Here is a 115,343-nt window from a genome sequence, read left to right on the forward strand (position 1 = left end):
CCAATAATCTTCAGGATTACCACCCAGTGCCGTAAACGGCACTGGTTCCCGACCCGCTAAACGAATCTTTTCTTCTAAGAAACGCTTTAAAATCCAGGGTTCTTCAATATAAGCTGGTTCCAGCGCCAAAACAGCTTGTAAGTGTTCCGGCGTTGTTTGCAATGCAGCCGCCACCCGGTCAACCGACCAATTCAGAATCGCAAAATTTTTCTGCAATTCTGCCCGTGTTGCGACTTGTTCAGCTACCGTTAATGACATCGAATCCCCTCCTGATTTTTTTAGTTTTCCTTTTTAGCAGGATCTTGCAACAAGAAGAAAGCCAAAACGCCACCAACAGCAGTAATCAAAAGTGAAGCCACCGTCACGCCACGCATGCCGGCAAAGAAGGCGTTGTCGGTTACAGTCTTCAATGTCGAATGGAATGGTAAGTGCGTCATCTTAGCACTGGTCACAAAAGCTTGGCTGGCAAATGGACCGGCATCGATTAAGGCGTGCTTAATGGCAGCGAGAACTTCTGTCGGAACACCCGTAAAGGTTATGTGGTTGTTCAAATAGTCGTCATACTGGTTCGTTTGTGACAAACCAAGGATGACGACACCAAAAGAAACACCCAATTGACGGAAGACGTTAATCAAACCAGACGTCATCCCGATTTCTTCTGGCTTTGCACCGGCCAAACCGGCAGTATTCAACAATGGGTTAATCAAAGCGTTTGAAATCCCCAACAAAGCCATTGGCGCAAGCAAATCAGTATAAGCTAACTTAGTCGTCATCGCGTTTAAGAAGACCAAGAAAGACAAGGCAGACAATAACAATGAACCAGAAATCAACATCCGCGTTGAAAACTTACTACTCAAGTAACCCGTCACTGGCCCAAGGAAGAGCGCCCACATTGTTAATGGAATTTGACGGACACCCGTACTAAAGGCTGAATAACCCATATAGTTTTGCATCAAAGACGTCAAGAAAACATTGTTTGAATAAATGGCGGAACCCAACGCAAAAGCAACAAAAACCGCTCCGACAAAGTTCTTATTCTTAAAGAGTGCCAGATTCATCATTGGCTTGTCAATCTTCAACTCAACAAAGATAAAGATCGCCAACAAGACGGCTGCAGCTAGCAACCACAGCGCAATTTTAGGACTTGTCCAAGCTAAATGTGGGTTATCTTCCTTTTGAATCAAACCAAAGACAGCTGAAAAGATGGCAACAGCTGAAAGAAGCATACCCACAAAGTCAATCTTTTGTCCCTGACCATAACTTGGTGTTTCGGCTACCGTCAGCCAAACTAAGATAGCTGCAAAAATACCAATTGGCACATTGACGTAGAAAACGGCTGGCCAACCAAAGGCCTCAGACAAAATACCACCAATCAAAGGACCGGAAACAGTTGAAAGCCCCATCACAGAACCCAAAATTCCCATGGCAAAGCCACGTTCCTTCCCTTCAAAAATGGAAGCAACCAAAGCCATTGAGATGGTCATCAATCCACCACCACCAAAGGCTTGCACGGCACGACCTATGTCCAAGACTAACAAGCTTGGTGCTAATCCGTTCACTCCGGAAGCAACCACGAAGATGATCATACATGTCAAAAACATCTTCTTGCGACCATACATATCGGCTAACTTTGACAAAACTAAAATCACGACAGCGTATGAAATGGTATAGGCACTAATCACCCACTGGACATTACTAAAAGTCGTATGAAAGCTCTTCACCATCGTTGGCAGGGCAACGTTGACGATATTCACGTCCAACAAGCCCATGAAGACACCCAAAGATAAGGCTAAGAGTGCCCACCAGCGCTTTGCTGAGCGCTCGTTTGTATTATTCATATTTCGTTCTCCTTTAATTCTTGCAGAGATTCATCAATCCAGGCCAGCTTAGCTAGCGCCAGGTTATCTTTTAAGGTGAGCGTTTTCAGCCCCCAGCGATAAAAATCAGCCCGCTCGGGGTGATCTTTCGTCTCCTCTCGATAGTGCGTGGACAATTCCTGGTAAACATTACGGTCCGTTAAAATGGCATTGCGATAATCGGTTAAAATTTCTATTTGCTTATCTCTTGCCAAGTACGAAAAGGACCGAAACTTAAAATGATAAGAATTATCGCGATTGGCATCCTGGGCAACCGGTTCGTTGATTAATTCAATTAGTCGCTCGTGGCCTAACCCAGTAATATGAAAAATTTTTGAATTTCGGACATTCCCGTCGACGCTTTGGATAAAGCCGGCTTTTTCCATCCGGTTTAAAACTGGGTATAAAACACCGTTTGATATCTTGCGTCTAGGTACCACTGTTGAGCCCAAAACCATGGCAAGCTTATAACCCGACATGTCTCGTGTACTTAGCAGTGACAGAATCAACAAATCGTACATCAACTACCTCCTCATGATGAATTTCCTTTGACAGGTCGAAATGACAGGTCGTTTCGACTTATCAACCAAAATCACTATACACCCATTTCAAAAAAAGACAAGCCTTTTCAGGCCAGCTTAGAAATATCGGTTTAAACAAGAAAAAATGACCATAAAAATAAAAAATAACAAAAAAGGATGGTTATCTCAGCGATAACCATCCTAATTTTTATGCCATAGATTTCTTGGCAGCTAATGTTTTTAACCTTGTTTTGTTCAATAGCAATGAACTTGTCACAACCGATAGTGAACTAAAGGCCATGGCGAGCCCGGCTAATTCCGGACTCAAAATAAAGCCGATGCCATAGAAGAGCCCCGCCGCAACGGGAATACCCAAGACGTTATAGATAAAGGCCCAGAATAAGTTCAGCTTAATCCGGTTAAAGATTTTGGCACTCAACTCAATGGCTGTCGCCACATCCTGCAAATCGTTCTTAACTAAGATAATGTCCCCAGATTCAATGACAACATCCGTTCCAGACCCCATTGCAATCCCGACGTTGGCAGTTGAAAGTGCTGGTGCATCATTAATCCCATCGCCAACAAAGGCAACAGCCCCCTCCTGCTGGAAGGCCTGAACGTGATCCGCCTTATCGTTTGGCATCACTTCCGTGATCACCTGGTCGATACCAACTTGGTCAGCAATTGCCTCTGCCACCAATTGGTTATCGCCAGTCAGCATAACGGTCTTCAATCCGCGTGCCTTCAAGTCAGCAATCGCCTTCTTTGAGCTGGCCTTTGGTGCATCTTGAATGGCAACCAAACCGATAACCTGATCCGCTTCACCAACCAAGACCACAGTTTTGGCTTCAGCCTGTAACTCTTGCATTTTCTTTTGCAAATCAGGATCAATTTGACGCTCGGCCAACAAACGGGTATTCCCAACAAAGGCCGTTTGACCGTTCAATTCACCCGTGACCCCCTGACCTTCAATTGCAGCAAAATTCTTCGCACTCTCTTGGTTATTCAAACCTAATTTTTCAGCATAATCCAAAACGGCGATTGCCAAAGGATGTTCTGAATTCTTTTCCAATTGCCCAGCCAAGGTCATAATCTTTTTTTCCGGACCGATGACATCAGTCACGACTGGTTGACCAACCGTAATCGTCCCGGTCTTATCAAGGATAACCATCTTCACCTGGTTAACAGCTTCCAGCACTTCACCGTTCTTAATTAAGATACCATGCTTCGCACTTAAGCCAGTACCAACCATCAGCGCGGTCGGTGTCGCAAGACCCAATGCACAAGGGCAAGCGATTACTAAAATTGAAATGGCGAAGACCAACACCGTTGACAATGCGGAGCCAAGGAAGACGTACCAAATCAAGAAGGTCGCAATTGCCAGAATCAAGACAATCGGTACAAAGATACCCGAAACCCGGTCCGTCAAATTCTGAATTGGCGCCCGACTAGTTTGAGCCTTCTTCACCATCTCGACGATTTGAGAAAGCATCGTTTCTTCACCAATCTTGCCGGCCTTAAAGACAAAGGAACCGTTGGTGTTGATGGTTGCGCCAATGACGGCATCGCCCGCCTTTTTCTCGACTGGCATACTTTCCCCAGTTACCATTGATTCATCGACCGTTGACTGACCATCAACAATGGTCCCATCCACGGCAATTTTTTGTCCAGGTAAGACTTTGATTAAGTCGCCAGTGACTACTTGGTCTAATGGAATTGTGACTTCTTGCCCATCACGGATGACGATAGCGTCCTTCGCCTGAAGGTCTAACAACTTTTCAACGGCACTAGAAGCATTTTTACGCATCCGTTCCTCAAAAACTTGTCCCAGCAGGATAAAGGTTACGACCAAGGCAGCTCCTTCGAAGAAGACTGGCTGCCCAACAATCATTGCATAAATACTATATAAGTAAGCCGTCATTGTCCCAATCGCAACAAGGGTATCCATGTTGGAGTGGTGCTTCTTAAAGGATGACCAGGATGACTTCAAAAATGGTGCGGCAGAAACCGCCATGACAATCGTCGTCAGCCCAAATTCTGTAATGACGCCACCCGGCAAGTGAAAACCAAAGGGCATCAAAACCATCTTAACGAGCATCGGCACTGAAAAAATCAAAGCAATGATAAAGCGCCGGCTGGTTGTCAATTTTTGCATGTGTTTTTATACCTCTTAACTCAATTGAATTGCCTTATTGCACAATAACCTTCCCCTTGACCATGTTCATGCCACAAGCAAATTCAAATTTGCCGGTTTGGTCAGTTGGAATGGTAAAACTGATTTCTTCGTTTAATGGCAACTTTGATTGGAAGCCAAAATCATGTGACTGAACAGTGTCTAAACAACCACTTTCGCTAACGCGCTTAAAAGTTAAGGTTGCTTGATCTCCTTTTTGGAAAGTTACCACGTTTGGTTGGTATTGTCCGTCAACTGTGACTGTTTGCTCTACTTTTTCTGCCATGATTATCTCCTTTTTTATACGTAAACTTATTAATTTTGTCTTAATATGAAAGTTTCTATTCAACAGTTACCTGGCCATGGAACATATCCATGCCACAAGCCCATTGGTATTGACCTGGTTGATCGGTATTGATTTTCAATGACACTTTTTGTCCCTGCGGCAACTCCTGATTAATGCCAAAATCAGCAAATACCACGTGATCCAAACATCCAGAAGGATCGGTGCGAGTGAAATTCAAGGTTGCTGGTACGCCCTGCTTCAAGACAATATGCTCAGGTGAATAGCCACCGTCGACTTGAATGTCAATCATTTGCTGGTTGTCATCAAGAGTCACTTCTGCACTCTCAACTTTATGTTGACCAAAGAACCACCAAATAATAAAGGCGATTGCCGCTAGGCCAGCCACCATAACCAAAATTTTGTCCATAAAATACTCCCAATTTTTGTTTTTGCGAACACCGCCTGTTAGTTCGTCAGTTTTTGTTTTAATGGTGTACCATTGCGCAAGAATCATCATCTTCATGAAGACAATGACAAGCGACCTGGTCTGGAGCACTCGCTTCACGTTCATCTAAAATCGCCCGGATATTTTGAATATCCGTTTTGCTCAATGGTTCTTCTTTGATGAGTGCCGTTAAGAGCGTCCCCTTATAGGCATCACAAACGGAATCGAAGAACCGGTTCGCGTTATAGTCGGTTGCCTCGTTTTCAGCCACAACTGGTACGTAGGTAAAGACCTTTTCTGATTGGTCGACTGCAATCATGTCTTTATCCGTCAAACGCCGAATTAACGTTTTAATGGTTGAAGCTGACCAGTCATGCGATAACTGGGCTTCCTCAACAATTTCACGACCCGTTGCCCGTTTCTTCGTCCAAATAATCCGCATAACCGCTTGTTCGGTATCAGTGATGTTAATGATAATCCTGTCCTCCGTTCATCAAAACAAATCGTGTTTACATTTGTAAACAACACAATTAGTATAACTTTCTGGTTTACATTTGTAAACAGGAAAATAAAAAAACATTCCCAAATTTGGAAATGTTTCTGATTAATCATTGGTTAATGGCTGATATAAGCCTTATTTTTCCTGCGTTAGGTTAATTAAAATCTTCGCCTGCGATTGGTCGGTTGTCAAAACATCAAAACCATCCGTGATAATATCGTCTAATTTAATCTCACTAGTAATAATCGGCGCCACATTGATTTGGGCACTTGTTACCAGGTCCACCGTCTGCTGAAAAGTTTGCCGTGAATAGGCAATCGTCGAAGTTAAATTGACCCCACTATTCGTTAACGCCATTGGATTAAATTGGATAGCATGAGCATAAATGGAAACCACGACCATATAACCACGCGCTTTTGTCATTTTGATGGCTTGATCAAAAGTTACTTGCACACCAGCAATTTCAAAACTAGTGTCTGCCCCCTCCGGTAGTATCTGACGGACCGCCGCCACGACATCGCTGACCTCACTTGGATTAATAATATCCGTAGCACCCATTTTAAGTGCTTTTTGCAACCGAATGGTCGATAAATCAACAACGACAATTTTGGTTGCACCGGCCGCTTTCGCAGCAGCTGTGACCATCGCGCCAATTGGACCAGCACCAAAAATCACAACGGTTTGTCCAAAGGTGAGATGGGCTTCCTTAATCGCTTGCACAGCAACCGCAGTTGGCTCAATGACCGCTGCTAATTTCAAGGAAAAATCATTCGGTAATGGATACAAGTTTTCAACCGGGACATTGACGTAACCAGCAAAACCACCATCCGTGCTCAGTCCGATAAAGCTATAACCATCGTAGACATCCACATTATCGGGTAGCACACCCTTGGTAATCGTTGGGTTAACGGACACATGGTCGCCAATTTGGAAATCATGGACGTTTGCACCAAGCTGATCGATTTGACCAGAAAACTCGTGCCCCATTGTGATAGGTGCCTGCCCTCCAGTTAAGGGGTCAGGAAACTCCGTCGGAATAAAAACCGGCCCCTCTAGATATTCATGCAGGTCGCTACCGCAAATACCAGCATAGGCCACCTTGACCCGGACTTCATTTTTTTTAGGCTCTGATAAATCAGTTTCCTCAACCCGTACATCCTTTTTACCGTGCCAAATAGCTGCTTTCATGACCAACCTCTTTCCACTAACTAACCAGTGTTAGTTGATTATTGTGAACTTTATATCATGATACAAGTACAGTATAACACTGTTTATCAGTAAAAATACTGTTTTTATGCTGATTTTGTTTTTTTATCGAACAAATAAATGTGAAAACGGTAACTAATATCTAAACATTCCCCCTCACCTTAGAACAAACAAAAAAACTTTCATCATTGAAAGCTTTTTCGCACGATTTATTTGCTTTTGGTTAAGTTCACCAAGATTTTTTCTTCAGATGGATTATCGATTAACGGTAATAACCCCTTCTTCAAAAAATCAGCTAAGCGAATCTCAGAAGTAATTAGCGGTTCCACCTTGAGTTGGCCATTGGTTACTAAATCAACCGTTTGTTGAAAAGTTTGGCGTGAATAAGCAATGGAAGTCGCAATCCGCACACCCGCATTCATGAGCTTACGGATATCTAAACGAATTGGCTGCGAAAAAATCGAAACCACCACAACAAAGCCACGCGGTTTCGTTACAGCAACTGCTTGGTCAAAGGTTTCCTGAACGCCCGCCACCTCAAAAGATGCATCCGCTCCGTCTGGCAAAATTTGAGCAATTTTTTGTTCAACATCCACAACTTGACTCGCATTGACCGTGTCAGTCGCCCCCATTTCAAGAGCCTTTTGCAGACGAACTTCTGCCAGGTCAACAACAACAATCCGTGAAGCACCTGCGGCACGAGCGACCTCTGCTAACAAAACACCAATTGGACCAGCACCAAAAATGACCACAGTCTGACCAAAAGCCAGGTCCGCTTCCTTGACTGCTTGAACGGCAACAGCTGCTGGTTCCATTACTGCGGCTGATTTTAACGAAAAGGTCTGTGGCAAATGATAAAGGTTTTGAACCGAAACGTTCGCATAGGGCGCTAGACCACCATCCTTACTCAATCCAATAAAGCTATAACCATCATAAACATCGACGTCGTCAGAGGATTCTCGCTTGGTAATGGCAGGATTGACCGCCACGTGATCGCCCACCTGAAAATCGTAAACATCGGGTCCAACAGCTTCAACCACTCCTGAAAATTCATGACCCAGAACAATCGGTGCCGCTTCATTTGTCAATGGATCAGGGAAAGTCGTTGGAATTAAGACTGGTCCTTCTTGGTATTCATGAAGATCACTGCCACAAATCCCAGCATAAGCCACCTTAATCGTTACTTCATCGCTGGCCAGTGGTTTAAGATCCACTTCTTCAATTCTGATATCTTTGGCTCCATGCCAAACAGCTGCCTTCATGTAAAACTCCTGTAAAAATCAACGAATTTACCGCAATATGATTGCAATAACATTCCAAAGTAATTACAGCATAACAGGAAATCGGATATTTGTCATCACTTTGACGCCGACTGTTTTCTAAATACCAATTTAGAATACTATTCATCAAAAAAACTAACAAACGATTGCAACTCCGACCATCACCCCACTGGCAGTGAAACCAGGGCATCATTCCCCATTTCATTTTTCTAGTATTGACCACCCATTTGAAAAAAATACGCCATTAATTTAGATTGAACATTTGACACCCCTCACTTCGACCACGCTTTTCTATTAATTCTCATCAAATCCTTACTTACGAGAAAAAATTTTATATGCTAAGTTGGAATTAATAAGAAAAGGAGCATTGATAAATGCCACGTAATTTTAAAGAAGAACTAATTTTCATGTTGATGATGGCCGGCCTGATGGTCTTGGGTATGTCCATTTACAATATTTACCTCGCTCAGGGACTAACGGATGGTTTCTGGCACGAAGTCATCGTCGGCTACCCTATCGCTTTAATCGTCGCCATGGTTTGCGACGGTTTCCTCGTCGGTCCCTTGGCTAAGATGCTAGCTTTCAAGCACATCGTCCCCCGCTTCAAAGCAACTGATGGCCTTCAAATTCCTCTGACCATTTCCACGCTGATGGTTTTGGGCATGGTTACTTGCATGTCCCTCTTCGGTGTTTTAATCAACGGTCACTCACTGTCCGCCTATCCAAAGGCTTGGCTTTTCAACCTGCTTTTGGCCTTACCAATGCAAATTTTAGTGGTTGGCCCAATCGCCCGCGCTGTTTTATCAAAGGTCCAAGGAGCTGTTGCACCAGCTAAAAACTAAGCCAGACAAATTTCAACCAACACAAAAAGTATCCGCCAGTACCTCACTGATTTAAAATCAGTCAGACAAACTGGCAGATACTTTTTCTTTACACTTCAATTGTTGTGAGCGCTTTAACCCTTTGGCTCAACTTGCTTTGGCAAAAAGATTGCTGGAATAAACATCACAACGGTAATGGCCATCGACCACCAAAAGGCGTGTTGATAAGCAACAATGTTAGCACCAAGGACCCGGTGTGTTGAAACATAGGCAGCAACGACAGTCGCTACCAATGCTGAACCGAAGGCGCCACCAACGTTTTGGAAAATCCGTGCGCCAATGTTAGCTTGCGGAATCAATTCCTTTTCCATACCCAAGAGAATCGTCGTCATCAGCGGCATAATCACGCCACCGACCCCAAGACCACGAACAAAAAGCACGGCACTAACAATCCCCATATTCGTGCTAGCGTTAATCCAGCCAAACGAAATTGTCCCAATTAGTGCCAATGAAAGCGCAAACCAAACTACATAACGGACAACAACGCGATCGAGTAATTTCAATAAAATTGGACGAATCAACAACATCCCAATCCCTTGGGGAAGCAGCCAAAGGCCCGTTTCCAAAACAGACATCGACTGCCCCTGCTGGAAGTACAGTGGCAAAATCAGCATCGGTCCATTGGTGACCATCCCAGCCAAGACCAAGTTAATCGTCGTCGCTGAATAAACCGGTGACTTAAACAAAGCAAGTGGTAAGACCGCCTGATCCTTTTTGTACCGGCCCCAAATCCAGTAGACAACAAAGGCCAACAAACCAGCAGTCACATAGAGACGGGTATCAGCATTGTTAAAGCTGGCTAAATCGCCTGCACGGGAAAGGCCATAAATAACGGCAGCCGAACCCAAGCCCAGCAAGGCAATACCGAAGGCATCGATGCGGGCTGATTTATTCAGATCCGGAATATCCGGCACCTTCCAAAAATTCAAACCGGCTACAATAATCATAATCGGCACATTAATCCAAAAAATCCATTGCCAATTACCATATTCAACAACAAGGCCCCCAATAATTGGACCGAAAATGGGACCAACCATAATGGGCAGCATGACCACCATCATCAGCTTTTGCAAATGTTCACGTGGCGCAATATTGACCAGCATCGTTGTGACCAACGGAATGATCAAGCCGGCCGCAAAACCTTGGACGACTCGGTACAGAATCAAAGCATTGATATCATGACTCAACGCCGCACCCACCGATGATAAACCAAAGAAAATCTGTGCTGCTAAAAAAACGTATTTTCCATTAAAGCGCTGCGTTAACCAGCCCAAAAACGGCACAGCAATACTCGTGGACAATACATAGGCCGTAATCATCCACTGCACGTTCGATAGCGTGGTATGCAAATCACGACCGATATCATTAATGGCGATATTGGTCATGGTCGTATCAAGCATGGGCGCCAAAAGGCCAAAAGCCAAAATTAGCGCAACATTGCGTATTTTTTTAATTTCCATTTTTCCATTTCCACTCTGTTTAGTTTATTTGAGGAAATAAGGAACAATTTGTTCTCTATTTCAATCCGCTGATTAATATACTCGGCTGCTAACTAAAAGTTAATAAGAAACATAATGTTCCTTATTTTTTTGTGTTAAACTATTTTTATGGAAAAAGAAACGCGAACAAGAAAACGTGGGTTAGCCCTCGAGCAGACAATTTACGCAGTGGCACTACGTCTCTTTGATCAAAAGGGCATTGATGCAGTCACTTTTAAAAATGTTGCGCATTACGCCAAAACATCCCGCAGTGTCTTGTATCGCCGTTGGGACTCACCATCTGCCCTCTTAGTGGATGCCGTCCACCATTGGGCACACGAAAATTCTGGATTTTCAGAGGATTTGGATACGCAATCCTTTCCCGATACTGGTAGCCTTCGTGGCGACCTGATTGAAAACGCCAGGCAAATCGAAGGCCTGCATGAACGAATCAACCAATATTTAATTAAATTTACACTTTACCAAGCCGTCAACGGTGAAACTATCAATGATGACCTTTTGAAAAAAGCGGAGGAAGGTGCCGTCGAACTCGGAACTTTGTTGGCTACTAGGGCCATCAATCGTGGTGAATTAAAGGTGATTCCCAGCAAAGAAGTCTTAATGCTCTTGGGTAATATTCGGCGCTACTACTCTTTTATCGCTACCCAGCAAGCGCCTGACCCCGAAGAATTAATTGACCAAATTGTCTTACCAGCTTGGTTAGCCAACCAGCAGTAAAATCAGCATTGGCCTGCGGGCCGTTATTCCACCATCAAACAAAAACCTTTCAGAAAAACATTTCTGAAAGGTTTTTGTTATTAAGAAAGGTTTGAGGCCGGCGTGCGTTCAACCGAAAGGGTATTTTGAACGATAACCGAACCAACATTAGCCCTCAGATTCAATCAACTGAGATCCTAATTCAAAATTGTGTGAATAATCAACTGGGACATCAACAACAACCGGTCCTTCTGTTGCAAAAGCTTCTGTCAAAACGGCATCAAGGTCAGCTGGCGTTTCAACCCGCAATCCCTTAGCGCCAAAGGCTTCGGCATACTTCACGATATCAATGTTACCAAAGTCAACACCGGCGGCTTGGCCATCATACTTCATTTCTTCTTGGAACTTCACCATGTCGTAATGAGCATTATCGTTCCAAACAATATGCACCGTGTTCAACTGCAAGCGGACAGCCGTCTCCAATTCCATTGCGGAGAAGAAGAAGCCACCATCGCCAGACACGGAAACTGATTTGGCATTCGGACGAACCATCGCAGCCGCCATTGCCCAAGGAAGGCCGACCCCAAGTGTCTGCATACCATTAGACGTCAAGAAGTGACGAGCGACGTATGACTTAAAGTGACGGGCCATCCAAATATAATGTGAGCCAATATCAGTCGAAACCGTCATGTCATCGGTCACGTGCTTTTGCAAAGCCTTGATGACATTCAGTGGATGGTTCAAGTTAGCTTGTGCCGGCGTGTATGATGGTTCATCTGACGCCTTCAAATCAGCCTTTAACTCTTGCAAAGTGCCCTGACTTTCAGCCGGCACCCGATAACCCGCCACCTTCTCCGTCAAGAGCGTCAATGATTGAGCCAAATTACCAACTAATTGGCGCGTTGGTACAAAGTTGTTGTCAATTTGAACTGGCGCAACATCCATTGCGACAATCTTCAAATCGTTTTCCTTGTTCCAATTGCGTGGTTCGTACTCGATGGCATCGTAGCCAACCGTCACAACCAGATCAGATTGCTTGAGCAACTTGTCCCCTGTCTGGTTACGGAAGAGACCAACCCGACCGAAGTATGATTGGGCCTCCAGTTCACGGGAAATCACACCAGCGCCCTGGAAGGTTTCAACGACAGGCAAAGGCGTTTGCTTCAATAATGTGTGCAAAGCCGCCACTGTATCGTCGTCTGAGCCACGGGCACCAACAAGCAAGACGGGCAACTTGGCCGCCTTAATTTGTTCAGCCAACCAGTCTAAATCAGTTAAGGCCGCTGCCCCCTGGCGTGGTTGGTTGACAACTGGCAATGCAGGTCTGGTCACTTCAACATCATCGACATCCTGTGGCAAAGAAACAAAGGCTGCTCCCCGGTTCGTTCCGTTGGCTGCCGCAAAGGCATTAGCGATAATCTCAGAAATATTGTTTGGATCTTGAATCTCAGAACTAAACCAGGTCACGCTTTGAAACAAAGCGGCCGAATTCGTCGATTGGTGCGTCAACCGATACAAGTCACGACGAGGAACCTGACCACCGATGGCCAAAACTGAATCACTTTCTGCATTAGCAGTCATCAAGCCCGTTACCAAGTTTCCAACTCCAGGACCAGAAGTGGCAATCACAACCCCAGTCTTACCGGTAATCCGCGAAAATGCCTGGGCCATAAAGGCAGCATTTTGTTCATGACGAGTCACGATCAACTTTGGTACCCGCTGTCCTGGTTGTGGGTGCTCCAGTGTCTCAAATAAACGGTCAATCTTCGCTCCTGGAATTCCAAAAACGAGATCAACTCCGTGATTCACCAGGGAATCTGTGACAATGTCAGCACCATGTTTTTTCATTTCAAATTTTCCTTCTTTTTTATTAATTTTACAATTTTCAGTCTATGCTTTGTAACTATAAAAGTCAATTTAGTTCAAAAATTATCAATTTTTTATTTAAATATTAAAAATAAACAGTTATTTGAACTTTTTTTTCGAATATCTTGATTATTTTTGCATCTTCATTCTAAAGAAAAAACATAATTTAGTATAAAAAGCCCCAACGCGGACTGCGCTGGGGCTGATTTTTAATTATTTTAGTGAAAGTAAAGCATTAAAAACGGCTTGTGGTAATTCAATATCGGACTGAGCCGCCTGACGCTTGTTCGCACTTTGACGACGAAGCAGCGCCTGCTTCTTCGAGATGCTCCGTGCCTGACCATTGACCGCAGCATTTTTACGCAGAGGTGGTACATCAACACGGGCAACCACCCGGCCCTCCACCAACGCCTGAACCGGCATCGGATAAAGGCACCTTGGAATCGTCATTTTCAATTCGTGGACCAATTGTTGCGTCTGCTCGGCCACCCGTGAGCGATGGGTCACAAAGGCTAGCGCATCGACCTGGGCATAGTTAACCTGCACGTCCACCTTGACCAAATCAGCTTCCTGATAGCCAATGGCTTCCGTACTAAACGAAGCATAACCATGTGACAACGATTTTAATTGGTTGAAGAAATCGTAGGCAATTTCGGACAAAGGCATTTGATAGACCAAGCGGACGTAATCGCCCTGGTTGCCCATATCCATAAACACACCCCGATAATCATCCGCTAATTTCATTAATTGGTTAACCGAATCGCTTGGCGTCATGATGGTTGCCTTGACCACCGGCTCCTCAACGGTTAAAATTTGGTCAAAATCAGGAAACTTGGTTGGATTGGTCACTGTCACCGTCTGAATGTCTTGGCCCTTTTGTGCCACTTGAACTCGGTAAGAAACGTTTGGGGCCGTGACGACAACCTCAATCCCAAACTCCGTTTCGAGGCGCTCTTTAATGATTTGTAGGTGAAAAATCCCTAAGAACCCAGCACGAAAGCCCGGGCCCATCGCTTCGGATTGCTCATCCCTTAATACAAGGGAGGTATCATTCAAAGCTAATTTTTGCAGCGCCTCCTGCAAGGCATTGTAGTCGTCAACTGGATAAATGCCGGCATAAACAACCGGCTGACTCTGCTGGTAACCAGGCAAGGCCGTTTTAGTTGGTTGGTTTTGGCTCGTCAACGTATCCCCAACAGTCACCTGCTTGGGATCTTTAATCCCGGTCACGACATAGCCGACCTCACCGGCGGTCAATTCGTCAACCGGCACCCGGCTTGGCCGATAAATACCAACTTCTTTGGCCAACAGCTTTTGACCATTGGCCATCAATTGAAGTGCGGCACCCTTTTTCAGGGTGCCATCGATTACTCGGACCTGGGCAATCACCCCTTGAAAGGCATCATATTCGGAATCAAAGACGAGGGCCTTGAGGGGACTGTTTTCATCACCGACCGGCGCCGGCAATTCATGAACAATCGCCTCCAAAAGGTCCGCTATTCCCAAGCCCGTCTTGGCTGAAATATGGTAAATCTTTCGCTCGGCCAAAGCTGGGTCCAACTGTCTGATTTGCTCTTCGCTTTCATCAATTTGAGCACTCGCAGCATCAATTTTATTTAAGACCGGTAAAATCGGCAGTCCCAATTCATGGGCTAACCGCCAGTTCGCAACCGTTTGTGCTTGCACGCCCTGGGTTGCATCAACCAAAAGGATGACACCATCGGTTGCTGATAGGCTTTTCGTGACTTCATAGTTAAAGTCAACGTGACCCGGTGTGTCAATCAGATTCAACTTGTAATCTTGACCATCCTTGGCCCGATAAGTATTTTGCACCGTCCGTGACTTGACCGTCACGCCGTGCGCTTGCTCCACCCCCATGCTGTCCAATAACTGGGGCGTCATTTCCCGGTCAGAAACCGTCTTGGTTTCCTCCATGAGTCGGTCCGATAGCGTTGACTTGCCATGATCAATGTGGGAAATAATTGCAAAATTACGAATTAATTTAAGGTTCATTGTTCAGTTTCTCCATTCGAATGCTGTGCACGTTGAATGGGGCTGAAAAGGCTTCAATCCCATTCTGTTATCAGAATGAGAAGCCAACAAGTTGAATTGTCATAGTGCTTTTCTCCTTTTACTTTGAATAATGGCTATTCATTAGCCAAACGGTAATAAACATTCATATCGTGATATGTGCCCGCCCGATATGAGTAATCCGGATGCGTTGTCAGGTAAGCAAAACCGGCAGAACGAATCACACCGTTTGATCCAGGATTCTCAACATCGGCCAAAACAATAATTTGGTGCAGGCCCACCACCTGAAATGCATAGTCGCAAAGCGCTTTGGCTGCCGCCGTCATAATTCCCTGCTTCGTATAAGCCTTGGTCAACCAATAGCCCAGCTCTGCTCGCCGGTCCACTGCTGAATAGTGATGCAACTCAATCATCCCAATGATTTGACCAGCTCTTTGAATAGTAAAAATCAGCTCCTTACCCGGTTCGCTGATTTTTAATTGTGACTCAAGATAGGTCAGCGTATCTTGGACAACCTCCGTTTGATCAACAAAAGGTAAAAACTGGCCAATATGCTCGCGGTCTTGATCCACAACCGTATAAATTTCTTCCGCCATCTCAACTCGAGCGGAAACCAATGTCACCACAGGGTGATTTTGCAACTGAATCTCTGTCATGGTGGCCACCCCTTTCAGTTAAAGTTCAGATAGAAGGCATTTTTCTTATTGGTATTTTAACACAGGTTATCACGCCTTTGTCGGGATTGACTGAAGGAAAATCGTTGAGAGAACGAACAAACCACCAAGAACTTGAATAGCCGTAAAGCTCGTCCCCAAGAAAGCAACTGCTAAGAATGTCGCCGTTAAGGGCTCAAAAGAACTTAACATCCCAGTTGTGGCTGGCTGAAGGTCCTGAAGGCTATTAATATAGAACAAATAAGCCAACATAGTTCCAAAAATAACGATAAAAGTAATCTGCCCACCACAGACTAGCGAAATCGACTTCAACGAATGGCTGAACAAAATTGGAAAAAACGGAATCGAACCGAGCGTCATCGCCCAGCCAACGACCAGGCGACCATCAAAGTTGGCCAAGAGTTCTTTTGGCAACAGCGTGTAGGATGCCTGACTCAACCCGGCTGCTAATCCCCAAAATAGGGCTAGCGGTGCCAGTGAGAGCTTCGTCAGGTTACCACTCGTTACTAGTAAGAAGGTTCCAACCAAGGCAACGATGACCGAAATCAAATCCAACCGTCGTGGCAAGGCATGGCTACGAACCGTGAGATACAAAATAATAAAAATTGGCCCCAAAAATTGTAAGACTGTCACCGTTGGTGCATTGCCATAATGAATGGCCATAAAATAGGACAACTGCGATGGCAACATTCCTAAGAAGGCAAAGAGTAAAAGAAAGGTAGCCGACCGCTCATTTTTCCAAATGGAAAACAAAGATTGCTTACTTGCCAAGCCATACCATGCTAGCAGTAAAAGGCCAGCCAACAACAAACGAACACCGACTAACCATAATGGCGAAATTTGACTGTTAGCAAAGAGGGCTTGTGCCACCGTGCCGGACGCTCCCCAGAAAACACTACCGGTCACCGCATACAAAATTCCCCGTCCCGTTTTCTTCTCCGCCATGGCAAAACCCTTCTCTTTCTAAATTATTAAAATTAGTTTGATTATACACGAAAAAAGGCAAATCAAACAGATTTGCCTTCTTTCTAGATTAATTAAGCGTTTTTGTTAAGTGCACTTATAAGTGAACATTATTTTTAAATAGCTTTTAAATAAGTTTTTATTCATCACCTCCTTTTATTTTTGCCATCATTAGCAATGGATGTGCACGGTACGCTTGCCCCAGTTAAATTGATGAAAATTTTGGTGCCAAGCATGGATTGTTTGCGAGAACAGATGCTTTTCCAGTTTTCCCAACCCCCATTTTGGTTAAAATTGCCCCAGCCCATCTTTGGTCCAAAGCTATCTCGACCATGGTGACTCATACCAGCAGCCGAAAAATAAGGTGAATGGTGACTCCGATAATGATTTCGTTGGTCTTGGGACCTGTGGCGGTTAGGTGTCGGCCACGAAACTTTATTAACAGACCTTAACGGTCGCGGACTGGTAACCACTGCTTGGTCCTTCTGAACTGGTGAAAACTCATTAACAACCACCGTCACCACCTGCGACTGATTCCCATACGCATCGACCGTTTTGAACTGAACCGTTTTATTTTCTCGAATTGACAAATCACCCTGATATTTTTTCCATTGCTGACCTTGATTCAAAGAATACATAACCGTCAATTCGTTATCGCTCGGGTTGTCCACCGGCAGATTCGCTTTTGCTGTTAGTAACAGTGGAAAGCGCTGAATAACGCCGCTACCATCTTTTGTAACGGTTGGTGCTGGCAAATTTGTTTGATAATAGCGGACATTTAATTTCTTTTTAGTCTGATTACCAACAGCATCACGAATAGCTAAATCGACCGATTATCGCCTTTAGTTAGGTGAAGAGGCACTGAAAACTTCGTCAACCCACCCGTAGTATTTTGGTTAATAATCAGACTAAACGGCTTAGTGGCAACCATATCGCCATTAATCGTTAGTTGATAACCATCATAGTTATCGCCTGCTTGCCCGCTAAGTTGGTAGGTCTCCTGATTGGTTTTAACCTGGTAAGTCCCATCATCTAGTCGCGCCAGCGTGCTTTCGTTAAAAAGATTTAACTCCGGTAAACTGGTATCAACGTAGAACTGCAAGCCACCATCAACTAAGGTCCGCCCACCAGCATTAATTTGAATTGGAACTGCCGTCTTCGCATTGGCTTTGGCTTCAACAACAGTTGAAAAAGCCAACGTCTTTGGATCGACCGCCACCGCTAGGCGATTTCCATGCTTTTCACCAATCAAAAGCTGGTCCACCGTTTTTCGCAAGTGCCCCCTAATCGTGAGCTTTTGTGTCTGCTGGTCATAATACCTTGTTTGCGCCGTCACCATATTGAACTCAAAATTCACGTCATGATCGAATGTGATGATTGGCTTCTTAACACCGTCCAGTAATCCCTCTGCGGCAGGTTCCTTCTTGCCCGTCCAAGTCAGTGCTTTACCAACTGGACTAGGACCAACCTCGCCCACTTCCGGCTGACCTGCCGTTGTTCCCTTTGCCAGAGAATTCGATTCCGACGAGGAGTTGTTTGCTGAAGCAGTAGTCCCCGAACCAGGCAGCGTAAAGGATTGACCCGTCAGGTTTCCGGCATTATCAAAAGCTAAAATTCGAACCTGGTTACTTTGGTCCGCATGGAACGACTGGATTTGGTCAGTGCTTAATGGCAGTGATAGGCGTTGATAAACTTGGTGATCCTCTTGCAATGGCTGGTCAACAATCGTCAAAATGCCATTAACGACGAATCCAACTCGGCCGAAAGCGTCAATACCGCTTAATTCATCCGTCAAATCAGCTGCCAAAATAATTCCTTTTTCCGCTTTGGCTGACTGATTTTTCATTTGAAACTGGGGATTAGCAATCTGCGGACCATGGCCATCGACTTTAATCGGCAAGATTAAGCGTTGGCGAACAGCTTGACCACCAATTCCATCATTCAATCGACCACTAGCCGCCTCTGCGGATAGCTGGTAATAATATCGACCATCAAAAGCCGACTCGTTGTGCCCTGCTTTGACATTCCAAATATCACCACGCCAGCCTTTACCACCAGCGTCATAGGACGTAAATTGGTCCTTGCCCCGTTGATAATAGGACTTCAATATGTCTTCATCAATGCTAACCGTTCGTAGTGGCTGTTGGTTGGCCCACCGAGAATCGGTCGGATCGTGCTGATAAATTTCACCGACAACGTGGTGGGCATTGCGCCAAAGATTAACCAATGGCTGCGCCTGCTTGTTAACAGCCCCCTGGTTCGGTGAAATCGCAATATTTTCTGGAATAATCGTCCCTGCTTTGTTCAGGCCCAACGGCACTTTGTTGGAGTCAACAAGGGTTGACTGGCCAAAGTAGGAAGCGGGATCCCAGGCTGGCCGGTCAAAAATTTGCTGATTTTGCCAATCACCATAGTAGCCAAGGTATGGCATGGATAGTTGCTGACCACCCTTTTTTAGCAGACGACCAGCAGAATCAACCGCCTTAAATTGCAGATAGCCTTCAACAAAGCCATTCTTAGCGCGCTCGGGCAAAGTCAAGCCAAAGTTCACCGCCACTCGTTGTTGGGCCGGTACCTTAATTACCGTCTTTTCACCGTTTGGCGCTTGATCGACTGTATCTGACCCTAATATTGACAAATCAGCACCCGAAATCCGCTTATCCGTCGCTGGCTTTCCCGGTACCGAACCATCTGTCCAAACACGATGATCAGCCTGATAACGGAAATTCTGCTCTTGATCAGTCTGATTTTCTAAGAAGACCTGCAAGGATTGTTTCGATTCGCCAAAGGCACCTAGCGACAAAGATGCAACGCCTCGAGAAGTCGTTAGAGACGTCCGGCTGTCAAGCGCATCTTCAACCTGTGCCAACCCCGCCCCCTGAACACGAGGTGAAACAATCGCTAATGTCTTTTCATCCACTAACGGCCGTGCGGTATTCATCAAAGCCGTCTTCATGTGCTGACTGATTTTTTCAGCCGGTACCCGACCACCCAATGACTGGGCAAACAGAGCAGCAGAAACGGCCATCACTGGCGTCGCCATCGAAGTGCCCGACTTATAGTCGTAACGGTTACCGTTCAAGCTTGATAATAATCGACCACCAGGCGCTGTGATATCAGGCTTTAGCTGTAAATCAGGTGTTGGACCATAGGACGAAAAGGACGACAGATGACTCAGTTTTACCGGACCATCGGCTGGGATATCATAGGCCAGGTTGTCTGATGAAGCGACGGTCAAAACAGAAGGCAACACACCTGGCGAGTCAATCGTTCCGGTATCGTTTGTTTTGCGTGTATTGACAACGTTGAGACCAGTATTGGAGGTAGACAGGCCGGAATTTCCTGCTGCAACAACCGGGATGGTCCCCTTTTGCGCCGCCAAATTCACGGCCCGCTGCTCCGGACTATCTGGGTCAACGTCCCCACTGGTAGAACCCAGAGAAAGGTTAATTACATCAGCCTTGAGTAAAACGGCATCCTCAACCGCTGCAATGACATCGTCGCTACTGGCGCCACCGCCGTTATTCGAGAAAACTTTCATATTTAACAGCTGCGCATTAGGCGCCGTTCCGATGGCATAAGCCTTTTGATTAAAGCCAGCAAAATTTGGCAAAGCCGAATAGCCAGCCGCTAACCCGGCAACGTGCATGCCATGCATCGAATTTTTATTTAAATCAAAAACCGTATTGGACGTCCCATCGGCATAATTATAAGAATATGGAATCTTAGCCGATGAGTAACAGCCATGACCAAGGTGGCTGATAGCTTCTTTTGCCTCTTTTTGGCTAATTTTCTTCTTGGCATTTTTGCCGAGCCGCATGATTTCATGATTAGTATCAATACCCGTATCAACAATCGCGATGACCGTTTGATCTCCCTTCAGACGGTGCTGATGCCATACGGTTGAAGCCTGCACAATTTGATCAGCAGCCAAATCTTGGGGTTGATAAATATTGGCGGCCGTCACGCGTTTCACGTCGGCAACGGCCTGAACAGCCTGCAAATCCTTGACCTTCGCCACAATCGACATCGTATTCGTTAAATAGCCAAATTCGTGTTGAGCCTTTTTCTTGGCAATTTTTTCAACCGCTTGCCGGGCAGGACGCTGTTCAGCCACTACCTGCCGACTTGCAGCCCGCACTTCCTCGACTTTTTTCTCTTCCGTTGCTCGTCGAGAGCGTGAGTGTTGGCTACCCGTCGAACTCGTGGCATTGGTGGCGGCTTGCTTAGCTGCGCCCTCCACCCTCAAGGCTGCTAGTGGTTGATCGAACTCAACCATCAAAGTTACCGGACTTTCGGCCAATGCTTTTTCTGATTTAGGCACTGGTAGACCCTTGGCTTTGAGCTGTTCCTTCACTCGCTTCTTAAAATTCTGATCAGCATGCTGGCGAATCCGCTCATGGTCCGCTTTCATTTGTTCTTCGGGACTATTGGATTCAGAAGTCCCCTTCACACCGACTGGATCTTTGTTTGCTTTTTTCGCGGCTTGCTTTGCAGGCTGATTTTCCCCTGCCAAGACGGGAAGACCACTGTCAAGCATAGCAGGTGCTAACAAGAGTGCTAGTAATGCCAACCCCAATCTTTTCTTCTGATGGTACATAGGACAACCTTCCTCTCTACCCACAATGGGGGTATTGATTTCACTTGTCTTTTTTCCTATTTCTGCCGTCATTATAAAAAGAATCATTTTTTGGCACAAATTTTTGAGTTAACGAGGACAAAATCAGACCGATTATGCCAAATCGCTATCTTGAGTATTCAAGAGGCTGTTCAATAGCCAAAAGAATCGCGACGACCCTTGCGAAAATCAAAAAGGGTAATGAACTACCCTCAATAGCCCGTTACTCTTAGGACAAAAAGCAATCAAAAACGGCCATCCCCGAATGCTCCGAGAATGGCCGTCTATATCAGCAATCACGATTGCACGTGACTACTGAACTAATGATGATTATCCGTTTTATTTTTACCTCCACTTACCTTTAGTTGACCTAATTTTAATCCAACACCAGTCAATCCAATCGAGAGACTGGACATCGTTACAGCCAAAAATGTTAGCGGCTGGTCGAAGTGTTCGACTTCCCAAGTATCGGGTAGAGCAATTTTTGCAGGGAACAAATTATCCATTAATGTTGCTGGGCTTGCAGAATTCTCAACAGGATTGCTCTGTGTCTCCCTTGGTTGAACGCTCTCTTGTTGGATTTGCTGACTAATTTGCTGAAGCGAATCCAAGAACTGCTGATAGGCGGTCTGAACATCCCCCACCGTCCGTGCTTGTTGCAAGTCAGTCATGAGCTGCCACTCGGCTGGTTGAATTTTGTTAATCAATTGAGGCTGTTCATCTGCTGGCAATTGCTTTTTTGCATCGTTGATTGCCTGATCTGCCTCTTTCTTAGCTTGCTGTTCGACCTGATCTTGGGCCTTTGCCCGTTGCTGAACATTTGTCAATTTCTTATTAAAATCAGTTACGGCAACATCAACGGCCTTTTGGTCATTCGCTTGTTCAACTTCATCCATTGCCTTTTGCTTGGCCGGGTCAATAGCTGACTCAAATTGTGGACCTTGACCAGTTCGCAGCGCCTGTTTGGCGGCATCGGCCGCTTGTTCACTTTGCGTTACCGCTTGGTTCTTAGCTGCTTCCTGTTCAGCTTTGGCTTTCGCAGCAGTCTGCTCAGCCTCGGCCTTATCCTTCGCCACAGCCTGTTTTTGCAAGTCGTCAACCGTCTGCTTGAACCTCGCTAAGACCCGCTGAATATCATCTGCATTCTGCGTTTGAGCAAGGTCCTTTTCGGCTGCTTGACGTGCAGCATCAACGACTGGATCAAAGGCGGCCTGCTGACCATTTGGTCATGCTTGCTTAGTGCTATCGGCATCATGTTCCACTTGCTTTACCGCTTGGCTCTTGGCTGCTGCCAGTTCAGCCTCGGCTTGAGCCTTCGCTTCTGCCTGTTCTTGTACACTATCAACCGTCTGCTTGAACTTTGTTAAGGTTTGCTGAATCTCATCTGCATTCTGCGCTTGAGCAAGGTCCTTCTCAGCCACTTGACGCGCTTCATCAATGTTCTGTGCAAACTGTGAGACTTGACCAGCTGGCAATGCCTTCTTAGCACTATCGGTATCATGTTCCACTTGCTTTGCCGCTTGGTCCTTAGCCGCCGCCAGTTCAGCCTCAGCTTGAGCCTTCGCTTCTGCCTGCTTTTGTAGACCATCAACCATCCGCTTAAACTTCGCTAAGGCTTGCTGAATCTCATCCGCATTCTGAGCCTGAGAAAGCTCCTTTTCAGCAGTTTGGCGTGCAGCATCAATAGCCGAATCAAAGGCAACTTGCTGACCTTCAGGCAACTTTTGCTTGGCAGTTGTCGCATCGTCATCCACTGTTTGCAGAGCCACTTGTTCTTGGTTTTTCAGTGCTTGACCCGGTTGGTGAACCTCGTCAATTCCTGGCAAACCATTCTGAAGCGCTTGATCAGCTGCTCTTGGATCAGCTGCTTTTTCAACAATCGCCTTCAAAGCGTCCGCCTTTTGATTGGCCGTAGCAATTTGCTGTTGCTTATCTTGGCTCGAAAGGGGTGGATCCTGATTGATTTCCTCAACAACCTGTTTTGTAGCAATATCAATTCGCTGGTTAAGCGCGGGCAGTTGTCCATTCAAATCAGGCTTTGCCTGATGGGCAGCCTGAATATTTGCCTGACCAGTTGCCAAAGCATCAGCCACTACTGCCTCACTCTGAGCCGCGGCAATCGCAGCCAGCGTTTGACTATAAACAGTCTGTGCAGCCTCTAACTGATTGTGCACATCCGAGTCCGACAAAGTTCGGTCAGACTGAATTGACGCCAGCGTTGCGTTCAAGAATTGCTGTAATTGCTGGCGAGCATCCGCTTGACTCGCTTGAAGAGCAATTGTTGGTAAGCTAGCCACAAACTGCTGCAAGCTAGTCACAACCTGATTTCCATCAACAGCCGAAGAAATATCGGCATTGGTCTGTTGTGTCAATTAAGTCAACTGCATCATCAAGCCTGCCTTTTCGTCATCAGTCAAATGCTGATAACCGTCAACGGTCTGAACAGTCGACTGCAAAGTTTGATATACCTTTTTGACCCAATCGGCCTTCATTTGTGCAATTAACGTCTGCTTGGCTGGACCGCTGCGGTCAACACTTGGTGCTGATCTTGTGTAATCAAACCACTTTGAAGCGCCTGATTGATTTGTTCTTGCATCTGCTGGCTAGCAGCTTGAATTTGTTTTTCAAACTTAGCTGCTTGACCATCTGGCCCCACAATTGCCTGGCCGGCCTGGTGAATCGTCGGCAACTTTGGTAGACCCTGTTCAAGGTCTTGGTAGGCTGCACGTGGGTCAACAGCATTTTTCAATTCATTCTTCAAGTCTGCCGCCTGTTGCTGAACGGCCTTAATCTGCTGTTGTTTCTCGTCAACTGATAATGTCGGATCTTGATTGATTGCTGATACAACCTGCTGAGCAACCTCATCAACTTGCTGGTTCAGCTTTGGTAACTGCTGAGCCAAATCGCCCTGCTCTTGGTGAGCGTTTTCAACAGCGGTGCGACCATCCGCCAAAGCCTGCGCCATTGCAGCGGAGTTCTGTGTCGCCTTAACCGCCTGGATGGCTTGGTCAAGAGCAGTATTGGCTGCTTGTTGCTGATTTTGTACTTGTTGATCTAACAATGTGCGGTCAGCGCTAATTGCTTGTTGAGTAGCCGTTCCCGTCTGTTCAAGTTGACGAACAGCATCCTGCTGGCTAGCCTTGAAGGTCAAGGTTGGCAAAGCATCCAAGAATTTTTGCAAGGCTGCAGTCACAACCGTGGCCGATGCGCCTTCTTGGAACTGGTTATTGGTTTCATCGGTCAGCTCACCCAACCGGTTCATCAAATCAGCCACATCATCGTCAGTCAAATTCTCATAACCATGAATGGTCTGGTCCGTCGCCTGCAATCCTTGGTACAACCGGGATACCCAGTCAGCCTTGGCCTCAGCAACTGGTGTCTGCGCTAGTTGACCCAAAGTCAAAGCCGTCACATCGCCTTGAACCATCGTTTCGGCCGCTACAACTGTTTGAGCAGACTTCAGTTCATTGACAAACCAGTCCTGCATGCCGGTGATTGCCCGGACAATAATCTGTTGACCAGCAACCGAAAGGTTTGGTTGCTGCTTTGTTTTAGCAGCCAAAGCCGTTGCAGCGGCAACAATCTGCTGGTTAAAGTCGGACAACCGGTCAGACACGGATTGACCACCATGATGAACGCCATTAATAATTTGCACAGCCGTTTCGCTAGTACCAGTCACCTAGGCAGCGTTTTGGCTGTCATTAATCGACTTGGTCCAGGTATCCACAACCTCTTGTAAGCTCGTTTGTTGGGCGGCCTTTTCTTGCTGATTCAAAGTGCCATCAGCAACAATAGCTGCATCCGCCTGAGACTGAGCAACTTTCAACTGGTGGAAGGCAATGTCCTTAGCCAAAGCTGTTTAATTTTGAACCAAGGCAGCTTGCCAAGCCGCACTTGCCGTCTGAATTTGATCGGCATTTTCAGCCTGGTTGGTTGCGGCCTGTGCCTGAGTTGTGGCCGCTTGAAGAGCAGCTGTCAAGACATCCCTTTGCTCGGTTGTGATAAAACCATTTGTCGCCGCCTGATTAATTTGATTTTGTTCTTGCTGACTGGCAGTCGAAACCTGATTTTTCAACTGAGCCGCTTGTCCTGTTGCACCACTAATGACCAAACCGGGTTGGTGGACCCCATTTAGGCTGACCAAACCTGGTTGCGGGTCTTCATCAGCCTCACGCAAATCAGCTGCATTGGCCATTGTCTTTTTCAGATCTGACGCCTTCTGGTTAAGCGTCTCAATCTGCTGTTGCTTTTCAGTGGCAGTCAACGTTTGATCTTGATTAATCGTAGTCGTTGCTGTCTTGACGGCATCATCGACCTGCTGGTTCAGCTTTGGTAATTGTTCACTCAAAGCAGCTTGATCTTGATGACTAGCTTCAACGGCCTCCTGGCCCGCCGTCAAGGCACTCGCTACTGCCTGCAAATCACCTGCTTGTTGCACTTGTGCACTTGCTTGGTCATAAGCGGTTTGAGCCGTCTGAATCTGATTTTGCACCTCTTGATGAGATAATGACCGGTCAGCCGTAATATCCGCCTTGGTGGTTTCGAAGACCGACTGCAACCGATTAGCAGCATCCGTTTTGCTTGCTTGCAAGTTCAACTTAGTCAAATTCAGCATCAATTCTTGCAACAATTGTACTGTTTGATCTAGCGTCTGGGCTTGGCTAATTTGACTGTTGGTCGTCGTCACCAGTGACTGCATCGTTTGCAGTAAGGCTGATTTTTCAACAACAGACAAAGCTAAATAGCCATTAATCGACTGGTCCGTTGTTTCCAACTCGTTATAAAAGCGAGCAAAACATTCGGCCGTACCCTGACCAAGTGGACTAGTTGCATTCTGGCCAAAGGCCATCGCATTCAAATCGTCTTGGACCATCGTTTCGGCCTCAACGACGCTTTTAGCAGCCTGCAATTCATGCAAGTACCAGTCCCGATTATTTTGAACCGCTTCCACAATCACTGCCTGACCGGTTGGAGAAAGACTTTTATCCTGGTTAATTTGGGCAACAACCTGTGCTGCTGCAGCTTGAATTTTAGCAGTGTAATTTGGTAGCCGTTCTTCAACCGAGTGACCACCATGGTGGACTTGGTTGATGGCCACGACGGTATCGCTGGCAACTTGGGCCACTTCGTCAACTACCTTCGTAGCCGCCAAGCTTTGCTGACCCATATTCCAACGAACATTGACAATTTCGGCCTGCTCGGCTTTTTCCTGGTTACTTAACGTTGGGTCGTCATTAATTGCTTGGTCAGCACCGTTATAAGCAACTAATAGTTGATAGTTAGCGATATTAATTGCCAAGTTATATTGGACACTGGCCAAATCAGTCGTCAACTGTTGATTAGCCGTCAAAATCTGATCGGCGGTCGTTGCCGCTGTTCCAGCCGCTTGAGCAGCACTCACAACCCGTTGTAACTGTTGTGTCAAACTGGTCTGTTGATCAGCTGTAATTTGACCCTTGGTAGTCGCAGCATTAATCGCCTGTTGCACGATTGCACTCTGGTCCGTCACTTGTCCCTTAAATCGGGCAGCTTGACCCCCATCACCCGTAATCGTTTGACCGGGAACATAAATTTTTTGATTAGTCGTTGTACCAGTATCGGCTACCTGCTTGGCATCGGTAGCATCACTGGCAACATTAATTTGGTCAATGGTTTGTGTTTCACCACGGTCAATGGCAGCCTTTTGTCGATCCTTTTCTGCCTGTGGCAAGGTTGGGTCAGCATCAATTTGGCTCTTAACCGCCTGATCCGCCTTCTGCACATTCGTAATCAATGCCTGCTTTTGATCAGCCAAGCTTTGACCAACCTGATGAGCCGCCTGAATGACTGCCACGCCATCGCTAGCGCTTTGCTGGGCACTAGCAACCGTTGTTGTGGCTGCTAAATCAGTAGTTGTCTTGCGCAATGCTACCAATCGATTAGCCTGCTGAGTTGTCTTAGCATCAGGCAACAAGGTTACATCCCCATCAATCGCCGCTTGAATCTGTTCATTAGCAGCTGCTAACTGGAATTGTCCCACTCGGTGAGCCAAGTCCAAGTCAATGGCCGCTAACTTTTGGTTCAAATCAGCCACTGCCTGTTTGATTTCATCCGCCGACTGCGCTGAATTAATCGCCGTCATTGCTGCATTCTTTGCAGCGGTTACCTGGTCTGTCAAAGCCGACTGGTCACTTGGCTGTAATTGACTGATATTCTGGTTAATCTTTTGCTGCTCGACATTGGTTGCATCCTGAATTGTCGTGTTAGCTGTTTCCTGTCGGTCTGCTACTGCCAGCCAGCAACGTGGAGAGCACTAAGTGCTGTTTGTCCATTTGAAACAGCCGTCTCACCGGATTGGACAATGGTCACGGCCTGCAAAGTTGCTAGCGTGTTCGCCAAAGTCTGTTGAACGCTTGCTACCTGACAACTACGGTCTGCACTTGTCAATGTTGGATCAGCATTAATCTCGTCTTTGACCTGATCAGCCGTTGCTGTTACAGCCTTCTGCCAGTCATCGGCATGACTTGAAACCGCTGGCCCTTGTTGGTGACTGTCTTGAATCTGCTGTGTTCCAGTTGCCAAAGCGCTTGCCAACTTGGTTTGTGCCTGATCATCATTCACCTCAACAGCCGAAATGGCAGCCGTTGCTTGGTTCAAATTGGTTTGTACAGCTGCTAGCTACTCTTGCTCGGAGCTAGCAGACAACGTCGGGTCATTTTCAATGGCTGTCATTGTATCTGTTGCGCTTTGTTGCAGCTGATGAACTAAGTTGTACTTCGTGTGCTGGTTACTAATTTTGATCAAATTAGTATGGAAATCAGCCAATGCTTGGTTCATTTCATCGGCTGACTGCGCAGCTTGGACAGCGGTCACGAAGTTCGCCTTGTACTGATCCATCAAACCATCGAGGTTACTGATTTCGCCCGTACTTAGCGTATCATCGCCACTAATCACACTATTAACCGTGTTTAAGTCATTAGCCGCCGTATTTCGGACAGCCACCTGCTGGGTCAATAGCGATGGGCCCGTCCGGTAGACAGCATCAATCTTTTGCAAAGCTTGATTTGTCTTGTCCACACCTTCCTGAACACTGACAGCCCCCCTGAATAGCGACTGTCCCATCAGCAAGCACCTGGTCAACCTGCGCTTTTTGCTGGTTCTTATCAGCCGTCGTCAGGGTGTTATCGGCATCAATGCGTCCCTGAATCTTATTTTTCTCAAACGTTAACCAGTCAATATAGCTTGCAGTCCGCTGTTGCACCGTTGCGCCATCTTGTGGGACTCCTGCAACCGCTTTTGTACCATTAGTAACGGCACTAGCTAAACTAGCCAGGTTTTGAGCTGCCAGTAAGGCTTGTTGGTACTGAGTGAAGAGCAGCATGACCTGAATATTTTGACTCGCCTTCTCAACGTCCGACAAGGTTTGATTATTGGCAATCACCTCGTTGGCAGCTAACTGAGCCTGATTCAAGGCATGCAAGTCGACGTCTTGTTGGGTCATAAACTTGACTTGATCAAGACCATCCTGAAGTACCTGTTGGCCCACCTGCAAATCATCAGCATTCAAAGACTCGTTAGCAGTCTGAACAGCTGCCTTTTGCAGGGCAGTCACTTGGTCCTTCAAACTTGTTGTTTCGCTGTCGGTCAAGGAATTCTCTTGGTCAATATTAGCTGTTGCCTGGTTGACTAGCTGTGTAATCGAGTCTAGGAAATCCTGACGTTGTTGACCTAGCGACTTTTCTGCTGGTTGGTGAATAGCTGCAATGGTTGCCACGCTTTGGTTTACACCGTTGACACCATCGGCTGCGGCTGTCGCCTTGGCTAATTGTGCTAAGGCTGCATCCTTAGCCTGGGCCAACTGGTTCAACTGGTTAGCTTTAGCGGCCGTCGTCAAGGAAACATCTGAACGGCTTGCAGATCGTCTGCATTAGCAGCCTGCTGGATTTGGCCTTGCAAACTGGCCTTTGTCTGGCGAATCGTTTCCTGCAATGTCGTTTCGTCAGCTGACGAAACGGCTTGTGCTGATAGTCGGTCCGTTAAGGCCTGAATTTGGTTATCCAACCAGGTTTCTTGACTTTGGCGCTGACTATCGACCGCAGTACCCACCACATGGGCTGCACTAAGCGCCTGGTTGATTGGTTCAATCTGCGCATTTAACTCGGTTGCCCGCACGCTTTGATTCAACTTATCGTCACCCTGTGCCTTGGCATGGTCCAAATCAGCCAGCTGCTGGTCCTTTTGGCTACTGGTTAAGGTGTTATCGGCGATAATGGCATCTTTAATTTGGCCATACAACTTGTCTAAGTTGGCCACCGCTGTACTCTTTTGGTCCGCCAGTGAAACTGAATTTGGCACGTGAATCTGGTTCAAATCGCTCAAAGCGTCTTGTAGGCGGTCGGCCAGTGCTTGCGCATTCGTTTTACCGCTCAAATCAGTCTGCGCCTGTTGCAGTACTTGCTGGTTAGTAGCCGTTTGCTGGTCAATCTGTGCCTGGCTCAATGAATCGTCTTGGTTAATTTCATTTTGAACGCCCTGTGACTTTTGGTTAACCAGTTGCAAAGCAGCTGTAATCTGTGTTGCCAATGGCTGATCAGCGCTGGCACCCTGACCGTCATCCGATTGACGGTCTTTTTGCAATTCTTGCTCGCCCGCCGTTAGCAAGTCTAAAATTGTTTGTCCGGTGGTTGTTGAATCCGCCAGAGCAACGTTCATTTTATCAGTATACTTAGATAACGATGATGATAAGAGCAACTTTCGAGCTGATTTACTACGATCAAGGAGGTTTGGATCGTTCGTCACTGCTGCCGTTAATGAATCCTGTAAATCAGTCAGGGTCTTTTCAGCATTTTGGACTTGGACGTCCAAAGACAAACCAGAAACATGACTAGCATCAATACCCTTGAGACCTTGTGTCTGGGCATCCAAGACATCTTGCGCATCAACAGTATTGGTTAACAAGTTGTTGGCAGCCGTCAAGGCTTGGTTGTAGAACGTGTTGATCTTGAATGACAACGGTCTGCTGGGCCTGAGCATCCAAGATGGACTGGGCATCAGACAAAGCATTAATGGTTGCCTGGGCGCTTGACAAAGCAGTCGTGACGGCCTGCTGCTGGCTCACCCGCTGGGCATTCGTCAAATTAGGATCGTTTGAGATAGCTTGAAGTACCTGATTGGCCGTAATCGCCAAGCTATTATTAGCCTTTTGTTGCTGAGTACTGATGGCTGCCCCTGCTTGATGAACGCCGTTGACCGCTGCAATGGTCTTATTCTTCAAGTCCAGGATAGCTTGGGCATTCGAAGCCTTGGCAAGGTCATCGTCAACACCCGTCAAAGTGGCATCAACTGCCTGGTCCTGCTTGGTTTTATCGGCTGTATTTAACATCTTGTCAGTATCAATCGCTGCCTTAGCGGCAACAACTGCATCCTGAATGGCTTCCTCGGCATCATTTACCTGACCTGAAAGCGCCTGACCCGGCTGGAATTGCTGACTGATACTTTGCAAACCAGCCGTTGTCACATCCAAAATAGCTTGTGCATCGGTTGCATTGGCCAACTTTGCTTGGGCATCGGCCAAGGCACTATCAGCCGCATTGCTTTGAGCTGTAATTTCGGCCGTAGTCAAGGTTGTTTCAGCAGCGATTTGACCATTAGTTTGAGCAAGCTGAACGGCCAACTGCTTGTTAGCAGTAACTCGCTGGTCAGCTAGTGCACTCATCACGACATGGGTGGCATCGAGGGCATTATGAGCTTTGGCAACCAAGTCAGCAAGTGACTGGGCATCCGGCGTCACAATGGCCTTGTCCTGATAGCTAGCCAAAGTTGTTGCTAAATCAGCCTTTTGATCGGCCTTTTGAGCATTCGTTAGGGTCTGATCACGGTCAATGGTGTTCCAACCTGATGATCTGCAGCGATCTGTGGATCATACTGGTTCTGCACGCTTTGAACACTATCGGCATCCTTGGCACCCTGCAAAGCCTTCGTTGCATCGGCCAGGCTCTGGTCAATTAAGACACGTTGGTGGGTTCGTTCTACTTCGATCAAAGTATTATCACTCGTGATGTCTCGTTTCGTATTCTTAGCCGTTTGAGTCAATTCATCGATGGCCCGATTTTGCTGTTTGGTCAAGTCAGTCCCACTGGTATGGGCTGCATCAACCGCCTTCAGACCAACATTTAGTCGATCTTGGACAGTTTGCGCATCCATTAAGAAGGATGACACAAAACTAGCCACTGCGCGGTCATGAGCATCCTGCACAGCTGATTTTTGGGCCGACTTTTGTGTGGCTAAGAGGGTCACATCCCCATCAATCACGCCATCAATTGCCTGCAACTCCTGGTCCAACTGCGCCTTCGCGTCAGTAATCCGGTCGGAAACAGATGTCGAACTAACATGAGTCACAGCCAAATTCTGGTTGGCCTGTGATAAGGCATCCGCAATGGACTGGGCATCTGGTGTATTTGGGGCAGACAAGGCTGTCTGCGCTGCTGTAACCGCCTGCGCTAAGTCCTGTGCCTGGCTTTGCTTATCGGCATTGGTCAACGTTGGGTCGATATTAATCAAGGCCTTAAAGCCTTGTGCTAAGTTTTGCAACTGGTTTAAGGCATTGGCCCGCTGGTTATCGACGGACGTTCCAACTACATAAGCCTGTTCCATTGCCAACTGGGCATTCGTGATGGCGTCCGCCACTTGCTGGGAATTCACAGCCTTTTTCACATTTGTCTGGGCATCTTGATAAGCAGTTGCCAAATTCTGATTTTGCTTCTGCTTCGTGGCATTGGTCAAAGTATTATCAGTATTAATCGAACTAGTCACCGCCGTATCCAATGCCTGTAATTGGCTCAGGGCATTTTGCACCTGGGTTGGCAAATCAGTCCCAACCACGTGACTATTATCAATAGCTGTTACACCATCGTTTTTGGCTGTATCGATTTGATCGGCCGTTTGCGTATCACTAACATTGATCTTGGCAATCGCAGCATCTCGAGCAGCCTGCAAGGCAGTAATTTGGTTGTTAATCGTTGCCGTATCCAAAGTTGGATCACTTTGGACAGCCGCTTGAACCTTCTGTGCCTCATCACGCAGGCTTTCAACAGCCGCCTGCTTCTGTAAGGCAATATCATCCCCTGTCTTGTAATCGGCATCAATACTGTTAATACCGTTCACTTGCGCCGTGTTGATGTCATCGGCTGTCTGAGCCTTATTGACGGCTGCTTCCGCTAAGTTGTAATCATCATCAACCGCTGCCTTTTGTGACGTCCGTTCCGCCTCAGGCAAAGTGCCATCATTCTCAATCAGACCCTTGACCTTCATCACTTCAGCCTGCAAAACAGTAATAACCGCTGCTTGTTGGTTACTGATTGCCTGACCACGCTGGTGAGCAGCATTGATGTCTTGAATAGCCTGGTTTTTATCAGCCTCGATCTGAGCTGCTTTGGTACCAGCGTTAATCTTACTGATAGCTGCCTGAATAATTTGAGCCACGGCAGCCTTCTGAGCCGCCTTTTCAGCCTTACTCAGCGTTGCATCGCCGTTAATGGCCTGGTTAGTACTATCACCGGCTCCGTTCACAGCGGTATTGGCTGCTTTTTGCTGGCTATTAACCGGCTGACCAGCGGTATGCAAGGCGGACAAAACATTTTGCACATTCGTAATCGTATTGGCAATCGTCTGCGCATCAGTTGCCGTTGTAATCTTTTTCAATAACACACTGGCCGCATCGGTCACGGCTTGACTCTGCGTTTCAACTGCTGAAACGGTCAGCGTCACGTCGTCACTGATTTCACTAATAACGGCTTCGGCAGCTTGATTAACAACGCCCGTTGCGGCCTTTTGCTGGTCTGCCAGTGATGTTCCCGGCATATAAGCCGCCTGGATGGCTGCCTTACCGGCAGCCACAGCATCTTGAATACTTTGCGCATCAGCTGTTTGGTTGACTGCCAAAGAAGCAACCGCCTGATCATAGGCATTGTTAACATTGGTCGTCTGAGTCTGATTATCAGCCGTCAATAACGTCTTATCGTTTGATAAGGCAGTCAGCGTAGCCGTGTACTGCGTCTTGATGGCCGTCTTAGCATCGACACGCTGGCTATCCAGATCCTTGCCGACAACGTGCGAGTTATTCAGCTTTTGTGACCACGAGAATTGCGTATCCGAAACCAATTGAGCAGAAGTGAAGTTGTTAATCGCCGTCTGACCCAAGCTGTAATTCGAATCTAAAGTTGTCAATTGGCTAGCCTTAACGGCGTTTGTCAATGTCACGTCGCTGTTAATGGCCTTTTGGGTTGCCTGATAAGTTGCCTGTAACTGTCCCAAAGCCGTCTTCTTTTGGTCCGGCAGTGGTTGGGCAGCCTGATGAGCATTCGCCACGTCGTTGTTGGCCTGTGCTAAGCGGTCGGCCAGTTGTTGAGCCGTTGTTTCGTTATTAAAATCAGCTTGCGCCTGAGCAACCAACTGTGTCACCGCATCTCGCTGCGCCTGGCGAGCGGATTCAGTCAACGTCACATCGTTGGTAATTGCTTGGTTGGTTGACTTTGCTACCCCAGTCAAAGTTTGACTGGCGTTGGCGATTTGTGTTGGTAAATCAAGACCCGGCTGGTGTAAGCGATCGAGGTTCTTTTCTGCCTGGGTTAAGGCATCTTGAAGGGCCTGAGCGGAAGTGGTTGCGTTGGCTAAATCCGTCTTCTTCTGTGCAAGAGCGGTGCTCACTGCGCCCGTCTGAGCTGTTTGCTCAGAGGTCAGTAGCGTTGGGTCACTGGTAATTTGTCCCTGCAGGCGGTTAGCATAGTCACTCAATGAATTCTGAGCTTGTAGCAACTGATCAGAGAGACTACTTGCGCTTTGATGGTCGGCATTTAGCCGCTCTTGGTACTGGTTTTGCAAATCAGCTACTGCCTGAGCTGTCTGTGCACCTTGCAGCTTTTTTTGCGCTTCTTGCAGGTCAGCATGCACCTGAGCACGCTGACTAGCCTCTTGACGATCTGTCAATGTCGCATCGAGACTAATAGCATTGGCAATTTGACTGGCCAACTTGGTCAGGGCGGCTATGGCAGCCTGGGCCTGTATCGAAACGGCCTCACCTACTTGGTGGTCCGCTTTAATGGCCGCTAAATCGGTAGCCTTTTGATCTGCCACGGCCTGAGCAGTTGTCGCCTGGCCAATCAGTGTGGCGTAGGTATCATTTGACTGGTCAACAGCCTGACCTTGAGCAATTTGAAGCGCCGTTGTTAAGGTTGCATCAGCGGCAATATCAGCCTTCGTTTGCTTGGACTGACTGGTCAAAGCGGCAACAGCATTGCTTTGTTGCTGGTCAAGGGCCACACCGGCCACATGGTCGGAATTTAATTGACCTTTCGCCTGGTTGAACTGGTCTAAAATCGTCTGAGCAGTCGTCAACTTGGCCAAAGAAGCCTGGGCCTTCTTGTAATCGCTTTGGGCCTGAGCCCACTGACTGGCTTTTTCAACATCCAACAACGTTACGTCGCCTTGAATATCATTTTCCAAACCGTCCTGAACGGCCTTCAAATTACTTTGTGCAGTGGCAATTTGATTAGCAATCGTGTCACCAGGCTGGTAGCTGGCTTGCAAATTAGTCGTTTGCTGGGCCAACTGGTCAGCAACCGCTTGTGCATTGGTTGCTTGGTGAAGCTGGTCTTGGGCGCTTGTATAGACAGTGGCCAAGGCTGATTTTTGCTGGGACGAAACCGTGTCCGTCAGCGTGACATCCCCCGTAATTGCCGCCAAAACTTGGTCATTGGTTGTTTCCAACTGGGCCAAAGCACTGGCTTGCTGCTGGTCAAGAGCTTGACCGGGCGTATGAATAGCGTTGATTTGGCTAGTAGCCGTCGCTTGATCGTTTTGAATGACCTGAGCGTTATCGTCGGCCTGAATGGTTGCCTCAGCATTTGCCAGAGCTTGGTTAACCTGGCTAACCTGGCTTTGCTGCTGACTGGTCAACAGGGTGATATCCGTATTAATTGCCGTCACTGCCTGCTTAGCAAGCCCTTGCAGAACACTAACAGCGGCCTGTTGTTGGTCGGCCACGGCCGTTCCAGCCTGATGAGTGGCTGCAATATTAGTCAGACCGGTCGCCAAATCGTCGGCTAATGTTTGGGCATCCGCATCAGCATTAACCGCACTCTGGGCAGTCTGAAAAGCGGTGTCAGCGTTGCCAACCTGCAGAGTCTGATCAGCCGTTGTTAAAGTCTTGTCGGCACGAATCGCCCGAATGATATAAGTATGCTTATCTTGTAAGCTTGAAATGGCCGCCTGTAATTGGCTAGAAAAATCAGTTCCCGGAACATGGCTGCCATCAATCTTCTCAATGGCCGCATTCCGTGCATCCAAAATACTTTGTGCGTCTGAGGCTTGATCAGCAGCCAGCGCAGCCTGGCCTGGTTCAGGCCGGCTTGTACCTGGAGATAGATAGCCTGCAACTGGGCCAATTCGGCTTGTTTTTCACTGTTGAGCAGGGTCTTATCATTGTTAATCAAGCCCTGGATCCGAGTATTTTCCAAATCAAGGGCGGACTGGGCTGTTTTTCTCTGCTGGTCAACACCAACACCAGCCGTGTGGGTACGATCAATGTTCGCTAACCCAGTCGGCTTCGCATCAAGGATTGCCTGGGCATCCTGGGCAGCAGACAGCGCTTGACTGGCTTGCTGATAAGCAGCTGCCAAGTTGTTAGCCTGTGCTGATTTGTCAGCCTGTGCTGATTTGTCAGCAGTAGTTAAAGTGCCATCCACATTAATCGCCCCGGCTACTTGGTTATTTTCGCCATCAAGCAAAGCCTGAACCGCCTGCCGTTGACTGGTCAAGCTTGAGCCACTAACGTGAGCACCAGCAATATTGCTATTGCCTGTGGCTGTTTGGTCAAGGATATCCTGGGCAGCTTTCGCAGCCGTCAAGGCAATCAATGCCTGGTTATAAGCGTCCTGGGCAGCCTTTTGTTGCTGTTGCTTAACAGCATTCGTCAAGGTCACATCCTGGCTAATGGCCGTATTCGTGTCAGATAAGTTTTGGTTCAAATCAGCTTTGGCCACATTTTGTCGGTCAGAAACGGCCATTCCAGTGTGGAAGACTGCCTGGAGGTTGCTAGACCCCGTTTGACCGGCAGCCGTGGCACTGGCTGCCGTCAATGCGCCTTGGATGGATTTTTGCGCACTCGAATAAGCCGTCGCCAAATCCCCTAATTTTTGGTCCTTTTCGGCCTGGGAAAGCGTTGGCTCTGTTTGAATTTTACTCGTTGTTTGCTGGTTAGCCTGGTCTAAGGCAGACAATGCGCTCTGTTGGGCAGCTTGAATATTGGCGCTTGGTTCATACTGGGACACAACATTCTGTTCGGCCTGAGCTTCCGCATCCCAAATCGTTTGGGCCGTTTGTTGTTGGGCAATCTTCGCCTGAGCTGCCGTCACAATTTGGTCAATCAAACCCTTTTGGTATGCTTGCTGTGCCTGAGTCAAGGCAGCATCCGTTTCAATCGTTGTCTTGGTACTTTCGGCTTTCTGAGTTAATTGGTTCAAAGCATTCCGCTGTTGAGTTGGTAGTGATAAACCTGGAGTATAGACCAAATCAATATTGCGAATTGCTTGAGCGACTGCCTGTTTCACCCCTTCGGCATTTGGCTGTTGACTAATACTAGTGATGACATTGGCCACGTATTGGGCAACGTTTTTCAACTGTTGAGTCCGTGAAGCCTCCAAAATGGTCACATCATTTTGAATCTGTCCAGATATCTTTTGTCCTTCGCTCTTAATTTGCTCTTGAGCAGATGCTATGCGGTCAGCAAGAGCTGTACCGGGTACATGCACCGCCTGGAACTTTCCCTGTTCTGTTGCCATCAAATCAAGCAAATGTTGAGCATCCACCTGGTTATCGATATCTTGGTTCATTTGCTTAGCCAAGGCATTGAGGCTACTGATTTGATTATCCTGATCATCTTGAATCAACGTCGCATCAGCATTAATCGTCGCAGTTACCTGGCCAACCCACTGGCTGATCTGCTTTTTAGCATTGTTCTTTTGGTCTGGTAAAGTAATCTTGGCCGGTTGATAGGCATTGGCAATCGCTGCTCGGTCGGTCTCATCATTTTTGGCTAAAATAATGGCATCGGCCGTCTGAGCCTTGGTAATATTACCCAGAATAATCCCGGCGCCGACATCCACATTCCGCTTCTCCTGAGCCTTCTCGGCATTGTTCAAGCTGGCGTCCTGATCAATCTTTTGCTTGACATCACTAGCCAAATTGCTAATTTCAATGTTGGCAGCACCTTGTCGGTCTGGGATGGATTTCCCCACCGTGTGCAAGGAATTCCAGGTGGTTGAAGCTTTTACCTGGGCCGCAATCAAATCAGCCGTTTGAAAGGTATTACCTGTTACTGCCGCAGTGACAGCATCTAACGCTGCTTGCTTGGCAGCATTCACCTGAGCAATTTGATTTTGTTTTTGTCCACTTTCAAGAGTGGGGTCTTGATTAATTTGGTCAATGGCTGTTTGGGCATTCGTGTTAATCTGACCAACTGCAGCTGTTTGTTGCTTGGGAATTGGATCACCAGGGGTCCAGCCCTTGACAATTTGTGATTCAATGCTTGGATCAACAGCTAATTTATTAATGCTATCAGCATCAGAAGCAGCGTCAATCTTGGCAAACAACGCATTCATCGCAGCCGAAACTGCCGCGGTTTCTTGGTACTTTTCACTTTGTAGTAAAGTCGGGTCAGTCCCAATCCCAATCTGATTAATAGTCACACTTGCCTTAGCCTGAATAACCCCCTTAGCAGCTTGACGTTGATCGGGCAAGCTCACGCCTGGTTGATAAAAGGCATTGATTGCCTTAATTCCAGCATCCCTCGCCTTGTTATAGTCTGCGGTCGATTGCGCAGTACTAATGTTTTGTTCAGCATTCGATACGGCCGAGGTTATCCGGGCTTGCTGCAGTGCTTTTTCGCCAATTGTTAAGGTTGGATCCTGATCAATCAGAGCATTAACCCGCTTTTGTTCAGCTGTAATAGGGCCAAAGCCGCCTAAGCTCGTGATGGCGTTCTTGATATCAGCAGCCCGTTGGTCATTAACCTGTTGTAATGTTCTCAAGACAAAAAAGTTATTAAAGGTATATTTGGGAAAATCTCTTCCAGAACTTGGCTCAAAAGCAACACTCAGTGAATTTTTACTGCCCATATCCTGGGTATTACTAGGGACCGGCAGAACAATTACCTGCCCATACACCCCTGCATCAGGGGTGTATTTCACGTTAATCGGGTTAACCCCATTAAAAAGTGGTTGAATTGAGTTATTGCGCCCACTAGACGGAGCCAGTGGTCAAACATACAAAAGCGTCACATTCGGAACAATGGTATAGGTTATTTGACCGTTAATCCGCCGGACATAGACATTCCGGAGTTGGACATCAACTGACTCATTCACTCTCGCTGCAGCTGCCGCCCGCGAAATCCAAGGTAAATCAGTCCACTTTCCAATTGCGCCATCCAAGTCACTGTCAAAGTGTTCTACCTGGGATTGTGTTGGCGAAACATAGGAAGAATCGAACGGGATTTGATAATAGACATAACCGTTATTACGTGAATCAGCATTTTCCTTCCAACCCGCTTGCGGGTAAGATTGCAAATCCGCTTCTACCCTTGCTGTATTCACATTTAAAATCGGTGCCGCCGCGAAGGCCCCGGCACCCAAAGTAAAGGCAGTAATCGCTGCAAACAACCAGTTTTCCCTGCTTTATACATTTTATAATGTTGTTTTGTAATAATATTTTCATGGTAATTCAACATGTGCCACACCTCTTTTCAACATTTGAAACAAAGTATATACAGGCTTATTGTACCCTGTTTATCTAGAAAAGAAAAGCGCACACCCTGATTTAAAGGCGCTTAACCGACGTTTTGTTTAAAAAATTAAATAAATAATCATATCAAAATGTTTCATAATCGCTCTAAACAAGACTTTAGTCCCTTTTGAGTAACTTTTTGAACAACAAATGAATTAAAAAATTTCCAATCCTTTTAACAGCTATTTTCACTGACTTATTTTAAATTACTTGGGTCTAAACATATAAAATTTTGTCAATCTGACGCTGCTACAAGTCGCCTTCAATAATCATGTTACAATCAATCTTCCGTAAAATTTTGCATAAAAAAACGAAGCAACACACATTTCGTGTGCTACTTCGCTTTATCACCTTAGAAATTGTTTTCAATCTCTTCGATGTGTTTACTTTTCGTCTTGACGACGCTTGTTCACCTTCGAAAGGAAGAATCCGGCTACGGAAGCTACCAAAGCTTCAGCAACAAGTGCTCCTTCATGGTTCTTTTCTGTTTCACCAGTTTGTGGCAAAACAGGAGCCGTCTTAACAGTTGGTACGACCGTTTCAGGAGTCGTTGGTTGCTTTTCAGCATATTGCTCCTGGACTTTTTGTTGGTATGCAGCTTCAAGCTGAACCGTACCGTAATCCAAACCAGCAGCAATTTCGTCAGCGTTCAAAGCAGCGTTAACTTGGGCCTTAGCCTTAGCAACTGCATCAGCTACCAACTGGTAGTCCACTTCCTTTTGTGCTTGAGTCAAACGACTATCATTAGCGATTTGCGTCCGAATCTGAGCGGCCTTCTGATCGATGGCTGCAATAGCATCAGACTTGTGTTCAGCCAATGGCTTACCTTGCTGGTGAAGATTCTTAGGGGCATCCAAAGCTTGATTGACCACATCCAAACGGTCTTGGTACTTCGTTAATCCAGCAATTTTGGCCTTCGTTTCAGCAACAAAACTGTCAATGGTATGCTTTTGAGCGGCCTTTTCGGCGGCCTTAAGGGTCACATCAGCATCAACGTCAGCCTTAACCTTAGAAGCCTGGTCATCAATCTGAGCGTTCAAATCTTCTTCTTGTTGAGTAGGCGTTTTCGTTGCAGTAACGTGTCCTTGGTTAATTTCCTTAACAGCGGTTGAACCATCTGGAATGCCATTAACCGTTGGAACATCCTGACCATTATCAACATCGATAACAGCTTGCTTCAAAGCAACGTCAACAGCATCATTTTGAGCTTGCTTTTGGGCAGCCTTTTGAGCATCCGTCAAGTAGTTGTTATTATTAATATCATTATTTGCCTGAGCAACCTGAGCATCCAAATTGCTCTTGGCTGCGTCAGCTGTGGTTTGCAAGGCTTTTTCAGCATCCTCTTGCCGGTCAGGCAATGGCTTTCCAGCCACATAGCTACCAGCAATTGTTCCCTGTGTCTTGGAAACCGTATCGGCGATTACCTAAGCTGAACCATTTTCAATGGCTGCCTTAGCATCTGAAACGGCCTTATCACATTAGCCGTTTGGTTCGCCTTTTCCTGTGTTGTCAGGTTTTTATCCTCACTGATTTTCGCCTTAGTTTCCGCCGCAACTTGATCAATTTGCTTGTTAGCGTTATCACGCTGGGTGGCAACAAGGGTTACCCCATTATCTGAAGTAGCCGTTGCAATGGCGTTGTCCAAATCAGTGCTACCAGCTAAGTTATTAACAGTCGTCGCATCGGTCGCCTGATCAATTTGGTCGGTAATTTTCTTTAACACATCATTAACTTGAGCAATCCGTGTCGCTTTGTCAGCATCTGTCAAATTTTGGTCATTGTTAATAGTCGAAATGGCACTGTTAGCCTTATTTGTCAACGTGGTATAGAATGCCGGCCTTGCCGTGTCCAAATCAGTTAAGTTCTTAATACCAGCAGCTTGTGCTGTATTAATATCATAGGCACTTGTTTTAGCCCCAATATTATTCTTAGCAGTGGTTGCAACTGTATCGATTGCACTCTTCTGAGCTGACTTTTGGGCATCCGTTAAGGTGGTATTATTATCAACCAATGCTTTTGACTTTGCTGCTTGGGCGTCAATGGCATCTTGGGCATTCTTAATTTGCGTTGCCAAAGAAGTTCCTGGTTGGTAAGCCGTTGCAATGGCGTTATCTTGCGATGTATCCGCGATTGCAGTGGCCACATCATCAGAATCTGTTGCTTTATCTAAGTTACCTTTAATAACCGCAACAGCATCGTTAACCTGTTTTGATTGAGCATCCTTTTGAGCTTGAGTCAACGTCGAATCATTGGCAATTTCGTTTAAAATCTTGTCGACATTGTGAGCGTCCTTATATTGTTGCAAGGCAGTTGCCCATTGCTGGTCAATTGGGACAGCGTTTGCCGCGCTTTTAGCCGCTACCTCCTTATCAATATCTTGTAACTTGTTAACAAAATCATCGTCAGTTGTGACTGCAGTAACCTTAGCCTGTTCAGCCGCTTTTTGCTTATCCGACAATTTTGAATTAGTGATAGCATTCGTTGAGTTTTGCTGCATTTGTTTAATCAGCGCTTGGTTAAACTTCAAACCGAAATCGTTATAACCCATCGTCCGAACCGTTGAGAAGATGGCGTGATAACCAGTCGTTCTAGTATCAGACGAATACATTACTGAGATTTCATCATCTTGTTGAATCTTGACAGGGTTAATCTGAATTGAAATTGTTGATGTACCTCCGACATAGGTACCAGCGTTAAACTGATTACTATAGACACCATTATCGCCAGGTGTCAACGTTCCAGGCAGATTATTCGCCGCCATCAAACTTGGTGTACCCGTTGTCTTTGCCGCCAAAGAATTTGAGAATCCTAAGTCAAGATAAGACGTTCGTCCAGCACCAGAAGTCGTCAATGTTGGCACATTCATACTAATTGTCAACGTATACAAACCAGTTTGTGAATTATAATTCAAACTAGTAAACTGCAAATTTGTTTGTTGTTGCAAAGTTACAATTTCGCCTTTAGCATAACCCCAAGTTTATTGCGTTGCCAATGGCACCGATGAGTTTTGTGGTAATTCCTTATAACGCTTATAGTATTCTGTATTTTTACCGAACCAATAGTTGGTAGATGTATCCGCCGCATGCGCCGTAATATTTTGTCCAAAGTCAATTGGTACATGGCCAGTGATGACCTGGGTCGCACCAACCAAAGCAAAGGTTGCCATTCAGGCGACTAATCATTGCTTTCCAGACTTGTACATCTTGAAATGCGTTCTTTCTTGAAATTTATTTACTCTAGTTTCCACGTTTGATACCCCCAGGAAATATTAAAATGATTTACAAATACAATTATAGCTTAAATTTCAAATGATTACAATAAGATTACGCTGTTTTTTAGAATGATTTTCAAATCTTTTATCATTCATTTTTCATTTAAAAATGAAAGCATCCAAAACGAAAATCCCTTAATAGCAGTCCCTTTTGCTAAAATATTTCCTCAAATCCAAATAATAGGATGATTATTATTCTAGACATCATTCAATAATATATCTCATAATTATTTTGAGCTCTTCTAAACCACCAGTTCTTTGTAACACCAAAGTCACACTTATTTTCGTAACAATGTAATACTTTTTAGAATAAATAATCTCGTTCCACTTCATCTTTGAAACTGATTTCGCATTGGGCTATCATTATTAAACAAAAAAGGAAGTAAAGCCCCGCAGCTAAGAATCCTGCGGAATTTTACTTCCTATTTATTGATCAAGATTAATTTTTAGTCAGTCAAACCAAGGCGCTTAAAGATATTATCAACCTGGCTCAAGTGATAGTGGTAATCGAAGGCGTCGTCGATTTCTGCCTGTGACAAGTGGGCAGTAATCGTCTTGTCCCCTTCAACCAAGTCCTTGAATGAACGGCCTTCATCCCATGACTTAGCTGTCAAAGGTTGAACCAAGTCATAGGCTGTTTCACGAGCCATTCCGGTTTCAATCAACTTCAACAACACACGCTGGCTGTAAATCAGACCGTGCGTCAAGTTCATGTTTGACTTCATGCGTTCTGGGAAGACCGTCAACGTGTCGATGATCTTCATGAAACGGTTCAACATGTAGTCCAACAATGACGTACTGTCTGGCAAAATCATTCGTTCGGCTGATGAATGTGAGATATCACGTTCGTGCCACAAAGGAATGTTTTCGTAAGCAGTCACCATTTGACCACGAACCACGCGGGCCAAGCCACAGATATTTTCTGAACCGATTGGGTTACGCTTGTGTGGCATTGCTGAAGAACCTTTTTGGCCCTTAGCAAACTTTTCTTCAACTTCGTGGATTTCAGAACGTTGCAATGACCGAATTTCCACGGCGAAACCTTCCATGCTTGAAGCAATCAAAGCTAAAGTAGCCATATAGTCGGCATGCAAGTCACGTGGCAAAACTTGTGATGAAATTTCCTGCGCGTGCAAACCTAAGCGTTCGCAAACATACTGTTCAATTTCAGGTGGAATGTTGGCAAAAGTACCCACGGCACCAGAAATCTTACCAGCTTCAACACCACGGGCGGCCTTCTTGAAGCGTTCCAAGTTGCGTTCCATTTCAGAATAGAAACGAGCAATCTTCAAACCAAAGGTTGTTGGTTCGGCTTGGACACCGTGTGTCCGGCCGATCATGACCGTGTCCTTGTACTCAATTGCCTTTTTCTTCAAAACGGCAATAAAGTTTTCCAAGTCTTCTTCCAATATGGCATTGGCTTGCTTCAAACGGACACCATATGAAGTATCGACAACATCCGTACTCGTGATTCCGAAGTGAACCCACTTCTTTTCTTCACCCAATGATTCCGAAACTGTCCGAGTAAAAGCAACGATATCATGGTGTGTGACCGCTTCAATTTCTTCGATGCGCGCAACATCAAAGGTGGCATTCTGACGAATCTTTTCAACATCCTCAGCTGGGATTTCACCCAACTTTGACCAAGCTTCATCAATGGCAATTTCAACATCCAACCAAGTTTGGTACTGGTTTTGCAGTGACCAAATATCACGCATGGCTGGTCGACTATAACGGTCTAACATTATGACTCTCCTTTTTTATCAAACGTGCAAGAGTATTATAGCAAGAATTCGGGTATAAATACGAACTATTTATTAAATAAATCATTTTTATGCAGAATCCGAACGTTAAAACCGAACCAATCCCTGATTTTCCCTTGATTTTCTGAACGTTTCCCCGTATACTAACCTTTGGTCAAAAATGGCCAATAAATGATAAAAGAGGTAAACCATGTCTTCAATCGTGATTGCCGGCGCCCAATGGGGTGACGAAGGAAAAGGTAAAATTACAGACTTTCTGAGTCAGAAGGCCGACTTCGTTGTCCGCTATGCGGGGGGCGACAACGCTGGCCATACATTGGTCATCGATGGTAAGAAACTCCACGTGCAGTTGATTCCTTCTGGAATCTTCTTGCCACAGGTCACCAACGTGATTGGTACCGGTGTTGTGGTCAACCCAGAAACACTATTTAATGAAATTAACTATTTAAAGGAAAACGGTGTCACCGTTCATAACTTGAAGGTTTCTTCAAGAGCCCAAGTGATTATGCCTTATCATCCCCTTTTTGATGCTTTGCAAGAAGGTTTAAAGGAAGAAAAGATTGGAACGACCCACAAGGGAATCGGACCTGCCTACCAGGATAAGTTGGATCGAATTGGGATCCGCATTGCTGATTTGCTTGAACCAAAGGTTTTGGAAAAGCGCTTAAATCAAGCACTGAAGGTGAAGAACTTGTTCTTGACCAAGGTTTATGACCGCGAACCCCTTGATTTTGATGAAATCTTCAACCAATACAAGGAATACGGCGAAAAGTTGCGTCCCTTTGTGGCCGACACTTCCTATTTAATTAACGAAGCTTTGGACAACGACAAGCGCGTTTTGTTCGAAGGCGCCCAGGGCATCATGTTGGACATCGACCATGGTACTTATCCATTCGTTACATCGTCTAACCCAATTGCTGGTGGTGCTGCCGTCGGTGCCGGAATTGGTCCAAACCGGATTGACCAAGTTGTTGGTGTTGCCAAGGTCTATTGCTCTCGTGTTGGTGAAGGTCCCTTCCCAACTGAATTGTTCGATGAAGTTGGCAATACCATCCGCGACGTCGCCCACGAATATGGCGTTGTCACGGGTCGTCCCCGCCGAATCGGTTGGTTGGACACGGTCGCTTTGCGTCATGCCAAGCGTGTTTCTGGCTTGACACAGCTTTCCTTGAACTGCTTGGATGTCTTGTCTGGCTTTGAAACCGTTAAGGTGGCCACACACTACAAGTTGGATGGCCAGGTCATCGACCACTACCCTGCTTCCGAAGCTGATTTGGAACGCTGCGAACCAGTTTATGAAGAATTGCCTGGTTGGTCAGAAGACATCACCAAGGCCAAGTCACTTGAGGACTTGCCTGAAAACGCTCGCAACTACTTGAAGCGCGTGTGCGAAATCGTTGACTTGCCTTTGGCAACCTTTGCCGTTGGTCCAGACCGCGATGCCACAAACGTCTTAACTGATTTGTGGGAAAGCAACTAAAGAACTACTTGGCGACAGTGTCCTGCCGGCCTGACCGGTATGGTCGGACTGCAAGCTCTGTCGCCTTTTTCTTTGCTGATATTGCTTTAATCTAGTCTTGCTAGACTAAAGCACCAGCAGAAACGGAGATTATGTTATGAAAACCTTTGATTACGATGCTATTCGTCTTTTACCTAAAAAATCAGTCTTGAAGTCTCGCCGTGAAGCCGATACTTCTGTAACTCTTGGAAACCACACCTTCAAGTTGCCCGTTATGCCAGCCAACATGGCCACGGTTATCGATGAAAACTTGGCCGAATGGTTAGCTTCCAATGGCTACTTCTACGTGATGCACCGCTTCCAACCCGAAACGCGCTTTGACTTCGTTCAAAACATCCAATCTAAGGGCTTGATTGCGTCCATTAGTCTTGGGATTACGGATGGCGAATACGCCTTAATTGATCAATTCAAGGAAGCACAAATCACACCGGACTACATCACCATCGATGTTGCCCACGGTCATTCCGACTATGTCATCAAGATGGTGACTTATATTAAGGAAAACTTGCCAGATGCCTTCTTGATTGTTGGTAACTTGGGAACACCAGAAGCCATCGTTGAAATCGAAGCTGCCGGTGCCGATGCAACCAAGGTCGGAATCGGACCTGGTAAGGCCTGCATCACCAAGGACAAGACTGGCTTTGGAACCAATGGGTGGCAATTAGCCGCCATCGCCCAATGCGCCCAGGTAGCCACTAAGCCAATCATCGCCGATGGTGGTATCCGCCACAACGGCGACATCGCTAAGTCAATTCGCTTTGGCGCAACAATGGTCATGGTCGGTTCAATGTTTGCCGGTCACGATGAAACGCCTGGTGACTTGATTGAACAGGATGGCAAGACTTACAAGGCTTACTTTGGTTCTGCTTCAGCTTACCAAAAGGGTCACTCCCACAATGTGGAAGGTCGCAAGTTGTTGGTGCCTTACAAGGGCCCTATCCAAAACACTTTAACCGAAATGGAAGAAGACATCCAGTCAGCGATTTCTTATGCCGGTGGTCGTGATTTGAACAGCCTTAAGACAGTCGACTACGTTGTCCTAACTGACTATTAATCTATCTCTTCCTCGACCTCGCCTCGCTGATGCTAAGTACACTGGCGACGAAATGATGAAAGCAAAAAATGATTGCAGCCCCTATGGCTACAATCATTTTTATTTTATCTATATTAATTTTGCAAGAACTTTAAGATGTCTTGATCAACGGTCTGATTTTCATGAAGCTTTGAGTGTTGACCACCTGCCCCTTCAATCAGCGTTTCCTGATAAGTACTTGGCTGACGTACAAAGTACTTCAAGGCCTTGGACGAATTGTTATAAACGGTCGTATCAGAGGCGGAACCACCAGTCGAATTACCGTAGATATTCAAGACCTTCGTCGAGTGGTTTTGATAGTAAGCCGTCAGACCCGCTAAGCGGTTAAAGATTTCGGTCTTCGTTTGCGGCTCACCTTCGGCACTTAACGGTGAATTTGACTGCGGGTTAGCTAAAATCAGCCCGTTGTACGTCCCGGCAATCGAGATTTGGCGGACCACCTTCGGCAGGTCGTGACCATTATCAGCTGCATTCATCAGGTAAAAAGCAATCGCCATATTTCCCATCGAATGACCAATCAGGTTGACGGACCGAATTCCTTGCTGACTCAGCTTGGTCATAATGGTCGTGACCCACTTGGCCGTTTGGTTAAAGTCTTGGCTCTTATTGTTATCAAACTGGACCAAGATAATCGGATTTTTGTCACCGGGGGCAATCGTCTTATCCATGGTGACTGTGCCGTCTTTGGCAACCGTTACATTAATTCGTCGGTTGGAATAATCATGGTCCACCAAGTACTGGCTCATCGACTTTTCGGCATTGCGGCTGGAACCATAGCCGTGAAAGAAGACCGTGGCCTCCTTTGGTCGCTGGCCATTCTGCTCGGACAAGGTTGGACTCATTTTGGCACCAACCAGATAAAAGACCACCCCGATTGCCACTAGCGCAACCAGAATGCCCCAAAACACCTTCTTTTTAAACACTGAAACTCCTTCCAAGATTCCTCATTTGATGTCTAAAATTATACCGCTCTTATCAACGAAAAGTAAGCTTTTAAAGTTCGAACCCCTTTTATTTCACAGCTGATTTTCTTTATAATGGCGTGGTAGATTCAATTTTCAACCGAAAAACAAATTGGAGGTTTTTAAATGACAACAAGCGCGATTAAATGGTGGCAAAAGGCCGTCGTTTATCAGATTTACCCTCGTTCTTTTCAGGATTCGAACGGCAATGGGATTGGTGATTTGAAGGGTATTCAGGAGCGTCTGAGTTAGGTTTCCAAATTAGGAGCGGACGTGATCTGGCTCAATCCAATCTACCAATCACCCAACAAGGATAACGGCTATGATATTTCGGATTATCAAGCCATCAACCTAGAATTTGGGACGATGCAGGACTTCGATAATTTATTGGCCGCTGCACACGCTCGCGATATCAAAATCGTGATGGACTTGGTGGTCAACCATTCATCTGACCTGCACAAATGGTTTATCGAAAGCCGGTCAAGCAAGGATAATGACAGGCGCGACTTTTACATTTGGCGCGACCCCGTTGATGGTCATGAACCAAACAACTGGTCCTCTTTCTTCTCGGGTTCAGCCTGGAAGTTTGACGAAAAAAGTGGTCAATACTACCTCCACCTCTTCGCTGAGGGTCAACCTGATTTGAACTGGAAAAAATGACGAACTCCGCGACCAAGTTTATCAAATGATGAACTGGTGGGTCGACAAGGGAATCGATGGCTTCCGGATGGACGTGATTTCGATGATTTCAAAGCCAGGTGGATTGCCGGATGCACCATTGCCCGACGGCAATACCTACGCTAATCCGGTTTCATTGACCGCTAACGACCCTCACGTGCACGAATACTTGCGGGAAATGCGACAAAAGGTGTTGAACAATGCTGATTTGATGACCGTTGGTGAAACTTCTGGTGTCGACATTAAACATGCCCGCAAGTATGCTGGCATCGACGGCAGCGAACTAAACATGGTCTTCCAGTTCGAGCACACGGGTCTTGATGACAACCCCAACCCAGCACTGGGCAAGTGGGATAACCAGCCGGTTTCATTGGTCAAGCTCAAGGACAACTTGAGCAAGTGGCAAACGGAACTGGAGGGCAATAGCTGGAATACCCTTTACTGGGATAACCACGTTCAGCCTCGCATCGTCAGCCGCTTTGGGAACGATTCTGCCGAATACCGAGTAGTTTCAGCCAAGATGCTCGCCACCCTTTTGCACTTCATGCAGGGAACGCCTTACATCTACCAGGGTGAGGAATTGGGGATGACTAATGCCTATAACCTGGGCTGGGACGATTTCGATGATATCGAAATTATCAACGGTGGGAAGTTCATTGTCGACAAGGAAAAATTAGTTGACAACGACACCATGCTCGATTACGTCCACTATAAGGGACGTGATAACGCGCGGACACCAATGCAGTGGACGGCCGGAAAAAAACGCCGGCTTCACCGACGGTACACCTTGGCTGAAGTTGAATGACAACTTCGAGACCATCAATGCGACCGCTGCTTTGGCCGACGATAATTCGGTCTTTTACCACTATCAAAAGCTGATTCAGCTCCGCCATGACCTTGACCTCATTACTACCGGTCACTACGAATTGATTGACCCGGCCGATGACCAGGTCTACGCGTACAAGCGAATTGGTGACGACCAAGAACTCTTGATTATTAACAACTTCACCGACCAGTACCTAGAACGCGATTACCCCGTTCCTGCCGATGCCCAGTTGCTCATCAGCAATTACCAAGATGACTTGGGTCTCAAATTGCGACCATACGAAGCTAAGACCTATTTGTATAACCGCTAAAGATTTAACAAAGACCCTCCACCTACATGAAACGAACAAAAAGAACCAAAGATACGACAAATTGTCGATCTTTGGTTCTTTTGCTGTGGTCGCGATTTGATAGTTGGTCGAGGAAAGCTCGCCTCCCAGCAAATCAGTTCTCTTATTTCATTGAGGCTTCCAAGAGGTTGCGGACGTCTGTCGTCGTCATCTTCACAAAGGCATTTTGATCCAAGTGATTAACTTGAACCGCACTCTTAGCCATGGCATCAAAGTCCTGGTCCGTCTCAATGCCAACACCAGGCAATGTCGTTGGTACATCAAGACTAGCCAACCATTCCCGGGTCTTTGCGATTGTCTGGGTGGAAACAGTATCATCATCCCCCGTCAAGTCCCAGACATTCCGTCCCAAGGAAACAAAATAAGGCTTTGTCTCTTCTGAATAGATAAAGCCTAACCAGTGTGGCGTCAAAATTCCCAGGCCAACACCGTGAGTGATGTCATAATAGGCTGACAATTCGTGTTCGATTGGGTGCACTGACCATGAATTGACATTGCCTGTCCGTGGCAAGCCGTTCAAAGCCATGGTTGAGGCCCACATCAAATTAGCTCGAGCATCGTAGTTATCGGGTTCACGCAAGGCAACTGGCGCCCACTTAATCACAGTCCGCATAATCCCTTCAATCAAGCCATTGCGAACATCGTTTTCGTAACCCTTTTGGTCAAAGTATTGTTCCGTCAAATGACTAAAGATATCAATTGATCCGGCTGCCGTTTGCCACTTTGAAACTGAGAACGTCAAACTTGGATCCAGGAAGGAAACGGCCGGTGTATTCGGACCAACGGTTCCCAACTTTTGTTTCGTTTCTGGGTTGGAAATCACAGAACCAGTGTTCATCTCAGTTCCGGTAGCCGCCAACGTTAAAATGTCGACAACGGGCAACTGGTCAATGGCAAAGCGCTTCTTGGAATCCAAAACCAAGTCCCAAGGGTCGCCGTCATAGAACTTGGCAGAAGCGATGACCTTTGAAGCATCGATAACAGACCCACCACCAACGGCTAAGATGACATCGATATCGTTGTCTTTCACTAATTTTTGTCCCTCACGGACTGAGGCAATCTTTGGATTGGGCTCAATCCCAGACAATTCTGTCACATCCAAACCTGCCAGCGCCTTGATCGCGCGTTCGTACAGACCTGATTTTTTAATTGAACCACCCCCGTAGGTTACGAGCACCTTTTGACCAAATTGGGCAATAGCAGCCTGTAATTCAGTGTCCAAGCGATCTTTCCCGAAACGAATATCAGTTGTGTTCTTAAATGTAAAATTTTCCATTTTTGACAGAACTCCTTTTTAAACATACAAGCAGACCATTTGTAATTTAAATAGCCTGTTTGCTCGACTTAAACCCTCTGAAAGGTTTGTGCATCCATTTTAGAGGAACAAAACCCATCTGTCAATTTTCCATATACCACTCTTGATCATTACGGCAGCGACGGGCAATTGGCCAGTAGTTAACAATAGCTGATTTTAACAAAAAAGCTCGCTAACACTCAGTGATAGCGAGCTAATTTTATTAAAGGTCACCGTTCAAGAAATGATTCTTTCCCTCACCAAATGACCAGTCTTCAGCGTGGTTGCTGATAAAGGAGATAATGACATCTTCCCGGCGAACGCCGGCTTTATCAGCCAAGACGGCCACCAATGACTTCGTGAATTCCTTCTTGGCCTTCACTGGACGTGGCGTTGACAATACCGTAAAGAACAAAACCTTGTCTGAACGGTCATAGCCAAGACCAACATCTTGAAAATTAATTTCATAGTCTTCGTGTTGCGTCACGATTTGGAAACGGTCACGGTCTGGTAATGACAACGTTTCCTTGGCAACGTCAAAAGACAGTTGCATGATATTCTTAATTTCTGCGGGTTCGTACTGACCCTTAATCAAGTCAATTTTCATTAATGGCATGCGCATTTCTCCTCATGTGGCTCTGCTAATAGACTAATCCTAGCATAAAAGCCCGGTAGGCACAATCGCGAGTGTGATGAACACTGACAAAGCTTACTGCGACGCTGACGACGGGCGGTTTTGCCCTACTCGCGCCTAGTAGACAGCAGGCATTCTCACACAGCATGCTGAGGGACCCCTCGTGCAGGCCGGTTGGCTTGCCTATCCAGCAATCAACTGACACAGCAAGATGCGGAGCCCTTCATGTAGTCCGCTTTACTCGCATAACTGGCAATCACAGCCAAAATCATCACTGGACTTGGTGCAGGTGAATTTGCCCTTGGAGCTTTTCATCCGTCAAGTTGCCCAACTGGTCGAGCATCTTGTTCAAGAAATCAGCAGGACCAGCGACACCTTCGGCCACCGCCAGTTCACCGGCAACGGGTAGAGCAGCGGTCGCATAGGCCAAATCAGCCAAGTCCATGCTTTGACTAGCGAAAGCGCCCAACAAGCCGTCTAGCGCGTCCCCCATCCCAACATTGGTTGCCAATTGGCTAGCCGAGTTATCAATCTGGTAGACCGTCTGACCGTCTGAAACCAAGTCCTGAACACCGGTTGCGACCACCACGGCACCAAGCTTTTGAGCCGCCTTCTGAACGATTTCAACTGGGTCAGCCGTACCGCTACCAGCATCGATACCGTGGCTTTCCCATGCCACTTCAGCCAAAGTCGCGACCTCACCGAGGTTACCGCGCACGATGCTCACCTTGACTGATTCCAAGAGTTCCTTGGCCCGCTTTGACCGCAATGGCGTTGCACCAACGGCAACGGGATCAAAGACAACGGGAAGGCCCAATTCGTTGGCCGTCTTCCCACTATTAATCATCACCTTTTGTGAATTTTCGGAAGTTGAGCCCAAATTCAAGGTTACAGCGTTGGCAATTTTCGTCAAATCAGCAGCATCCAGCGGATCTTCGAGCATAATTGGTGAAGCGCCGATATAGGCAATGGCATTGGCCACCAATTGGGGGGTAACGCTATTGGCTACGTTCAAGACGATGGGCTGGTTCTGACGAACGGCAGTTAAGATTGTTTGACTCATTTTGTCACTCCTCGTAATTTCTGAACACTTCGTTGAATATCATCGCTAGCGGTAATAGCCGAAATCACGGCAACACCGGCAATCGGTAACTCTGCTAATTCCTGGCAGTTCTCTTCATGGATACCACCAATGGCCACAACTGGCAGCGGACTCTTTGACGCAACCGCCAAGACACCGTCTGGCCGAATGGCCTCCTTGACCTTTTCCTTACTGGTCGTTGCAAAGGCCGGTCCAACACCCAAGTAGTCAACGACTGCCAAATCAGCTTCACTGGCAGCCAGCTCCTTCAAGTCGTGGACGGATAGACCAAGCAGTAAATCAGGGGCGACTTCATGGATTGCTCGCACCGGTGTATCGCCTTGACCAACATGCAGGCCATCCGCTTGAATGGCCAGTGCCAAAGGCAGGTCGTCATCGACATACAAAGGCACGTTAGCCGCTTTCGTAATGTTCCTGATTTTCTGGCCCAACGCCACCTTTTCCGCTTGGTTCAACTTCGAGTGGTCCTTTTCACGGTACTGGACAGCCGTTACGCCGGCGTCACAGGCCTCTTGAACCACACGGATCACTTCGTTTGGATCGTCATTGACGTTTTGGCTCCCCACAACGAGATAAACCGTTAATGATGCAGGATCAAAATTCATTATCTTCTCCCTCTTAATCTTCTGGATTCGACCACTGTCCATGGTTCAAAGGACCATGACCGTGACCGATAACTAGCGGCTGCCCGATAATGGTATTCATATAACGGTGGCCCTTTTCAATTGCTTCTCGCAGAGAATTACCTTGGGCCAAAAAGGACGTAATCGCAGCCGAGAGGGTGTCCCCCGTCCCGTGCTTGCTTGACGTTTCAACCTTTTGTCCTTCTAGCCAGAAGCCTTCTTCGTTTTCCAATAAGACATAATCATAAATCACAGGACCTTCCCCATGACCACCCTTGACGATGACGTTTGGAACGCCCAAGGCCTGAATCTTTTGACCAGCAGTGGTGACCATGTCATCGCGGTTACTGATTTTCATATCGGCTAAAAGTTCGGCCTCGGGGAGGTTTGGTGTCACCAGTGTGGCTAATGGCAGCAAGTGATTCTTCAAGGCCGCAATTCCGGCTGGGTCGAGCAAGGTTGCCCCACCCTTGGCGACCATCACGGGGTCGACCACAAAGTTCTTTTGTTGGTAGTGACGGATGTTTTTTGCCACCTGGAGGACGCGAGCTTCGTCGAAGAGCGCCCCCGTTTTGGCTGCACGGACATCAAAGTCGGCCATCACTGAGGCAAACTGTTGGTCAATCACGGCCAAATCAGTTGGATAAGCGCCCTGCACACCTAGTGTGTTTTGTGCAGTTAACCCAGCCACCACGACCGTTGAATAAGTCTTGCAAGCCTGCATGGTCTTGATATCAGCCTGCATACCGGCACCACCACCGGAATCAGAACCGGCAATGGTCAATGCTGTCGGATATTGGTTTGGATCAATCATTTTGTTGCCTCCATTCCCTGCAGGAAGAATTGATTTTCATACTTTGTTGATTGGATAAAGGCAACTAAGGCCTCTTCTTGCACCTCAGGACTCACTTGTTCAGCCGTCTGATTAACCAAAGCTAACATTGGTCGCGTCAAGCCCTTATCAATCCCACGGTAATAGCCCACCCATGGCATAAATGGGTTATCTGGCTTAATGAGACCATCCCGAATTAACAAATCAGCCAAGTAGGCATAGTCATAAGGGCAGGCAGCCAAGGCAACCAAACCGATAAACGGATCCTTTTCAACTGATTTGGCCATGTGGTTAACGTACTGATCCGTGACCGTTGAATTTGGGTACTTGCCTTCTTGGATGCTCTTATCATCGGTTTGAGCCAAATCCAGTAAAATCTTGTGCGCGGCATATTCGCGGTCATCGTCGGCCACTTCGGCATCAATTGTTTGTCCGGTTAATGTCTGGCAAACCTGCTCATACAGTGGCAAATAATGCCCCAGGTAACGATAATCTTGTTGCACGTAATAGAGTAGCGCCTCAGGATTAACTTCCCCAGCAATCATTGTTTGGATAAAGGGATTGGCATAAAAATCAGCCTTGTGTTCTTCCATCACTTGCATAAAGCGGTCGGAAAACGGCAGCGTCTTCGTCATTTTTTCTCCTCAATCATCAACTTTATTTTGGCAAACTGTGGTGTTGGCAGCCGCCAATTAGACAAAATAAAAAAGCCCTCAGCCTGAGCTGAGGACTTCTGGCCTGTTGACGATTACCGAACATGGGCAATGTCTTTAGGATTTCAATCCGTTTTTCGAAGTTTCCTGCGACCGTGCTAGCGGCATCAGGTTCAATGGGTATAATCTCAGCTCAGGGCACCCCAACTTTATTTATCACACAAGCAGTATAGCACGGAAATTAGAATCCGTGTGAAAAAACTTCTTCGAGGGAGCTTGCCACCCGCTGCGAAATCAGTTATATTATAAGTATACTTACAGATTAATTCTAATACCAAGGAGGTTCCCCATGAGCCCTGTCAAAACCGTTTCACTCACTCGCTACATGGATTCAACCAATCAGAAGTTTTTCAACTTATATACTGACTGGTTCCGCCAAATGAAATACCGTCTTCGTGAGCTTGACTTGACCCACCCCCAATTCCAAATTTTGGCCACCGTTCATGTCCTGAGTTTACAAAATACCGAGATTACGCAAATTATGGTGGCCAAGGCAGCGGACGTTGATGCCATGACCGCTTCGGCCATTATCACCAAACTGAGTCGTGAAGATCTTTTGGACCGCTACCCAGGTAAGAAGAACCCACGCTCAAAAGCCCTCTCCTTAACTCAGGCTGGCGAGGAAAAACTGCAACAAGCATTAGACATCGTCAATCAATTTGACCAAGACCTCTGGAGTCAATTTGATGCCGCTTTGCCAGAAAGTATTGACCAGGCTCAAGCAGTCGTCAAAACCCACCACTTCTAAGATTGTCGAAGCATCGCATCACAAAGAAAAAAGAGCCGAGCATACAGCCATTGTATCCTCGACTCTTTTTTTCTTTGGCCCAAAAATCAACGCAGTTTCACCACTTAATTGCAGTTAGCCATCTGCAAGTAATAGTGGCTCAGACGCCCGCAAGCAAGACGGCTCGCGCCTCTTTTTGTTCCCTAAATTTTGCAACGAATGCACCGTTCTAACCAAGTGATTGGTACCAATCAAAGATGGATTTGACCTCCTCCATTGGCAAGTAGCGAGCAGTCAAAACCTTCGTACTGGTATCAGTTCGGACCACCACGGCAAGGTGGGCTCGCTGATTACGACGAGCTAGCCACCAACTCTGCTTAATGGACAACGACTGAATCTTATCCCAGGCAATGTAGGTCGTAATCGTTTCGTAGTTCTTCGCCGTTTTCAAAACGAGAACCTGGCCGTTAACCACTTGGGCGGTTGTCGCCTTCCCCTTATACCAGCCAGCACCGGCAACGAAGGCCAGCACAAGCAAAACCAGCAAAACAACGAACGGCAACCGTTGGAAAACATAGATCAGGACGGCGGCGACAGGTAAGGTCCAAAAAAGGCCGTTACGGATCATTGTCAAAATCTGATAGGTTAAGCTACTGGTCTTTTTGATTGTCTTGCTTGGAAAATTAGGCAACCACTGTGACAAGTAGTGGTCAACAGCTCCTGATTTTACCATTGGAATCAAAGTCGGTACGTTTTTAGAAACCTTATCTTCGCCATTTTCGTCGGTAATTAACCGTGTCTTGACCGTCGCCAAGCTCAGTGCCTGCCGAAAAATATTTTGGCGGACCTCAACCGTTTGCATCCGGTTAATCGACAGATGCATCGTTTGTCGTTCGAAAAGTCCCCGAGCAATCGTTAAATGACCAGCATCATGGTGAACTTCAAAGCCAAAGTACAAAATCACCGTTCGCAAAACATTAAAAGCAATCACGATTAAGACAAACAGAACCATCAGCAAGACGATCACCAGTGCGCCCAGACCCAGAACATGATTGGTAAATTCCTGCTCAAGCCAATGGCTGACTACCCCTTGCTGGTCTAAGTGAACGAACCCACCCAAAAATATAAAGAATTGAAAGATGACTTCAGGCGTCGTCACGGCATAGGTAATCAAGGATAGAACAGAAGCCCGATAAGAATCAGCAGAAAGCCTGCTAGAACCATTTGACCGCAACGAGCTTGTTTGAGTGGCGGTTTTCGGGTCATTCTCAACATCAAACGACTGCCCCTGCGGGTCTTCCTTGTCCACTAACTCGTCTTGTTCCTTTGTCGCTGGTCCTTCATTCTGCGCCTGAACTTTTGCGCGTTCAATCAAGGTAACCAGACTAGTCGTTTCATCCTGTCGCTTTTGCTCAAGAACAAGCGCCACCCAGGTTGGTACAACGGAGAGTGAAATCTGATTTTGCTTGGCTCCCCTCCCCCCCAGAATCAACGGCGATCTCCTCCAAATGAAATGGTTGTAGGAAAAACCATTGCTTCCGGTCGATATTTTGAATTTTATGATAAGGCAAGTGGCGCACCTGCCGTTCCAGCACACCCGACCGGTAAATCAGTTCGCTATCCGTGAGTTCATAGGTCTTCATCCAGAAGCTTAAAATGGACCAGATCAACAGTGCTAGGAAAAGCAAGACCCATTCCCACCAAGATATACCAGACCTTTTTAATCGTTGCTGGTAATGCTTGCATCGTTCTCTCCCTCTCTCATAAAAAAAATGGGGCTAAGAAGTAGTTTGGCTTCTTGGTCCCAAGTTATCGTTCACTCATTTAAAAAGTCTGAGCTTTTAATCACCGGCAGCTGCCAAAATGGCGGCATGCACTGCCCCACGGAAGCCGTACTGGTCCAAGGCTAAGACTCCCTTGATCGTTGTGCCCCCAGGCGATGTAATCTGCCCCTTCAAGTCACCAGCGGACAAATCAGACTGTCGTGCCAATTGCGCCGTCCCGGCAACCACTGAGGCCACCATCTGGGCCGCTTGCTTTCGGTCCATGCCCTTGGCAACAGCTGCGTCTTCCATGGCATCCATCAAGACATCGATAAAGGCTGGTGAGCAGCCACCGATGGTCCCGGCGATGGCCAATTGGTCTTCCTTCACAACCAAGACATCCCCCAATGATTCCAAGACATCATGGACCACCTGATCGTTTTGGCCAGTCACGGATTCATCGGCTGCCAAAGCAATCGTCCCGGCCTGAACCGCAACCGGAATATTTGGAATAAAAGTTGTGACCGGGTTCTTTGGGGCTGCCGCCCGTAAATCAGCGTTTTGCACGCTGGCAGCTGCAGAAAGAACAATGACCTTTTCAGAAAGACCAGCAGCAACGATTTTTGCCAAGACTGCCGTTACCAGCTTAGCTGGAACCGTCAACATCATCACATCAAAGTCTGCCTTCACCAGGTCCTCATATGTGTTCACCGCTGAGATCTGCAAAGCTGCCGCCTTTTTGACATTTGATGAATACCCCAAGACTGTGTGTCCACCTAATTTTAGTCCTTGAACAAGGGCTGTTCCCATGTGTCCAAGACCAACAACTGCAATTTTCATAAATCCTACTCCTTTAATCACGCTTGCCCTCATTTTATCATTTTATCACAGTTCTAACCTCGCCTTCTGACAAATCAGTCGGCTTTTAGCAATCAAAAAATGCCCCGTCCCTGTTGACACAAGGACGAAGCACAAACTGATTTTGATAGTTTGGCTTAATTTTTCTTAAACTTGAAAAAAGCGATAACGGTCAAGAGCACCATCCACAGGGCGGCTAACAAAGTTGTTACCGTCGTGGCCGGTGTGACCAACAGAATGACGAAAATCAAGGTCAAAAAGGCAATCGTCAAGTAGTTACTAAAGGGTGCCAATGGTAATTGGAAGACATGGCTCTGCTGCCCCTTCGTCGCCTTGCGGAAACGCAAGTGCGTCACCATCAAGGCCATGTAAATCAGTAAAAATGCTGCTGAAGCCATTGATGAAATCAGGGTAAAAGCATCCGTTGGGAACAAGTAGTTAACTACCACGGCGAGGCCGACAATCAACGTTGACAGGTTAATAGCGGACTTGGGGATGGCATTCTTGTTTAACTTCTTAAAGCGTGACTTTTCGCCAACCAATGAATACAACATCCGGCCCGTTGTAAAGAAGGCGGAGTTAATAGCGGATGCGGCTGCCGTCAACACAACGAAGTTAATCACGGCCGCTGCCGATTGAACGCCGATACCAGAGAACACCTGGACGAATGGTGATTCACCAGCCTGGTAGTTGGTCCACGGCTGGATAATCATAATCGCCGACAAAGCACCGATATAAAAAATCAGAATTCGAATCACAATCGAATTAACGGCTCGCGGAATCGTTTCCAATGGATCCTTCGTTTCGGCTGCGGTAATCCCAACGAATTCAACACCCAAAAAGGCGAAGAAGGCCATCTGGAAGGTCGACAACAAGCCCTTACCGTGATCAGCCACTAAGCCATGCGACCATAGCGTTGAAAATTGGGTCACACCCATTGAGGTCTTTACGTGTCCCAAATCCAAAATCAGGCCGGTAATAATCATCGCCACAATGGCGACAATCTTAATCATGGCAAACCAGAATTCGGTTTCCCCAAAAATCTTAACTGCAATCGTATTAACAAAGTACAACACGATGAGAAAGGCTAATTCCCATGGCCATACCGGCCAATCAGGGAACCAATAGTGCATGTATGTTCCAATCGCCGTTAGTTCGGTCATGGCAATCACGACCCAACCAATCCAATAAGTCCAGCCTAAGACGAAGCCGGCTCGTTCACCCAAGTACTGGGTCATAAAATCGATAAACACTGGTTTTGAATCATCTGATACTAACAATTCACCCAAGGCGCGCATCATCGCGAAGACAAACAGCCCCGTGATAATATAAACCAGCAAAATAGCTGGTCCGGCCTTATGAATCGAAGAACCGGCTCCCAAGAAAAGCCCGGTTCCAATCGTCCCACCCAGGGCAATCATGGCCACGTGACGGTGAGACAGCGTGCGGGCGAAGCCCGTTTGGTCATTATTCATGAACAATCTCCTTTGCAATCTTACCCTAATAGTCTATACTTGGTGCTATAACAAGTAAAACTAAACTTTTTCAATTTAAGATTATAAAAATTCATCAAGGGAATTATCATGAAAACTTTTACTTACCAAATTTTTGCTACAGTTGCCGACCGCGGTTCCTTTCGGAAGGCTGCCGATGACTTAAACATTACGCCTTCGGCTGTTTCCCACGCCATTTCACACCTTGAAGCGCAGTTGGGCATTCCCCTTTTAATTCGCAACCGGTCTGAGATGCAGGTCACCCGTAATGGCCAAATCCTTTTACCAATGGTGGAACGTCTGCTCAACGAGGAGCGGCAACTGCTTTCAGCCGCTGCGAAAATTCAAGGATTGCAAGGCGGGCAAATCAGAATCGGTGCGATTTCATCGGTCTGCATTGCCTGGCTCCCAACCATCATCCGGCGCTTTTCTAAAAAGTACCCTCAGGTTGAAATCACCTTGATTCAGGGCTCCTTCGCCGAAATCGAACAGGCCCTATCATTGGGAAAGATTGATCTCGGCTTCTCGGCTCTGCCAACCATTAGTCGTTTGGATGCGCTGCCCCTCATCGATGATGAAATCAAGTGCATTACCCCGGCTGATTTCACCCCCAAAAATGGCGTTTCAATTAGCCAAGACGACCTAGAGGACCGCCACTTTATCTTGCAACGGTCCGATTACGATTCCGATACCAAGGCTGCTCTGGACGAACTCCAAGTCAAGCCCCAGGCCATCAACTACTCAATTGATGACCAGTCCATTCTGGCCATGGTCGAAGCCGGATTGGGTTGGGGAATCCTCCCAGATTTGGCACTATCAAGACTCTCGGGTGAAATCGAGGCTTATCCCTTCGAACACCCCTATTACCGCCACCTTGGCCTAGTAATTAACCCCTCCTCGGCTAAGGACCCCTTTGTGAAAGCCATGCAAAAAGAAATCCTTTCCTACTTGAAAAAAGGCTAAAAAAACCGGCAAATTCGTCAGTAAAACGAATTTGTCGGTTTTTTAATAATCAGCATGTTGCCTTCCTCGTTAGTAACGAGAAAAGAACAAGATTACTTGCAAGACAATCAAAATCAAAACAATCAACAGCCAGCCTGATTTTGCCATTGGATAATCCCGGTATGCCGACCGTGTGGCCCCTTCCTGGAAACCGTGTGAAGTCATAGCCATGGCTAGGTTCTTCGACCACTTAATGGCATGAACCAAAGCCTTGAAATACAGCGTTGGCTGCCACCACCGCAATACTTCACCGCGCATCATCCCCGCCGCTTGAATCGACGAGAAAGCCTGTTTAAACCGTGGCATAAAGTTTAGTGCGCCCAAAATCCCATCGGTAAAGGTTGCTGACATCTTCAGGTTTTGGCGTAGTGAGGCCAAGAGGACGTAGGGTGTCATGCCCATCGTCAGCCAGGCGCCAATAAAGATAAAGACGAGGACTCGGCTCCCCATAACCAAACCGAAATGCAGATTTTCCGCTGCCGTTCCCTGACCATACAGGTAAAAGGACCAGAACGAACCCAAAACCGGAATGATGGCGATGGCCACGTAAAGGCCAATCTTCTTTAAGGGCTGACGTCGAATTAGTAATAGCAAAAAGGCAACCGAAAAGAGGACAACGTTTAGTGTTACTGATTTGGTCAAGGAAATTTCCAAAGAAATCGCCAAAGCCAAAATCATGCGTTGTGTGGCGTTCATCATACGAGAACCTCCTCTTGGTAGGCCATCGCCGTTTGCTCATAGCGCAAGTGACGGTCAACAATGTTGACCAGGTCCCTTGTTTGGTGCGAAACAACCAAAATGGTCAATCCGAGCGCCTGTTGGCAGGTCTGAATCAGGTTCAAAACGACTGCCACCGACTGCTCATCCAAGCCCGCCAGCGGTTCATCTAAGAACAGCACTTGTGGCGCCATAATCAGCATCAACAGCAGCTGGAGTTTCTTCTGCTGGCCACCCGAAAGCGTGTAGACCGACCGGTCACCCAAGCCTGTTAAGTGCAGGTCTGATAACCACTGGTCCAAAACCTTTTTTGTCCAGAAATCAGCATGGTGGCTCTTGGCCATCACCTGGTCCAGCTCCTCATCAACCGTGATGTTTAAGAACTGGTCAGAGGCTGACTGGAACAGCAGACCGACCTGGCCAAAGTAGAGACGCGGTTTCCAGGCATGGACTTCTTGCTCCTGGTAGGTCAAAGAACCCTCATAGCGGCGCAGTCGCGCCAACGTCTTCAGAACAGAAGACTTGCCAACCCCATTTGGCCCGGTCAGCAAGGTGATTCCCTTAGCAAAAATTTGCAAGATATCCTGGTCTAAGACCAGGCGCTCCCCATTTTGGATCCGCAGGTTATCAAAGCGATAGGCAGTATCTTGTGCTTGGTCGCTTTCGGCAACCGGTTTTAACACCACCGTCTGCTTTTGATAATCATATTGGCTCCAATCATTTTTAGGAACTAACACCAAAGCCTTTTCTTTGAGCTGATAAAACTGGCTGATTTTATCGAAATATCCGGCCGGGTCGTGGTCGGAAACAAGAATGCCGTAGCCCTCCTGGCTCAACTGTTGGAGCAAAACCTGAAGGTCTTCTCGCGATTGGCTATCGACAGCAGCAAACGGTTCATCCAACAACAGGTAGTCGGCCCCCAGGGCCAACACTTCCGCCAAGGCAACCTTTTGCATTTCCCCACCGGACAAAGTCACAAAGGATCGGTCGATAAAATCAATCAGGCCAACCTTTTCCAATGCCCAGGCCGTCTTTTGATCAATTTCGTCCTTGCCTAATTCGAGGTTTTCCAGTGCAAAAATAAATTCTTCCCGCACCGTTGGCATGGCAAACTGGTCATCGGGATTTTGAAAGAGCAAAGCCACGCGCTTGGCTCTTTCATTCGCCTTCAGTGTGGCAATCGCCGTTTGATCAATTTCAATTTCACCACTAACCTGACCACCATATTGGGGGTAAAGACCCGCTAAAGCCTTTAACAGAGTTGATTTTCCTGACCCGGAAGGCCCCATTAACAGGGTCAGGGTCTTTTTTTCAAGCGTTAAATTTAAATCATCAATGATGGCTTGGTCACGATAAGCCACCGTGAGGTTTTTGGCAGTTATTGCCATTTTTTGTCCTCCTTATTCGTGGGACAACAACTTTGACCGATCCAACAACTTGGCAATCAAGTGTACCAAGACACCTGAGAAGAAGAAGATTGATAGGTAACGAACGATGAACAAAGCGACTAACAAGCCCAGTTTGTAGTGGATGTAACCTGACTTAAAGAGGTCCCAACCAAAGGTAACGACTGTTCCAGTCAAAGTTGACAACCAAAGACCAGCAAACCAGTTCTTATAACCCGCCAAGGCGAAACCAAGTTCAGAACCGATTCCTTGGATAAAGCCTGACAAGAGCGTTCCAACTCCATAAGAACCACCCAAGAACATTTCACCGGCAGCCCCGAGCATTTCCCCGATAAAGCCTGCACCAACCTTCTTTAAGATGTAAGAAGCCAATGGTCCGGCCATCATCCATACACCAAGCGTGATTTCATTCGTAAAGGCTTGCAACCCAATCACGGCCAAGCCACTGTTAACGATTTGGTAAACCGGATCCATGATCCAGTAAATGACCGAGAAGATAATCCCAATCAAAGCCAGCAAAATCACGTTTTGTAGCGTCCACTTTTGTTTCATTATTCTCTCCTTTGCGTCCAGGGAAACAAAAAGGCATTAAAAAACCACTCGCCTGGGCAGAGTCCAACACGGGTGGTCATAAAAAACTTGTGTGGATCTTCCTTCGTCGGTCTTAGCCTAACAGGTTCAATGGGTTTAATTCTCAACCAAAATGGTACCCCAGATCGCTATATTCAAATTTACTACTTTATTAGCTTACACTGTCTCTGGCCTTTATGCAAGGGCTTTCAAATAAAAAAGCACTTGGGTGCAATACCCGAGTGCTTGAATGAAGTTAATTTTTACTTGTTTGCCTTGGCAACGGCAGCCATCGCAACTGATGAAACATAGTTGACTGGTTGACCGAAGTTTGGCTGGAAGAAGAAGTCCGTCATTGACAATTGATCAATTGTCATGCCATTTTCGATTGCCAATGAAACCACGTTGGCAGCTTGTGAAATGTCATGCTTTGACAAGAAGGCAGCACCAACAATGCGGCGAGTACCCTTTTCCCAAGTCAATGAAGCCTTAACAGGCGTTGTTGACAACATGAAATCAGGACGGTAATCTTCTGAAATTGTCACAGAATCTGCTTCAACGCCCTTACGAGCTGCTGATTGAACAGTCAAACCAGTTGAAGCGTAAGCCATTTCGTACAATTCAACAGCTGATGTTGCTTGTGTACCTTGGTAAGCCATCGTTGGTTCTGCAATATTCTTACCAACCAAGATTCCTTGACGAACAGCATTGGTTGCCAATGGAATGTAGTCATCCTTTTGTGTTGGGTTGTAGAAGACGGTTGCTGAATCACCGGCAGCAAAGACATCTTTCACAGAAGTTTCCATGAACTTGTTAACCTTGATGGCGCCGTTTGGCAACATATCAACTTGGTCACGAAACATCGCAGTGTTTGGCAAGAAACCAATACCCAAGATGGCAATGTCAGCTTCGTAAGTACCCTTATCAGTAGTAACCTTGATACCATCAGCAGTGTCTTCAAATCCTGAAACCATCTGACCAAGCGCTAACTTAACACCATGGTCTTCATAGGCCTTTTGGAAAACAGATGAAAATTCAGGAGCCGTGTTGTTTGACAATACACGATCCAACCCATCAATCAAAGTGACTTCCTTATCGTTAACTGACAATTGTTCTGCCAATTCAGCACCGATATAACCGGCACCAATAACGATAATCCGCTTGACCTTTTCAGTTACTTCCTTCAAGGCGTTGGCGTTATCCCAAGTCTTTGAGTCAAAGACCTTGTCAGAATCGATGCCAGGGATGCGGGGCTTGATAGCGCGTGAACCAGTAGTAATGACAATCTTATCGAAAGTTTCTTCTGACTGGGCACCAGAAACCAAGTCCTTGATGTTCAAAGTCTTTGCTTCCAAGTCTGCAGCTTCAACAAGCGTTTGCATGTGCATTGAAATGCCCTGCTTAGCCATTGAATCTGGCGTTTCATAAAACATCTTGTCAGTTGATGAAACATTGTCACCAATCCAAAGGGCGATTCCACATGACAAGAAAGAAACTGTTTGATTCTTTTCAAACACGTGTACCTCAGCGTCTGGGTGGTCTGCCTTAATCTGCTTAGCGGCAAACACGCCGGCGTGCGTTGAACCAATTACTGCAACTTTCATTAAAAGTGCCTCCTAATATATAGCTATGTGAAAATTGTAATTAAAGTTTACCAATAAAACAGCGTTCTGTCAATCACTTATCCAACAGTTTTCAAGAAAGTATCAAATAAAACAAAGGGGCAGATAGAGTCGTCCTAATTTGATGAAAATTCGTTTTTCCTCTCTAAATCAGACATCTTTACCAGTTATCAAACGATTTCAGCGCCCTATTCTAAACGATTCTCCGCCTGACGCATGTGGCTTTCGTAATGGTCAATTTTGTACAGTAAATGATCGTGGGCGGATTGAATTTGATTAATTCGTTCCTGCATCTCTTCTGCTTGTTCTAGCAATAAAGCTTTCCGCGCAGGAATTGTCCGGTCATCATCCTCCAGCACCATGCCAATATATTCACGCAATCGTTCGATGGAAACACCCGCGTGGCGCATCGTTTTGGCAAATTTCAATTGATTAATGTTGCGCTCGGTAAAATCGCGCAACTGATTTTCCTTACGGGGGACCGGCATGATGACCCCAATTCGTTCATAATAGCGAATCGTATCATTTGACAATCCAGTCGCCTTTGCAGGTTCTTTAATATTCATTTTTGCACCTTTCGTACAACAAAAACGGCCACAACCACAAAAGCCATTCCCGTAAAGAAAGCCATTGTTGCTACTTGGCCATGGTAGTCCCCCGCCGTTGCCACAATCAAAGAAAGACCGATTGGGCCACCAATTTGATGGGCCGTATTCGTCAACCCTGAGGCAATACCAGCTAGTTCGTCAGGCGCTTGATACAGACCGGCTGACGTCACTGGCGCCAGGACCAGGCCCTGCCCAATGCCAATCACCACCATTGGCAAGGCAAAAGCCAACCAATAGCCTGAAGAAACCGCTGACAGAGCCGTCCACAGTAAGCCAAGAAACAACAGTCCCTCCCCGACTAGGAGAATTAACTGATTGCCAAAACGAGCAGTCAGCCTTCCTAGAGATAACGATACTACAAATTGGACTAATGTTAAGGGGAGAAAGGCTAACCCGGATTGTAACGCCGTTAGATGATAGCTAGCTTGCCATACCTGAGGCAAAAAGAACCAATACGGGAGCATCGCCATCATAAAGAGCATGCGGGCCACGTAGGCACCTGCACGAACTCAGTTATGAAACAAAACCAAGGGCAACATTGGCTGTTTTTGCCGGCTTTCAAAGCCGATAAAGCAGGCTAAAACAATAACGGCCAATAAAATCAGTAGCCACTGGTTACTCGTTAAGCCACCAATCAAGGCCGCTAATCCGATGACCGATAGAATAGCACCAATATAGTCAATTTTTGTCTTTAATCCCGCTTTATTCGGAACAAAACGAATCGTCAAACAGAACAGTAATGCCGTCAGCGGCACGTTAATCAAAAAACCGCCTTCCCAAGAAAATAAAGTTGTGAGGCCACCACCAATTAACAGCCCTAGGCTAGCACCAATCCCGGCTGTAACACCATAGTAAGCGATTACTCGTTCGCGCATTTGCCCTTGGTAGTTATCCATCATCAAGGCCAAGGTGGTCGGCGCAATAATCGAAGAACCAAGCCCCTGGATTGCCCTCAGTGCAATCACAAGGGTAGCGCTGCCCGACAAGCCAATCAATAATGAACTGAGTCCAAAAATTGTGAGCCCAATTAAGAAAATCCGTTTACGCCCCAGTAAATCCGAAAGCCGGCTCGATAATAGTAAAAAGCCACCAAAGGTTAATGTATAGGCATTGGAAACCCACGACAAGGTGGGAGAAGAAAGGTTTAGGCTTTGGCCAATCTCAGTTGCACTGGTAAAAATAATGGAATTATCCATCAAAATCAAAAAGTAGGCGAGTAAGCTGATCGGCAAGACCATCCCAAATCGTTGTTTTGTCATTCTTATCTCCTTTATCTTGGTTTCTTTTCAAAACCAAGCATTGTGTTTTCAGGTCAGTGATCATTAAACACCCTGGAGTGAACTCCAAGTCAAGAAAAAGAACAAGAAAAAAAACAGCCTTTTTAAAAGACTGTTTTCAGCATTGACTGTGCTGCTATTCCGTTAAGAACTGCTTGAGGACCTTGTTGACATCCTGATTTTCATGCAGCTTTGAATGTTGCGCATTTTTACCAGTAAATAACTTTTCCTGGTAAGTACTTGGCTGACGGACAAAGTACTTCAATGACTTCGACGCGTTATTCGTGACGGTCGAGTCTGACTCCTCCTTACCCATGCTATTGCCGTAGATATTCAACACTTTGGTCTGATTATTCTCGTAGTATTGCTCCAAACCAGCTAATGCGACCTTTTTAAAATCAGTTTCGGACTGGCTGGCAGGATCTGCCAAGTTCAAGTTTGATTTTGGCCTTGGGCTATCCTTCAAAAAGTTAAAGGGACCAGCAATCGCAATTTGCCGTTTCACAACTGGCAATTGATCACTTTGCTGCACATGATTTTTCAAGTAAAAAGCGATGGCCAAGTTTCCCATCGAATGGCCAATCAGGTTCACTGACTGAATCCCCTGATCATGCAAATCTTCCATAATCTTGGTGACCCACTGATTTGTCTTAGTAAAGTTAGTATTTCGATTATCGTTAAATTGCACCAGAATCAGTGGATTCTGGTCCCCTTTCTTCACGGTACCACTAAAACTAACCTGGCCGCTTTTGCTAACCGTCGCATTAATCCTGCGGTTTGAATACCCTTGCTGGATTAAATACCGACTCATCGTCTGTTCGGCATTTCGGGAAGAACCATAGCCGTGAAAGAACACCATTGCTTCGATCGGCTTTGTATTGGAAACGGGTTTCGATGGCTGGGTTAGCCAAACGGTCAGCCCGATTGCCAACATCGCCAGTATTGCTGTCGATGCACCTGCAATCGCTATCATTTTTTTATTCTTTTTCATCGACTCCTTTACGGCCAACCGATTGGCCAGGGGCTTTATGTCGGCGATTTAAAATCTAAAAAACAATCAGAGACTTAATCGCTTCGCGCTGATCCATGGCTTCATAAGCCTGTTGAATATCTTTCAGCGCAAATTGCTTGGTAAAGACCTGACCAGGATTGATTTTGCCATCGAGGACCGCCTGCAATAACAATTCACGGTCATAGGTAGTAACCGCAGCAATCCCTCCGCGCAAGCCGATATTCTTCCAGAACAGGTTACTCGTATTCATCATTGGGTCTTGAGGAATCCCCACACGGTCAACGACGGCACCTGGACAGCCAAGTTGAACAGCAGTTGCCACAGCCTGCTCTGAACCAACACATTCAAGAATAGCATCCGCACCAGCACCAGTTAGCGCCATCACCTGGTCAATCCCAGCTTGGTCACGATCGGCCACAATATCGGTAGCACCAAACGCCTTACCCAGCTCTTGTCGGTCTTCGTGGCGCGACATCAAAATAATCCGCTTGGCACCACGCAGCTTGGCCGCAATCACCCCTGAGAGGCCCACAGCGCCATCGCCCATGACAACCACCGTGTCACCCTCTTTGACTTCAGCAGTAGCTGCAGCGTGGTAACCGGTTGCCATCACATCCGACAAGGTCATCAAGGATTTCAACTGGTCATCGCTGTAGTCTGCTGGATGACCCGGAATCTTAACCAGCGCCCAATCGGCATTATTAAAGCCGATGTATTCCGCCTGGTAACCGGTTGAGCCACCTTTATCAGGATCGAGGCAATCACCATCAAACCCTGCTAAGCAGGCCTGACAGTGACCACAACCATGAGTAAACGGTGCAATAACAAAATCACCCGGCTGAACGTTGGAAACTTCACTACCGACCTCTTCAACGATTCCGATGGCTTCATGGCCAACCTGGCTGCCACAATCACGCTTGGAAATACCCCGGTAGAACCAAAGATCAGAACCACAAACTGATGCCCGCACCGTCTTGATGACGGCATCCTTTGGTCCCTGAATTGTTGGCTTATCAACCTCTTGCATCTCAACTTGCCCTGGTTTTACAAAAATCGCTGCTTTCATGTTTTAATACTCCTTTTCGCTGATTATGAACTTGTCTGTTTTAAAAGTAAAATCAGACGTAGTATGGATAAATTCGTTTTGACAAAACAATGGATGCTGTAATCATTGTTCATCATCCCTTGATGCATTTATCTGTCACTAACAACACTATCTTATGTCCTGGAGTCAACTCTAAGTCAAGAACGCTTTTCTATTTTATAGCAATAAAAAGTAAACTTGTCCACCCTGCGATGGCAAACGTGTCAAATTTTGATTTTTTCAACTAACCAGTTCTCATTCCTGCCACACCCAACCATCAAGCGCAAACAAAAAAGCACACTCAGCTGAGTGTGCTTAAATATGAAAAGGTCCGCTTACTTAACGGCGTCCTTCAATGCCTTACCAGGCTTGAATGCAGGAACCTTTGATGCAGGAATTTGGATTTCTTCCTTAGTTTGTGGGTTACGACCCTTACGAGCTGCACGTTCACGGACTTCAAAGTTACCAAAACCAATCAATTGAACCTTTTCGCCCTTCTTCAAAGCGTCTTCAATTGATGACAAGACAGCGGCAACTGCCTTGTCTGCGTCCTTCTTTGTTAAACCAGTCTTCATTGCGACTGAATCGATCAATTCTTGCTTGTTTGCCATTCCTTTTCTCCTCACGAATAATTAATTTAGAATATCCGCTAACGTGACAATCGTTAGCAGCTTGGGAACGCTACCGTGGCAACTTCCATAAAGATAGGATAGCACATGTAAATTAAAATGTGTAGGCATAAAGCCCAATTTCATGCGGTAATTGCGGTTTTCCGCACATTTGCAAGTGAATCCTCACAGTACTGAAACTTTCAACGATAAAACGTTACTTTCGCTGACGAATAATCAGCTTGATAGGCGTTCCAGAGAAGTCAAACGCGGCTCGAATTTGGTTCTCTAGGAAACGCTGGTATGAAAAATGCATCAGTTCAACATCATTGACAAAGACAACAATCGTTGGTGGTTCGATTGCCACTTGAGTGGCGTAATAAACACGCAAACGGCGACCGTTATCAGATGGTGCCGGATTAGTAGCCAAAGCATCCATCAAGACATCATTCAATGTTGATGATGAAACCCGCTTCTGATGGTTGTCATTTACGGCCAAAATCAAATCAGGCAAGCGTTCTAAGCGCTGGCCTGTCTTCGCTGAAACAAAGACGATTGGTGCATAGTCCAAAAACTTAAATTCGTCGCGAATTAAGTTTTCAAAATCAGTCATGGTATGCGTGTCTTTTTCGATGGCATCCCACTTATTGACCACAATCACCAAGGCCTTCCCGGCCTCATGCGCATAACCCGCAACGTGCTTATCTTGCTCGCGAATACCGGTTTCAGCGTCCAAGACCATCAAGACCACTTGTGACTCGTCAATGGCCTTCATGGCCCGCATGACCGAATAACGTTCCGTATTTTCGTAAACCTTACCACGCTTACGGATTCCGGCCGTATCGACCATCACAAACTCATCACCCTCAGGGGTAATAAAACGCGTGTCAATCGCATCACGAGTCGTGCCTTCGATATTTGAGACAATCATCCGGTCTTCGCCCAAGATGGCGTTAACGATTGATGATTTTCCGACGTTTGGGCGCCCAATAATCGAGAACCGAACGGCGTCATCGTCTTGTTCTGCGGCTTCATCTGGGAAATGCTTGACGATTTCATCCAAAACATCACCCAAACCAATTCCGTGTGATCCAGATACGGGATAAGGGTCGCCCATTCCTAATGAATAGAAGTCATAAATATCTGCCCGCATTTCAGGATTATCGACCTTATTGACCGCCAAAACAACCGGCTTATCAGTCCCATAAAGCAAATTAGCCACGGCTTGGTCATCGGCTGTTAGGCCTTCTCGACCAGAAACAACCATCAAAATGACGTCGGCTTCATCAATGGCTAATTCAACCTGAGCACGAATTTCCGTCAAAAATGGGGCATTTCCCATTTCCAACCCTCCGGTATCAATCATCCGGAAGTCATAATTTAGCCATTCTGCCCGTGCGTACAAACGGTCACGAGTAACCCCTGGCATATCCTCGACAATGGCGATTCGATCGCCAACAATGCGGTTAAATAGCGTGGACTTTCCAACATTTGGACGACCCACTACGGCTACAATCGGTGCTGCCATATTCCCGCTCCCTTCCAATAAAAAAAGACTGGATAACCAGCCTTTCCATTTTTAAATCTTACAACTTGTCGCCGAAGATGTCACCCAAAGTAGCGGCACCTTCATCGTCTTGTTGGAAGGCTGCCATGTCAGCACGTGAAGCGCCATGGTTGTCATCGCGGTCTTCACGTTGGTTGGCTGGTTTTTCTTCCAAAGCCTTCATTGACAATGAGATACGTTCTTCGGCTGGCTTAACATCCAACACTTGAACCTTCACCTTGTCACCAGACTTCAAAACGTCGGCTGGGTTTTCAACACGCTTGTGTGAAATTTGTGAAACGTGAACCAATCCTTCGATACCAGGGAAGATTTCAACGAATGCACCAAAGTCCTTCACGCGCTTAACTGTTCCTTCAAGAACAGTACCGGCTGGGGCCTTTTCTGCAACTTCATCCCAAGGACCTGGCTGGGTTGCCTTGATTGAAAGTGAGATACGTCCACGATCAGTGTCCAAGGCCAAAATCTTAACGTTAACCTTTTCACCCTTTGACAAAACGTCTGATGGGTTCTTAACACGGTCATGTGAGATTTCAGAAACGTGAACCAATCCGTCCACGCCGCCCAAGTCAACGAAAGCACCGAAGTCAGTCAAACGAGCAACAGTTCCTTCAACAACTTCGCCAACAGTCAAACGGCTGAATGCTTCAGCCAACTTTTCGGCACGTTCTTGGGCTGCAACAGCCTTACGTGACAAAATCAAACGAGCCTTGGCTGGGTCGATTTCGATTACTTCTGCCTTGATGTCTTGTCCCTTGAATTGATTCAAGTCTGAAACAAAGCGTTCTGCAACCATTGATGCAGGTACGAAACCACGGATACCAGCAACGTCAACAATCAAACCACCACGAACGGCGTTGATAACCTTCGCATCAACAACATCACCTTCGTTAAATGACAATGATTCCCAAGCCTTGCGGGCTTCCAAGCGCTTCTTTGACAACAAGTAGGCAACGCCTTCCTTGTCACTCGTTACGTTCGAAACAACAACAGTTTCGATGGTGTCACCGACTTTCAAATCGTCGGCCAAGTTGACGCTACGATCGTCAGAGTACTCACGCGCTGGCACAACTCCTTCTTCTCCGGTGTGAAGACCGATAACTGCTTGGTTATCGTTGTCGATTGCTAGCACTTCGCCAGTTACGACGTCCCCTACCTTAATTTGGTCAGCACTTTCCAGAGCTGCTAATAATTCGCTGTTAGTATCACTCATGACGTCAAACGTCCTCCTACAATTTACACTTATAAGGGTATTTTATCAGAGAGTAGCTGATTTTCCTAGTCTAATTTTAAAAAAAATTAGGCTAGACCAACTACTTCGTCAAAATGTTTCGTAAAAACACGAACCGTTTTCCCTATTGCTTTCTATTTTAACAGATTTTTCTAAAATAAAAAGACCACCTTACTGGTGATCTTTGATAATTTGCTTGATTGTGGCCACGACCTGGCCAATACTCTGGCCAGTAGTGTCAACCGTTAGCGCATCTTCGGCCTTTGTCAGCGGTGAAATGGCACGATGGGAATCCTTATAATCCCGCTCCTCAATTTCCTTTTTCAGGGTTTCCAAATCAGGGTTCATGCCTTTGGCCTGATTTTCCTTGAAACGACGCTCAGCGCGTTCATCCACTGAAGCAATCAAGAAAATTTTCACTTGAGCATCTGGCAAAACGGTTGTGCCAATATCACGGCCATCCATGATCACTGGTTGCTGATCAGTCAAAGCGCGCTGGCGATCAACCAAATCAGCTCGAACTGCCTGATAGGAAGAAACCAAAGAAACGTTGTTCGTAATTTCAGTTGAACGAATTTCTTCTGTTACTTCTTGCCCATTCAACAAAACGTGTTGCACTGGTTCGCCCGGTAAAAAGGCGATTTCAATCTTTGGTAGTAAGGCAACAATCCCCGCCTCATCTTCGTATGCAAGTCCCGCCTGTTTGGCCGCCAAGGTAATGGCGCGATACATCGCACCAGTGTCAACGTAAACATACTTTAAATCGGTCGCTAAAATTTTAGCAATCGTTGATTTTCCAGCTGATGCTGGTCCATCAATTGCAACTTGAAAATGAGCAGGTTGAGTCATAGGGATTAAAATTTCCTCTTACTTAATTCTCAAAGCTTGTCCAGCAAACTTTGAATAGTTTTGAGCAGTAACACCAGGATTCAAAGCATAAATCTGGTCAGTGGTTGTACCATGAGTTACCGCAAAGTTATAGAGCGTTTGGTTAGCACCCAAAGTCGCTGCTTGGTCATCACTTGACTGGGCTGCCTGGCTTCGACTTAACTGCGCAGCAGACTCAGCTTGGCTAGCCGATGTAGCTGATTGACTAGTTGCCTGACTAGTTGAAGACTGAGCAGCGCTAGTTGCATCAGACGATTGTGAACTAGCAGACGACGTTGCCGACTGGCTAGTTTTTTTGGAACTATTAGAATTAGATGTTGTCTTCACCGTTTTTGGTGAATTTTTCATCAATCCATAAACAGGTGCCGACGCTAATAAGACTAACGACAGCAAGACCAAAATCACAACTAGACCGCCGTGACTCTTTGGCCGTGGTTCTTTTTTAGGCTGCTCCTGATTTTCATGCTGGCGATCAAAACGTTGCCGGCGTGATAATGTTGGTGCTGTTTGGTCGTTCATTTTCAAGACCTCCTATGAGTTCGTTCTTAAATCAAGTCTAACACGGAAGGTTGCTTGAAAATGATAACCTTTTCTTAAGAACGAAAGCTTTTCTTAAAGGGTGCCAAGATTGCAACAATCATCACAGAAACGATAAACCAAATCAAACCTTCCAAAAGATTGAATGGGACAACCATCCCCCACAAGTAAACTTTGATGCCAATGAACTTAGCAATATCGAAGTTTGCAAAGCGGGCGTAGAGCGGAATCGCCCAAACAATGTTGGCTAAATAAGCCACCACGGTCATCGCCACAGAGGCAAGAACGGCACTAACGGATTGCCATAACCACTTTGGCCAGCGAACTTCAACCTTGACCATGACTGCCAAAACCAACAAGAATGTCAAAGCAATCACAATGTTAACTGGCATTCCAATATAGGTATTGGCCCCTTCGTTAAACAAAATCAGCTTCAACAAGGTCCGAATCACTAGCACCCAAACGGCCGAACCGAGCCCTAACCATGAAAAAGCTAAGAAGGCTGGCACGATTGAAAAGTCAATTTTCAAAAAGGATGCACTGGGAATGATCGCAATTTGCGGAAAAATCGTGAGTGCAAAGGAAATTGCACTGAAAACGGCGACCAGGGTGATTTTTTTAGTAGTGTTTCTTGTCATTTTCTACTCCTCTGGGCCCAAAAAAGGCCCTACTTCACCCGGGGTAAAATAAAGGCCAGCAAAAAAGACTGTACTTTAAACTTCTTTATACCCGACTGTACGGTCGGCTCTGGATTCAAACCAGATCAGCTGCTATTTGGCAGGTCGCGGGCTCATCAGCTGTCGCTGCTTCACCGCCGGTTGGGACTTTCACCCGACCCCGAAGTTTTATATTATATTTGAAACAAGAAATAGTATAGCACAGCTCAAAAAACTTGCCAAGAAAAAAGACATTTTTACCGTCATAAAAAGCCCTTAACATGGATTAAGGGCTTGATATTATCAATAAAAATCGGTGTTTGCCGAAAACTTCAAAAAACGAATTTTATTTTCAGCGGTTACGCCATAACTAATTTTTCAGCAAATTTTTCTTACTTGCGGCGCAAGAACCGGTAATCACCGGCCTTCAGGCGCTTGACTTCATCATGCTTTAATTCACGGAATTCACCCGGCTGTAAACCAATCAAGTCCAAGAAAGCGTAGCGGTCACGGCGCAACTTTTCAACCGGCAGACCAACGGCAGCCAGCATATCCTTGACTTGGTGGTTACGACCTTCATGAATCGTAATCGTGACAAAGGAAACCTTCTTATCCTTATCGGCCTTTTCGATGGCTACCTTGGCAGGAGCAGTCTTCTTACCTTTCAGAACAATTCCTCGCTTTAACGGTGCCAATTGTTCCATGGTTGCCAATCCCTTGACCTTGGCCGTGTAGACCTTATCAACCCGACCCTTGGGGTGCATCAACTGGTTGGCCAAATCACCATCATTGGTAAGCAAGAGCGCACCGGTCGTATCGTAATCCAACCGACCAACCGGATAAACCCGGGCAGTTACATCATCTAAAATATCTAAAACCGTTTGCCGGCCCTTATCGTCATGGCTAGTAGTCACAACGCCACGGGGCTTATTTAGCAAGTAATAAACATGCTTCTCCTGCCCATCAATTGGCACACCATCAACCTTCACTTCATCTTGGCGGGTCACTTTTGTGCCCAATTGGCTCACGATTTGGCCGTTAACCTCAACTCGGCCTTCTAAAATCATGGTTTCGGCGGCCCGTCGGGAAGCAATTCCCGCTTGAGCAATCACCTTTTGTAGTCGTTGACTTTCTTCAGGCATTTTCGCCCTCCTTTTTTGTGGCAACCGGCTGTTCATCAGTCGGTGTATCGTGTTCTTCTTGCGTGGCTGTTGTGCCTTCTGCCATCAGCGACAATTGGCCCTCATCAGTTGGGCTTTCAAGAATAGTATCCCCCTGATCATCAATTTGGTCAAAGAGCGCCACCTCGGCCTGCCCTTCTTCATCAAGGGTGACATCATTAATATCTGGTAATTCCGGCAAATCAGCTAGCGATTCCAAACCGAAGTAGTCCAGAAAATCAGCGGTCGTGCCGTACAAAATCGGCCGACCAATTTCTTCTTTCCGGCCAACCGATTCGATTAACTGGTGCAACAGTAGCTTTTGAATTGTTCCAGCCGAACGAACACCACGAATCTGATCAATTTCAACACGGGTAATTGGCTGCTGGTAGGCAACAATCACCAAGGTTTCAAGTTGTGCCTGGGTCAACTTAGTGTTAACTGGTAAGTCGAAATAGGCAGAAACTAATTTACCAAATTCAGGACGAGTAACCATGACATAGCGCCCATCTGAGGTCCGCAGCATCAATGGTGAATCGATTTGGATCAGATGGGTTGCCAGTTCATCAAGCAAAGCGGGTAACCCCCCCCTATCAAAGCCTGTTACCTTCGCTAGTTCCGGGACTGATAAACCATCCTCACCGGCAACAAACAATAACGCTTCAATTTGACTAATCTTCTGATCCATGATCCACCGCTTTAATTAAAATTTCATCTGTTAAGGCTGCCTGCCACAACGTCACTTCGCCAGCCTTAGTGATTTCAAGCAACCCCAAAAAGGTCATTACTAACCGGTCAGGTGCAAAAACATCATCAAAAAGGGCCGTAAAAGGCAAAGATTTTTCTTTTGGCAGGGCTTGTAATTTCTGGCGAATGGAAACAATGCCATCCCCAATCGTATACGAATCCGATTCCACTTGGCGCACCTTAGGGGCCAAGTCTCGTTGCCGAGCAATCACGCTATCAAAAGCCAACTGCAAATCAACCATTGTCAGACCGGGCGCAAGTGTTACCGGCTGATCAATTTTTGCCTTTTCATCTTCAATTGCCGGACGAACAAAGGAATGCATGCCGGCCTCTTGCCGTTCATCAAAGAAGCCGGTTGCCTGTTGAAAACGTTGGTAAACTAACAACCGGGCAATCAGCTCCTCTTTTGGATCCAGTTCTTCAAAGTTATCTTCAAAATCATCCTCAATCGGTGGTTTGGGTAACAAATCCGTCGATTTGAGATGAATTAACTTGGCAGCCATCACTAAGTACTCCGCCGCCACGTCCAATTGCATCGCCTGTTGGTCATGGATGAAACTCAAATATTGTTTCGTCACTTCAGCAATCGGCAATTGAAAAATATCCATCTCGTGCTTTCGAATCAAATGCAAAAGCAAATCGAGCGGGCCCTCGAAGTCAGTAATTTTAATTGTGAGACTTGGGTTTTGAATAATGCTTTCTCCACTTATCAATATAAGTTTGGGTGCTTAAGGTGCCCATCACCGTATAATCAGGATTCAGTTCCTGCAAGTCCGTCAGCATTTGCGCATGAGTGGCCTTCTTCGGGGCACCCGGTGTCAAAATCAGGTGACGAACAACTAGGACATTGTCCTTATAACGCTCAAAACCAAGCAAACCGTTGATTAAATCTTGTTGATCAGGTTGCCAAAAGAAGAGTTCCATCTTGGGTTGCTGGTATAAATTTAAGACCAACTTCATATGGTCTAAGTTCTTATATTCTGGCAAAAGAGAAAAGAGGCCCATGACCGTCTTTTCATCGTCTGGTCTTGTCGAAATTAACATGGCTGACTCCTTTACAAAATACTCAGGCACGCGGATGAAATTGGTCATAAACCTGGCTCAACCGCTTTTTTGAAATATGCGTATAGATTTGCGTGGTTGAAATATCGGCGTGACCCAATAACTCCTGGACAATCCGCAGGTCTGCCCCATTTTCCAGAATGTGGGTGGCAAAAGAGTGGCGGAGTGTATGCGGCGAGACATCTTTTTTTATGCCAGCCTGAGCCACTAATTTTTTAATCAACTGCCAAACACCTTGCCGGGATAACGACCGGCCATGGTCATTAACAAAGAGCGTGACCGTCCTCTGCCCTTTCACCAAAGCCGGACGAGCACTTTGTAAATACCGGTTAATCCAGTCAACCGCGACCTCACCAATCGGCACAATCCGCTCTTTATCACCTTTTCCGAGGGTTTGAATCAACCCTAAGTCCAGGTGCAGATCATCCAGCTTCAGATTAATCAATTCCGAAACACGCAAACCCGTGGCATACAAAACTTCAAGTAATGCTCTTGTTCTCAGGCCCAAAGGGGTTGAAACATCTGGCGTTTCAAGCAGCAAATCGACCTCTTCGACCGACAAAACCGCCGGCAAATGTTCTGCTTTCTTGGGAGGCTTAATATTTAACATTGGATCATGTTCGATTAAACCTTCATTTTTTAAGTAGGCAAAACACTTGCGCAACGAGGTAACCATTCGCGCCACCGAAGTATTGGCTCGCTTTTCTAAGCGCAACTGATTTAAAAACGCCAGGACGACTTGGTGATCAACCTGGCGCCAAGTCTTCTGATTTTTCTTTAAAAAAGCACAGAAGTTGGTTAAATCCTGACGATAAGCGGTAATCGTGTTTTTTGAAAGCCCACGGTCGACCTGAACGTAATTCAAATAATCTTCCATCACGTCCGGTAACATCGACTAATCCTTTTGGCCGGCCTCAGTCAACTGAATACCGCCGTCGACTTGAGTAATCAACCGTTCCTTGTACAAGCGACCCAAAGCCCGCTTAAATTGTGACTTTGAAAAGCCGAACTGGGCCTTAATGGCCTCAGGATCAGACTTATCGTTAAATGGTAGGAAGTGATCTGCCTTACGTTGCAGCTGAATTAACAAGAACGAAGCATCTTCATCCATCAGCTTATAGGCCAGTGGCTTCAACAATAGGTTGACGATTCCTCGGTCGTTAACGCCCAAAACGCGGGCCTTGACAACTTCGCCCAAGCGTGGTTCTTGTTCCCGCTGTGAAGGGTGAATGAAGCCAAGTTGATAGTCGGCGGTCAAAACCAGGGTTCCAACCAGCTTATTGCGGTAAACCGTGGCTTCTACCTGGTCACCCTTTTTAATGCCTGCGCCCAGCTTTGCTTGACGAGAAACCGCTTGAATAATATCTTGTTGGGCTAATTTACCCCACAAACGACCCTTATTATCTTCCTTGATGGCCAATAAAAGACGGTCACCAGTCTTGGGCCAAAGATCCTTGATGGTTGGCAAATCATCTAATGAAACGACCAAATCCTTATTGGGCAAGCCGATGTTCACGAACACCCCTAAATCATGACGGGCATTCACAACCGTGCCCCATGAATACTGGTCTTTTTGAACAGCGGGAATTGTCTTAGTAATCTGGAGCCGGTGACCCTCATTTTGGTAAGCAAAACCGGTTACAAAACCGCCAACCTTTAAAGGTTTTTCCAATTCGCTCTTATCAATTTCATAGGTTACCCCATCGATTTGAGCAAAAAAGTATTGACTGTTTTCATCGGTCACTGATGCCTTAATGACTTGTCCTAGCGTTGTATCCATTCTTTATCCTTTTCATGCAAGTAACCAAACAAATCGGCTACCAGTAGTAATTTTATGTATGCAACCCGCTTGATTACTGATGATAATCCACGGAGTTGCTTTGCTCTTGGCATTATCGGGTGGTTACACGAACCAACCTTACTTTGCCAAAGCAACCTTCACCTGGTCAGCGACAAACTTGCCGTCTGCGCGACCCTTAGTTTGACCTGAAACCATGCCCATAACCTTCCCCATATCGGCTGGACCTGTCGCACCAGTCTTTTGGATGGCTTCTTGAACGATTTGCTTAATTTCGTCTTCTGACAATTGCGCTGGCAAATACTTGGCCAAAACATCCAATTCGCCTTGGGTAGCTTCAGCTAAGTCATCACGGTTACCAGCCTTAAATTCAGCAATTGAGTCTTTGCGTTGCTTGACTTCGCGTGCCAAGACGGCCAATTCTTCTTCTTCCGTCAAGTCATGACCCAAGTTAATCTGTTCGTTCATGACCGCTGACTTGATTTGGCGAACAACGGCAAGGGTTTGCTTGTCCTTGGCCTTCATTGCCTCTTTCATATCCGCTTGAACCTGTTCTAATAAGCTCATCGATTTTCTCCTTAGTGTGAGATTACTACTTATCTAATAGTCTACCACGGGACCAAATAAAAAACGCCACCGAAGCGACGTTTTTTGGCCGAATTAACGGTTCTTCTTCTTCTTGTTGCGCTTACGTGCTGCTTCAGACTTCAACTTACGTTCAACTGAAGGCTTAACATAGAATTCGCGCTTGCGGTATTCTTGGAGAGTACCGTCCTTTGAAACACCACGCTTGAAGCGGCGCAATGCGTCATCCAAAGATTCGTTCTTGCGTACAATAACCTTTGCCATGTCGATTCCCCTCCTTCCTCGCATTTTACTTCGTATTTTCAACGATATGCACTAAAGACCTATATATTATCTCAATTCTAAGAAAGAAAGTCAACAACTTTTTATGAAAAATCAGAATTGCCCGCTATGGCAAAAAAAACATACTCTCGGCCACCGCACCGCTTAGCTGATTTTGCTAACGCCCTTCTTTCGTGACCACCACATTAGCAGGGCCGTTAAAAGCAGTAAAAGGACCATCAATTCGACAAACCCGCCATCCTTTGCGGTACACGGTTAGCAATCGTATTAAATAAATAGGTTCCCGCCATTGGGTAGGATAGACCAATCACAATTACGGACAACGTCAATGTGACTAAACCATGCGCAAAATAGAAGAAAACAGCGCCCACACCCATGAAAAAAAGACCAAACAAAAAAATATACCGGTGTAAAAAGTGAAAAAAAGTTCCAAAAAGAAAACCCATGACCATCGATGTCAACGTATAAACTGTAATAATCACAGAGGCCGTCATGCTCCCACCAAGATGGTGCGCCAAAACCAGATACGGTGTGTAGACATTAACGATTGACATGCCAACCGTTAACAAACCGCAATAGACAGCGGAACCAATTATCGGTAATAGGTATTTGGGATGTTCATGCTGGGTGACCCGGTCTGAATCAGCGTGAGCTGATTTTTGCCGTGGCTGATATTCAGGCACAACTTGAATAAAGCCCCAGCCAACGATGAATAACAGCGCATAGGCTAAGAAGGAAACTTACCAAGAAACAGCTAACAAAGCACCCACACCCAGGTTGATGACCATCAGACCAATCGGCTCAAAGGCGGATCGATTTCCCAACATTTGGGCCTGGTCATCACCTTCGTAAACGAAATCAATCAGGGTGATGGCCAATGAATTAACCAAACCGATACCAACTCCGAAAAGCAATCGAGTGATAAAAATCAACCAAAAGTTGGTTAACACACTTGGCAAAACACCCGTAACGGCCATCAATAGAATTCCTGTCGCAATCACCCGTTTGATTCCAAATCGATTGGCTAATTGACCGGAAAACAACAGCACGATTAGTGCCGGTATTTGCGGAATGGTTGCCAATAAGTTGACCATCGTTGCCGGGTAATCAGAAAAGGCTTTTTGTAAGGCTGGTAAAGCCGGCGCGATCCCTTTACCAGTCGCAATACTTAGTGATACCGCTAAAATCCAAAATCGATGATTCAGTGTTTTTGGATCCCAGCGACTTTGCGTGTTTGGCATTGAATTTCCTCCTTTTACTTTATTTTCTTAATTTCATTGTACCGCCTTTCGTGAAAAGTGACACAGGTCCCCTCATCATAAACAAAGAAACAAATGTTGTCACTGAAAAACCTGATTTTTAGAAAAAATGACTCAAAAAAGTTCTATTTATAAAGGCGAATTCAACCGTAAAAACGGACAAGCCCGTTTGTTAAAATAGGCAATTAGCGGTCCATTGCAGGCCAAGGAAAAAAGTGTTCCAGCCTGAACACCAACAACTGCATGCAAATGAAAGGTTGTCGCTGTGACCAAGATCACGGGTGGCACAAAGGCCACCAACTGGGCCCAGGCAAAATGATTGTTAAAAAAGCGACTTGTTAGCAACGTTGTTAATGAATCCGTTGGGTACAACCACAAATTAGCCCGTTGATAAAAGGACGTGCCCAAGCAAACAATGGTGATGCCGATAATTGCCAAGAAAATTCGCAGCCATAATGCCACTGGCACTGTGAATTTTTTTGATAGTGCTGTGACAAAAAAATGAATTAACTGGCTAAAAAGCAAAACAAACAACAATTCACCGCTGACCGTCAGCCAGGAAAAACGTTCCGGCAAAAGCAAATTAATACCAATCACAATCAAACCAATCGTCATTAAGATGAACGAAATCCCCACCCCACTCCATTGCGCCAACCCTAAAGCCGCTGCGGTCCACAAGCCGTTCCCGGCAGTTGAAATAATGGACAGTGCATTACCAAAGGCCACCAGCACCAAGCCCAGTAAAAAGAACAATAGTCGCGTTCGAATATGATTATTTTCCAAAAGGATCTCCTCTTTTATCCTTGCAGTTGCATTTGCAACTGTATCTGTTAAAATAAAGCACAGCTTAACTGTGCAAAATTTTGTTAAGTATTTTGTTCAAATCTTTTAACTCCGTTGCTGACAAGGTTGAAAGACGCCCTTTAATGTACTGACGCTCCAGTTTTGCCAAGACCTCGTAGCGGTCACGCGCCTTTTGTGTCGGATAGAGTTGCTTATAATTTTTATTTTGAGCATCCGTTACCTTATCGATATAGCCTCGGTCATCCAATTTTTTTAAGGATCGGCTCAGCGTTGTCTTATCGACTTGGATTAATTCTGCCAAATCAGACTGGGTCAGGCCCTCATGTTCCACAATCCGAATCAAATACAAAAACAGATTATTTTCTAATTGGTACTGACTGGCGGCCTGGTTCATCTCTTTTGTCGCCCGCCGTGAAACCGACCCCATTTGACGAAACACTTCTAATTCAATCACAGACAAGCTCCCTTTCACGTGCAACAGTTGCATATGCAACATTATTATACAGGAAAAAAGAAAGAAGACGAGAACAATGTGGCAAAAAAAGACTATGGACAACCTGACTGCCGATGAATTCTACCAAACGCTCAAACTTCGCATCGACACGTTTGTCGTCGAGCAAAATCGCATTTACCATGAACTAGACGAAAACGATCCAAAAGCCATCCATGTTTTTTACCAGGAAAGCGAAAAGCATCCCGCTCTCGCCTATGCCCGCGTTTTTGAAAATGGTGACCACATCACCTTTGGCCGCGTCGTAACCGCTCCAGCGGCCCGTGGTACCGGCCTGGGCAACCAGTTAATGACACAAATTTTAGCTGTGTGTCAGGAAAATTGGCCCGGCCAAGCCATCGAAATCGAATCGCAAGAACAGGTCGTTGGTTTTTATGAAAAATTTGGTTTTACGGCTATCGGCCAGCCCTTTATCTTTGAAGGAACACCCCACGTCACCATGCGCCGTGAAGCAAAATAAAAAGGTCCTTTCTTGAGCTGATTTTTAAGTGATCAAATCCCTTCAACCGTTTCAAAGGCTCAAAAAAAGCGTCCCGATTTTTACCAAATCGAGACGCTTTTACTTTGTTTAAATATTTTATGGCTCCGGTTCGTAGAAGCGACCACCCGTATACTCAACCTTTGACTCAGAGTAAAAGGCATTTGGATCAACTTCCTTAATCGCGTGCCGCAGTTCCGGCAACTCGTGTTGAGTGACCACTGTTAGCAAGATTGACCGGTCACGACCGGTATAACCACCGTGAGCAGAATCGATAATCGTGACACCACGACGCATCTTGTTTTGAATCGTGTCCGTCATCTCTTCTGGCTTGTTGGTCACAATCATTTCTTGAATTTGTTGTTGGTGAGTATAGAACAAATCGATAAAGTGAGCCGAAACAACCACACCGATAATGGAATAAAGGGCATATTGCCAACCGTAGGTCAAACCAGCACCAACCATGATCAAGGCATTAAAGGCCAGGTTGACCGAGCCAACCTTCATCCGGAATTGATGCTTCAATTCCATTCCGATAATGTCCAATCCTCCGGTACCAACACCACAGCGCAAGGCGGTTCCAACAGCCATTCCGTTAATACCACCACCAAAGATAGCGTTAATCAAAGGATCCGGCGTCAAAACAGTCTTTGTTGCAAACAGCGGCACAAAGGCTGCCGAGAGCAAAACCGCCATTGCCGTAAAGATGGCAAAGCGCTTCGACAAGGTAAACCAAGCCAAAAGCAAAAGTGGCATGTTTACCAAAGCAATCGCCCAAGCAACATTAATCTTTCCACCGGTTAACGTGTCAACCAATTGAGCCAATCCGGTAAAACCAGACGAATAGACGTGTCCAGGTAGCCAGAAGTAATTCAACGCCAGCGATAACATAATGGCGTAAAAGAGCGCTCCAACAACTTGATGGAGATAGTAGTGATCGAGATTTTTTCCTATTTTCCGTATCATTGTGTTTTGCTAGGTCAACTAAGAACGGTCCGACCAATCCTTAATCCCTAACCCTTTTGACCAACTTAAAAGCCTGGTCCTTAGCCTAACGACGCTAATCCGCCGTTCGATACATATATTTTAACAAGATTAGAAAATATTTGAAGGGTAATTTTATAAAAAACAGACAATTTTAATCAAAAAATCAGTAAAAAACGGTATCAAATCAAGTCTGATACCGCTTTGTTAAGTTTTTACTTATTTTCGGCAGAAGTTGGGACTTCCAAACCGAGTTCAAGCAATTGTGCACCAGCAACCGGTGTTGGTGCTTCTGTCATTGGCTCTGTAGCCTTTGAGTTCTTCGGGAAGGCAATCACTTCACGAATATTGTCTTGGCCAGCCAAGAGCATTGCCAAGCGGTCCAATCCAAGAGCAATTCCACCCATTGGTGGGAAACCATATTCCATTCCTTCAAGCAAGAAACCAAAGGCCTCGTTGGCTGATTCCTTGGTAAAGCCAAGCGCCTTAAGCATCTTTTCTTGGATATCCGTTCGGTGAATACGGATTGAGCCAGATCCCAATTCGTAACCATTCAAGACCAAGTCATAAGACTGGGCATGGGCCTTGTGTGGGTCTTCGCCTTCATTCAAGTAGTGCAGGTCTTCTTCGTTTGGCATCGTGAATGGGTGGTGGGCCGCAATCCAACGATCAAAATCTTCTGAGTATTCAAACAATGGCCAGTCCACAATCCAAGCAAAGCGCCAAGGATTTTCTTGGTCAACCAAGTCCAAATCAGTAGCCGTCTGGCGACGCAAGTAGTCCAATGAAGCAGCAACAACATCAGCTCGACCAGCACCGAAGAGCAAAAGGTCTCCTGATTTGGCACCACTGGCTGCCAAAATAGCTTCACCAGCTTCGTCCGCAAAGAACTTAGCAATTGGGCCGTTCAAGCCATCGTCCGTCACCTTCATCCAGGCCAAGCCCTTGGCACCGAAGCGTTCGATGTACTGACCCAACTTGTCGATGTCCTTACGAGAGTAGTGGTCTGCCCCACCAGGAACGGCAATGGCCTTGACGACCCCACCGTCCTTCACGGCGTTAGCAAAGACGCCAAAATCAGAATCCTTGACCGTTTCTGACAAGTCTTGGATTTCATAGGCGATTCGCAAGTCCGGCTTATCAGTACCGAAGCGGTCCATTGATTCTTGCCAAGTCAAACGCGTGATGTCCTCAAGCTTTAAGTTGAAGTCCACAACGTCCTTCATGATTTGTTGAACCCAACGGCCCACCAATTCTTGAATTTCGGCAGCTGACATGAAAGAGGTTTCCATATCCAACTGCGTAAATTCAGGTTGACGGTCCCCACGCAAATCCTCGTCTCGGAAACAACGGGCAATTTGGAAGTAGCGGTCGAAGCCAGCCCCCATCAAGAGTTGCTTGAAGAGCTGGGGTGACTGTGGCAAGGCATAGAATGAACCAGGATAAACTCGGGAAGGAACCAAGTAATCGCGAGCTCCTTCTGGCGTTGACTTGGCCAAGTATGGCGTTTCAATATTGATAAAGTCGTTTTGGTCCATAAAATGCGTGGCAGAAGCCATGATTTTTGACCGAACACGCAAGTTCTTTTGCATTTCTGGACGGCGCAAGTCCAAGTAGCGGTACCGGAGCTTCAATTCTTCCCCAGCATTCACGCCATCTTCGATATCAAAGACCGGCGTCTTGGCTTCTGCAAGAATCTCAGCCTTGGTTACCTTAACTTCAATACCACCAGACTTAATCTTCTTGTTTTCCTGGCCATCTGCACGGGCAACCACTTCACCCTCGATAGCCAAAACATATTCATTACGAGCACCCTGGGCCACATCAAGGGCTGCCTGGTTAGCAGCAGAAAAAGTTAACTGAACAATTCCCTCGCGGTCACGCAAGTCAATAAAGACAAGGTCCCCAAAGTTACGACGCTTTTGTACCCAACCAGCCAACGTCACCGTTTGACCAATATATTGCTCATCAACTAAACCAGCATAAGTCGTTCGTTTCATTTCTTATTCCTCCTATGCTTCCAGTGCCTTCACAATCCCTGCCAAGTCGTCTTGAATCTTGGCCAAGTCCAAATCAGCTTGGTGGCCGGTCGCCATATCCTTGATCTGAACCTGATTTGTCTTGACTTCCTCTTCACCCAAGGTAATCACGAAGCGAGCATCACGACGGTTAGCCGTCTTGAACTGTGCTTTCACTGACCGACCTGTAAAGTCTAAATCAGCAGAATAACCCAAATCACGCAAGGACGTTGCCAATTCAAGCGTCTTGGCTTGCGTATCCTCACCAATGTGCACAAGGTAGAAATCAAGCCCAGCCGGCTTCATCTCCGCTTGTCCCTGAGCCTGCAAGAGTGAAATCAATCGTTCCACACCCAAACCAAAACCAATTCCTGGTGTTTCTGGTCCACCAAATTCCTCAACTAAACCAGAGTAGCGACCACCACCAGCAATGGTTGCAGTCCCCTTCAAGTTTGGATCCGTCGTCATCACCTCAAAAATCGTATCGTTATAATAATCCAAGCCACGAACCATGGTCTGATCGATTTCATAATCAATCCCCAAGTCGTCCAAGTAACCCTTAACCGCGGCAAAATGAGCTTTTGATTCTTCTGACAAGTAATCAAAAATCGTTGGCGCATCCGCAACAATCTTTTGATCGTTTTCATCCTTAGAATCTAAAATTCGCAAAGGATTCTTTTCCAATCGAGTCTGTGAATCCTTTGATAATTCATCTGCATGTGGTTGCAAGTAAGCAACCAGTGCATCCCGGTAAGCTTGACGTGAACCTTGGTCGCCCAAAGTGTTCAAGGCAACCCTCAAATCCTTTAATTCTAATGAAGCCAAAAACTTAACGACCATCGTAATTACTTCAGCATCCAGGCTTGGTTCCTTTGAGCCAAACGCCTCAACCCCGATTTGGTGGAATTGACGGAAGCGACCAGCTTGAGGCCGTTCATAGCGGAACATTGGGCCCATATAAAAGATTTTGTATGGGCTTTCATGTTCTGGCCCGAAGAGCTTATTTTCAACATAAGCACGAACGACACCGGCCGTTCCTTCAGGACGCAACGCCATGTGACGGTCACCCTTGTCGTTAAAGTCATACATTTCCTTGGTCACGACATCGGAAGTATCACCGGCCGAACGAGCGTAGACGTCGAAGGCTTCAAACATCGGTGTTCTGATTTCCCCGTAACCATAACGGGCAAAAATCTTCCGCGCCTGTTGTTCGATGCGCTGCCATTCGCGCACGTTTTCTTCAAATAAGTCCGCGGTCCCCTTGGGCCGTTGAAAATTAGCTTTTCCCATCTCATCTATTCGACGCCAATGCGTCGCCTCCATTATCATCATTAAAATAGTTAAAAACGATTAGTAATAAAAAACGCCCCTAACAGCATTGCCAAATCGGCAAAGTTGTTAAGGGCGCTTTCGAGCACGGTACCACCTTAGTTTCGTGTATCAACACGCTTTCATCCATAACGCGGATAAACGGCTGGGTTAACAGCAACCTTCCAGGTGTCTTCTAATGAAACTATTGTCTGACTTGCACCAACCGTCAGATCGCTTTTTGTCCAAGTTTCATCTTCTCCTGCTCATCGGCTAATCTATTTCTAAGTTTAGCAGTTTTTTAATAACTGTCAATACTTGAAACAAGTTGATTTGCCTTATTTTTTATCATCATGTTGACGACGGCGCTTGCCGCTGAAGAGCGTTAGCAAACCAAGTGCAACTAATGACAATAACGACGTATCAGTGTGATGCTTCTGCAAACGACTAGTCATTGGTAAGACAGGCATTCACTTTTTAGTCCGTGATTCTAAAAATAAAGCTATTGTCCAATCATCCTACGACCTTTCTGATTTTACGCCTCGACAACAGGAACAAATAAAGTTAGTTAAAAAGAAGCTCGATAATAATAATAAATTTAGAGTAGCAAAAACTGTTAAACTAAGATATCTGTCGGGAAAACCCCTCCAAAGAACATTTCTCGGCTACGCTCATTTAGCACAAAGAATCTTGGAAGATTCTACTCAAAACTATGAAGTTAAGATTTTAAAACAAGCACAGCGTCGAGTAACTAAAAATCAAAAGCAATACCATCACACTGTAATTAATTAACCAAAAAGATTAACTAACAGTGACGTATACAAAAGTTAACAACAATAAGAGCCCCAGGATTTAAAAAAATTCTGGGGCCCTTATATTATAAATTGATTTACAAATTAAGATAGATTTACAAAAAGTGACTTCGATTGAATGTCCAAAAGACCGATAACATTCCTAATTTTCAATTTATTTTATTACTAAAGTCTCGGATTCTTACTATTCATGCCTATCTTTTTAGTTCAAATCAACCGTCCTCACAACAATAATTTCGCGATCACCAAGTTGATCGAATTCCTTTGGCTCAATTTTCAATTGGCGTGCTAAACCTTCTTTTGTCTGACTAGAAAGTATACTTTCACCCTTAGCATTAGTAAAATACTCCTTCAAATACAAAATTGGATTACGTCCTGTCCATTGCTTTAATTCTTCTGCTACGTAGTTATCTTTATTTTTTTCTTTCTCACTCACAGGTTTCAGGATTTCCTCAATTTCATCATATTTAAATGAAACCCACACTCCTTCGAGTTCAATTGCCTTAGAACCACCAATTTTATAAATTCCCAAAATTCTTTTATCAACCGCTGCAACACCTATTAAGTATTTGGCAGAACGAGCACTTTTCTCGGACAAATACCAATGCTTTAGAATACTATCTTCTGCATTTTGACCTGCGAATTTTTGCGAAATAATTCTTTTCAAATCTGGATAATTATTTTCAATCAAATCTCTTAAGTCCTCATTTTTAGGATCGGCTAAAACTACTCTTAACCGACAGTCTAAATCAGTAAAACTACCAAACCGTGGATCAGGTTCATCACTGGCTTTTTGAAAATGCTTAACGTAACTCAGTCGATTTTTACCTTCTTCCATCATATAAAGCAAAGTAACTAATTCCTGTGCTAACTCTTTCTTCTCTTCAATTGATTGGTTTTCAACTCTTAAAGACGAATCGAATTGAAGTAAAGAATTTGATATATCCTTGAACATATCATCCTGAAACTCCAAATAACGACTAACAGCATCATTACGGCGGTCATCCTGTGATTACCAAATAAAAACAATTACGGCTGTTATAGCACCTGAAAAGCTGGACCAGAAAGTCCAATAATTATTCCAGTACCCTTTTATATGAAAAAACAAACCAATTACCAAAGTTAAAAAAGCCATGAACAATACTACTATAAAAGAAATTTTTGATATTTTTATTTTCATATCTTCTCCCCCTAATGTATTTAACTTTAACATTCTCAGTACTACAAACTAGATTCAATTTACTACCTTAACAATAACAATTGCTTTACATTAATAACCTTATGATTCTCTAATTTAACAGAAAACTTAATTAATTGATTCAATAATAAGCTCAAAATTCTATAAAACGAATGATAATCGAACATTGCATTCTATATTTTAAAGTATTAATTTCAGTACATACATTTCAAATTTTTATTGAGCACACCTTGCAGTAGAATTTATACTAAATTACACTCTTTTAGCATGTTAATGAAGAATTACATAAAAAATCCATTGGCGGCCTTTAATGAACAAAAAAACTCCTCACGCTTAGGTGAAGAGCCCTGTGTGCCTATTCCTGATTGTCCATGTCATATCTTTTTAACAAACATGATTTGGTAATTTTTAGTTTTATAACAGTTACCACCACTGTCCGACAAACAGCTGAAGCCATGCCTTGTATAAAAGTTTGCCAACCCTGGCGTATCATTTGCTTCGAGGTACAAATATCGACCACCCACCCGTTTCGAAATTCCTCGAATAGTTTCGAAGGCAAACTGAAGTAAATCATCACCGCTGATTGGAATGGCAACATTAAAATTTCGACCTAATTGCCCAAGCAAAATAGCCGGTATATTTTGGTCTCTTTGTGTATCGTTATAACCAAAGGGATTTAATTTACGTCGAGTTATTTATGACAATTGTTCCCAGTCACGTTGTTTAATTGTCAGAGACTTGGAGGCAATTAAATAATACCCACAAATTGCTCTCAGCCCCCTATCCATGACTAAGTATGTCTTCGCCATATTCATGGCGTCAAACTGGCCTGCTTTCTTCTTAATAAACATTTCAACATCTTTATTTAACCCATGATTGGAAAAAAGCATTTCGTCAAAAATGCATGAAAATTTCTGATCATTTTTAGCTATATCACTAAAATCAGAGAATTGTACTACGTCATATTGATTATCCACAAAAACGTTACCTAAAAATTTTTAGCGTGTATTCAATCGCTTGTTCAATTTATCCAACAATTCAATTCTTGTTCAACACCTTTAAATTGCCAGATGTTTGAAGTTTCAGTGAAGTGGAGGCATCAATCATCTTTACGAAAACATCCGCTGTTTGACTGTTGAAACTAAAATTTGTACTAAAACTTTTTGTTGACATGGTTTTTCCTCCTTATAATCTGTACTCTCAAAGACAGATATAATATATAAAAGTGAATCGACTTCTTCTATCACTAATACTACTAGATACTTATAAATAATGTAAAGTTATTTAACCATAAAAATCATAAATATTAAAATAAATATCTATTTTTATATTTTTAATGTATAAACGCTAGAATTTGCAACAAAAAAAACCGTCTCTCGACGGCTTCTCATTACGACTTAATAATTCAATTCTGATTTATCTCAAAGGAGCTAGCGGGATTTGAACCCGCACACCGCCAATAAGACGGCTCGACGGATTTCGAGTCCGCTGCAGTACCGGATTGTGCCATAGCTCCAAAATAATAGTGACATGAAGATTGGTCCATGCCACTATACTTATTTGTTTGTTTCAGATGGTGCTAAAACGCTTACTTGCGACGCTTAGCAGCCTTTTCACGCTCAGCAGTGTTCAAGATAGCCTTACGGATACGAACGTTTTCGGGCGTTACTTCAACGTATTCATCATCGTTCAAGAATTCCATTGATGCTTCCAAGTTCATCTCACGTGGAGTCTTGATTGAAGCAGTTTGGTCCTTGTTTGATGAACGAACGTTTGACTGTGGCTTCATCTTTGTAACGTTAACAGAGATGTCGTTGTCACGAGCGTTCATACCAACAACCATTCCTTCATAGACGTCAACACCGGCGCCAACAAACATTTGGCCACGATCTTCAACACCCATGATGGCGTAGTTAGTTGTTTGTCCTTGGTTGATTGAAACCAAGGCACCGTTACGACGGCCTGGTTCCCAATTCTTAACCATTGGACGGTATTCAGCAAATGTGTGGTTATAAATACCATAACCGTGGGTTGCTGTCATAAATTCAGTGGCGTAACCAATCAAACCACGTGAAGGTGCCATATAAGTCAAACGAGTTTGACCGTTTCCGACAGCTTCCATGTTTTGCATTTCACCCTTACGTTGGTTCAATGAATCGATAACAGTTGATGAATATTCATCTGGTGTATCGATTTGGATTGATTCGTAAGGTTCAGTGGTTTGACCGTCTTCCTCGCGGAAGATAACTTGTGGACGTGAAGCTTGCAATTCGAAGCCTTCACGACGCATGTTTTCAATCAAGATTGAAAGGTGCAATTCACCACGTCCTGAGACCAACCAAGCACCAGCTTGGTCAGTGTCTTCAACACGCAAAGAAACATCAGTGTGCAATTCGCGCAACAAACGATCTTCGATTTGGCGAGCAGTCACGAACTTTCCTTCACGACCAGCAAAGGGGCTGTCGTTTTGACGGAAAGTCATTTGCAACGTTGGTTCATCGATACGAAGCAATGGCAATTCATCGTGATGAGCTGGGTCAACAACTGTTTCACCAACTGAGATGTCTTCCATACCAGAAACGGCAATCAAATCACCGGCCTTGGCTTCTTGGATTTCAACTTGGTCCAAAGCAATAAAACCAGAAAGCTTTGTAACGCGGAAGTTTTGTGATGAGCCATCAAGCTTCAAAACATCAACGTTGTCACCAACCTTGATTGTTCCACGCTTAACACGACCAATACCAATACGACCAACGAAGTCGTTATAGTCCAACATGGCAACTTGGAACTGCAATGGTTCGTCAGAGTTGTCAACTGGTGCAGGAATCGTTTCGAAGACCGTCTTAAAGATTGGGTCCATCGTGTGTTCTTGCTTGTCGATATCAGGATCAAATGATGATGTTCCGTTCATAGCTGAAGCATAGATAACTGGGAAGTCCAAATCATCTTCATCAGCGCCCAATTCGATGAACAAGTCCAAAACTTCATCAACGACTTCTTCTGGGCGAGCACCTGGACGGTCAACCTTGTTGACAATCACAATTGGTGTCAAGTGTTGTTCAAAGGCCTTCTTCAAAACGAAACGAGTCTGAGGCATAGTACCTTCAAAGGCATCAACGACGAGCAAAACCCCGTCAACCATTCCCATGATTCGTTCAACTTCTCCACCGAAATCGGCGTGACCTGGGGTATCCAAGATGTTGATCTGCTTGTCGCCAACACGAACAGCAGTGTTCTTTGACAAGATCGTGATTCCACGTTCTTTTTCAATATCGTTGGTATCCATCACACGGTCACCCAAAGATTCTTCCTTACGGGCGTCCAATGTGTCAGACTGCTTTAACAGTTCGTTAACCAACGTCGTCTTTCCGTGATCGACGTGGGCAATAATAGCGATATTACGAATATCTTCGCGAAGATTTGCCAATTTTATGTGCTCCTTTGTCTTTGCTACTCACAAGAAAGACTAGGGCTTCTCTCCCTAGTCTTTCACTATCTTGACTGACTCGCGATACGTCTTGGTTGTAGCGATTAATACTGTGTTTGATGATAGCATATTTTTCGGACTTCCGTCAAGTGATTTGACCACGTAGCCGAGCGTTTCAGCAAGGACACGACCGGCTGCTAAATCCCATGGGGACAGCTTTGAGAAATACCCCGTTGCCTGTTGTAAGAACAAACGACTAAAGGAAATGCCAGCCGACCCCAAAACCCGATAGGCCAAAGCAGCAGCGGCAAGCGTCGCGTAGGGCTTTTCGCCACTAATCAGACGGCGGCCGGACACGATTAAAATCGATTCTGTCAGGCCAAGGTTGGCCACTGGTGCCAATTTTTGGTCGTTCATAAAGGCCCCAATTTCAGGGCCACCATGGAAGACCTGATTTGTCATCACTTTGGCAATCCAACCTAATGTTGGCTTTCCATCAACATAGAGGGCCACCATAATGGCAAAATCAGTTTTTTCATGGACAAAATTTAGCGTGCCGTCAATCGGGTCGATAAACCAGACATGACCTGCCATGGTTTCGGGGCGCTGCAAGTCACCTTCTTCGGCAACGATATGGGCATCCGGGTCGATTGACCGAATATGGTCAACAAGCCATGCCTGGTTGGTGGTATCGAGGTTGGTCACGATGTTGCGGAAATCCCCCTCTTTTTGACCAACCTGTAAATCTTGGTTCTTGGTTCCCCTAGCCTCACGACCGAGCTCGACCAACCAGCGTCGCACCGTTTGATCAACCTGGATTAATTGATTGCTCGTCCACTCAGTCATTGACTAAAACCCGCTTAACTGGCTTGTCTGTCAACTTCATCGTCTGATAGATTGACCGACCAGTTTGTTGCTCAAAATCACGGTCAAAGGCCTTTTGCTCCGACTTGGATGGGATTACGGTCAAGAACCGCCGGTAAGTCGTTAAGAGATATTCACGGTCACAGCCGCCCTCATAAACCTGCAAAACGGCATCAATCAAATTTGAAACCGCAATAATATCGTCCTGATTCCAATTACCGTCAATTGGAAGCTGGTATTGCTCTGCCATAGAAAATCCTTTCAAATGCACAATAAACATATCACCTCTATTTTAACAAGCTTTCACTCCCCTTTCCAGAAAAGCCAGCTGATTTAACAGTTAAATCCCCGTACCAATCCACGAAAAAATCAGGAAAGTCAAAGAGCAAAAGCCCGTTGCTAACTGATTTCTGCTATACTTAGATTTGATAAATTGTAAGTAGGAGTTAACCAACATGACAATTCGTTTCACTATGGATAAAATCACGCGCGACGGTGACCCTGTTCTGCGTGACCAGGCTAAGGAAGTTCCCTTCCCTCTTAGTGCTGAGCACCAACAACTCGCCAAGGATATGATGACTTACTTAGAAGTCTCACAAGACGAGGAAGAAAATGAAAAGTACGGTCTACGCCCCGGCGTTGGCCTCGCTGCCCCACAGGTTGGAGAATCTTTGCAGATGACAGCCATCTTGATTCCCTCTGCTGACCCAGCCGAAGATGCCGAAGACAAGCCATTCTTCAAGGGTGTTGTCTTTAACCCCGTCATCGTGTCTGAAACGGTTGGACGGGCCGCATTGGAAACCGGTGAGGGTTGCCTCTCGGTTGACGAAGACGTTCCTGGCTTTGTCCCTCGGTCAAAGAAGATTACGGTTCGCTACCAAGACGAATCCGGTCAGACTCTGACAAAGACTTTGCGCAACTACCCTGCCATCGTCTTCCAACACGAAATTGACCACTTGCATGGCAAGTTGTACTATGACCACATCAACCGCCAAGATCCATGGCACGTGGATGATTCAACCAAGTACCTTTAAAAATCATAATCAAACACAAAAAGCCGACTCGTCTGAGCCGGCTTTTTGTGTTTGAACAGATGAAGACTAAAGACGTCTTAACTGATTTTAAATTGTCTTACTTATCGAAGATTGACTTCTTCTTAGCAACCTTAGCACCTGAAGCGGTCGCAAAGGCCTCTAAGGCAGCCTTCTGGTCCTTGTTAAGCTTTGTTGGCACAACAACGTTCACCACAACGAATTGGTCGCCATAGCCGTTACCATGCAAACGAGCAGCACCCTTGCCACCTAAGCGGAAGCGACGACCATTTTGCGTTCCTGCCGGAATCTTCAACTTCACTTCACCGTGAACCGTTTTAACGGGGATTTCAGCCCCCAAAGCTGCCGTGATAAAGTCGATGTCTTGCTGAAGGTAGATATCAGCACCGTCACGCTCAAAGCCATCCTTTGAAGCCGCAACGGAGAAGACCACGTACAAGTCACCCTGTGGACCACCATTAACACCGTCTTCACCTTGGCCAGACAAGCGCATCTGCTGGCCAGTTTCAACACCAGCAGGTACCTTCACCTTAACCTCGCGCTGTGAACGGTCGGCCTGTGAACGCGTATACTTAACGTTCTTTTCAGTTCCGAAAATGGCTTCCTCAAAAGTCAAATGCATCCGGTACTGGAGGTCACGACCCTTACGTGGTGCATTTGGATCCTGGAACCCGCCACCAAACATTTGAGAGAAGATATCGCCCAAATCAGAAAAGTCGCCGAAACCACCCTGAGCACCGCCGAAGCCGCCTTGACCTCCAAAGCCACCCTGGGCACCTGCAGCACCAAATTGGTCATACTGCTGGCGCTTTTGTGGGTCACCAAGCGTTTCAAAGGCTTCCTGAACTTCCTTATACTTGACCTCTGCCCCTGGTTCATGGTTCAAATCAGGGTGGTACTTCTTTGAAAGTTTGCGATATGCTTTTTTAATTTCATCTTGACTAGCTGTCTTAGAAACTCCAAGACGGTCGTAAAATTCAGTATTATTCACAAGCGGACTCCTTTGATTCAAATATGTACGGACCGAGCCGCAGCTGGTCCATTGTATCAATTTTCACTGGCAAAGAAAAGATTACTTCTTGTCATCTGGGTTAACTTCTTCGAAGTCACCATCAACGGTGTTGTCATCCTTCTTAGCACCTTCGGCACCGCCCTGTGCTTCTTGGGCTTGTTGTGCTTGCTGGTACAACTTCGTTGCCAATTCAGTAGCTACCTTTTGCAAGTCGTCTGTCTTGGCCTTCAAATCAGTCAAGTCAGCGTCTTCGGCAGCAGCATCTTCCTTAGCCTTCTTCAAAGCATCCAAGGCATCTTGTGTTGGCTTCTTGTCGTCATCTGACAACTTGTCGCCAACTTCTTCTAACGTCTTTTCAGTCTGGAAAATCAATTGGTCGGCGTTGTTGCGCGTTTCAACTGCTTCCTTCTTCTTGTTGTCGGCTTCTTCGTTTGCCTTGGCGTCGTTCATCATCTTTTCGATTTCTTCGTCAGACAAACCACCGGCAGCTTGGATGGTAATCTTTTGTTCCTTTTGCGTTCCCAAATCCTTAGCAGAAACGTTCACGATACCGTTACGGTCGATATCAAACGTCACTTCGATTTGTGGGACACCACGCTTTGCAGCAGGGATGTCAGACAATTGGAAACGACCCAAAGTCTTGTTATCAGCCGCCATTGAACGTTCACCTTGCAAAACGTGAATATCAACGGCTGGCTGGTTGTCTTCTGCAGTTGAGAAGACTTGTGACTTTGAAGTTGGGATTGTCGTGTTGCGATCAATCAACTTCGTGAAGACACCACCCATGGTTTCGATACCAAGTGACAAAGGCGTAACATCCAACAAGACAACGTCCTTCACATCCCCAGTAATCACACCACCTTGAACAGCGGCACCCAAGGCAACGGCTTCATCAGGGTTGATTGAGTGGTTTGGTTCCTTACCAGTCATCTTCTTCACTGATTCTTGGACAGCAGGGATACGAGTTGAACCACCGTTCAAAATCACTTCATCGATGTCGTTAAATGACAAGCCAGCATCCTTCAAGGCGTTCATTACAGGTGCTTCGGCCTTCTTGACCAAATCAGCTGTCAATTCGTTGAACTTTGCGCGAGTCAAAGAAGTTTGCAAGTGCAAAGGTCCTTGGTCGCCAGAAGCGATAAATGGCAAGTCGATTTGTGTTTCAGTAGCCGAAGACAAAGTCTTCTTAGCAGTTTCAGCGGCATCCTTCAAACGCTGCAAGGCCAACTTGTCTTGCTTCAAGTCGATGCCGTTTTCCTTCTTAAATTCATCAGCCAAGTAGTCGATAATCTTAGCATCGAAGTCATCACCACCAAGGTGAGTATCACCGTTTGTTGACAAAACTTCGAAGACACCGTCACCTAATTCAAGGACAGAAACATCAAATGTTCCTCCACCAAGGTCATAGACCAAGATCTTTTCATCCTTATCCAACTTGTCCATTCCATAAGCCAATGAAGCAGCCGTTGGTTCGTTGATGATACGTTCTACTTCCAAACCAGCAATCTTACCGGCATCCTTGGTAGCTTGACGTTGGGCATCGTTAAAGTATGCAGGAACCGTAATTACGGCCTTGTCAACCTTTTCTCCCAAGTAGTCTTCTGCATAGCCCTTGATGTACTGCAAAATCATGGCTGAAATTTCTTGTGGTGTGTAGTCCTTACCATCAACGGTTACCTTGTAACCTTCTTCGCCCATGTGAGACTTGATTGATGAAATCGTGTCTGGGTTTGTGATTGCTTGGCGCTTTGCAACGTCACCAACCTGGGTCTCCCCATTCTTAAATGACACAACTGAAGGTGTCGTCCGACCACCATCAGGGTTTGTAATAATCTTTGGCTTGCCACCTTCCAAAACGGCAACAGCTGAGTTAGTAGTTCCTAAATCAATTCCGATAATCTTTGACATAGTATATCGACCCTTCCTATTTTTTAAATCATATTCTTAAGCTTTTTAAGGTGTGGTGCCAGAGGGCTGAGTCACCAGATATTTGCTATTTTGTAAATGTTATTGTGCAACCGCGACCATCACTGGGCGAATGACGCGATCTTGAAGGACATAGCCCTTTTGCAAGACCGTTGCCACTTGGTCGGCCTTAATTTTGCCTTCTGCCGGCACGGATTGAACACCTTGCATGGTATTTGGATCAAAGTCATCACCAACTTGACCGACTTCTTGAATACCGTTGGTTGTCAACGCCTGCTTCAAAGTCTTCAACGTGATTTCAACACCCTTGTGGATTTGTGCCACCTGGTCGTCATCCCCCACTTCAACGGCAAGGGCGCGTTCCAAGTTATCAACCACCGGTAAGATGGCTTCGGCTAATTTCTGGCCGTCATACTTGCGAATATTTTGAATTTCACGAGCATTACGACTTTGGATGTTTTGAATTTCAGCCTGAGCACGAAGTAATTCATCCTCCTTCTTCTCAAGGGCTGCTTGCAAATCAGCTAGTGGATCCACTGCTGGTTCCTCCACTGATTCTGCTTGCGTCTCTTCTGATTTGTCCTTAGCTTCTTCTTGAGTTTGGTCTGCATCAGCAAATTCCTTTGCCTCTGTTTCTTCCTCAATATCAGCTTGCTTCAAATCTTTTTCATCTTCAGACTTCGCCACGGGCGTTCCTCCTTTTGGTTAAACATATTCGAGTAATTTTGTATCTAGTGCTTTGGCAAAGGTTGATAATAATCGGGCAACCTTAGCATATGGCATCCGAATGGGACCCACTAATGCGATCACACCGCCATCATCGCCGCCGACCGAAAACGGTGCGGCCAGAATGGCGTAATCCTGCAAAAGCGACGTTGGTAACTCCTGACCCAAGCGAATCGTCACCGACTGTTTTTGTGTCACAGCCAATTGGCGCACCGCCCCAGGCGAGTCAAACAACTCCAAGACCGACCGGGCTTCCTTCAGGTTTAAGTAGGCGTCGTCGGCCACCTCTAAGAGGTTGAGCCGACCACCAATGTGGACCTGCTCTTCAACCGATCGAGCCAACACTTCACCGAAGAGCTGTAGGAAAGCTGCCGGGCTTTCAACATTGCGTGAAAGCGTGACGGGCAACTCTTCTGAATTCATCAGTGAAAGAACCTCTTGAACCGGTCTGCCAACCATCTGTGCATTGATATAAGCCACCATGTCCGTTAAGGACGAGACGGTCATTTCTTTTGGTAGGCGGAAAGTTTGTGAGGTTACCTTCCCATCAGAAGTTGCTAGGACGGCCAAAACCTGTTGCCGTTCCAGCTGAATCAATTGGAAAGACGAGATTTTTAGGTTAACGGCCTTTGGCTTTAACACCAATGCCGTTAACCCCGTCATGTCTGCCAATTGCCGGGCCGTTTGGCCAAGCAAATCATCCAATTCATGGAAGTTACCACGAATCCGTTGGGAAATCAGCGCAACATCTTGGTCAGAAACCTGGTCGGCCACCATTAAGTGGTCAAGGTAGTAGCGGTAACCAGCTTTTGAAGGAATTCGACCGGCAGAGGTGTGGAGCTTTTTAATCAGCTCGGCTTCCTCCAAGAAACTCATCTCATTGCGAATCGTTGCCGGTGAAAACTCCAAATTTAACTGGTCATGTAAGGTCTTTGACCCGACCGCTCGGGCGGTCTGGGTATATTCATAAATAATCGCCGCCAAAATTAATTGCTGTCGATCAGTTAGCATCAACCCAAACCCCCTTTAATTTTGTTTAGCACTCAAAACTCTTAACTGCTAACAACTATATTATACAAAAGATTGAGAAAAATGCAAACTATTTTTAGCACTCTTTGTAAACGAGTGCTAATTTTATGAAAAAATACCCATCTATCAACCTTATCAGCGATTATGTCATGGCAATGAAAAAAGCAGATTAAAATTAATCTGCTTTTTCTTGAAAGTATTCACGTGTCTTTTGTTGGTCAATCAGCAACTGGTCAACCAGGGCTTTTGCGGAATCGAACTTCACTTCATTGCGTAACTTCGCGTACCACTGAACCTTCACTGGCTCGCCATAAACCTCATCAGCGAAGTCAAAGAGGTTGATTTCAACTGTCACCGGTCGGTTCGCTTCAAAAGTCACATTGCGACCAATCGAGGCCATGCCATCAACCCAGCGGCCATCGACATAGGCGCTCACAGCGTAAACACCGATACCAGGCAGAAACTCAACTTCCGGCGTCCAAATATTAATCGTTGGGAAGCCCAGCGTCCGACCCCGAGCATCTCCATGGACAATCAGCCCAGTGGTCTCGTGGACGCGACCAAGACTTTCCGTTACGGCAGCCAAGTCACCGGTGGCTAGGTCCTGGCGGATCTGCCTTGAGGCCACCTTGGCAGCTGATTTACCGAGGGTCTTCTTAGCAACCGTCAGGACATCAAAGCGACCAGCAGCATATTCAGGCAGGTGAGCCATGTCAGCTTGGTACTCCTTCTTGCCGTAGCGGTGGTCAAAGCCCGCGACAACGGTATGAACTTGGAGAGGCAAGAGAATTTCTTTAATAAATTCTTCTGGATGCAGAGCCGAAAGGTGTGATGTCAATTGGAGGCAGTACACCCGCTCAACGCCGAGTTTCCCTAAGAGCTGAACCTTTTGGTCCAAGGGTGTTAAATCATGCCAGGGTTGGGGCAGCTTTTTAAACACCAATCCCGGATAAGGGCTATAAGTCAAAACGGCCAGTGGCAAGCCATTTTCATGCGCCACCCGTGCTGCTTCCTGGATTACCTTCTGGTGGCCCAGGTGGACCCCGTCAAAAAAGCCCATTGCTAGCACTTGCTTGCTAGTCAACTGGGGCAATTCTTTTAATGGATAATGCAAAGATATTAATTCAGTCATGGGCATATTATATCAGAGTTTCTGCTAATTCAATCACTTAGCTTCTTTCAACTTTGGGCAAAAAAATACCGCGACCGCCAGAGATTCTGGTCGACATCAAAGGCGTAGACCGCCAACAACTGGTCTTGGTCATACACCTGATAGTAACCCGCATCATTTTGTGACCAGGTGCTAACTGGAATCTTTTGCCCGTTCTTGACCGCAAAGACCTCGTCTTGGGTCAAGACCTTCTTTGGCCAAGTCAACACGGACTCAATGGAATGCACGTGCGTTAAAATTTCAGAATAATCCATCGCCAACAAGTCATCGAGTGGGACGGCTTGATCGATGGTAAAGCCAGAGCCAGCTGTCCGCTTCAAAGCAGTCATCGTCGCGGGCAGTCCTAATTTTTGCCCAAGGTCATAGGCCAGAGTCCGAATATAGGTTCCCTTGGAAACTTGGGCTAAGAAGTCCATTTGCTGGTAAGGTTGCCCCTCAACCCAGGTTAACGGACTGGTCTGGTCGAAGCGATAAATAGTCGCCTCTCGCTTGGGCAGTTCAACCTCTTCCCCCGCTCGCGCATATTCATAGAGGCGCTTGCCGTTGACCTTAACGGCCGAATAAATTGGCGGAATTTGGATAATATCACCGGTCAAATCAGCTCGAGCTGCGTCGAGCTGACCCTGGTCAATGGCTGCTGTTAAAGGTTTTTCTTCAACAACTACTCCATCAGCATCCTGACTTTCCGTTGCATAGCCAAAAGTCACCGTCCCCGTGTAGGTTTTTGGCCGACTCTGCAAAAGATCAATCAACTTGGTGGCCTTCCCCAAGGCGACAACCAAGACGCCCTCGACATTTGGGTCTAAAGTCCCTGCATGGCCAATCTTCTTCTGTCCGGTTACCCGCCGTAGTCGTGCAACCACACCAAAGGAACTCATTTCCTTTGGCTTATTCACGACCAGCAGGCCGGATAGTTCAGGGTGCTTTTCTGTTGCCATCATCGACCTCCATCTGTGCAATTAAAAAACCGACCAAAGTGCGAAATGATTCCAGCCCTAAAATTTGTCCAAATTGCAGGGTTGATAATCAAAAGCGTCTTTTAGTCGGTTCTTATTTTACCGATTTGCACGGGCCTTTTCAATGTAGTCCCGCAATTTTGCAAAGCCAATTTCTAATTGGTCTTGAGCAGTTGCATAAGAAATTCGGATATAAGCGTTCGCCTCTTTAAAGTGGGAGAAAGCTGCTCCAGGAATGACTGCAACCTTGCCCTCCTCTGCTAATTTTTCAGCAAAAGCCCAGCCATCTGTGCCAAAATCAGCCGGAATCTTGGCAAAGAGGTAAAAGGCCCCTTCGGGATCAACAACGTCAAAGCCAAGGTCTTCTAAGGTCTGCTTAGCAAAGTCTCGTCGATCTTGGTAACTTTCCTTCATGTAGTCCAGCTCTGCTCGCGTCATCTGCAAGGCCGTCTCTGCCCCGTCTTCGATAAAGGTTGGAACGGAGTAAGTCAAAGAGCCATGAACCTTTTGAATGTACTGCATCACACTTGCTGGGCCCAAGATAAAGCCAAAGCGGTAACCCGTCATAGCATGAGACTTTGAAAGACCATTAACAACCAATGTCTGTTCTGGCAACAGCTTGCCAATTGAATAGTGGTCATGGGCATAAGTCAATTCGGAATAAATTTCATCTGAGATGACCCAAATTTGGTGTTTATTAAAGCAAGCAGCCAGTTCTTCCAACTCCTCCTTTGAGTAAGTTACCCCAGTTGGGTTATTAGGATAGTTCAAGAGAATGGCGCGAACCGGTACCGTTGCTTGGGCCAAAGCTTCGTCAACGAGTGCCGGGGTCAACTTAAATTTATTCTTTGCCGTATCGATTGGCACGGCAACGCCATCGGCCAAGCTCAGTGAAGCAAAGTACGAACCGTAAGCAGGCTCTGGGATCAAAAGTCCCTCACCCTTAGCAATCAAGGTCTTAAAGATTGACTGCATAGCTTCCGTTACACCAACGGTCACAACAACGTTATCAATACTTGGATAGTCAAGGTCATAACGATCCTTCATATAACCTAGAATTGCCTGACGAACACCTGGTTCCCCCTGAGAGTTTCCATAATGGGAACGGTTATTATTAATGGCGGCAATCGTCGCCTCCTTGACAACGGCTGGCGTATCAAAGCCCGGCTCTCCAAAGGTCAAAAAGGTTAAGTCCTCAATTCTTGAGACCTGTCGTTGGAAGCCCAACAACTTATCGGGGGCGATTGAAACAACCGCCTGGTTAACTGGTAAAAGTGGTTCTGTCATTTTCCTGGTTCCTTTCGTCTTGCTGGTGAAAGCAGCCATTCTCATGGCATCCATCGCACAATCCAGTCTACACGAAAATGAACTTTTTTGAAAGGATTTATGGCATTTTTATGAGATTCATCCTCATTTATCTTTTATAAATCAGCGCAAAAAAGGAACCTGCTCAATGACATGTCCCAATTTGGGGGCTCATCTCACAGCGGGTTCCTTTTGTCGTGCTTCATCATGGTCGTTGTGGCCACCCATGGCAAAACTGATTTTTTTAATGAAAGCCAAGGACTAGTCAGCCAAGGCCGTCATATCCTCTGACAGTGCCTCATCAGTCTCTTGGGCTGCACGTTGTTCGTCTACATATGTTTTCAAGCGCTTCAGGCCTTCCTGCAATTGCGCCATATCGGCCGCGTAAGAAATCCGAATAAACTTCTTTACTTCATCGAAGAAAGAGAAGCCAGCGCCAGGAATCACAGAAACCTTGGCCTGGTGAGCCAAGTCTGTAGCAAATGCCCAGCCATCTTCGCCCAAATCAGCTGGTAACTTGGCAAAGAGGTAAAAGGCCCCCTTTGGCGAAACCAGTTCAAAGCCCAAGTCTTCCAAAAACTTCTTAGCATAGTCACGGCGCTTTTGGTATTCAACCTTCATGAAGGCTAAGTCTTCCTTTGGAATCTGCAAAGCAGCGACTGCCCCATCTTGGATAAAGGTTGGTATGGCAAAGACCAAGGGACCATGCACCTTTTGAATTTGCTGGATTAATGCGATTGGTCCCAGGATAAAGCCGAGGCGGTAGCCCGTCATGGCGTGTGATTTTGACAAACCGTTAACGACAACCGTTTGGTCAGGCAAGAGCTTACCCATTGAATAGTGGTCACCCTCATAAGTCAATTCAGAATAAATTTCGTCTGAAATCACCCAGAGATCATGGCGCTTAAAGGCTTCTGCCAGTTCTTCAAGCTCTTCCTTCGTGTAAGTAACACCAGTTGGGTTATTGGGATAATTAAAGAGAATGGCATGCACGTCTTCTGTCGTTTCGGCCATCGTCTCATCAATCAAGGCGGGCGTCAGCTTATAAGCGTTCTTGCCCGTATCAATTGGAACAGCCGTGCCTCCAGCCAAACTCAAAGCTGAGAAATAAGAACCATAGGCTGGGTCTGGGATTAAGAGTCCCTGACCAGGTGCGAGCAAGGTCTTAAAAATTGATTGCATTGCTTCTGTGACCCCGACAGTCACAATCACATTATCAATACTTGGATAGTGAAGGTCATAACGGTCGGCCATATAGTCTAAAATGGCTGAGCGGAGCTTTGGTTCTCCTTGAGAGTCACCATAGTGGGACCGATCTTCCTCGATTGCTTGAATCGTCGCTTTTTTCACCGGCACGGGCGTCGCAAAACCAGGTTCTCCAAAGGTCAATGAGACCAGCCCTTCAATATTGGCAACGGAGTGTTGGAAGTCTAACAGCTTGTCGGGTGTCAAGCTGACAACTGCATTGTTTAATGGTTTTGGCATGATGAAATCCTTTCGACTGATTCGTTCTGTAAGTGGACCAACAACGGCCCTTCTTCTTAGTTTCTTAGTCTACACAAAGTGCTTGGCTTTTCATAGGTGATAAACATGAAACTATTGTAAGTTATCGTGATTTTTAATCACTTTACTACTATTTATCATAACAAAAAGGGATAAAAGGAAAATAAAAGCGTCGCTATTCGATTGCAATCAACATTATGGCGGTGCCTGGGTGCCCGGTAGCAGCTGATTTCTCAAAGGAAACAAAAAGGGACCTGCTCATCGCAAGTCCCTTTTTCAGTCAAGTTGCCTTGACCTTAATCCTTCTTGTGCAAACCGCGGATCAATTCTTCAATATGGTCACCATACTGAATTGAATTATCCAAGACGAAATGCAATTCCGGAATCTTATAAACTGTTAACCGTGCCCCTAATTCGCGACGAATCAAGCCTGAAGCGGCTTCTAAGCCGGTTTGAGCCTTCTTTCGGTCAGAAGCATAGTCTGACAAAATTGAGTAGTAAATCGTAGCGATTTGCAGGTCACCGGAAACTTCCACAGAAGTCACCGTTACGTCCTGAACTCGCGGATCATTCACTCGCTTTAAAATCAGGTCAGTCACGTCTTTTTGAATTTCCTGGGCCAAACGCCCAGCGCGTTGTGCATTTGCCATCAAGACCTCCCATCAGTAAAGCTTACTTAGGCTTTACTTCTTCCATGATGTAAGCTTCGACTGCATCACCTGGTTGAATATCGTTGAACTTGTTAACGGTGAAACCAAATTCGTAGCCGAACTTCACTTCGTTAACCGCATCCTTACCACGTTGCAAGGAAGCTAATTGACCATCATAAATGACCGTACCATTGCGGATAATACGAACCTTTGAATCCTTAGTAATCTTACCTTCTTCAACGCTGGCACCAGCAATGGTTCCGACCTTAGAGAACTTGAAGAGTTCCTTAACAACGATTTGGCCAATAACCTTTTCTTCATAAACGGGTTCAAGTTGACCCTTCATTGCGGCCGTCACATCGTCAATCGCGTCATAGATGACTGAGTAGAAACGCATGTCAATCTTGTCGTTATTCGCTTGTGACTTTGCAAATGGTGTTGGGCGAACGTTGAATCCTAAGATAATCGCACCAGAAGCTTCCGCCAAAGAAACATCGGATTCGTTAATGGCACCAACAGCAGAGTGAACAACATCAACTCGAACGCCATCAACTTCAATCTTCTTCAATGAACCAGTCAAAGCTTCAACAGAACCCTGAACATCGGCCTTGACAATAACCGGCACTGTCTTCATGGCCTTTTCAGCCATCGTGTTGAACAAAGTATCCAATGTGACAACAGAACCGGCGTTACGAACTTCTTCACGAGCACGCTTTGCACGTTCTTCACCAGCTGCACGAGCAGTCTTTTCGTCTGCCATGACGATAAAGCGGTCACCAGCCAAAGGCACTTCGTTCAAACCAGTGATTTGAACAGGTGTAGCTGGCTTAGCTGCATCGATGTCTTGTCCCTTTTCGTTGGTCATCGTCCGGACACGACCATAAGTGTTTCCAACAACGATTGGATCACCAACATGGAGCGTTCCCTGTTGAATCAAAACAGTTGAAACAGGACCGCGACCCTTATCCAAACGAGCTTCGATAACAGAACCACGAGCAGGTTGTGTTGGGTCAGCCTTCAATTCCAGAACGTCAGCTTCCAACAAAATCATTTCCAGCAACTGGTCAACGTTCTTTCCAAACTTAGCTGAAATTTGAACGAAGATCGTGTCACCACCATATTCTTCAGGAACCAAATCATGGGCCATCAACTCGTTCATGACTTGTTCAGGGTTAGCCCCTTCCTTATCAATCTTGTTAACAGCAACGATTACTGGCGTACCAGCGGCCTTAGCATGGTTAATCGCTTCGATTGTCTGTGGTTGCACACCATCATCGGCAGCAACAACCAAAACCGTGATATCCGTCACGTTGGCACCACGGGCACGCATTTCCGTAAAGGCCGCGTGACCAGGTGTATCCAAGAAAGTAATCAACTTATCGTTCAAGCGTGCTTGGTAGGCACCGATATGCTGTGTGATTCCACCAGCTTCGCCAGCGGTCACGTTCGTCTTACGCAAGTAATCCAACAGCGTTGTCTTACCGTGGTCGACGTGTCCCATGATGGTCACAACAGGGGCACGTGGTTCCAAGGCCTCTTCGTTAATCGTTTCATCATCGAAGAAGCGGTCGATATCGGCCACATCTTCTTCTTCTTTTTGCTTTGCTTCAATACCATAATCAGCTGCCAAAACCTCAATGGTATCTTCATCCAATGACTGGTTTTGGTTGGTCACAACACCAAGTAAGAACAACTTCTTAATGATTTCAGTGGCATCACGGTGCAAAAGCTTAGCCAAGTCCTGCACGTTCATGCCGACCTTGTATTCCAAAACTTCTGGCAATGGCTGTTCCTTACGAACCGTCACTGGCTTCTTTGGCGCTTGCTTAGCTGCAATGCGACGAGCCTTCTTTGAGCCGTGTGGCTTGTCGTTACGGCGTGGTGTTTGCTGACCAGTACCGTTGGTATTGCGCTTGCGAGTGTTATTCCGAGCAGAATTGTTGCCTGAAGCAAGTGAGCCACCAAAGCGACCTTGACCAGAATTAGCTTCTGTCTTAACCCCTGAAGCAGCTGGCTTAGCAGCGGCTGCTGCAGGCTTCTTTGCTTCGGCCGGCTTCTTAGCAGCTGGCTTCTTCTTGGCCTGTTGCTTTGCTTCTTGGGCCTTCTTGTTTTCAGAAACGTATTCCTTCAAACTGTCATCTTTTTGAGCAGAATAGTTAATCTGCCCTTCCCGTGGCTTTGTTGACCATGACTTCTTTTCACGAATCATTGGTCGACCGGCATTGTTACTCCGGTTGTTGTTATTGTGTCGACGGTTACCGCCTTGACCCTGTTGGCCGTTACCTGGGCGGTTGTTATTGTTGTTGCGGCGGTTTTGTTGACCACCTTCTTGTGTCTTTGGACGAGGCCGGTTTGAATTTTGTGGCTTGGCTTCATCTGATAATTTAGCGGCGTGTCGACGCTGAGAAGCAGGCAATTCTTTTCTTTCTGGTACTGCCTGTTTGCGGGTCGGCCGGTTGGAACCTGAAAACTTTTTTTCTTCTGCCATTAATTCCGCTCCTTTTCTTCGAGTAATTGTTTGATTTTTTTCGCAAAGCCATTATTGGTGATGGCCATAATCGACCGATTTAAGCCAATTGCTTGACTCAATTCATCCTTGGTAAAATCTTCAACCAAGGTCACCTGATAAAAGCTGGTTTTGTCCCGAAATTTCTTTTGCTGGCTGGCACCACCATCTTTTGGGAAAAAGGCAACTTTCGCCTTTTGACCTTGAATAGCAGTTAGCGTGTCGTTGGTCCCGTAAACGAGGCTTTTAGACATGCGCGCCAAACCAAGTAAGTGTAAGATTTGTTCTTCTTCACTTTTCATTTTCAAATAACTCTTTTCGGGCTTGCTGATGGTCAACATAAGCAAAGAGTTCTTCATAAAAAGCCGGATCAATTGGCATTGAAAAGGCCTTTTCAAAGACGCGCTTTTCCTTTGCTTCCTTGGCAACCTCACGGTTTAAGGAAATATAGGCACCGCGACCGTTTTGTTTACCAGAGGGATCTAAGAAGACCTCCCCTTCCTTATTTTTAACGACCCGGACCAGGTCCTTTTTGGCAAACATTTCGCCAGTCACGATATCTTTTCTTAAGGGAACCTTCCGTGTTTTCATGAAAGAACCTCCTCTAATACTTAGTCTTCTTGGTCTGTTGCTGCTTGGTTGTCATCTGCTGGTTCAACAGGTGCCTGAGCTTCCTTAATCACTACTTGGTCAGCAGTATCAGACGTTTCGTTTGCTTCAGCCTTTTCAACCGCTAAGTCGCGGACTTCGCTTTCGGCCTTGATATCAATCTTAAAGCCGGTCAAACGGGCTGCCAAACGGGCGTTTTGGCCCTTCTTACCAATTGCCAATGACAATTGGTCGTCCGGTACAATCACAGTGACAGATTGCTCGTTATTGGCATCAAAAATCACGTCCGTTACTTCGGCTGGGTTCAATGCATTGGCGATGTACTGGGCTTCATCTTCCACCCATTCCACGATATCCATATGCTCGCCGCCCAATTCCGTCACAACAGCTTGAACACGGGCACCACGTTGTCCAACTAAGGCACCAACGGGGTCCAAATCAGCATCGTGCGTGTAAACCGCAATCTTTGACCGATCACCAGCTTCACGGGCGATGGAAACAATTTCCACTGTACCATCATAAACTTCTGGCACTTCTTGTTCAAACAAACGCTTGACCAAATCAGGTGCCGTCCGTGAAACAAAGATTTGTGGTCCCTTCAAGGAATTGTCAACCTTGTTCACCAAAACCTTGATGCGATCGCGCATGCGGTAGGTTTCATTTGGCATTTGGTCGCCCTGTGTCATCACAGCTTCCTGCTTGCCTGGCAACATCACGTACAAGAAGCGGTTGTCCTGACGTTCAACTTCACCAGTGATGATTTCATCTTGGTAATCTTTATACTTGTCATAGATTGCTTGACGAGTTGCTTCGCGCATCTTCTGCACGATCACCTGCTTAGCTGCCTGCGCAGCCATCCGACCGAAATCCTTTGGTGTGACATCGAAACGAATTTCGTCACCCGGTTCGTAGGCCTTGTTAATTTCCAAGGCTTCCGTCAAAGGAATTTCAGTATCAGGGTCAACCAAGTCATCATCCAAGACAACCAGCTTGACCTGCTTAATGGTCATTTGACCCTTCTTATCATCAAAAGTTGCTTCAACATTTTGAGCCGCGTTGTACTGCTTCTTATAAGCGGCCTTCAAAGCATTTTCCAAAGCTTCTACAACAACTTCGCGGTCAATTCCACGTTCTTGCTCTAAGGCATCTAAGGCTTGTACTAATTCTTTACTCATTTGCTTTCTCCACTTTCAATTAGTTTAAAATTGAACGGCCACAATGGCTTTGGCAATTTCATCAAAGGTAACATCCAACTGCTCTTGATCACTTTGTAGTGACAAACCGTTTTCATTTAAACCAGTGATTTGACCGGTCCATTGCTTTTGACCATCCTTGGCCGCAAATAAAGCAACGGTCACTGCCAAATCGCCAGCCTTCGCCCAGGCAAAGTGCCAAGGTTCGGCCAGGCTACGGTCCATCCCAGGAGAAGCAATGTCTAACATATACTCACCTGGAACCGGATCAACTGCTGCATCATCCAAGGCTTCATTGACCAACTGAGTAAACTCCGTAATCTGCGCCATGGAAATGTTTTGGTGGTCTGGTAAATCAACTAACACTTCGACTGTTTTCTGTCCACCAACCTTCTTGATGTTTAAATCCCAGAGCAAAAGCCCTTGTTTTTCAATGATTGGATTTAAAATCTCAAGCAAGGCTTGATTCTTTGCCTGTGCCATCCAAACTCCTTTTTGGTTTTCTGCCATAAAAAATGAGCCGGTCAAATCCCCCTGACCCGCTCATTTACAACCTCTATGTAAATTAACTTACTTTTATCATAGCTGATTTTACTAGAAAAAGCAAGGCAGGCACAAAAAAACCACAGCAAAGCTGTGGTTTAAAAGGTATTAAATTCTTACCAAGAAGCCTTACGAACACCAGGAATCTGGCCCTTGTGTGCTAATTGACGGAAGTTCAAACGTGACATACCAAATTCACGCATGTAACCGTGTGGGCGACCATCGATTTGGTCACGGTTGTGAAGACGAACAGGTGATGAATCCTTTGGCAAAGCTGCCAATCCGATGTAATCACCAGCAGCCTTCAAAGCGGCACGCTTGTCAGCGTACTTTGCTACCAAAGCTTCACGTTGCTTTGCCTTTGCAATCTTTGATTTCTTAGCCATTACTTGATCTCCTTGAATGTTACCACTTTACGAAGTTTTGGTGAGTACTTCTTCAACTCCAAACGGTCAGGCGTATTACGACGGTTCTTTGACGTCAAGTAAATACGCTCTCCAGTTTCATCATTGCCTAATACGACATGAATACGCATATTCCCTGCTCCTCGAATGTTAGATTTTTTTATAAAAATTATTTGCTTGTCAATACAAAATAATATTATACATAGATTTTAGACGGCTGTAAAGCCCATTTCTCAGATTTATCGAAATAATTCTGAGCTTAGAATTGACCCTGCAATGGTGGGACCACTTGCTTCTTACGGGAAACAACCCCTGGCAAGTCAATCACATCATTTTCAAGCTTGGCACCAAAGGCAGCTTCGATTGCTTCTGGGGCATCGCCAATATAAAGACCCTTTGAGTTTGAGTTCAAAATGTCTGTAATCACAAACAAGAAGTCCTCATAACCAGCGGCCTTGATTGCCTTTTCCAAGCCTTCCTTACGAGCCAAAACATCATCAATATCAACCGTGTTCACTTGGCCAATCCGGAATTCGTGTGAACCCATGGTAAAGGACTTAGCATCCCCTGCCAACAATTCTTCATCTGTCCGCGTTGACAAATCAGTTCCGGCCTTCAACATGGCCAAACCATAGCCATCCAAGTCTTCGATACCAGCAATTTTAGCTAGTTCAGGCAAGGCCTTACGGTCAACATCCGTTGTCGTTGGGCTCTTCAACAACAAAGTATCTGAAATCAAACCAGAAGCCAACATTCCTGCGACCTTAGCAGGAATTGTCAAATCAGCTTGCAAGTATTCATAGTACAAAATTGTTGAGACAGAACCCCATGGCTTCGCCGTGATATACAAAGGGGTTGCATTTTCAAAAGCAAACTTGTGGTGATCGTAGATGCCATAAACTTGGACATCAGCCAAATTATCAACTGACTGTGCGGCTTCGTTGTGGTCAACCAAAACAACTTCTGCTGTTTCGGCCTTGTCAATAATTGGCAAGGCTTCTAAGCCAAAGTGATCCAACGCAAATTGCGTTTCGGCGTTTGGCTTTCCTTGCGCAACGGCTTGGGTTTCCAAACCTTGTTGTGCCAACAAATCAGCGGCACCCATTGCAGAAGCAACGGTGTCAGTATCTGGGTTCTTGTGTCCAAAAACTTGAATCTTTGCCATGTCTTTTCACTCCTCTAGTGCCAATTTTTTTGGCAACTGTCAATACTTAGATTGTAACCCGAATGGGTCTACTTTGCCTAGTCATTTTCCGTTAAATTCAACGGGAAAATGGCCGTTGCTTGCCCATCGCTCTTCACATCCAATAGTGCCTGTCCGTTGCTTGTCCGGCTTGCTAATGAATGGTCGGCCAACTGGATATCAAAGTCCTTTAAGTGGTCCGTTTCAATCCGCAAAGCACCCTGATCAGGGTCAACGGCTGTCGCGTCAGCAATCTCATAGGAAACGGTCTTTCGTGGACTAAGGACTTGCAAGCCCTTGTTGGCTCGGTGACCAAGTGTAATGTCCTCTAACAAGCTGTACTTAAAGGTTCCTTGGTTAGTCACCAAGGCCAGGAACTTAGCACTTGGTGCCAAAGATAATACCGCAACCACGGTATCGCCCTCGGTCAGCTTAATCGCCTTCACGCCAGCAGTCCGCGCACCAACAACTGGCACATCAGCCAATTCGAAGCGCAAGGCCAAACCAGTCTTCGCCAAAACCAAAACTTCTTCCTGCTTAGTTACCAGCGTTGCCGTGACCACCCGTGAATCCTCTGTCTTGAGCTTCATCACGATTGCTGATTTCTTTTTGTAGGACTTTGGCACAATGTCCTTGAGCAAACTTTGCTTGATAAAGCCATCATTGGAAGCGAGCAGGAAGACCTGGTTGCTGTCGGTTTCGGCAACCACGTAAGCCTGAATAATACTTTCCTGGCTATCCCAGTTCGAGAGCGCCTGCGAGAAGTGTTCCCCTGGTTCTTTCCACTTGTACTCCGCCAACTCATAAATTGGCCGGTAAATCAGGTTCCCAAAATTTGTAAACATCAGCAAATGCTGGGTCGTGTTCGCCGTTTGATTCAAGACAACGGCATCATCCTCAGCTAAGCCGTTTTCGGCAGCAGAGGCCTTGTAAGAGCGCAATGATGACCGCTTGGCATAACCATTCTTTGAAACCAAGATACGAACATCTTCGTCTGGTACCGTCACTGCCGTGTCGATTACCAACGATTGGATTTCTTCTTCGATTTCCGTCAAGCGTGGGCTCGCATATTCCTTCGTGATGGCCTTCAATTCGGTCCGAATCACATCATGAAGGGCTTCCTCTTCATTCAGAATTTTCTCGAGCATGGCAATCTTTTCAGCTAATGCCTTGTGTTCCTCTTCCAGCTGCGTCACATCGGTATTGGTCAACCGGTACAGCTGCAAAGCCACGATGGCTTCGGCCTGTTCCTTAGTGAATTGATATTCCTTCACCAAGTTCTCCGTTGCATCCTTGCGGTTCTTTGAGGAACGAATCGTTGCCACCACTTCATCAAGGATGGACAACATCCGAATCAGCCCCTCAACGATGTGTTGGCGAACTTTCGCCTTCTTTAAGTCATAAGCTGACCGCTTGCGAACAACTTCCTTACGGAAGTCCAAGAAGGCGGTCAAACCGTCCTTCAAGGTAACCAAAACAGGACGTTGGTCATGGATGGCCACCATGTTGAAATTGTATGAAATCTGCAAATCTGTCTTCTTAAAGAGGTAAGTCAAAATCCCATCGGCCGAGGCATCCTTGGCCAATTCAATCACAATCGACATTCCCTCACGGTCGGATTCGTCACGAACTTCAATAATGCCGGCAACTTCTTTGTTGGCCCGAATCGCATCAATCTTAGCAACCAAGTTTGATTTCACGACCTCGTATGGCAACTCCGTCACTTCAATCTTTTTCTTGCCGCCCTTCAGATCAGAAACCGTCGTCTTCGCACGGACAACAACCCGTCCGCGACCGGTCTTGTAGGCCTGCTTAATACCATCGATTCCCTGAATGATGCCACCCGTTGGAAAATCAGGTCCCTTGACGTACTTCATCAAGGCTGACAACGGTGCATCGGGATGGTCAAGCAGATAAACCAACGCTTGGTTAATTTCCTTTAAGTTATGGGGCGGAATATCAGTGGCATAACCAGCTGAAATCCCGGTTGCCCCGTTAACAAAGAGGTTTGGTACGCGAGATGGGAGCACCGTTGGTTCGTAGGTCGTATCATCGAAATTCAAGACCATTTCAACCGTATCCTGGGCTAAGTCCTTTAAGATTTCCCCGGATAACTTCGTCAACCGCGACTCTGTATACCGCATCGCAGCGGCCGGGTCGTTATCAATTGACCCGTTGTTCCCGTTCATATCAATTAATGGTTCGCGGACCTTCCAATCCTGGGACAAGCGAACCATGGCCTCATAAATTGAGGAATCCCCGTGGGGGTGGAAGTTTCCCATCACGTTTCCGACTGATTTAGCCGACTTACGATATGGGTGGTCATAGGTATTTGAATCCTGGTCCATGGCGTACAAAATCCGCCGCTGAACCGGCTTGAGACCATCACGGATATCCGGAAGGGCACGTTCTTGGATGATATATTTTGAATATCGACCAAAGCGCTCACCCATCACGGCTTCCAATGAAAGCTCAGTAATGCGGTCTGCCATACTGACAATCCCCACCTTTCTAAATTAATTATTAAAACAAGTCTAAGTTCTCAACGTGGTCTGAAGCTTTGCCTGCTGGGTCATCCGCCTTTTGCTTAGCTGATTTTCCCTTAGCAACGATCACCTGGGCCTCTTGGTCGTCGTCATCATCGACATTGTGACCAGCCATCGCCTGTTCAAAGACCTGGGCATTGGCTTCGTCACCCCCGGCAACGTTATCCAAAATCGAACCGTCTTCCTCCAGGGTAAACTGAACGTTGTTTTCAATCCACTGACGGCGAGGATCAACCTTATCACCCATCAACGTTGTTACCCGCTTTTCGGCCAAAACGGCATCATCAATCTTAACCCGAATCAGCGTCCGCGATTCAGGGTCCATCGTGGTTCCCCAAAGAAGTGGCGCATTCATCTCGCCCAAGCCCTTAAAACGCGTTAATTCGTACTTCACCTTAGCCGCTGACGTAATCGTTGCTAGTTCATCATTTGTCCACGCAAAAGAATCTTCCTTCTTGCCACGGTACTTCACCCGGTAAAGTGGTGGTAAAGCAATGTAGACACGACCGGCTTCAATCAATGGCCGCATGTACTTATAAAAGAAAGTCAACAACAGGGTTTGAATGTGGGCCCCATCATCATCGGCATCGGTCATGATAATGATCTTATCAAAGGCCGCATTTTTAATATTAAAATCAGGACCAACCCCGCCACCAATAGCGTAAATCAGAGTCGAAAGTTCCTCATTTTTTAAGATGTCCGCTAATTTCGCCTTTTGGGTATTTAAGACCTTCCCACGCAATGGCAAAATTGCTTGGAACTTCCGGTCCCGGCCTTGCTTAGCAGAGCCACCGGCCGAATCACCCTCGACGAGGAACAACTCGTTCTTATCGGCGTTCTTCGACTGGGCTGGTGCTAACTTACCAGACAACAAACGGTCGCGCTTGCCCTTTGACTTACCAGTCCGGGATTCCTCACGGGCCTTGCGAGCAGCTTCACGGGCTTCGCGAGCGCGGAGTGCCTTACGAACAATCTTTTGCCCAAAGTCACCGTTTTCCAGCAAGAAGCGAGACAGGGTTTCATTGACCACCCCATCCACAGCTGCACGGGCCTCGGTGGTTCCCAATTTATCCTTTGTTTGTCCTTCGAATTGCAGAATTTCTTCTGGGACACGCAAAGAAATCACGGCCGACAAGCCCTCG

Annotated in this window: 103 protein-coding genes, 1 tRNA gene, 4 pseudogenes and 3 riboswitches (1 of these 111 running past the window's edge); of the genes and pseudogenes, 9 read left to right on the forward strand and 99 right to left on the reverse strand. The window is 46.1% G+C overall.

Translation table 11 applies throughout. The features are described 5' to 3' along the window. From AOQ32_RS00160 to AOQ32_RS00200, 9 genes are all read right to left on the reverse strand, one after another. The coding region (locus AOQ32_RS00160) for a DUF2316 family protein (RefSeq protein ID WP_059393036.1) at positions 1–258 on the reverse strand (258 nt) is incomplete at its 3' end. A gap of 20 nt (positions 259–278) precedes the next feature. After that, entirely contained in the window at positions 279–1,838 is a 1,560-nt protein-coding gene (locus tag AOQ32_RS00165) for a DHA2 family efflux MFS transporter permease subunit (protein WP_059393037.1), read from the reverse strand. Further along, positions 1,835–2,377 (reverse strand): PadR family transcriptional regulator, encoded by a 543-nt coding sequence (locus AOQ32_RS00170; protein WP_059393038.1) that lies wholly within the window; start codon positions 2,375–2,377, stop codon positions 1,835–1,837. The genes AOQ32_RS00165 and AOQ32_RS00170 overlap by 4 nt, the downstream gene beginning before the upstream one ends. 208 nt (positions 2,378–2,585) lie before the next feature. After that, the gene (locus AOQ32_RS00175; protein ID WP_059393039.1) at positions 2,586–4,532 is read right to left on the reverse strand and encodes a copper-translocating P-type ATPase; all 1,947 of its coding nucleotides are present in this window, start codon (positions 4,530–4,532) and stop codon (positions 2,586–2,588) included. 34 nt (positions 4,533–4,566) lie between these two features. Beyond that, entirely contained in the window at positions 4,567–4,836 is a 270-nt protein-coding gene (locus tag AOQ32_RS00180) for a cupredoxin domain-containing protein (RefSeq protein WP_059393040.1), read from the reverse strand. Between the two features lie 55 nt (positions 4,837–4,891). Beyond that, positions 4,892–5,263 carry a cupredoxin domain-containing protein gene (locus tag AOQ32_RS00185; RefSeq protein WP_059393041.1) on the reverse strand — a complete coding sequence of 124 codons (372 nt, stop codon included), beginning with the start codon at positions 5,261–5,263 and terminating at the stop codon, positions 4,892–4,894. 58 nt (positions 5,264–5,321) lie between these two features. After that, positions 5,322–5,759, reverse strand: coding sequence for a CopY/TcrY family copper transport repressor (locus AOQ32_RS00190; RefSeq protein WP_338066426.1), 438 nt, complete (start codon positions 5,757–5,759; stop codon positions 5,322–5,324). A 156-nt stretch (positions 5,760–5,915) separates the two neighbouring features. Continuing rightward, positions 5,916–6,968 carry a 2,3-butanediol dehydrogenase gene (locus AOQ32_RS00195; protein ID WP_059393043.1) on the reverse strand — a complete coding sequence of 351 codons (1,053 nt, stop codon included), beginning with the start codon at positions 6,966–6,968 and terminating at the stop codon, positions 5,916–5,918. Positions 6,969–7,195: 227 nt separating this feature from the next. Further along, complete coding sequence (locus tag AOQ32_RS00200; protein ID WP_059393044.1) at positions 7,196–8,248, reverse strand: 2,3-butanediol dehydrogenase; 1,053 nt, start codon at positions 8,246–8,248, stop codon at positions 7,196–7,198. A gap of 392 nt (positions 8,249–8,640) precedes the next feature. Here AOQ32_RS00200 and AOQ32_RS00205 point away from each other — a divergent pair, with 392 nt between their 5' ends. Beyond that, positions 8,641–9,108, forward strand: coding sequence for a DUF2798 domain-containing protein (locus AOQ32_RS00205; protein ID WP_059393045.1), 468 nt, complete (start codon positions 8,641–8,643; stop codon positions 9,106–9,108). 113 nt (positions 9,109–9,221) lie between these two features. On the opposite strand, the gene AOQ32_RS00210 is transcribed toward AOQ32_RS00205, so the two are convergent. Beyond that, positions 9,222–10,607, reverse strand: coding sequence for an MDR family MFS transporter (locus tag AOQ32_RS00210; protein ID WP_059393046.1), 1,386 nt, complete (start codon positions 10,605–10,607; stop codon positions 9,222–9,224). A gap of 147 nt (positions 10,608–10,754) precedes the next feature. Here AOQ32_RS00210 and AOQ32_RS00215 point away from each other — a divergent pair, with 147 nt between their 5' ends. Next, positions 10,755–11,363, forward strand: a complete 609-nt coding sequence (locus AOQ32_RS00215; protein WP_059393047.1) for a TetR/AcrR family transcriptional regulator — start codon at positions 10,755–10,757, stop codon at positions 11,361–11,363. 147 nt (positions 11,364–11,510) lie between these two features. Here the strand turns inward: AOQ32_RS00215 and alsS are convergent, their stop codons facing one another. The 24 genes and pseudogenes from alsS to purB form a co-directional block, all read right to left on the reverse strand. Continuing rightward, a complete protein-coding gene (gene alsS / locus AOQ32_RS00220; RefSeq protein ID WP_059393048.1) occupies positions 11,511–13,190 on the reverse strand; it encodes an acetolactate synthase AlsS in 1,680 nt (559 codons plus the stop codon). 231 nt (positions 13,191–13,421) lie between these two features. Next, positions 13,422–15,221, reverse strand: coding sequence for a translation elongation factor 4 (lepA, locus tag AOQ32_RS00225; RefSeq protein ID WP_059393049.1), 1,800 nt, complete (start codon positions 15,219–15,221; stop codon positions 13,422–13,424). 134 nt (positions 15,222–15,355) lie between these two features. Beyond that, positions 15,356–15,895, reverse strand: a complete 540-nt coding sequence (locus tag AOQ32_RS00230) for a GNAT family N-acetyltransferase (RefSeq protein ID WP_059393050.1) — start codon at positions 15,893–15,895, stop codon at positions 15,356–15,358. A gap of 69 nt (positions 15,896–15,964) precedes the next feature. Next, positions 15,965–16,858: an EamA family transporter gene (locus AOQ32_RS00235; protein WP_059393051.1), complete on the reverse strand. Its 894-nt coding sequence runs from the start codon at positions 16,856–16,858 to the stop codon at positions 15,965–15,967. Positions 16,859–17,022: 164 nt separating this feature from the next. After that, positions 17,023–17,631: a hypothetical protein gene (locus AOQ32_RS00240; protein ID WP_059393052.1), complete on the reverse strand. Its 609-nt coding sequence runs from the start codon at positions 17,629–17,631 to the stop codon at positions 17,023–17,025. Between the two features lie 65 nt (positions 17,632–17,696). Next, the gene (locus tag AOQ32_RS00245; protein WP_059393053.1) at positions 17,697–21,476 is read right to left on the reverse strand and encodes a S8 family serine peptidase; all 3,780 of its coding nucleotides are present in this window, start codon (positions 21,474–21,476) and stop codon (positions 17,697–17,699) included. A gap of 338 nt (positions 21,477–21,814) precedes the next feature. Next, positions 21,815–22,585: a hypothetical protein gene (locus AOQ32_RS00250; protein WP_059393054.1), complete on the reverse strand. Its 771-nt coding sequence runs from the start codon at positions 22,583–22,585 to the stop codon at positions 21,815–21,817. 135 nt (positions 22,586–22,720) lie between these two features. Continuing rightward, positions 22,721–23,866, reverse strand: a complete 1,146-nt coding sequence (locus AOQ32_RS00255) for a DUF1542 domain-containing protein (protein ID WP_059393055.1) — start codon at positions 23,864–23,866, stop codon at positions 22,721–22,723. Between the two features lie 128 nt (positions 23,867–23,994). Continuing rightward, positions 23,995–25,173 (reverse strand): DUF1542 domain-containing protein, encoded by a 1,179-nt coding sequence (locus tag AOQ32_RS00260; RefSeq protein ID WP_059393056.1) that lies wholly within the window; start codon positions 25,171–25,173, stop codon positions 23,995–23,997. Then, positions 25,174–25,347 (reverse strand): hypothetical protein, encoded by a 174-nt coding sequence (locus AOQ32_RS08605; RefSeq protein WP_158531845.1) that lies wholly within the window; start codon positions 25,345–25,347, stop codon positions 25,174–25,176. 6 nt (positions 25,348–25,353) lie between these two features. Further along, positions 25,354–27,651 carry a DUF1542 domain-containing protein gene (locus AOQ32_RS00265; RefSeq protein ID WP_148666507.1) on the reverse strand — a complete coding sequence of 766 codons (2,298 nt, stop codon included), beginning with the start codon at positions 27,649–27,651 and terminating at the stop codon, positions 25,354–25,356. Positions 27,652–27,758: 107 nt separating this feature from the next. Further along, positions 27,759–28,130, reverse strand: a complete 372-nt coding sequence (locus AOQ32_RS00270; RefSeq protein ID WP_059393058.1) for a DUF1542 domain-containing protein — start codon at positions 28,128–28,130, stop codon at positions 27,759–27,761. Between the two features lie 21 nt (positions 28,131–28,151). Continuing rightward, positions 28,152–28,550 carry a hypothetical protein gene (locus tag AOQ32_RS00275; protein ID WP_059393059.1) on the reverse strand — a complete coding sequence of 133 codons (399 nt, stop codon included), beginning with the start codon at positions 28,548–28,550 and terminating at the stop codon, positions 28,152–28,154. Next, positions 28,516–29,367: a hypothetical protein gene (locus tag AOQ32_RS00280; protein ID WP_059393060.1), complete on the reverse strand. Its 852-nt coding sequence runs from the start codon at positions 29,365–29,367 to the stop codon at positions 28,516–28,518. Before AOQ32_RS00280 ends, AOQ32_RS00275 begins: the two co-directional genes overlap by 35 nt. Then, entirely contained in the window at positions 29,364–30,485 is a 1,122-nt protein-coding gene (locus AOQ32_RS00285; protein ID WP_059393061.1) for a hypothetical protein, read from the reverse strand. Before AOQ32_RS00285 ends, AOQ32_RS00280 begins: the two co-directional genes overlap by 4 nt. Continuing rightward, a complete protein-coding gene (locus AOQ32_RS00290) occupies positions 30,412–31,290 on the reverse strand; it encodes a DUF1542 domain-containing protein (protein WP_059393062.1) in 879 nt (292 codons plus the stop codon). The genes AOQ32_RS00285 and AOQ32_RS00290 overlap by 74 nt, the downstream gene beginning before the upstream one ends. 4,378 nt (positions 31,291–35,668) lie before the next feature. Beyond that, complete coding sequence (locus AOQ32_RS09115) at positions 35,669–38,557, reverse strand: DUF1542 domain-containing protein (RefSeq protein WP_158531846.1); 2,889 nt, start codon at positions 38,555–38,557, stop codon at positions 35,669–35,671. Between the two features lie 228 nt (positions 38,558–38,785). Beyond that, positions 38,786–39,184: a hypothetical protein gene (locus AOQ32_RS00305; protein ID WP_059393064.1), complete on the reverse strand. Its 399-nt coding sequence runs from the start codon at positions 39,182–39,184 to the stop codon at positions 38,786–38,788. A 5-nt stretch (positions 39,185–39,189) separates the two neighbouring features. Continuing rightward, positions 39,190–39,252: pseudogene (locus tag AOQ32_RS09155) on the reverse strand (KxYKxGKxW signal peptide domain-containing protein); the annotation flags it as partial. 439 nt (positions 39,253–39,691) lie between these two features. Beyond that, complete coding sequence (locus tag AOQ32_RS00315) at positions 39,692–40,681, reverse strand: LPXTG cell wall anchor domain-containing protein (protein ID WP_059393065.1); 990 nt, start codon at positions 40,679–40,681, stop codon at positions 39,692–39,694. Positions 40,682–40,728: 47 nt separating this feature from the next. Further along, positions 40,729–42,252 carry a DUF1542 domain-containing protein gene (locus AOQ32_RS00320; protein ID WP_059393066.1) on the reverse strand — a complete coding sequence of 508 codons (1,524 nt, stop codon included), beginning with the start codon at positions 42,250–42,252 and terminating at the stop codon, positions 40,729–40,731. 33 nt (positions 42,253–42,285) lie between these two features. After that, on the reverse strand, positions 42,286–42,474 hold the full coding sequence (locus AOQ32_RS00325; RefSeq protein ID WP_059393067.1) for a hypothetical protein: 189 nt from the start codon (positions 42,472–42,474) through the stop codon (positions 42,286–42,288). A 12-nt stretch (positions 42,475–42,486) separates the two neighbouring features. Next, positions 42,487–42,555, reverse strand: a complete 69-nt coding sequence (locus tag AOQ32_RS09160; protein ID WP_420889741.1) for a KxYKxGKxW signal peptide domain-containing protein — start codon at positions 42,553–42,555, stop codon at positions 42,487–42,489. A 470-nt stretch (positions 42,556–43,025) separates the two neighbouring features. Beyond that, positions 43,026–44,324 (reverse strand): adenylosuccinate lyase, encoded by a 1,299-nt coding sequence (gene purB / locus AOQ32_RS00335; RefSeq protein ID WP_059393068.1) that lies wholly within the window; start codon positions 44,322–44,324, stop codon positions 43,026–43,028. A gap of 208 nt (positions 44,325–44,532) precedes the next feature. On the opposite strand from purB, the gene AOQ32_RS00340 reads away from it, so the two are divergent. After that, a complete protein-coding gene (locus AOQ32_RS00340) occupies positions 44,533–45,822 on the forward strand; it encodes an adenylosuccinate synthase (RefSeq protein ID WP_059393069.1) in 1,290 nt (429 codons plus the stop codon). Positions 45,823–45,958: 136 nt separating this feature from the next. Next, on the forward strand, positions 45,959–46,915 hold the full coding sequence (locus tag AOQ32_RS00345) for a GMP reductase (RefSeq protein WP_059393070.1): 957 nt from the start codon (positions 45,959–45,961) through the stop codon (positions 46,913–46,915). A 113-nt stretch (positions 46,916–47,028) separates the two neighbouring features. Here AOQ32_RS00345 and AOQ32_RS00350 read toward each other — a convergent pair whose 3' ends face one another. After that, a complete protein-coding gene (locus AOQ32_RS00350) occupies positions 47,029–47,877 on the reverse strand; it encodes an alpha/beta hydrolase (protein ID WP_059393071.1) in 849 nt (282 codons plus the stop codon). A gap of 165 nt (positions 47,878–48,042) precedes the next feature. Here AOQ32_RS00350 and AOQ32_RS00355 point away from each other — a divergent pair. Then, positions 48,043–49,730 (forward strand): annotated as a pseudogene (locus AOQ32_RS00355) (glycoside hydrolase family 13 protein). 142 nt (positions 49,731–49,872) lie between these two features. Here the strand turns inward: AOQ32_RS00355 and AOQ32_RS00360 are convergent. The 6 genes from AOQ32_RS00360 to AOQ32_RS00385 all read right to left on the reverse strand — a co-directional run bounded on the left by AOQ32_RS00360 (position 49,873) and on the right by AOQ32_RS00385 (position 54,889). After that, positions 49,873–51,045: an iron-containing alcohol dehydrogenase gene (locus tag AOQ32_RS00360; RefSeq protein WP_059393072.1), complete on the reverse strand. Its 1,173-nt coding sequence runs from the start codon at positions 51,043–51,045 to the stop codon at positions 49,873–49,875. 241 nt (positions 51,046–51,286) lie between these two features. Beyond that, positions 51,287–51,679, reverse strand: a complete 393-nt coding sequence (locus AOQ32_RS00365) for a tautomerase family protein (RefSeq protein WP_059393073.1) — start codon at positions 51,677–51,679, stop codon at positions 51,287–51,289. Positions 51,680–51,968: 289 nt separating this feature from the next. Further along, on the reverse strand, positions 51,969–52,760 hold the full coding sequence (gene thiM, locus AOQ32_RS00370) for a hydroxyethylthiazole kinase (RefSeq protein WP_059393074.1): 792 nt from the start codon (positions 52,758–52,760) through the stop codon (positions 51,969–51,971). Continuing rightward, positions 52,757–53,404, reverse strand: coding sequence for a thiamine phosphate synthase (thiE, locus tag AOQ32_RS00375; RefSeq protein WP_059393075.1), 648 nt, complete (start codon positions 53,402–53,404; stop codon positions 52,757–52,759). Before thiE ends, thiM begins: the two co-directional genes overlap by 4 nt. A gap of 13 nt (positions 53,405–53,417) precedes the next feature. Then, positions 53,418–54,236, reverse strand: coding sequence for a bifunctional hydroxymethylpyrimidine kinase/phosphomethylpyrimidine kinase (gene thiD, locus AOQ32_RS00380; protein ID WP_059393076.1), 819 nt, complete (start codon positions 54,234–54,236; stop codon positions 53,418–53,420). Beyond that, complete coding sequence (locus AOQ32_RS00385) at positions 54,233–54,889, reverse strand: TenA family protein (RefSeq protein ID WP_059393077.1); 657 nt, start codon at positions 54,887–54,889, stop codon at positions 54,233–54,235. Before AOQ32_RS00385 ends, thiD begins: the two co-directional genes overlap by 4 nt. Before the next feature lie 145 nt (positions 54,890–55,034). Next, positions 55,035–55,123, reverse strand: a riboswitch (TPP riboswitch). A 133-nt stretch (positions 55,124–55,256) separates the two neighbouring features. Between AOQ32_RS00385 and AOQ32_RS00390 the strand changes: the two genes are divergently transcribed. Further along, positions 55,257–55,715: a MarR family winged helix-turn-helix transcriptional regulator gene (locus tag AOQ32_RS00390; protein WP_059393078.1), complete on the forward strand. Its 459-nt coding sequence runs from the start codon at positions 55,257–55,259 to the stop codon at positions 55,713–55,715. A 208-nt stretch (positions 55,716–55,923) separates the two neighbouring features. On the opposite strand, the gene AOQ32_RS00395 is transcribed toward AOQ32_RS00390, so the two are convergent. The 4 genes from AOQ32_RS00395 to AOQ32_RS00410 all read right to left on the reverse strand — a co-directional run bounded on the left by AOQ32_RS00395 (position 55,924) and on the right by AOQ32_RS00410 (position 59,790). Next, on the reverse strand, positions 55,924–57,186 hold the full coding sequence (locus AOQ32_RS00395) for a PH domain-containing protein (protein WP_059393079.1): 1,263 nt from the start codon (positions 57,184–57,186) through the stop codon (positions 55,924–55,926). Further along, on the reverse strand, positions 57,107–57,337 hold the full coding sequence (locus tag AOQ32_RS09165) for a PH domain-containing protein (RefSeq protein WP_083994300.1): 231 nt from the start codon (positions 57,335–57,337) through the stop codon (positions 57,107–57,109). The genes AOQ32_RS00395 and AOQ32_RS09165 overlap by 80 nt, the downstream gene beginning before the upstream one ends. 198 nt (positions 57,338–57,535) lie before the next feature. After that, positions 57,536–58,297 carry a pyrroline-5-carboxylate reductase family protein gene (locus AOQ32_RS00405; RefSeq protein WP_059393080.1) on the reverse strand — a complete coding sequence of 254 codons (762 nt, stop codon included), beginning with the start codon at positions 58,295–58,297 and terminating at the stop codon, positions 57,536–57,538. A 155-nt stretch (positions 58,298–58,452) separates the two neighbouring features. After that, complete coding sequence (locus AOQ32_RS00410; protein ID WP_059393081.1) at positions 58,453–59,790, reverse strand: amino acid permease; 1,338 nt, start codon at positions 59,788–59,790, stop codon at positions 58,453–58,455. 108 nt (positions 59,791–59,898) lie between these two features. On the opposite strand from AOQ32_RS00410, the gene AOQ32_RS00415 reads away from it, so the two are divergent. Then, a complete protein-coding gene (locus AOQ32_RS00415; RefSeq protein ID WP_059393082.1) occupies positions 59,899–60,771 on the forward strand; it encodes a LysR family transcriptional regulator in 873 nt (290 codons plus the stop codon). Positions 60,772–60,840: 69 nt separating this feature from the next. Here AOQ32_RS00415 and AOQ32_RS00420 read toward each other — a convergent pair whose 3' ends face one another. From AOQ32_RS00420 to AOQ32_RS00545, 25 genes and pseudogenes are all read right to left on the reverse strand, one after another. After that, entirely contained in the window at positions 60,841–61,509 is a 669-nt protein-coding gene (locus AOQ32_RS00420) for an energy-coupling factor transporter transmembrane component T family protein (protein WP_242976695.1), read from the reverse strand. After that, entirely contained in the window at positions 61,506–62,915 is a 1,410-nt protein-coding gene (locus AOQ32_RS00425) for an ATP-binding cassette domain-containing protein (RefSeq protein ID WP_059393083.1), read from the reverse strand. The genes AOQ32_RS00420 and AOQ32_RS00425 overlap by 4 nt, the downstream gene beginning before the upstream one ends. 12 nt (positions 62,916–62,927) lie before the next feature. Beyond that, positions 62,928–63,485: an ECF transporter S component gene (locus AOQ32_RS00430; RefSeq protein WP_059393084.1), complete on the reverse strand. Its 558-nt coding sequence runs from the start codon at positions 63,483–63,485 to the stop codon at positions 62,928–62,930. Positions 63,486–63,566: 81 nt separating this feature from the next. Beyond that, positions 63,567–63,657, reverse strand: a riboswitch (TPP riboswitch). 109 nt (positions 63,658–63,766) lie between these two features. Beyond that, positions 63,767–65,107, reverse strand: coding sequence for an FAD-dependent oxidoreductase (locus AOQ32_RS00435; RefSeq protein WP_059393085.1), 1,341 nt, complete (start codon positions 65,105–65,107; stop codon positions 63,767–63,769). A 206-nt stretch (positions 65,108–65,313) separates the two neighbouring features. Next, a complete protein-coding gene (locus AOQ32_RS00440; protein ID WP_059393086.1) occupies positions 65,314–65,691 on the reverse strand; it encodes a MerR family transcriptional regulator in 378 nt (125 codons plus the stop codon). Continuing rightward, positions 65,688–66,992, reverse strand: a pseudogene (locus tag AOQ32_RS09170) (MFS transporter). The gene AOQ32_RS00440 and the pseudogene AOQ32_RS09170 overlap by 4 nt, the downstream one beginning before the upstream one ends. Before the next feature lie 154 nt (positions 66,993–67,146). Beyond that, positions 67,147–68,001 carry an alpha/beta hydrolase gene (locus AOQ32_RS00450; RefSeq protein ID WP_059393087.1) on the reverse strand — a complete coding sequence of 285 codons (855 nt, stop codon included), beginning with the start codon at positions 67,999–68,001 and terminating at the stop codon, positions 67,147–67,149. 55 nt (positions 68,002–68,056) lie between these two features. Next, positions 68,057–69,088, reverse strand: coding sequence for an alcohol dehydrogenase catalytic domain-containing protein (locus AOQ32_RS00455; RefSeq protein WP_059393088.1), 1,032 nt, complete (start codon positions 69,086–69,088; stop codon positions 68,057–68,059). 353 nt (positions 69,089–69,441) lie between these two features. Further along, complete coding sequence (locus tag AOQ32_RS00460) at positions 69,442–69,717, reverse strand: HU family DNA-binding protein (RefSeq protein WP_047974521.1); 276 nt, start codon at positions 69,715–69,717, stop codon at positions 69,442–69,444. Positions 69,718–69,931: 214 nt separating this feature from the next. Next, on the reverse strand, positions 69,932–71,242 hold the full coding sequence (der, locus tag AOQ32_RS00465; protein WP_059393089.1) for a ribosome biogenesis GTPase Der: 1,311 nt from the start codon (positions 71,240–71,242) through the stop codon (positions 69,932–69,934). A 58-nt stretch (positions 71,243–71,300) separates the two neighbouring features. Next, complete coding sequence (gene rpsA, locus AOQ32_RS00470) at positions 71,301–72,491, reverse strand: 30S ribosomal protein S1 (RefSeq protein WP_059393090.1); 1,191 nt, start codon at positions 72,489–72,491, stop codon at positions 71,301–71,303. A 189-nt stretch (positions 72,492–72,680) separates the two neighbouring features. Continuing rightward, the gene (gene cmk / locus AOQ32_RS00475) at positions 72,681–73,358 is read right to left on the reverse strand and encodes a (d)CMP kinase (RefSeq protein ID WP_059393091.1); all 678 of its coding nucleotides are present in this window, start codon (positions 73,356–73,358) and stop codon (positions 72,681–72,683) included. 18 nt (positions 73,359–73,376) lie between these two features. Beyond that, on the reverse strand, positions 73,377–73,916 hold the full coding sequence (locus AOQ32_RS00480; protein ID WP_059393092.1) for a LysM peptidoglycan-binding domain-containing protein: 540 nt from the start codon (positions 73,914–73,916) through the stop codon (positions 73,377–73,379). 74 nt (positions 73,917–73,990) lie between these two features. Next, positions 73,991–74,572: an ECF transporter S component gene (locus AOQ32_RS00485; RefSeq protein ID WP_059393093.1), complete on the reverse strand. Its 582-nt coding sequence runs from the start codon at positions 74,570–74,572 to the stop codon at positions 73,991–73,993. A 74-nt stretch (positions 74,573–74,646) separates the two neighbouring features. Continuing rightward, positions 74,647–74,783: riboswitch (FMN riboswitch) on the reverse strand. A 199-nt stretch (positions 74,784–74,982) separates the two neighbouring features. Further along, positions 74,983–75,732, reverse strand: coding sequence for a pseudouridine synthase (locus AOQ32_RS00490; protein ID WP_059393094.1), 750 nt, complete (start codon positions 75,730–75,732; stop codon positions 74,983–74,985). Then, positions 75,725–76,438 carry an SMC-Scp complex subunit ScpB gene (gene scpB, locus AOQ32_RS00495; RefSeq protein WP_083994303.1) on the reverse strand — a complete coding sequence of 238 codons (714 nt, stop codon included), beginning with the start codon at positions 76,436–76,438 and terminating at the stop codon, positions 75,725–75,727. Before scpB ends, AOQ32_RS00490 begins: the two co-directional genes overlap by 8 nt. Then, positions 76,422–77,210 (reverse strand): segregation and condensation protein A, encoded by a 789-nt coding sequence (locus tag AOQ32_RS00500; protein ID WP_338066422.1) that lies wholly within the window; start codon positions 77,208–77,210, stop codon positions 76,422–76,424. Before AOQ32_RS00500 ends, scpB begins: the two co-directional genes overlap by 17 nt. After that, positions 77,164–77,541 (reverse strand): hypothetical protein, encoded by a 378-nt coding sequence (locus AOQ32_RS00505; protein ID WP_059393095.1) that lies wholly within the window; start codon positions 77,539–77,541, stop codon positions 77,164–77,166. Before AOQ32_RS00505 ends, AOQ32_RS00500 begins: the two co-directional genes overlap by 47 nt. Before the next feature lie 22 nt (positions 77,542–77,563). Next, a complete protein-coding gene (gene xerD, locus AOQ32_RS00510) occupies positions 77,564–78,451 on the reverse strand; it encodes a site-specific tyrosine recombinase XerD (protein WP_059393096.1) in 888 nt (295 codons plus the stop codon). A 3-nt stretch (positions 78,452–78,454) separates the two neighbouring features. Further along, the gene (locus AOQ32_RS00515) at positions 78,455–79,339 is read right to left on the reverse strand and encodes a CvfB family protein (protein WP_059393097.1); all 885 of its coding nucleotides are present in this window, start codon (positions 79,337–79,339) and stop codon (positions 78,455–78,457) included. A 138-nt stretch (positions 79,340–79,477) separates the two neighbouring features. Further along, entirely contained in the window at positions 79,478–79,924 is a 447-nt protein-coding gene (locus AOQ32_RS00520; RefSeq protein WP_059393098.1) for a GatB/YqeY domain-containing protein, read from the reverse strand. 93 nt (positions 79,925–80,017) lie between these two features. Further along, the gene (gene rpsU, locus AOQ32_RS00525; RefSeq protein WP_047974532.1) at positions 80,018–80,206 is read right to left on the reverse strand and encodes a 30S ribosomal protein S21; all 189 of its coding nucleotides are present in this window, start codon (positions 80,204–80,206) and stop codon (positions 80,018–80,020) included. Positions 80,207–80,442: 236 nt separating this feature from the next. Beyond that, a pseudogene (locus tag AOQ32_RS09130) lies at positions 80,443–81,465 on the reverse strand (MFS transporter). A 147-nt stretch (positions 81,466–81,612) separates the two neighbouring features. Continuing rightward, positions 81,613–82,266 (reverse strand): DUF6198 family protein, encoded by a 654-nt coding sequence (locus AOQ32_RS00540; protein WP_059393101.1) that lies wholly within the window; start codon positions 82,264–82,266, stop codon positions 81,613–81,615. Between the two features lie 64 nt (positions 82,267–82,330). Continuing rightward, a complete protein-coding gene (locus tag AOQ32_RS00545) occupies positions 82,331–82,714 on the reverse strand; it encodes a MarR family winged helix-turn-helix transcriptional regulator (RefSeq protein WP_420889742.1) in 384 nt (127 codons plus the stop codon). A 103-nt stretch (positions 82,715–82,817) separates the two neighbouring features. On the opposite strand from AOQ32_RS00545, the gene AOQ32_RS00550 reads away from it, so the two are divergent. Next, positions 82,818–83,258, forward strand: a complete 441-nt coding sequence (locus AOQ32_RS00550; protein WP_059393103.1) for a GNAT family N-acetyltransferase — start codon at positions 82,818–82,820, stop codon at positions 83,256–83,258. 117 nt (positions 83,259–83,375) lie between these two features. Here AOQ32_RS00550 and AOQ32_RS00555 read toward each other — a convergent pair whose 3' ends face one another. The 10 genes from AOQ32_RS00555 to AOQ32_RS00595 form a co-directional block, all read right to left on the reverse strand. Next, positions 83,376–84,242, reverse strand: coding sequence for a YitT family protein (locus tag AOQ32_RS00555; protein ID WP_114679961.1), 867 nt, complete (start codon positions 84,240–84,242; stop codon positions 83,376–83,378). A 233-nt stretch (positions 84,243–84,475) separates the two neighbouring features. Beyond that, a complete protein-coding gene (aspS, locus tag AOQ32_RS00560) occupies positions 84,476–86,260 on the reverse strand; it encodes an aspartate--tRNA ligase (protein ID WP_059393104.1) in 1,785 nt (594 codons plus the stop codon). A gap of 12 nt (positions 86,261–86,272) precedes the next feature. Beyond that, on the reverse strand, positions 86,273–87,568 hold the full coding sequence (gene hisS / locus AOQ32_RS00565) for a histidine--tRNA ligase (protein ID WP_059393105.1): 1,296 nt from the start codon (positions 87,566–87,568) through the stop codon (positions 86,273–86,275). A gap of 356 nt (positions 87,569–87,924) precedes the next feature. Next, positions 87,925–88,056, reverse strand: a complete 132-nt coding sequence (locus AOQ32_RS09030; RefSeq protein WP_275542750.1) for a hypothetical protein — start codon at positions 88,054–88,056, stop codon at positions 87,925–87,927. A gap of 544 nt (positions 88,057–88,600) precedes the next feature. Continuing rightward, the gene (locus tag AOQ32_RS00570) at positions 88,601–89,353 is read right to left on the reverse strand and encodes a hypothetical protein (RefSeq protein ID WP_059393106.1); all 753 of its coding nucleotides are present in this window, start codon (positions 89,351–89,353) and stop codon (positions 88,601–88,603) included. A gap of 938 nt (positions 89,354–90,291) precedes the next feature. Next, the gene (locus AOQ32_RS00575; protein ID WP_059393108.1) at positions 90,292–90,573 is read right to left on the reverse strand and encodes a hypothetical protein; all 282 of its coding nucleotides are present in this window, start codon (positions 90,571–90,573) and stop codon (positions 90,292–90,294) included. 448 nt (positions 90,574–91,021) lie between these two features. Further along, a tRNA-Ser gene (locus AOQ32_RS00580) sits at positions 91,022–91,112 on the reverse strand. Positions 91,113–91,184: 72 nt separating this feature from the next. After that, complete coding sequence (gene typA, locus AOQ32_RS00585) at positions 91,185–93,023, reverse strand: translational GTPase TypA (RefSeq protein WP_047974848.1); 1,839 nt, start codon at positions 93,021–93,023, stop codon at positions 91,185–91,187. Positions 93,024–93,077: 54 nt separating this feature from the next. Then, positions 93,078–93,869, reverse strand: a complete 792-nt coding sequence (locus AOQ32_RS00590) for an inositol monophosphatase family protein (protein ID WP_059393109.1) — start codon at positions 93,867–93,869, stop codon at positions 93,078–93,080. Further along, a complete protein-coding gene (locus tag AOQ32_RS00595) occupies positions 93,862–94,137 on the reverse strand; it encodes a UPF0223 family protein (protein WP_047974852.1) in 276 nt (91 codons plus the stop codon). The genes AOQ32_RS00590 and AOQ32_RS00595 overlap by 8 nt, the downstream gene beginning before the upstream one ends. 205 nt (positions 94,138–94,342) lie before the next feature. Between AOQ32_RS00595 and def the strand changes: the two genes are divergently transcribed. Beyond that, positions 94,343–94,921, forward strand: a complete 579-nt coding sequence (gene def, locus AOQ32_RS00600; protein WP_047974846.1) for a peptide deformylase — start codon at positions 94,343–94,345, stop codon at positions 94,919–94,921. A gap of 97 nt (positions 94,922–95,018) precedes the next feature. Here the strand turns inward: def and AOQ32_RS00605 are convergent, their stop codons facing one another. The 19 genes from AOQ32_RS00605 to parE form a co-directional block, all read right to left on the reverse strand. Further along, entirely contained in the window at positions 95,019–95,930 is a 912-nt protein-coding gene (locus tag AOQ32_RS00605) for a DnaJ C-terminal domain-containing protein (RefSeq protein ID WP_059393110.1), read from the reverse strand. 81 nt (positions 95,931–96,011) lie between these two features. Next, positions 96,012–97,859 carry a molecular chaperone DnaK gene (gene dnaK / locus AOQ32_RS00610; protein WP_059393111.1) on the reverse strand — a complete coding sequence of 616 codons (1,848 nt, stop codon included), beginning with the start codon at positions 97,857–97,859 and terminating at the stop codon, positions 96,012–96,014. Between the two features lie 99 nt (positions 97,860–97,958). Further along, positions 97,959–98,564: a nucleotide exchange factor GrpE gene (gene grpE, locus AOQ32_RS00615; RefSeq protein ID WP_059393112.1), complete on the reverse strand. Its 606-nt coding sequence runs from the start codon at positions 98,562–98,564 to the stop codon at positions 97,959–97,961. An 18-nt stretch (positions 98,565–98,582) separates the two neighbouring features. Then, positions 98,583–99,614: a heat-inducible transcriptional repressor HrcA gene (gene hrcA / locus AOQ32_RS00620; RefSeq protein ID WP_059393113.1), complete on the reverse strand. Its 1,032-nt coding sequence runs from the start codon at positions 99,612–99,614 to the stop codon at positions 98,583–98,585. 193 nt (positions 99,615–99,807) lie between these two features. Continuing rightward, on the reverse strand, positions 99,808–100,764 hold the full coding sequence (ribF, locus tag AOQ32_RS00625) for a riboflavin biosynthesis protein RibF (RefSeq protein ID WP_083994305.1): 957 nt from the start codon (positions 100,762–100,764) through the stop codon (positions 99,808–99,810). 47 nt (positions 100,765–100,811) lie between these two features. Then, positions 100,812–101,741 carry a tRNA pseudouridine(55) synthase TruB gene (truB, locus tag AOQ32_RS00630; protein ID WP_420889739.1) on the reverse strand — a complete coding sequence of 310 codons (930 nt, stop codon included), beginning with the start codon at positions 101,739–101,741 and terminating at the stop codon, positions 100,812–100,814. 117 nt (positions 101,742–101,858) lie between these two features. Continuing rightward, positions 101,859–103,046, reverse strand: a complete 1,188-nt coding sequence (locus AOQ32_RS00635) for an aminotransferase class I/II-fold pyridoxal phosphate-dependent enzyme (protein ID WP_059393116.1) — start codon at positions 103,044–103,046, stop codon at positions 101,859–101,861. Between the two features lie 279 nt (positions 103,047–103,325). Then, positions 103,326–104,549 carry an aminotransferase class I/II-fold pyridoxal phosphate-dependent enzyme gene (locus AOQ32_RS00640; RefSeq protein WP_059393117.1) on the reverse strand — a complete coding sequence of 408 codons (1,224 nt, stop codon included), beginning with the start codon at positions 104,547–104,549 and terminating at the stop codon, positions 103,326–103,328. A gap of 314 nt (positions 104,550–104,863) precedes the next feature. Beyond that, positions 104,864–105,217: a 30S ribosome-binding factor RbfA gene (gene rbfA, locus AOQ32_RS00645; protein ID WP_059393118.1), complete on the reverse strand. Its 354-nt coding sequence runs from the start codon at positions 105,215–105,217 to the stop codon at positions 104,864–104,866. A gap of 22 nt (positions 105,218–105,239) precedes the next feature. After that, positions 105,240–107,705 carry a translation initiation factor IF-2 gene (infB, locus tag AOQ32_RS00650; RefSeq protein WP_059393119.1) on the reverse strand — a complete coding sequence of 822 codons (2,466 nt, stop codon included), beginning with the start codon at positions 107,703–107,705 and terminating at the stop codon, positions 105,240–105,242. Continuing rightward, complete coding sequence (locus tag AOQ32_RS00655) at positions 107,705–108,025, reverse strand: L7Ae/L30e/S12e/Gadd45 family ribosomal protein (protein ID WP_059393120.1); 321 nt, start codon at positions 108,023–108,025, stop codon at positions 107,705–107,707. Before AOQ32_RS00655 ends, infB begins: the two co-directional genes overlap by 1 nt. Next, entirely contained in the window at positions 108,015–108,314 is a 300-nt protein-coding gene (gene rnpM, locus AOQ32_RS00660; protein ID WP_047974834.1) for an RNase P modulator RnpM, read from the reverse strand. The genes AOQ32_RS00655 and rnpM overlap by 11 nt, the downstream gene beginning before the upstream one ends. A 20-nt stretch (positions 108,315–108,334) precedes the next feature. After that, a complete protein-coding gene (nusA, locus tag AOQ32_RS00665; protein ID WP_059393121.1) occupies positions 108,335–109,507 on the reverse strand; it encodes a transcription termination factor NusA in 1,173 nt (390 codons plus the stop codon). 24 nt (positions 109,508–109,531) lie between these two features. Further along, a complete protein-coding gene (locus tag AOQ32_RS00670; RefSeq protein WP_059393122.1) occupies positions 109,532–110,008 on the reverse strand; it encodes a ribosome maturation factor RimP in 477 nt (158 codons plus the stop codon). A gap of 176 nt (positions 110,009–110,184) precedes the next feature. Next, positions 110,185–110,454, reverse strand: a complete 270-nt coding sequence (gene rpsN, locus AOQ32_RS00675; protein ID WP_047974832.1) for a 30S ribosomal protein S14 — start codon at positions 110,452–110,454, stop codon at positions 110,185–110,187. Then, positions 110,454–110,603: a 50S ribosomal protein L33 gene (gene rpmG / locus AOQ32_RS00680; RefSeq protein WP_002815032.1), complete on the reverse strand. Its 150-nt coding sequence runs from the start codon at positions 110,601–110,603 to the stop codon at positions 110,454–110,456. Before rpmG ends, rpsN begins: the two co-directional genes overlap by 1 nt. 128 nt (positions 110,604–110,731) lie before the next feature. Beyond that, positions 110,732–111,637 carry a manganese-dependent inorganic pyrophosphatase gene (locus AOQ32_RS00685; protein WP_059393123.1) on the reverse strand — a complete coding sequence of 302 codons (906 nt, stop codon included), beginning with the start codon at positions 111,635–111,637 and terminating at the stop codon, positions 110,732–110,734. Between the two features lie 77 nt (positions 111,638–111,714). Beyond that, positions 111,715–114,147: a DNA topoisomerase IV subunit A gene (gene parC / locus AOQ32_RS00690; protein WP_059393124.1), complete on the reverse strand. Its 2,433-nt coding sequence runs from the start codon at positions 114,145–114,147 to the stop codon at positions 111,715–111,717. Positions 114,148–114,178: 31 nt separating this feature from the next. Further along, on the reverse strand, positions 114,179–115,343 hold the 3' portion of the coding sequence (parE, locus tag AOQ32_RS00695) for a DNA topoisomerase IV subunit B (protein WP_275542751.1). Its footprint extends 953 nt past the window's final position; the window shows 1,165 of its 2,118 coding nt (coding positions 954–2,118); the start codon falls outside the window, past its right edge; it ends in the stop codon at positions 114,179–114,181.

The sequence above is a fragment of the Fructobacillus tropaeoli genome, from assembly GCF_001047135.2.
Classification (GTDB): domain Bacteria; phylum Bacillota; class Bacilli; order Lactobacillales; family Lactobacillaceae; genus Fructobacillus; species Fructobacillus tropaeoli.

Excerpts from the sequence above, each read along its gene's own strand:
- AOQ32_RS00165 (WP_059393037.1), bottom strand. The coding sequence starts at position 1,838 with ATGAATAATACAAACGAGCGCTCAGCAAAGCGCTGGTGGGCACTCTTA.
- AOQ32_RS00170 (WP_059393038.1), bottom strand. The coding sequence starts at position 2,377 with ATGTACGATTTGTTGATTCTGTCACTGCTAAGTACACGAGACATGTCG.
- AOQ32_RS00175 (WP_059393039.1), bottom strand. The coding sequence starts at position 4,532 with ATGCAAAAATTGACAACCAGCCGGCGCTTTATCATTGCTTTGATTTTT.
- AOQ32_RS00180 (WP_059393040.1), bottom strand. The coding sequence starts at position 4,836 with ATGGCAGAAAAAGTAGAGCAAACAGTCACAGTTGACGGACAATACCAA.
- AOQ32_RS00185 (WP_059393041.1), bottom strand. The coding sequence starts at position 5,263 with ATGGACAAAATTTTGGTTATGGTGGCTGGCCTAGCGGCAATCGCCTTT.
- AOQ32_RS00195 (WP_059393043.1), bottom strand. The coding sequence starts at position 6,968 with ATGAAAGCAGCTATTTGGCACGGTAAAAAGGATGTACGGGTTGAGGAA.
- AOQ32_RS00200 (WP_059393044.1), bottom strand. The coding sequence starts at position 8,248 with ATGAAGGCAGCTGTTTGGCATGGAGCCAAAGATATCAGAATTGAAGAA.
- AOQ32_RS00205 (WP_059393045.1), top strand. The coding sequence starts at position 8,641 with ATGCCACGTAATTTTAAAGAAGAACTAATTTTCATGTTGATGATGGCC.
- AOQ32_RS00210 (WP_059393046.1), bottom strand. The coding sequence starts at position 10,607 with ATGGAAATTAAAAAAATACGCAATGTTGCGCTAATTTTGGCTTTTGGC.
- AOQ32_RS00215 (WP_059393047.1), top strand. The coding sequence starts at position 10,755 with ATGGAAAAAGAAACGCGAACAAGAAAACGTGGGTTAGCCCTCGAGCAG.
- alsS (WP_059393048.1), bottom strand. The coding sequence starts at position 13,190 with ATGAAAAAACATGGTGCTGACATTGTCACAGATTCCCTGGTGAATCAC.
- lepA (WP_059393049.1), bottom strand. The coding sequence starts at position 15,221 with ATGAACCTTAAATTAATTCGTAATTTTGCAATTATTTCCCACATTGAT.
- AOQ32_RS00230 (WP_059393050.1), bottom strand. The coding sequence starts at position 15,895 with ATGACAGAGATTCAGTTGCAAAATCACCCTGTGGTGACATTGGTTTCC.
- AOQ32_RS00235 (WP_059393051.1), bottom strand. The coding sequence starts at position 16,858 with ATGGCGGAGAAGAAAACGGGACGGGGAATTTTGTATGCGGTGACCGGT.
- AOQ32_RS00245 (WP_059393053.1), bottom strand. The coding sequence starts at position 21,476 with ATGTACCATCAGAAGAAAAGATTGGGGTTGGCATTACTAGCACTCTTG.
- AOQ32_RS00325 (WP_059393067.1), bottom strand. The coding sequence starts at position 42,474 with ATGGCAACCTTTGCTTTGGTTGGTGCGACCCAGGTCATCACTGGCCAT.
- purB (WP_059393068.1), bottom strand. The coding sequence starts at position 44,324 with ATGTTAGACCGTTATAGTCGACCAGCCATGCGTGATATTTGGTCACTG.
- AOQ32_RS00340 (WP_059393069.1), top strand. The coding sequence starts at position 44,533 with ATGTCTTCAATCGTGATTGCCGGCGCCCAATGGGGTGACGAAGGAAAA.
- AOQ32_RS00345 (WP_059393070.1), top strand. The coding sequence starts at position 45,959 with ATGAAAACCTTTGATTACGATGCTATTCGTCTTTTACCTAAAAAATCA.
- AOQ32_RS00360 (WP_059393072.1), bottom strand. The coding sequence starts at position 51,045 with ATGGAAAATTTTACATTTAAGAACACAACTGATATTCGTTTCGGGAAA.
- AOQ32_RS00365 (WP_059393073.1), bottom strand. The coding sequence starts at position 51,679 with ATGCCATTAATGAAAATTGACTTGATTAAGGGTCAGTACGAACCCGCA.
- thiM (WP_059393074.1), bottom strand. The coding sequence starts at position 52,760 with ATGAGTCAAACAATCTTAACTGCCGTTCGTCAGAACCAGCCCATCGTC.
- thiE (WP_059393075.1), bottom strand. The coding sequence starts at position 53,404 with ATGAATTTTGATCCTGCATCATTAACGGTTTATCTCGTTGTGGGGAGC.
- thiD (WP_059393076.1), bottom strand. The coding sequence starts at position 54,236 with ATGATTGATCCAAACCAATATCCGACAGCATTGACCATTGCCGGTTCT.
- AOQ32_RS00385 (WP_059393077.1), bottom strand. The coding sequence starts at position 54,889 with ATGACGAAGACGCTGCCGTTTTCCGACCGCTTTATGCAAGTGATGGAA.
- AOQ32_RS00390 (WP_059393078.1), top strand. The coding sequence starts at position 55,257 with ATGAGCCCTGTCAAAACCGTTTCACTCACTCGCTACATGGATTCAACC.
- AOQ32_RS09165 (WP_083994300.1), bottom strand. The coding sequence starts at position 57,337 with ATGAAGACCTATGAACTCACGGATAGCGAACTGATTTACCGGTCGGGT.
- AOQ32_RS00405 (WP_059393080.1), bottom strand. The coding sequence starts at position 58,297 with ATGAAAATTGCAGTTGTTGGTCTTGGACACATGGGAACAGCCCTTGTT.
- AOQ32_RS00410 (WP_059393081.1), bottom strand. The coding sequence starts at position 59,790 with ATGAATAATGACCAAACGGGCTTCGCCCGCACGCTGTCTCACCGTCAC.
- AOQ32_RS00415 (WP_059393082.1), top strand. The coding sequence starts at position 59,899 with ATGAAAACTTTTACTTACCAAATTTTTGCTACAGTTGCCGACCGCGGT.
- AOQ32_RS00420 (WP_242976695.1), bottom strand. The coding sequence starts at position 61,509 with ATGATGAACGCCACACAACGCATGATTTTGGCTTTGGCGATTTCTTTG.
- AOQ32_RS00425 (WP_059393083.1), bottom strand. The coding sequence starts at position 62,915 with ATGGCAATAACTGCCAAAAACCTCACGGTGGCTTATCGTGACCAAGCC.
- AOQ32_RS00430 (WP_059393084.1), bottom strand. The coding sequence starts at position 63,485 with ATGAAACAAAAGTGGACGCTACAAAACGTGATTTTGCTGGCTTTGATT.
- AOQ32_RS00435 (WP_059393085.1), bottom strand. The coding sequence starts at position 65,107 with ATGAAAGTTGCAGTAATTGGTTCAACGCACGCCGGCGTGTTTGCCGCT.
- AOQ32_RS00440 (WP_059393086.1), bottom strand. The coding sequence starts at position 65,691 with ATGAATATTAAAGAACCTGCAAAGGCGACTGGATTGTCAAATGATACG.
- AOQ32_RS00450 (WP_059393087.1), bottom strand. The coding sequence starts at position 68,001 with ATGAAAAAGAATAAAAAAATGATAGCGATTGCAGGTGCATCGACAGCA.
- AOQ32_RS00455 (WP_059393088.1), bottom strand. The coding sequence starts at position 69,088 with ATGAAAGCAGCGATTTTTGTAAAACCAGGGCAAGTTGAGATGCAAGAG.
- AOQ32_RS00460 (WP_047974521.1), bottom strand. The coding sequence starts at position 69,717 with ATGGCAAACAAGCAAGAATTGATCGATTCAGTCGCAATGAAGACTGGT.
- der (WP_059393089.1), bottom strand. The coding sequence starts at position 71,242 with ATGGCAGCACCGATTGTAGCCGTAGTGGGTCGTCCAAATGTTGGAAAG.
- rpsA (WP_059393090.1), bottom strand. The coding sequence starts at position 72,491 with ATGAGTGATACTAACAGCGAATTATTAGCAGCTCTGGAAAGTGCTGAC.
- cmk (WP_059393091.1), bottom strand. The coding sequence starts at position 73,358 with ATGACTCAACCTGCTCATTTTCAAGTTGCAATTGATGGACCAGCATCA.
- AOQ32_RS00480 (WP_059393092.1), bottom strand. The coding sequence starts at position 73,916 with ATGAACGACCAAACAGCACCAACATTATCACGCCGGCAACGTTTTGAT.
- AOQ32_RS00485 (WP_059393093.1), bottom strand. The coding sequence starts at position 74,572 with ATGACAAGAAACACTACTAAAAAAATCACCCTGGTCGCCGTTTTCAGT.
- AOQ32_RS00490 (WP_059393094.1), bottom strand. The coding sequence starts at position 75,732 with ATGCCTGAAGAAAGTCAACGACTACAAAAGGTGATTGCTCAAGCGGGA.
- scpB (WP_083994303.1), bottom strand. The coding sequence starts at position 76,438 with ATGGATCAGAAGATTAGTCAAATTGAAGCGTTATTGTTTGTTGCCGGT.
- AOQ32_RS00505 (WP_059393095.1), bottom strand. The coding sequence starts at position 77,541 with ATGTTAATTTCGACAAGACCAGACGATGAAAAGACGGTCATGGGCCTC.
- xerD (WP_059393096.1), bottom strand. The coding sequence starts at position 78,451 with ATGTTACCGGACGTGATGGAAGATTATTTGAATTACGTTCAGGTCGAC.
- AOQ32_RS00515 (WP_059393097.1), bottom strand. The coding sequence starts at position 79,339 with ATGGATACAACGCTAGGACAAGTCATTAAGGCATCAGTGACCGATGAA.
- AOQ32_RS00520 (WP_059393098.1), bottom strand. The coding sequence starts at position 79,924 with ATGAGCTTATTAGAACAGGTTCAAGCGGATATGAAAGAGGCAATGAAG.
- rpsU (WP_047974532.1), bottom strand. The coding sequence starts at position 80,206 with ATGGCAAAGGTTATTGTACGCAAGAACGAATCTTTGGATGACGCATTG.
- AOQ32_RS00545 (WP_420889742.1), bottom strand. The coding sequence starts at position 82,714 with ATGGGGTCGGTTTCACGGCGGGCGACAAAAGAGATGAACCAGGCCGCC.
- AOQ32_RS00550 (WP_059393103.1), top strand. The coding sequence starts at position 82,818 with ATGTGGCAAAAAAAGACTATGGACAACCTGACTGCCGATGAATTCTAC.
- AOQ32_RS00555 (WP_114679961.1), bottom strand. The coding sequence starts at position 84,242 with ATGATACGGAAAATAGGAAAAAATCTCGATCACTACTATCTCCATCAA.
- aspS (WP_059393104.1), bottom strand. The coding sequence starts at position 86,260 with ATGAAACGAACGACTTATGCTGGTTTAGTTGATGAGCAATATATTGGT.
- hisS (WP_059393105.1), bottom strand. The coding sequence starts at position 87,568 with ATGGGAAAAGCTAATTTTCAACGGCCCAAGGGGACCGCGGACTTATTT.
- AOQ32_RS09030 (WP_275542750.1), bottom strand. The coding sequence starts at position 88,056 with ATGCCTGTCTTACCAATGACTAGTCGTTTGCAGAAGCATCACACTGAT.
- AOQ32_RS00570 (WP_059393106.1), bottom strand. The coding sequence starts at position 89,353 with ATGTTCAAGGATATATCAAATTCTTTACTTCAATTCGATTCGTCTTTA.
- AOQ32_RS00590 (WP_059393109.1), bottom strand. The coding sequence starts at position 93,869 with ATGACTGAGTGGACGAGCAATCAATTAATCCAGGTTGATCAAACGGTG.
- AOQ32_RS00595 (WP_047974852.1), bottom strand. The coding sequence starts at position 94,137 with ATGGCAGAGCAATACCAGCTTCCAATTGACGGTAATTGGAATCAGGAC.
- def (WP_047974846.1), top strand. The coding sequence starts at position 94,343 with ATGACAATTCGTTTCACTATGGATAAAATCACGCGCGACGGTGACCCT.
- dnaK (WP_059393111.1), bottom strand. The coding sequence starts at position 97,859 with ATGTCAAAGATTATCGGAATTGATTTAGGAACTACTAACTCAGCTGTT.
- hrcA (WP_059393113.1), bottom strand. The coding sequence starts at position 99,614 with ATGCTAACTGATCGACAGCAATTAATTTTGGCGGCGATTATTTATGAA.
- ribF (WP_083994305.1), bottom strand. The coding sequence starts at position 100,764 with ATGACTGAATTAATATCTTTGCATTATCCATTAAAAGAATTGCCCCAG.
- truB (WP_420889739.1), bottom strand. The coding sequence starts at position 101,741 with ATGGCAACAGAAAAGCACCCTGAACTATCCGGCCTGCTGGTCGTGAAT.
- AOQ32_RS00635 (WP_059393116.1), bottom strand. The coding sequence starts at position 103,046 with ATGACAGAACCACTTTTACCAGTTAACCAGGCGGTTGTTTCAATCGCC.
- AOQ32_RS00640 (WP_059393117.1), bottom strand. The coding sequence starts at position 104,549 with ATGCCAAAACCATTAAACAATGCAGTTGTCAGCTTGACACCCGACAAG.
- rbfA (WP_059393118.1), bottom strand. The coding sequence starts at position 105,217 with ATGGCAAATGCACAACGCGCTGGGCGTTTGGCCCAGGAAATTCAAAAA.
- infB (WP_059393119.1), bottom strand. The coding sequence starts at position 107,705 with ATGGCAGAAGAAAAAAAGTTTTCAGGTTCCAACCGGCCGACCCGCAAA.
- AOQ32_RS00655 (WP_059393120.1), bottom strand. The coding sequence starts at position 108,025 with ATGAAAAGTGAAGAAGAACAAATCTTACACTTACTTGGTTTGGCGCGC.
- rnpM (WP_047974834.1), bottom strand. The coding sequence starts at position 108,314 with ATGAAAACACGGAAGGTTCCCTTAAGAAAAGATATCGTGACTGGCGAA.
- nusA (WP_059393121.1), bottom strand. The coding sequence starts at position 109,507 with ATGAGTAAAGAATTAGTACAAGCCTTAGATGCCTTAGAGCAAGAACGT.
- AOQ32_RS00670 (WP_059393122.1), bottom strand. The coding sequence starts at position 110,008 with ATGGCACAGGCAAAGAATCAAGCCTTGCTTGAGATTTTAAATCCAATC.
- rpsN (WP_047974832.1), bottom strand. The coding sequence starts at position 110,454 with ATGGCTAAGAAATCAAAGATTGCAAAGGCAAAGCAACGTGAAGCTTTG.
- rpmG (WP_002815032.1), bottom strand. The coding sequence starts at position 110,603 with ATGCGTATTCATGTCGTATTAGGCAATGATGAAACTGGAGAGCGTATT.
- AOQ32_RS00685 (WP_059393123.1), bottom strand. The coding sequence starts at position 111,637 with ATGGCAAAGATTCAAGTTTTTGGACACAAGAACCCAGATACTGACACC.
- parC (WP_059393124.1), bottom strand. The coding sequence starts at position 114,147 with ATGGCAGACCGCATTACTGAGCTTTCATTGGAAGCCGTGATGGGTGAG.